The sequence below is a fragment of the Marinomonas ushuaiensis DSM 15871 genome, from assembly GCF_000521805.1.
In the GTDB taxonomy this organism is placed as follows: domain Bacteria; phylum Pseudomonadota; class Gammaproteobacteria; order Pseudomonadales; family Marinomonadaceae; genus Marinomonas; species Marinomonas ushuaiensis.
In genome coordinates this window covers 115,343-230,182 of the sequence record NZ_JAMB01000004.1, presented here as the reverse complement: position 1 = coordinate 230,182, position 114,840 = coordinate 115,343, and the positions used below count along the sequence as shown (strand labels likewise).

The 114,840-nt window shown below is 40.4% G+C and carries 107 protein-coding genes and 2 pseudogenes (1 of these 109 running past the window's edge); 56 read left to right on the top strand and 53 right to left on the bottom strand.

Going from position 1 to position 114,840, the window contains the following annotated elements; translation table 11 throughout:
* The 5 genes and pseudogenes from MUS1_RS15890 to xdhA form a co-directional block, all read right to left on the bottom strand.
* Positions 1-145: pseudogene (locus MUS1_RS15890) on the bottom strand (XdhC family protein); the annotation flags it as partial.
* A 593-nt stretch (positions 146-738) separates the two neighbouring features.
* Positions 739-1,236, bottom strand: coding sequence for a hypothetical protein (locus MUS1_RS06905; protein WP_036160483.1), 498 nt, complete (start codon positions 1,234-1,236; stop codon positions 739-741).
* Between the two features lie 619 nt (positions 1,237-1,855).
* Positions 1,856-2,743 carry a xanthine dehydrogenase accessory protein XdhC gene (xdhC, locus tag MUS1_RS06895; RefSeq protein ID WP_036160478.1) on the bottom strand — a complete coding sequence of 296 codons (888 nt, stop codon included), beginning with the start codon at positions 2,741-2,743 and terminating at the stop codon, positions 1,856-1,858.
* Positions 2,744-2,748: 5 nt separating this feature from the next.
* Entirely contained in the window at positions 2,749-5,133 is a 2,385-nt protein-coding gene (gene xdhB / locus MUS1_RS06890; protein ID WP_036160475.1) for a xanthine dehydrogenase molybdopterin binding subunit, read from the bottom strand.
* Positions 5,126-6,673, bottom strand: a complete 1,548-nt coding sequence (gene xdhA, locus MUS1_RS06885; RefSeq protein WP_036160472.1) for a xanthine dehydrogenase small subunit — start codon at positions 6,671-6,673, stop codon at positions 5,126-5,128. The genes xdhB and xdhA overlap by 8 nt, the downstream gene beginning before the upstream one ends.
* A gap of 60 nt (positions 6,674-6,733) precedes the next feature.
* Here xdhA and MUS1_RS06880 point away from each other — a divergent pair, with 60 nt between their 5' ends.
* The gene (locus MUS1_RS06880) at positions 6,734-6,946 is read left to right on the top strand and encodes a type II toxin-antitoxin system RelE family toxin (protein WP_245595768.1); all 213 of its coding nucleotides are present in this window, start codon (positions 6,734-6,736) and stop codon (positions 6,944-6,946) included.
* Here the strand turns inward: MUS1_RS06880 and MUS1_RS06875 are convergent.
* Entirely contained in the window at positions 6,943-8,187 is a 1,245-nt protein-coding gene (locus tag MUS1_RS06875; RefSeq protein WP_051436152.1) for an MFS transporter, read from the bottom strand. The genes MUS1_RS06880 and MUS1_RS06875 overlap by 4 nt on opposite strands.
* 368 nt (positions 8,188-8,555) lie before the next feature.
* On the opposite strand from MUS1_RS06875, the gene MUS1_RS06870 reads away from it, so the two are divergent.
* The 5 genes from MUS1_RS06870 (at position 8,556) to MUS1_RS06850 (ending at position 12,724) form a co-directional block, all read left to right on the top strand.
* Positions 8,556-9,551, top strand: coding sequence for an ABC transporter substrate-binding protein (locus MUS1_RS06870; protein WP_036160470.1), 996 nt, complete (start codon positions 8,556-8,558; stop codon positions 9,549-9,551).
* Between the two features lie 7 nt (positions 9,552-9,558).
* Entirely contained in the window at positions 9,559-10,371 is an 813-nt protein-coding gene (locus MUS1_RS06865; protein WP_051436151.1) for an ABC transporter ATP-binding protein, read from the top strand.
* Positions 10,349-11,140: an ABC transporter permease gene (locus tag MUS1_RS06860; RefSeq protein ID WP_036160469.1), complete on the top strand. Its 792-nt coding sequence runs from the start codon at positions 10,349-10,351 to the stop codon at positions 11,138-11,140. Before MUS1_RS06865 ends, MUS1_RS06860 begins: the two co-directional genes overlap by 23 nt.
* Positions 11,141-11,155: 15 nt before the next feature.
* The gene (locus tag MUS1_RS06855) at positions 11,156-11,632 is read left to right on the top strand and encodes a nucleoside deaminase (protein ID WP_036160468.1); all 477 of its coding nucleotides are present in this window, start codon (positions 11,156-11,158) and stop codon (positions 11,630-11,632) included.
* An 87-nt stretch (positions 11,633-11,719) separates the two neighbouring features.
* On the top strand, positions 11,720-12,724 hold the full coding sequence (locus MUS1_RS06850) for an isopenicillin N synthase family dioxygenase (protein WP_084035575.1): 1,005 nt from the start codon (positions 11,720-11,722) through the stop codon (positions 12,722-12,724).
* 55 nt (positions 12,725-12,779) lie between these two features.
* Here the strand turns inward: MUS1_RS06850 and MUS1_RS06845 are convergent, their stop codons facing one another.
* A complete protein-coding gene (locus MUS1_RS06845; protein WP_036160465.1) occupies positions 12,780-12,989 on the bottom strand; it encodes a hypothetical protein in 210 nt (69 codons plus the stop codon).
* Positions 12,990-13,056: 67 nt separating this feature from the next.
* Entirely contained in the window at positions 13,057-14,490 is a 1,434-nt protein-coding gene (locus tag MUS1_RS06840) for an aminotransferase-like domain-containing protein (RefSeq protein WP_245595767.1), read from the bottom strand.
* Positions 14,491-14,605: 115 nt separating this feature from the next.
* Here MUS1_RS06840 and MUS1_RS06835 point away from each other — a divergent pair, with 115 nt between their 5' ends.
* Positions 14,606-15,208: a LysE family translocator gene (locus MUS1_RS06835; RefSeq protein ID WP_036160463.1), complete on the top strand. Its 603-nt coding sequence runs from the start codon at positions 14,606-14,608 to the stop codon at positions 15,206-15,208.
* A 64-nt stretch (positions 15,209-15,272) separates the two neighbouring features.
* On the opposite strand, the gene uraD is transcribed toward MUS1_RS06835, so the two are convergent.
* Entirely contained in the window at positions 15,273-15,794 is a 522-nt protein-coding gene (gene uraD / locus MUS1_RS06830; protein ID WP_036160462.1) for a 2-oxo-4-hydroxy-4-carboxy-5-ureidoimidazoline decarboxylase, read from the bottom strand.
* A gap of 167 nt (positions 15,795-15,961) precedes the next feature.
* Between uraD and uraH the strand changes: the two genes are divergently transcribed.
* The 4 genes from uraH (at position 15,962) to MUS1_RS06810 (ending at position 20,184) form a co-directional block, all read left to right on the top strand.
* Positions 15,962-16,318 (top strand): hydroxyisourate hydrolase, encoded by a 357-nt coding sequence (gene uraH, locus MUS1_RS06825; RefSeq protein WP_036160460.1) that lies wholly within the window; start codon positions 15,962-15,964, stop codon positions 16,316-16,318.
* A 281-nt stretch (positions 16,319-16,599) separates the two neighbouring features.
* Complete coding sequence (hpxO, locus tag MUS1_RS06820; RefSeq protein ID WP_036160458.1) at positions 16,600-17,754, top strand: FAD-dependent urate hydroxylase HpxO; 1,155 nt, start codon at positions 16,600-16,602, stop codon at positions 17,752-17,754.
* 259 nt (positions 17,755-18,013) lie between these two features.
* Positions 18,014-18,802 carry a hypothetical protein gene (locus MUS1_RS06815; protein WP_036160455.1) on the top strand — a complete coding sequence of 263 codons (789 nt, stop codon included), beginning with the start codon at positions 18,014-18,016 and terminating at the stop codon, positions 18,800-18,802.
* A gap of 221 nt (positions 18,803-19,023) precedes the next feature.
* Entirely contained in the window at positions 19,024-20,184 is a 1,161-nt protein-coding gene (locus MUS1_RS06810) for an MFS transporter (RefSeq protein ID WP_036160454.1), read from the top strand.
* A gap of 29 nt (positions 20,185-20,213) precedes the next feature.
* Here MUS1_RS06810 and msrB read toward each other — a convergent pair whose 3' ends face one another.
* Complete coding sequence (gene msrB / locus MUS1_RS06805) at positions 20,214-20,702, bottom strand: peptide-methionine (R)-S-oxide reductase MsrB (protein ID WP_036160452.1); 489 nt, start codon at positions 20,700-20,702, stop codon at positions 20,214-20,216.
* 240 nt (positions 20,703-20,942) lie between these two features.
* On the bottom strand, positions 20,943-21,152 hold the full coding sequence (locus tag MUS1_RS06800; protein ID WP_036160450.1) for a cold-shock protein: 210 nt from the start codon (positions 21,150-21,152) through the stop codon (positions 20,943-20,945).
* Positions 21,153-21,493: 341 nt separating this feature from the next.
* Between MUS1_RS06800 and MUS1_RS06795 the strand changes: the two genes are divergently transcribed.
* Positions 21,494-22,036 carry a hypothetical protein gene (locus tag MUS1_RS06795; RefSeq protein WP_156924868.1) on the top strand — a complete coding sequence of 181 codons (543 nt, stop codon included), beginning with the start codon at positions 21,494-21,496 and terminating at the stop codon, positions 22,034-22,036.
* Positions 22,037-22,043: 7 nt separating this feature from the next.
* On the opposite strand, the gene MUS1_RS06790 is transcribed toward MUS1_RS06795, so the two are convergent.
* Positions 22,044-22,568, bottom strand: a complete 525-nt coding sequence (locus tag MUS1_RS06790; RefSeq protein WP_036160446.1) for a lipocalin family protein — start codon at positions 22,566-22,568, stop codon at positions 22,044-22,046.
* A 201-nt stretch (positions 22,569-22,769) separates the two neighbouring features.
* On the opposite strand from MUS1_RS06790, the gene MUS1_RS16305 reads away from it, so the two are divergent.
* A complete protein-coding gene (locus MUS1_RS16305) occupies positions 22,770-22,898 on the top strand; it encodes a hypothetical protein (protein WP_281171183.1) in 129 nt (42 codons plus the stop codon).
* Positions 22,899-23,145: 247 nt separating this feature from the next.
* On the opposite strand, the gene MUS1_RS06785 is transcribed toward MUS1_RS16305, so the two are convergent.
* A complete protein-coding gene (locus MUS1_RS06785) occupies positions 23,146-24,390 on the bottom strand; it encodes an MFS transporter (protein WP_084035574.1) in 1,245 nt (414 codons plus the stop codon).
* 141 nt (positions 24,391-24,531) lie between these two features.
* Here MUS1_RS06785 and MUS1_RS06780 point away from each other — a divergent pair, with 141 nt between their 5' ends.
* A complete protein-coding gene (locus tag MUS1_RS06780) occupies positions 24,532-25,323 on the top strand; it encodes an AraC family transcriptional regulator (RefSeq protein ID WP_051436149.1) in 792 nt (263 codons plus the stop codon).
* Between the two features lie 74 nt (positions 25,324-25,397).
* On the opposite strand, the gene MUS1_RS06775 is transcribed toward MUS1_RS06780, so the two are convergent.
* From MUS1_RS06775 to MUS1_RS06765, 3 genes are all read right to left on the bottom strand, one after another.
* Entirely contained in the window at positions 25,398-25,682 is a 285-nt protein-coding gene (locus MUS1_RS06775) for a hypothetical protein (protein ID WP_036160444.1), read from the bottom strand.
* Positions 25,683-25,776: 94 nt separating this feature from the next.
* Positions 25,777-26,316, bottom strand: a complete 540-nt coding sequence (locus MUS1_RS06770) for a hydrolase (RefSeq protein WP_036160443.1) — start codon at positions 26,314-26,316, stop codon at positions 25,777-25,779.
* Positions 26,317-26,355: 39 nt separating this feature from the next.
* Positions 26,356-26,946: a pentapeptide repeat-containing protein gene (locus MUS1_RS06765; RefSeq protein WP_036160440.1), complete on the bottom strand. Its 591-nt coding sequence runs from the start codon at positions 26,944-26,946 to the stop codon at positions 26,356-26,358.
* 200 nt (positions 26,947-27,146) lie between these two features.
* Between MUS1_RS06765 and MUS1_RS06760 the strand changes: the two genes are divergently transcribed.
* On the top strand, positions 27,147-27,560 hold the full coding sequence (locus tag MUS1_RS06760; RefSeq protein WP_036160439.1) for an acyl-CoA thioesterase: 414 nt from the start codon (positions 27,147-27,149) through the stop codon (positions 27,558-27,560).
* A 30-nt stretch (positions 27,561-27,590) separates the two neighbouring features.
* Here the strand turns inward: MUS1_RS06760 and MUS1_RS06755 are convergent, their stop codons facing one another.
* A complete protein-coding gene (locus MUS1_RS06755; RefSeq protein ID WP_051436148.1) occupies positions 27,591-28,040 on the bottom strand; it encodes a GNAT family acetyltransferase in 450 nt (149 codons plus the stop codon).
* Between the two features lie 93 nt (positions 28,041-28,133).
* A complete protein-coding gene (locus MUS1_RS06750; RefSeq protein ID WP_036160437.1) occupies positions 28,134-28,637 on the bottom strand; it encodes a hypothetical protein in 504 nt (167 codons plus the stop codon).
* 245 nt (positions 28,638-28,882) lie between these two features.
* Here MUS1_RS06750 and MUS1_RS06745 point away from each other — a divergent pair, with 245 nt between their 5' ends.
* The 3 genes from MUS1_RS06745 to MUS1_RS06735 all read left to right on the top strand — a co-directional run bounded on the left by MUS1_RS06745 (position 28,883) and on the right by MUS1_RS06735 (position 32,255).
* Complete coding sequence (locus tag MUS1_RS06745) at positions 28,883-30,094, top strand: multidrug effflux MFS transporter (RefSeq protein ID WP_036160435.1); 1,212 nt, start codon at positions 28,883-28,885, stop codon at positions 30,092-30,094.
* A 93-nt stretch (positions 30,095-30,187) separates the two neighbouring features.
* Entirely contained in the window at positions 30,188-30,556 is a 369-nt protein-coding gene (locus tag MUS1_RS06740; protein WP_036160433.1) for a PEGA domain-containing protein, read from the top strand.
* Between the two features lie 13 nt (positions 30,557-30,569).
* Entirely contained in the window at positions 30,570-32,255 is a 1,686-nt protein-coding gene (locus tag MUS1_RS06735; protein ID WP_036160426.1) for a lipoprotein N-acyltransferase Lnb domain-containing protein, read from the top strand.
* Here the strand turns inward: MUS1_RS06735 and MUS1_RS15660 are convergent.
* Positions 32,233-32,817, bottom strand: coding sequence for a TetR/AcrR family transcriptional regulator (locus tag MUS1_RS15660; RefSeq protein WP_051436147.1), 585 nt, complete (start codon positions 32,815-32,817; stop codon positions 32,233-32,235). The two genes, MUS1_RS06735 and MUS1_RS15660, sit on opposite strands and share 23 nt — an antisense overlap.
* A 205-nt stretch (positions 32,818-33,022) precedes the next feature.
* On the opposite strand from MUS1_RS15660, the gene MUS1_RS06725 reads away from it, so the two are divergent.
* The 5 genes and pseudogenes from MUS1_RS06725 to MUS1_RS06710 all read left to right on the top strand — a co-directional run bounded on the left by MUS1_RS06725 (position 33,023) and on the right by MUS1_RS06710 (position 37,264).
* On the top strand, positions 33,023-33,850 hold the full coding sequence (locus MUS1_RS06725) for a 5'-nucleotidase, lipoprotein e(P4) family (RefSeq protein WP_036160420.1): 828 nt from the start codon (positions 33,023-33,025) through the stop codon (positions 33,848-33,850).
* 300 nt (positions 33,851-34,150) lie between these two features.
* Complete coding sequence (gene trpB / locus MUS1_RS06720) at positions 34,151-35,413, top strand: tryptophan synthase subunit beta (protein ID WP_036160418.1); 1,263 nt, start codon at positions 34,151-34,153, stop codon at positions 35,411-35,413.
* Positions 35,410-36,210 carry a tryptophan synthase subunit alpha gene (gene trpA, locus MUS1_RS06715; protein WP_036160416.1) on the top strand — a complete coding sequence of 267 codons (801 nt, stop codon included), beginning with the start codon at positions 35,410-35,412 and terminating at the stop codon, positions 36,208-36,210. The genes trpB and trpA overlap by 4 nt, the downstream gene beginning before the upstream one ends.
* Positions 36,211-36,227: 17 nt before the next feature.
* Positions 36,228-36,368: pseudogene (locus tag MUS1_RS16235) on the top strand (type I methionyl aminopeptidase); the annotation flags it as partial.
* 131 nt (positions 36,369-36,499) lie between these two features.
* Complete coding sequence (locus MUS1_RS06710; RefSeq protein WP_036160414.1) at positions 36,500-37,264, top strand: SDR family NAD(P)-dependent oxidoreductase; 765 nt, start codon at positions 36,500-36,502, stop codon at positions 37,262-37,264.
* A 120-nt stretch (positions 37,265-37,384) separates the two neighbouring features.
* Here MUS1_RS06710 and MUS1_RS06705 read toward each other — a convergent pair whose 3' ends face one another.
* Positions 37,385-38,080 carry a VC0807 family protein gene (locus MUS1_RS06705; protein WP_036160411.1) on the bottom strand — a complete coding sequence of 232 codons (696 nt, stop codon included), beginning with the start codon at positions 38,078-38,080 and terminating at the stop codon, positions 37,385-37,387.
* Between the two features lie 175 nt (positions 38,081-38,255).
* Here MUS1_RS06705 and MUS1_RS06700 point away from each other — a divergent pair, with 175 nt between their 5' ends.
* The gene (locus tag MUS1_RS06700; protein WP_036160408.1) at positions 38,256-38,963 is read left to right on the top strand and encodes a lipoate--protein ligase family protein; all 708 of its coding nucleotides are present in this window, start codon (positions 38,256-38,258) and stop codon (positions 38,961-38,963) included.
* A 137-nt stretch (positions 38,964-39,100) separates the two neighbouring features.
* Here the strand turns inward: MUS1_RS06700 and MUS1_RS06695 are convergent, their stop codons facing one another.
* Positions 39,101-39,640: an NADPH-dependent FMN reductase gene (locus tag MUS1_RS06695; RefSeq protein ID WP_036160406.1), complete on the bottom strand. Its 540-nt coding sequence runs from the start codon at positions 39,638-39,640 to the stop codon at positions 39,101-39,103.
* A 75-nt stretch (positions 39,641-39,715) separates the two neighbouring features.
* Positions 39,716-40,393 carry a pirin family protein gene (locus MUS1_RS06690; protein ID WP_036160405.1) on the bottom strand — a complete coding sequence of 226 codons (678 nt, stop codon included), beginning with the start codon at positions 40,391-40,393 and terminating at the stop codon, positions 39,716-39,718.
* Positions 40,394-40,626: 233 nt separating this feature from the next.
* Here MUS1_RS06690 and MUS1_RS06685 point away from each other — a divergent pair, with 233 nt between their 5' ends.
* The gene (locus tag MUS1_RS06685) at positions 40,627-41,511 is read left to right on the top strand and encodes a LysR substrate-binding domain-containing protein (RefSeq protein ID WP_211236435.1); all 885 of its coding nucleotides are present in this window, start codon (positions 40,627-40,629) and stop codon (positions 41,509-41,511) included.
* 159 nt (positions 41,512-41,670) lie between these two features.
* Positions 41,671-42,543: an MYG1 family protein gene (locus MUS1_RS06680; protein ID WP_036160401.1), complete on the top strand. Its 873-nt coding sequence runs from the start codon at positions 41,671-41,673 to the stop codon at positions 42,541-42,543.
* Positions 42,544-42,664: 121 nt separating this feature from the next.
* Here the strand turns inward: MUS1_RS06680 and MUS1_RS06675 are convergent, their stop codons facing one another.
* The 4 genes from MUS1_RS06675 to MUS1_RS06660 all read right to left on the bottom strand — a co-directional run bounded on the left by MUS1_RS06675 (position 42,665) and on the right by MUS1_RS06660 (position 45,649).
* The gene (locus tag MUS1_RS06675; RefSeq protein WP_051436146.1) at positions 42,665-43,531 is read right to left on the bottom strand and encodes an SDR family oxidoreductase; all 867 of its coding nucleotides are present in this window, start codon (positions 43,529-43,531) and stop codon (positions 42,665-42,667) included.
* 374 nt (positions 43,532-43,905) lie between these two features.
* On the bottom strand, positions 43,906-44,811 hold the full coding sequence (locus MUS1_RS06670; RefSeq protein WP_036160400.1) for a DMT family transporter: 906 nt from the start codon (positions 44,809-44,811) through the stop codon (positions 43,906-43,908).
* Between the two features lie 300 nt (positions 44,812-45,111).
* On the bottom strand, positions 45,112-45,420 hold the full coding sequence (locus MUS1_RS06665) for a type II toxin-antitoxin system RelE/ParE family toxin (RefSeq protein ID WP_036160399.1): 309 nt from the start codon (positions 45,418-45,420) through the stop codon (positions 45,112-45,114).
* Complete coding sequence (locus tag MUS1_RS06660; RefSeq protein ID WP_036160397.1) at positions 45,401-45,649, bottom strand: CopG family ribbon-helix-helix protein; 249 nt, start codon at positions 45,647-45,649, stop codon at positions 45,401-45,403. The genes MUS1_RS06665 and MUS1_RS06660 overlap by 20 nt, the downstream gene beginning before the upstream one ends.
* 723 nt (positions 45,650-46,372) lie before the next feature.
* On the opposite strand from MUS1_RS06660, the gene MUS1_RS06655 reads away from it, so the two are divergent.
* Complete coding sequence (locus tag MUS1_RS06655) at positions 46,373-48,265, top strand: NACHT domain-containing protein (RefSeq protein WP_036160395.1); 1,893 nt, start codon at positions 46,373-46,375, stop codon at positions 48,263-48,265.
* 238 nt (positions 48,266-48,503) lie between these two features.
* On the opposite strand, the gene MUS1_RS06650 is transcribed toward MUS1_RS06655, so the two are convergent.
* The 3 genes from MUS1_RS06650 to MUS1_RS06640 all read right to left on the bottom strand — a co-directional run bounded on the left by MUS1_RS06650 (position 48,504) and on the right by MUS1_RS06640 (position 51,910).
* Positions 48,504-49,985, bottom strand: a complete 1,482-nt coding sequence (locus tag MUS1_RS06650; protein WP_036160393.1) for a carboxypeptidase M32 — start codon at positions 49,983-49,985, stop codon at positions 48,504-48,506.
* 310 nt (positions 49,986-50,295) lie between these two features.
* A complete protein-coding gene (locus tag MUS1_RS06645) occupies positions 50,296-50,823 on the bottom strand; it encodes an NUDIX hydrolase (protein ID WP_036160391.1) in 528 nt (175 codons plus the stop codon).
* Between the two features lie 181 nt (positions 50,824-51,004).
* Positions 51,005-51,910: a LysR family transcriptional regulator gene (locus tag MUS1_RS06640; protein WP_036160388.1), complete on the bottom strand. Its 906-nt coding sequence runs from the start codon at positions 51,908-51,910 to the stop codon at positions 51,005-51,007.
* 123 nt (positions 51,911-52,033) lie between these two features.
* Here MUS1_RS06640 and dld point away from each other — a divergent pair, with 123 nt between their 5' ends.
* Positions 52,034-53,764, top strand: coding sequence for a D-lactate dehydrogenase (gene dld / locus MUS1_RS06635; RefSeq protein WP_036160385.1), 1,731 nt, complete (start codon positions 52,034-52,036; stop codon positions 53,762-53,764).
* A 340-nt stretch (positions 53,765-54,104) separates the two neighbouring features.
* Here the strand turns inward: dld and MUS1_RS06630 are convergent, their stop codons facing one another.
* On the bottom strand, positions 54,105-54,569 hold the full coding sequence (locus MUS1_RS06630) for a hypothetical protein (RefSeq protein WP_036160382.1): 465 nt from the start codon (positions 54,567-54,569) through the stop codon (positions 54,105-54,107).
* 440 nt (positions 54,570-55,009) lie between these two features.
* On the opposite strand from MUS1_RS06630, the gene MUS1_RS06625 reads away from it, so the two are divergent.
* From MUS1_RS06625 to MUS1_RS16175, 4 genes are all read left to right on the top strand, one after another.
* Complete coding sequence (locus MUS1_RS06625; protein WP_036160380.1) at positions 55,010-55,450, top strand: helix-turn-helix domain-containing protein; 441 nt, start codon at positions 55,010-55,012, stop codon at positions 55,448-55,450.
* Positions 55,451-55,921: 471 nt separating this feature from the next.
* Positions 55,922-58,084 carry an ATP-dependent nuclease gene (locus MUS1_RS06620; protein WP_036160377.1) on the top strand — a complete coding sequence of 721 codons (2,163 nt, stop codon included), beginning with the start codon at positions 55,922-55,924 and terminating at the stop codon, positions 58,082-58,084.
* 9 nt (positions 58,085-58,093) lie between these two features.
* On the top strand, positions 58,094-59,047 hold the full coding sequence (locus tag MUS1_RS16180) for a UvrD-helicase domain-containing protein (RefSeq protein WP_211236434.1): 954 nt from the start codon (positions 58,094-58,096) through the stop codon (positions 59,045-59,047).
* Between the two features lie 31 nt (positions 59,048-59,078).
* Positions 59,079-60,041, top strand: coding sequence for a hypothetical protein (locus tag MUS1_RS16175; protein ID WP_211236433.1), 963 nt, complete (start codon positions 59,079-59,081; stop codon positions 60,039-60,041).
* Positions 60,042-60,202: 161 nt separating this feature from the next.
* On the opposite strand, the gene dcd is transcribed toward MUS1_RS16175, so the two are convergent.
* Together dcd and apbC are read right to left on the bottom strand one after the other, a co-directional pair.
* Positions 60,203-60,790, bottom strand: a complete 588-nt coding sequence (gene dcd, locus MUS1_RS06610) for a dCTP deaminase (protein WP_036160374.1) — start codon at positions 60,788-60,790, stop codon at positions 60,203-60,205.
* A 9-nt stretch (positions 60,791-60,799) separates the two neighbouring features.
* Positions 60,800-61,891 carry an iron-sulfur cluster carrier protein ApbC gene (apbC, locus tag MUS1_RS06605; protein WP_051436144.1) on the bottom strand — a complete coding sequence of 364 codons (1,092 nt, stop codon included), beginning with the start codon at positions 61,889-61,891 and terminating at the stop codon, positions 60,800-60,802.
* 312 nt (positions 61,892-62,203) lie between these two features.
* Here apbC and metG point away from each other — a divergent pair, with 312 nt between their 5' ends.
* The 9 genes from metG to MUS1_RS06560 all read left to right on the top strand — a co-directional run bounded on the left by metG (position 62,204) and on the right by MUS1_RS06560 (position 72,214).
* Positions 62,204-64,255: a methionine--tRNA ligase gene (metG, locus tag MUS1_RS06600; RefSeq protein WP_036160372.1), complete on the top strand. Its 2,052-nt coding sequence runs from the start codon at positions 62,204-62,206 to the stop codon at positions 64,253-64,255.
* A 274-nt stretch (positions 64,256-64,529) separates the two neighbouring features.
* On the top strand, positions 64,530-65,111 hold the full coding sequence (gene rsxA / locus MUS1_RS06595; RefSeq protein WP_036160371.1) for an electron transport complex subunit RsxA: 582 nt from the start codon (positions 64,530-64,532) through the stop codon (positions 65,109-65,111).
* An 8-nt stretch (positions 65,112-65,119) separates the two neighbouring features.
* Entirely contained in the window at positions 65,120-65,716 is a 597-nt protein-coding gene (rsxB, locus tag MUS1_RS06590) for an electron transport complex subunit RsxB (protein ID WP_036160370.1), read from the top strand.
* Positions 65,716-68,586, top strand: coding sequence for an electron transport complex subunit RsxC (rsxC, locus tag MUS1_RS06585; protein WP_036160368.1), 2,871 nt, complete (start codon positions 65,716-65,718; stop codon positions 68,584-68,586). Before rsxB ends, rsxC begins: the two co-directional genes overlap by 1 nt.
* Positions 68,587-69,645 (top strand): electron transport complex subunit RsxD, encoded by a 1,059-nt coding sequence (gene rsxD, locus MUS1_RS06580; protein ID WP_036160367.1) that lies wholly within the window; start codon positions 68,587-68,589, stop codon positions 69,643-69,645.
* Positions 69,645-70,262 carry an electron transport complex subunit RsxG gene (rsxG, locus tag MUS1_RS06575; RefSeq protein ID WP_036160365.1) on the top strand — a complete coding sequence of 206 codons (618 nt, stop codon included), beginning with the start codon at positions 69,645-69,647 and terminating at the stop codon, positions 70,260-70,262. Before rsxD ends, rsxG begins: the two co-directional genes overlap by 1 nt.
* A gap of 11 nt (positions 70,263-70,273) precedes the next feature.
* Positions 70,274-71,032, top strand: a complete 759-nt coding sequence (locus MUS1_RS06570; RefSeq protein ID WP_036160364.1) for an electron transport complex subunit E — start codon at positions 70,274-70,276, stop codon at positions 71,030-71,032.
* Between the two features lie 29 nt (positions 71,033-71,061).
* Positions 71,062-71,697 carry an endonuclease III gene (nth, locus tag MUS1_RS06565; RefSeq protein WP_036160362.1) on the top strand — a complete coding sequence of 212 codons (636 nt, stop codon included), beginning with the start codon at positions 71,062-71,064 and terminating at the stop codon, positions 71,695-71,697.
* Between the two features lie 190 nt (positions 71,698-71,887).
* Complete coding sequence (locus MUS1_RS06560; protein WP_036160361.1) at positions 71,888-72,214, top strand: hypothetical protein; 327 nt, start codon at positions 71,888-71,890, stop codon at positions 72,212-72,214.
* Between the two features lie 120 nt (positions 72,215-72,334).
* On the opposite strand, the gene MUS1_RS06555 is transcribed toward MUS1_RS06560, so the two are convergent.
* The 5 genes from MUS1_RS06555 to MUS1_RS06535 form a co-directional block, all read right to left on the bottom strand.
* A complete protein-coding gene (locus MUS1_RS06555; protein ID WP_036160359.1) occupies positions 72,335-72,607 on the bottom strand; it encodes an RNA recognition motif domain-containing protein in 273 nt (90 codons plus the stop codon).
* Positions 72,608-72,746: 139 nt separating this feature from the next.
* On the bottom strand, positions 72,747-73,688 hold the full coding sequence (locus MUS1_RS06550) for a nucleoside hydrolase (RefSeq protein ID WP_036160357.1): 942 nt from the start codon (positions 73,686-73,688) through the stop codon (positions 72,747-72,749).
* A gap of 58 nt (positions 73,689-73,746) precedes the next feature.
* Complete coding sequence (locus MUS1_RS06545) at positions 73,747-74,670, bottom strand: ribokinase (protein ID WP_036160355.1); 924 nt, start codon at positions 74,668-74,670, stop codon at positions 73,747-73,749.
* Positions 74,671-74,834: 164 nt separating this feature from the next.
* Entirely contained in the window at positions 74,835-76,067 is a 1,233-nt protein-coding gene (locus MUS1_RS06540; RefSeq protein WP_036160353.1) for an argininosuccinate synthase, read from the bottom strand.
* A gap of 193 nt (positions 76,068-76,260) precedes the next feature.
* The gene (locus MUS1_RS06535) at positions 76,261-77,151 is read right to left on the bottom strand and encodes a flagellar protein MotY (protein WP_036160351.1); all 891 of its coding nucleotides are present in this window, start codon (positions 77,149-77,151) and stop codon (positions 76,261-76,263) included.
* Between the two features lie 95 nt (positions 77,152-77,246).
* Between MUS1_RS06535 and rnt the strand changes: the two genes are divergently transcribed.
* The 4 genes from rnt (at position 77,247) to MUS1_RS06515 (ending at position 81,842) form a co-directional block, all read left to right on the top strand.
* Positions 77,247-77,915, top strand: a complete 669-nt coding sequence (gene rnt, locus MUS1_RS06530; protein ID WP_036160350.1) for a ribonuclease T — start codon at positions 77,247-77,249, stop codon at positions 77,913-77,915.
* Between the two features lie 64 nt (positions 77,916-77,979).
* Complete coding sequence (locus MUS1_RS06525; RefSeq protein WP_051436143.1) at positions 77,980-78,399, top strand: YbaN family protein; 420 nt, start codon at positions 77,980-77,982, stop codon at positions 78,397-78,399.
* Positions 78,400-78,446: 47 nt separating this feature from the next.
* Positions 78,447-81,254: a DUF748 domain-containing protein gene (locus MUS1_RS06520; protein ID WP_036160349.1), complete on the top strand. Its 2,808-nt coding sequence runs from the start codon at positions 78,447-78,449 to the stop codon at positions 81,252-81,254.
* Positions 81,255-81,584: 330 nt separating this feature from the next.
* Positions 81,585-81,842 (top strand): HP1242/YdcH family protein, encoded by a 258-nt coding sequence (locus MUS1_RS06515; protein WP_036160347.1) that lies wholly within the window; start codon positions 81,585-81,587, stop codon positions 81,840-81,842.
* Positions 81,843-82,010: 168 nt separating this feature from the next.
* Here the strand turns inward: MUS1_RS06515 and trxC are convergent, their stop codons facing one another.
* The 9 genes from trxC to arfB form a co-directional block, all read right to left on the bottom strand.
* Entirely contained in the window at positions 82,011-82,457 is a 447-nt protein-coding gene (gene trxC, locus MUS1_RS06510) for a thioredoxin TrxC (RefSeq protein ID WP_036160346.1), read from the bottom strand.
* 179 nt (positions 82,458-82,636) lie between these two features.
* Positions 82,637-82,987, bottom strand: a complete 351-nt coding sequence (locus MUS1_RS06505; protein WP_036160344.1) for a DUF7079 family protein — start codon at positions 82,985-82,987, stop codon at positions 82,637-82,639.
* A gap of 371 nt (positions 82,988-83,358) precedes the next feature.
* Entirely contained in the window at positions 83,359-84,279 is a 921-nt protein-coding gene (locus MUS1_RS06500; RefSeq protein ID WP_036160343.1) for a hypothetical protein, read from the bottom strand.
* Between the two features lie 685 nt (positions 84,280-84,964).
* The gene (locus MUS1_RS06495; protein ID WP_084035572.1) at positions 84,965-86,671 is read right to left on the bottom strand and encodes an amino acid ABC transporter ATP-binding/permease protein; all 1,707 of its coding nucleotides are present in this window, start codon (positions 86,669-86,671) and stop codon (positions 84,965-84,967) included.
* Entirely contained in the window at positions 86,668-88,404 is a 1,737-nt protein-coding gene (cydD, locus tag MUS1_RS06490) for a thiol reductant ABC exporter subunit CydD (RefSeq protein ID WP_036160342.1), read from the bottom strand. The genes MUS1_RS06495 and cydD overlap by 4 nt, the downstream gene beginning before the upstream one ends.
* A 5-nt stretch (positions 88,405-88,409) precedes the next feature.
* Positions 88,410-88,520, bottom strand: coding sequence for a cytochrome bd-I oxidase subunit CydX (cydX, locus tag MUS1_RS06485; protein ID WP_036160341.1), 111 nt, complete (start codon positions 88,518-88,520; stop codon positions 88,410-88,412).
* A 52-nt stretch (positions 88,521-88,572) separates the two neighbouring features.
* Positions 88,573-89,709, bottom strand: a complete 1,137-nt coding sequence (gene cydB, locus MUS1_RS06480; protein ID WP_036160340.1) for a cytochrome d ubiquinol oxidase subunit II — start codon at positions 89,707-89,709, stop codon at positions 88,573-88,575.
* A gap of 1 nt (position 89,710) precedes the next feature.
* Positions 89,711-91,285, bottom strand: a complete 1,575-nt coding sequence (locus MUS1_RS06475) for a cytochrome ubiquinol oxidase subunit I (RefSeq protein WP_036160339.1) — start codon at positions 91,283-91,285, stop codon at positions 89,711-89,713.
* A 255-nt stretch (positions 91,286-91,540) separates the two neighbouring features.
* Positions 91,541-91,954 carry an alternative ribosome rescue aminoacyl-tRNA hydrolase ArfB gene (gene arfB / locus MUS1_RS06470; protein ID WP_036160338.1) on the bottom strand — a complete coding sequence of 138 codons (414 nt, stop codon included), beginning with the start codon at positions 91,952-91,954 and terminating at the stop codon, positions 91,541-91,543.
* 200 nt (positions 91,955-92,154) lie between these two features.
* Between arfB and hisA the strand changes: the two genes are divergently transcribed.
* Positions 92,155-92,916: a phosphoribosylformimino-5-aminoimidazole carboxamide ribotide isomerase gene (gene hisA, locus MUS1_RS06465; RefSeq protein ID WP_036160337.1), complete on the top strand. Its 762-nt coding sequence runs from the start codon at positions 92,155-92,157 to the stop codon at positions 92,914-92,916.
* Between the two features lie 247 nt (positions 92,917-93,163).
* The gene (locus tag MUS1_RS06460; protein ID WP_036160335.1) at positions 93,164-93,919 is read left to right on the top strand and encodes a hypothetical protein; all 756 of its coding nucleotides are present in this window, start codon (positions 93,164-93,166) and stop codon (positions 93,917-93,919) included.
* Between the two features lie 94 nt (positions 93,920-94,013).
* Here MUS1_RS06460 and MUS1_RS06455 read toward each other — a convergent pair whose 3' ends face one another.
* Positions 94,014-94,532 carry a hypothetical protein gene (locus MUS1_RS06455; RefSeq protein WP_036160334.1) on the bottom strand — a complete coding sequence of 173 codons (519 nt, stop codon included), beginning with the start codon at positions 94,530-94,532 and terminating at the stop codon, positions 94,014-94,016.
* A gap of 169 nt (positions 94,533-94,701) precedes the next feature.
* Between MUS1_RS06455 and MUS1_RS06450 the strand changes: the two genes are divergently transcribed.
* Entirely contained in the window at positions 94,702-96,051 is a 1,350-nt protein-coding gene (locus tag MUS1_RS06450; protein WP_036160333.1) for a sigma-54 interaction domain-containing protein, read from the top strand.
* A gap of 76 nt (positions 96,052-96,127) precedes the next feature.
* On the opposite strand, the gene MUS1_RS06445 is transcribed toward MUS1_RS06450, so the two are convergent.
* Positions 96,128-96,412: a hypothetical protein gene (locus MUS1_RS06445; protein WP_036160332.1), complete on the bottom strand. Its 285-nt coding sequence runs from the start codon at positions 96,410-96,412 to the stop codon at positions 96,128-96,130.
* A 573-nt stretch (positions 96,413-96,985) separates the two neighbouring features.
* Here MUS1_RS06445 and MUS1_RS06440 point away from each other — a divergent pair.
* The 3 genes from MUS1_RS06440 to MUS1_RS06430 all read left to right on the top strand — a co-directional run bounded on the left by MUS1_RS06440 (position 96,986) and on the right by MUS1_RS06430 (position 100,797).
* Positions 96,986-98,863: a cation:proton antiporter domain-containing protein gene (locus tag MUS1_RS06440; protein WP_036160331.1), complete on the top strand. Its 1,878-nt coding sequence runs from the start codon at positions 96,986-96,988 to the stop codon at positions 98,861-98,863.
* Between the two features lie 180 nt (positions 98,864-99,043).
* The gene (gene hemG / locus MUS1_RS06435; protein WP_036160330.1) at positions 99,044-99,574 is read left to right on the top strand and encodes a menaquinone-dependent protoporphyrinogen IX dehydrogenase; all 531 of its coding nucleotides are present in this window, start codon (positions 99,044-99,046) and stop codon (positions 99,572-99,574) included.
* A gap of 182 nt (positions 99,575-99,756) precedes the next feature.
* Entirely contained in the window at positions 99,757-100,797 is a 1,041-nt protein-coding gene (locus tag MUS1_RS06430) for a hypothetical protein (RefSeq protein ID WP_156924867.1), read from the top strand.
* Here the strand turns inward: MUS1_RS06430 and MUS1_RS06425 are convergent.
* Positions 100,794-101,150, bottom strand: coding sequence for a hypothetical protein (locus MUS1_RS06425; protein WP_036160326.1), 357 nt, complete (start codon positions 101,148-101,150; stop codon positions 100,794-100,796). The genes MUS1_RS06430 and MUS1_RS06425 overlap by 4 nt on opposite strands.
* 128 nt (positions 101,151-101,278) lie before the next feature.
* Here MUS1_RS06425 and MUS1_RS06420 point away from each other — a divergent pair, with 128 nt between their 5' ends.
* Positions 101,279-102,727: an SLC13 family permease gene (locus MUS1_RS06420; RefSeq protein ID WP_036160324.1), complete on the top strand. Its 1,449-nt coding sequence runs from the start codon at positions 101,279-101,281 to the stop codon at positions 102,725-102,727.
* A gap of 95 nt (positions 102,728-102,822) precedes the next feature.
* Here MUS1_RS06420 and MUS1_RS06415 read toward each other — a convergent pair whose 3' ends face one another.
* Complete coding sequence (locus MUS1_RS06415; protein ID WP_156924866.1) at positions 102,823-104,940, bottom strand: hypothetical protein; 2,118 nt, start codon at positions 104,938-104,940, stop codon at positions 102,823-102,825.
* Between the two features lie 219 nt (positions 104,941-105,159).
* Between MUS1_RS06415 and MUS1_RS06410 the strand changes: the two genes are divergently transcribed.
* Both MUS1_RS06410 and MUS1_RS06405 read left to right on the top strand, forming a co-directional pair.
* On the top strand, positions 105,160-106,785 hold the full coding sequence (locus MUS1_RS06410) for an NAD(P)/FAD-dependent oxidoreductase (protein WP_036160320.1): 1,626 nt from the start codon (positions 105,160-105,162) through the stop codon (positions 106,783-106,785).
* A 319-nt stretch (positions 106,786-107,104) separates the two neighbouring features.
* Positions 107,105-108,457: a YdgA family protein gene (locus MUS1_RS06405; protein WP_036160318.1), complete on the top strand. Its 1,353-nt coding sequence runs from the start codon at positions 107,105-107,107 to the stop codon at positions 108,455-108,457.
* 123 nt (positions 108,458-108,580) lie between these two features.
* Here the strand turns inward: MUS1_RS06405 and MUS1_RS06400 are convergent, their stop codons facing one another.
* Entirely contained in the window at positions 108,581-109,312 is a 732-nt protein-coding gene (locus MUS1_RS06400; RefSeq protein WP_245595766.1) for an SPOR domain-containing protein, read from the bottom strand.
* A gap of 37 nt (positions 109,313-109,349) precedes the next feature.
* The gene (locus MUS1_RS06395; RefSeq protein ID WP_036160314.1) at positions 109,350-109,781 is read right to left on the bottom strand and encodes a YqaA family protein; all 432 of its coding nucleotides are present in this window, start codon (positions 109,779-109,781) and stop codon (positions 109,350-109,352) included.
* Positions 109,782-109,991: 210 nt separating this feature from the next.
* Here MUS1_RS06395 and MUS1_RS06390 point away from each other — a divergent pair, with 210 nt between their 5' ends.
* Positions 109,992-111,611 carry a methyl-accepting chemotaxis protein gene (locus MUS1_RS06390; RefSeq protein ID WP_036160312.1) on the top strand — a complete coding sequence of 540 codons (1,620 nt, stop codon included), beginning with the start codon at positions 109,992-109,994 and terminating at the stop codon, positions 111,609-111,611.
* Between the two features lie 194 nt (positions 111,612-111,805).
* On the opposite strand, the gene MUS1_RS06385 is transcribed toward MUS1_RS06390, so the two are convergent.
* Positions 111,806-113,368 (bottom strand): methyl-accepting chemotaxis protein, encoded by a 1,563-nt coding sequence (locus MUS1_RS06385; RefSeq protein ID WP_051436142.1) that lies wholly within the window; start codon positions 113,366-113,368, stop codon positions 111,806-111,808.
* Positions 113,369-113,702: 334 nt separating this feature from the next.
* Here MUS1_RS06385 and MUS1_RS06380 point away from each other — a divergent pair, with 334 nt between their 5' ends.
* On the top strand, positions 113,703-114,840 hold the 5' portion of the coding sequence (locus MUS1_RS06380) for a response regulator (protein ID WP_036160310.1). It continues 128 nt past the right edge of the window; the window shows 1,138 of its 1,266 coding nt (coding positions 1-1,138); the start codon lies at positions 113,703-113,705; its stop codon lies beyond the right edge, outside the window.

The window sequence follows — 114,840 nt, the reverse complement described above, 5'->3', positions numbered from 1 at the left end:
ATTGATGAGAAGAACCCGAATTTCCCGCATTCAACCTGTCTCGGGCTTTTTGGCAGACAGCAAATTCTAACTGTCCGCCGCCGATGGTATCGAAGGTGTGAGATTCGGTGATGACCATCTTACTTGCCGATTCACGCGGCGCAGAGCCTTGTGTACCAAAATAATTGGGGTCAGAGTTAAATTAAAAAATAAGCGTGCGCGTCATAATTTAATGAACGAAATATCAGTAAGAAAAAAGGAGGGATTTATAAAGAAAAAGAACCATCCATTAGTTTCTTGATTGTTTCATTGTCATTTTAATTTAACGCGTGTTGGTGAAAATTGCCAATAGTGTTTTCAATAGAGAATAAGACGGCAGATCACGCTTCGCTCATCGTGCCCAACAAGAGCCAAGACACAACCCCATCTAAAACTGGGGAAGGAACAAAGCGGCAGATCACGCTTCGCTCATCGTGCCCTACAGACCATCACGCTTCACTTAAGACTTGGTTCATTTCTTTCCATGTGAGTCCACTGCCCTTTTTCTTCTCTGCTTTCGTCTCGTTACTTGGCACATTTTGTGTTAGTTGGATGATTTGTGCGGAGATGTAATAATTTGGGCCAGAGTAAAATTAACGCTAAAAATATAGATTTAATTTTACTCTGACCCAATTGTTTTATTTTTAACTTCACCCTTATCCTAATTATTATTTAATAATTTAAATATGCTTCGATTTTAAAGATGGTTGAAAATTAATTTTATTTCTCTATAAAATCAGCCCAACAAACTGTTTTCATAAATTTAGGCATAAAACCATTGAGCTCTATACTTACATTTTGATTGATATTTTTATCGTCAGTTAACCTCACAATAATTACTTCCCCATTAATAATCTCAAGAAGAATATCAAATATACCTTCTTGGTTTATCGAAATAGACCCACCTAAAAACTCATTACCAGACATTACATGAGGACTATTTTCATCAACTTTTAAAGCTAGCCTATTATCGATTTTATTCTTCGTAACTTCAAAATAATAACCTTTAAATCCAATAATCAAACCAGATTCACCCGATTTTTTACTTATACACATCACATACATTATTCCAACATCATTAGTGCCTAGAATATTTTCTCTAATTTCACCTGTTACAGCATCCTTAGTCTTTTCATAGCTCCAAGAGGTTAGTGAATCAGCATTGGCAAATACTGGATATGTAATCACTATAAAAAGAATCGATATAAGTTTTTTCAAAATTTAATCCTATTAAAATTAGGTCTTGATTTTACTAAAAATTTAAAAATAGTGTTCAATAAAAAGTAAAAAATATTTTGTTAAATGATTAATCCTCAAAAAAATCTGGCTAAACGAGGGTGCGCGCTATGCATTTATTAATGAAATATCACTAAGAAAAAAGGAGGGATTTTTACAGAAAAAGAACCATCCATTAGTTTCTTGATTATTTCATTCCATTGTCATTTTAATTTAGCGTGTGTTGATGAAAATTACCAGCGGTGTTTTCTATGGAGAATAAGTCCTTTTTGGCCTAAAGGCGTAAGCTACACCTGATATTGCGTCGCAATGGGTCAAAGCCCTTTTTAATGAGGCTGTTGTGTCAATTAGGTATGTAGGTCAAAAAGGGGTTTGACCCTTGGTTGCTCCAAACCAATCAAATGAGGCAAGGTAAAGCCGATGAACGAGGTCAAACGGCAGTGTCGAGCGAATGGCTTTGCCTTGGCGATGTTGAATGGATAACTTGTCGGAATAAATTCCGACCTACAAGAACCAGACATAACCCCATCTTCCGTCTTCCCCTTGAAAGAAAAAAGGGGAAGAAACTTAACCCCAATTTTTCCCGTAATTACAGACTTAATTAAGCTTCATTTAAGACGTTGTTGATTTCTTTCCACGTAAGTCCACTGCCCTTTTTCTTCTCTGCTTGTACTTCTTTATTTGATTCGTTACTCGGCATGGTTTGTGTGATTTGGATGATTTGTGCAGAGATGGAGATGGCGATTTCGAAGGGTTGTTTGCCTGTGACTTCGGCGATGCCGACTGGGCTGTGTACTGAGTCAATTTCGGCTTGGCTGAATGAGGCGCTGGCGAGGCGTTTTCTGAATCGTAGCGCTTTGGTTTTTGAGCCGATTAAACCGATGAATCGACAGTCTTTTCGATCTAATAAAGCTTCTGTCAGTTGGTAATCTAAAGCGTGATCGTGGGTCATGATGATGGCGATTTCATTTGGTGTCATTTGGTCGATGTGTTCCAACATGGATTCGTACAAATACGGTGTGACGTTGGTTGGTAACACATCTGTGCTGCGTTGATCCGCCAAGTTGGTTCGGCTATCCACCCAAGACACTTTGGCTTTCATGTTGCCTAATACATTCACCAAGGTTGAGGCGACGTGCCCCATGCCAAAGATGGTGATTTTAGCGGCGGGTTCTGGAAAGTATTCCAACAACACTGTCACCGCACCGCCACAACATTGGTTTGTTTTGGCGGCCAGTGGAAAGTTTTCCAATTGATGAGAAGAACCCGAATTTCCAGCATTCAACATACCTCGGGCTTTTTGACAGACAGCAAATTCTAACTGTCCGCCGCCGATTGTGTCGAAGGTGTGTGATTCGGTGATGATCATTTTACTAGCCGATTCCCGTGGCGCCGAGCCTTGTGTACCGATAACCGTGGCGATCACCCATGCTTGGCCTGTCTTTTCGACTTCGGCCAAGGCTTGTATCCAACTCATCGAAGACATCATAGAGGTTACGCCTTTTGTTCTGACACAGATTGTTTTGATATAGATTGTTGTTTGAACATCTCTGCGGCTTGTAAGCTATAATACACGGCTTCTGGCGTGGCTGGTACGGCCAAAGGTGGTGAGAAAGTATGATCACACACCGCAGCACACGCGTCTTTCAATGCACACCAAACCGAGATGCCTAACATCAAAGGCGGTTCGCCGACGGCTTTAGAGCGGTAAACCGACTCTTCACTGTTGGGTCTTTCAAACAACTTCACGGTGAATTTTTCGGGTACATCCGCCGAGGTTGGGATTTTGTAATTGGCTGGGCTGTTCGTGGTGATGCGCCCTTTTTCGTCCCAGCTTAATTCTTCTGAGGTTAACCAACCCATGCCTTGTACAAATGCGCCTTCGATTTGACCGATGTCGATGTCCGAGTTTATGGAGTCGCCAACGTCATGAAGAATATCAACTTGAGTGACTTTATATTCGCCAGTGAAGGTATCAACGATCACTTCAGACACGGCTGCGCCATTGGAGTAATAAAGGAAAGGACGGCCTTTCGCGGCTTTTCGGTCGTAACCAATTTTCGGGGTTTTATAAAAGCCCGTTGACGATAAAGACACGCGATTCATGTACGCCAGTTTCACGAATTCTGGGAAGCTCATCTCTTCTGCGTTACCTCCTGAACCAAGCTTAACCACGTCGTCTTCAATGGCAAAATCGTCTGCGGCAATACCGAAATGTTCCATGGCGAATTCTTGCAAACGACCTTTGATTGTCATCACAGCATCGAGCGCCGCCATACCATTTAAATCGGTTCCTGCGGAGGCTGCGGTTGGTGAGGCGTTTGGCACTTTATCGGTACGAGTGGAACCAACGTTGACCCGTGTAAAATCAATGCCAAAGGTTTTCGCAACGATCTGCCCAACCTTGGTATAAAGCCCTTGTCCCATTTCTGTTCCGCCGTGGCTCACGTGTACGCTGCCATCGGTGTAAACATGCACCAAAGCGCCGCCTTGGTTTAGGTGTTTTGAGGTAAAGGAAATACCGAATTTCACGGGCGTCAGCGCCAAACCTTTTTTAAGGAATGGGCTTTGTTTATTGAAGGCGTTTATGGCTTCTCGGCGAGCACGGTAATTTGAGCTGGCTTCCAATTCTTCGATCAAAGGCAATAAGACATTTTCGTCCACTTCTTGGCCGTAAGGCGTGGTGCTTTTGCCGTCTTGGTAACAGTTGATTTTGCGAACGTCTAATGGGTCTTTACCAACGGTAGCAGCGATTTCTTCAATCACAGCTTCAGCCAGTAAGACACCTTTTGGGCCACCAAAACCACGGAATGCGGTGCTGGAAACCGTGTGAGTTTTACCGCGATAACCACTGATTCGTGCGTTCGGAAGATGATACGCATTGTCTGCGTGAAACATAGCGCGATCGACTACGCCATCGGATAAATCGGCGGTACAACCACATTTACCGACCATGTCGTATTCTGCGCTGATGATCTCGCCTTCTTTTGAAAAGCCCACTTCGTAGCTGTTCCAAAAATCGTGACGCTTGCCTGTTTGCACCATATCGTCTTGACGTGGCACACGGTATTTCACCGGACGACGATTACGAATCGCGAACACGGCGGCCATACAACTGAACACGGCCGCTTGAGATTCCTTACCGCCAAAGCCGCCGCCCATGCGTCGTACTTCGACTAATATTTGAGCAACGGGTAAATCCAATACTTTCGCCACCAGCTTCTGCACTTCGGCAGGATGTTGAGACGAGGCATAGACCAAAACGCCGCCGTCTTCATTTGGTATCGCGACACTGATTTGGCCTTCTAAATAAAAGTGCTCTTGGCCTTTGATATAGATATCAGATTTGATTGTGTGAGGCGCGGTTTTCATCGCTTCTTTTGGGTCACCGTTTTGAATCGTATGCGTTGGTAATACGAATTCTTGGCGATCCAAAGATTGTTTAGGATGCAAAGTCGCTTCACGCGGTTTGTAGACGATTTCTGCCAGTTCTACTGCTTGTTTCGCCGCACGTAAACTCGTTGCAGCAACTGCAAAAATGGACTGTCCAATAAAGTGAACAAAGTCGCCAGCCAACAACAAATCGCCACTTAATACGGGCGACACATCGACTTCGCCTGGAATATCCGCTTGAACGATCACATCGATCACGCCCGGATGCGCTCGGACTTTATCAAGATTAATACTGACAATGTCTGCGTGGGCTTCGGTCGATTGCCCCGTGGCGATGTGCAGTTCATTTGGCCATTCTGGCATGTCGTCGATGTATTCGGCTTTGCCTGTTACGTGTTTAATGGCAGATTCGTGAATCGGTAACTTGCTCGGTTTAAAAACGCCAGACGTAGATTCAATGGTTAAGTTATTCGGTAACTTACGCATGGGCGCTCTCCCCTTTCGATTTTATCTCATACCCTAATGTCATTAATTCATCAGAAACGGGATGACCCGAGAAGCTAGGAACATTGGTTCCGTTTAATTCTAACCAGGCTTTTTTCACCAAGTTACAGGCCATGTCTAAGCGATATTTTGAGCTAGCACGCATGTCGCTCATTGGTGAAAGTTCATTGCGTAGGCATTCAATGGCTTTGGTTAAGGCTTGTTCGTCTGCGATGGCAACATTGGTTAATGCGGCTTCGGCTTTTAACGCGCGAATCGGTGTTGCGGCCATGCCACCAAAGGCAAAGCGAACATCGGAAATGTTGTCGCCTTGTGTTTCAAAACGAACAGCTAACATGACGCTGGAAATATCGTCTTCCATGCGTTTGGAGACTTTATAAAAACGATGGAAGTTTGCCAATGTCGTTAAATCAATCGCGAAGGATGCGATCCATTCTCTCTCGGCTAAAACGGTAGTTTTATAACCTTGGTAAAAATCATTGATGTTGACGACGCGCGTTGTGCCATCAACACTTGCCAACGTCATGTCAGAGTTTAACGCCAAAAGTAAAGGCGGTAAATCAGCAATCGGAGACGCGTTCGCCACGTTGCCGCCAATGGTGCCACGGTTACGAATCTGACGAGACGCAATGCGACTCAATAATGTATAAATGTGCGGATAACGAGATTTTGAGAAATCTTCTAATTCGCTGTAAGTCGTCGATGCGCCAATCGTTAATGCGACGCCATCGTCTTGGATGCCTTGCATTTCAGTTACTTGAGACAAATCGATTAAGGTGCCGAAGTCGTGAAAGCGTTGTGTGTTTTCCAGCATCAAATCTGTGCCACCAGCAATTAATGTAGCGTCTGGATATTGTGACTTGGCTTGTGCTAATTCCGCTAAATTTTGTGGTTGAAGGTAATTAGTTGCTGGTTGAACTTCAGTTCGTAAGCTTTCTAGCTTGGCTTTTACGTCACTGTTTTTGCTCATCAATTCGACATAAGGTTCATCGGCTATTGCTGCACCTTGCATGTCTTTCTTTTGCATTGCTGTTTTTTGCATAGAGAGGCCAGCATCGATAATCGGGCGATAACCAGTGCAACGACATAAATTACCAGAGATAGCATCGCAGACAGCCTCGCGATCAATCTCGGTTTCTGCTGTTTGGCTGTATTCGTACAAACTCGCCAATGACAACACGATGCCTGGTGTACAAAAGCCACATTGAGAACCATGGCAATCGACCATGGTTTGTTGCGCAGGATGTAAGGCGCCTTTCTTGGCATCAGATAAATATTCAACCGACACAACATGCTTGCCTGACAAAGATTGAATCGGTGTAATGCAGGAATTTAAGGTGGTGTATTTAAGCTCGCCACCTTCTAATGCACCAACAAGAAGCGTACACGCACCACAATCACCAGATGCACAACCTTCTTTTGTACCTGTTAAACCAAGCTTTTCACGTAGATAACGCAAGGCTGTAAAGTCACTAGGCAGCGTATTATCTTCTATCAGCTTATCATTCAATACAAACTTCAAAGCATTCTCCTCAAAACAATTTGACTTGATTATGCAAAAGTCTGACCAATCGTACAAACTTTGTTTTTTATTTCTACACCCATAGAAAAAACACATATTCCAGCGTCTAAACTTCGTGGCTATGATGCTTTCTATAAAACAAAACTCCGAACGTCAGGCTATCATCTGGCGTACGAAGTGATAGATAATGAAATGGTGATTCATGTACTCGTCATTGGTAAACGAGACAAAGATGCGGTTTATAAGAAGCTTGTGTCACGGTCAGGTGATTAAATAACTCTCTCTTCTAACAATACTGTTTTCCGTTTATATCCCAACCAAAAAGCACCAAAGCAAGCCAAACTAAACATCAGTAGTAACATCAGATTAAAACTAATAAATTCGGCAATGGCTCCCATAAAGAAAGCACCAATCGCGGGCCCACCAAGGGCGATCATGATCCAGATACTCATCACTCGACCACGAATTTCATCATGAGTGGAGAGTTGAATAAGTATTTGTGAGCCAGCACCAATCATCGTCATCAATAAGCTAATCACACAAATTAAACCACCTAATACAAACACTGGCGGCACTATTATGATGGGTAAAATAGTCAACGCTGTTCCCAACATGGCAAACATAATTAGCCGCATTAGATGCTGTTTGTCTCCTTTTTGACGAGCAATAATCAAGGCTCCCAGAATGGAGCCTGTCCCTGAACACGCCGTTAAAATGGCAAGATCACGTGCATTTCCTTCTGTAAACGTACCTGACAAGGCTGGTAATAATTCCAGTAAGGCGCGACCAACTTGGCTATTTATCAAGGTCATTAGTAGTATCAAAAGAATAAAATCAGATTGATAAGCAAAGCGAAAACCTTTGATTAAATCTTCGAATTTGCTTTGCTTTTTTTCGCGTTGAGCTGGCGGCAAAGCACTCAGACGCGTATTAAAAAGAACCGCCATGGAAAACAACATAGCAGCAATAAGGAAAATATATTCTGGTGCAATAACAGTTAGTAACGCCGCGGCAAGAGCAGGCGAAATAACTCGAGACGAATTGAAAATAATCGCTCCCAAACCAACGGCATTAGGCAAAACTTCTTTACTCACCAATCGAGGAATCAAAGACATACGTAAAGGCGAGCCTGCTGATGCAACACAACCAAAAATAAAGCCCAGCGACAACAAACTCCATAAAGAAGGCGAGAAAAAAACAAACAAGACAAACGCAACGAAAGACACCAACGACTGACTAGAAAGCCAAACCAGCATACCTTTACGTAACTCAATACGATCTGACACTACGCCAAAGAAAGGCGTGATAATCAACGTTGGCAACAGTAACGCTGAACTGATAATACCCACCCAAAAGAATGACTCGGTTTTTTCCCAAATCAGCCAACCAAACATAAAGCGCCCCATCCAGACGGCAAGTGTGGAAAACCAAGAAGCAAAAAAATAGTGCCGGAACTCCGTAGATTTTAATGCCGTAAAATCGAACAAAAATAACAGTTTTTTAAGGTAAAACATGGACAGAATGCCTTGAAAAGAAAAATTATATTAGAGCTAGCTATAATAACACTATTTATCGACCACCATGCTTGACGAATTAACACAACTAAAAGCCTAACTGATGAAATTAATAGAAAGTTATTTACTCTCCTCTCCTATGAAACATTTGCATCATCACACTATGTATTTCACTTAAATAGCTCTATTTAATTGCACCATTTTAGGTCAAAAAGTCGCACCACTTCACTAAAAACACGCACCATTCTATCAATATAAAATATAACTTATTGTTTTAATTATATTTTTAAAAACATGGAACACTTGTTGCTATATATATCCAATATGAAACAAAAGATTCTAACCCCTTATCTCTGTTGGAGAATTTTATGAAAACAGCAATGAAAACCACTCTTCGTCTTTCTTTATTAGCAAGCCTTATCGCCAGCACTTCTGCAATGGCAGCGGACAAGGTCACTTTTCAATTAGATTGGTTACCAGGTGGCGACAAGGCTCCTGTTTATGTGGGTATTCAACAAGGTTTTTTTGCTGATGAAGATTTGGAAGTCAAAATCGCCAGCGGTCGTGGCTCTACCGACGCGTTAACGAAAATGGCCACTGGTCAATCTGACATTGGCAGTTCAGATATTGGCGCTTTAATGGCAGCAAGAGCACAAGACGACGTGCCTGTGGTTGCGGTATTACCATACTTCACTCAAGCACCTCACGCATTCTTCGTATTAAAAAACAGCGGTATTAAATCCATCACGGATTTGAAAGGTAAAAAAATAGCAACGTCACCGTTCACCTCTTCTAATGCTTTTTTACCTTTGGTCTTGAAACAAAACGGCTTAACTGAAGACGATATTCAATTAGTAAAATCTGATCCAGGCGCGCTTTCTCCGATGATGATAACAGGCAACACAGATGCCATCATCGCATGGGTAACAAATACAGCATTATTTAAAGCTCAAGCTGAAGGCGCTGGCAAAGAAATCATCGAGATGCCTTGGTCTAATTCAGGCTTATCACTTTATAGCTCTTCTCTTTTAGCGTCAGAACGCTTCCTAGAAGAACGCCCTGATGTTGCAAAACGTTTCATCAAAGCTTTTGCTAAATCCATTGAGTTCTCTTATCAATACCCAGATAAAGCCGGTGAAAACCTTCATAAAATGGTACCAGAAGTGGATGCGGAGATTGTTTCTGCTCAGCTAAAAAGCATCACAAACCTAGTCTATAACGATGTCACGAAAAAAGATGGTTTTGGTAACTTTACACCAGCTCGTATTCAAAAAACGTGGGAATACGTGGCCGAAGCAAATGGTTTAACACTTGATGCTCTTGATCCATCAACTGTTGTAAATAGCAAATTTGTACCGGAGTAATAGCTGAATGGATAAAGTTTCAGAAAACGCTTCCGGCGAGAATAAAAAAGCCGCTTATGTGAGTATGAAAGGCGTGGGTCATAAATATGACCCTAGCCCTGATACGCCAATGGTTGTACAAGATATTGATCTTGATATTCACCGCCACGAATTCGTGGCGGTAGTTGGTCCTTCTGGTTGCGGTAAATCCACATTATTACGCATGGTGGCGGGTCTTTTGATTCCGTCCCATGGTGATGTCTCTGTCTTCAACCTTCCAGTAACAGAACCTCGTGATGATGTTGGTATTGTTTTCCAAAAAGCGAATTTATTACCTTGGTTAACAGTCCGTAAAAATGTTTTGTTTCCACTGAAACACAAATACGGAAGCTATTCTGCGAGCGATGAAAAACGCGCAAACGAGCTGCTCGAAATGGCGGGGTTAACGCAGTTTGCAGATAAAATGCCAGATGAGTTATCCGGTGGTATGCAACAACGTGTCGGTATTATTCGCGCTTTATTGTTGAATCCAGATATCTTGTTAATGGATGAACCTTTCTCTGCATTAGACGCTTTGACCCGTGAACAAATTGGCTTTGATTTGTTGGATATTTGGAAAGAGCACCCTAAAACTGTGTTATTTATCACTCACTCCATCACAGAAGCTGTGTTGTTGTCGGATCGTATTTTAGTTATGAGTAAGCGCCCAGGCACGGTATTGGATTTGATCGATGTTGACCTACCTCGTCCTCGCTCACAGAAAACCATTAACTCAACACGTTTTGCTGAATTAACTGACTTAATCCGAGGATATATTTATGAACCAAACACTCCCGCTTAAGTCTTGGATTCAACATCAAGCAAACCGTTTTGCGCCTGCTTTGTTTTTTATTGGCTTAGTAGTCTTGTGGGAACTTATTTGTCAGCTTGGTAATGTGCCGAATTACATATTGCCGTCACCGTCTGCGATTATTACCGCTTTTTTTGATGTAGAATTTTCACGTTGGATGACGCATCTTTGGGCAACATTACGCGTCGCATTAATGGGCTTTGTTCTGTCGATTTGTATCGCTTTGCCTTTGTCCATTGGCATGATGCGTTCGGAATTAATGAACCGAATCCTCTACCCTGCTTTGATTGTAATTCAATCAACACCAGTGGTTGCCGTTGCGCCTTTGATCATTGTATTGCTTGGTACAGACGATCCTTCTCGCGTTTTGATCACCTGCTTAATTACCTTCTTTCCTTTGGTGGTTTCAACCACAACAGGCATGTTGGAAACCCCACCAGAAATGATCGAACTAAGCCAATCTTTACGCGCACCTCGTTACCGTGAAACATGGCAAATTCGTATTCCATATGCGATTCCACATATTTTCAGTGGCTTACGTGTATCGATCACCTTGGCGATTATTGGCGCTGTAGTGGCCGAATTTGTGGCAGCAGAAGAAGGTTTGGGTTATTTCATCCAATTCTCCACGTCTTTCTTTAAGATCCCACAGGCGTTTGCTGGTTTGATCTTCCTATCTATTATCAGCCTACTCTTATTTAAGTCTGTTCAATGGATACAAGTTTGGCTGTTTCCGTGGAGCCTTCCTAAGAAGAAGTAACATAAAGAGAAAAACATGCAACTTAACACTAGAGACACTGATTTTTTACGCCAAAGCTTCGCTCTCGCAGACGAAGCAAAAAAACAAGGTATTCATCCTTTCGCAGCGATCTTGGTCAATGACCAAGACACTGTAATCATGTCGCAAGTGAACGGTTACTTGCCAGACTTCGATATGACAGGCCACGCTGAGCGCAAGTTAATGACTCGCGCCAGCAAAGCCTATCGCCCAGACTTTCTTGCCAAATGTACTATGTATGTTTCTGCTGAACCTTGCGCCATGTGCGCAGGATCTGCTTATTGGGCGGGATTAGGTCGGTTGGTCTATGGCTTAAGCGAAGCAAGACTTAAAGAAATTACAGGGAATCACCCTGAAAACCCAACGCTAGATTTACCTTGTCGCGCCGTGTTTGATTCAGGCCAACGCAAAGTCGAAGTCATCGGCCCTTGTCTTGAAGACGAAGCGGCAAAAATTCAGGAAGGTTTTTGGTAATTAATACAAACGGTTAAAAAAACGGAGTAGAAGCAGTCAGGCTTTGCCAGGTCATTGCTCCACCTAACTTCATAAATGGAGAGAGCAATGACAACCTATCAACTCAAAGAACTACAAAGAGAAACCTCGTTCGGTGGCGCAGGTGAAGACACTGACGATCGTGAAATCCGTATCATAGATTTAAGTGACTTTGATCATCGTCGTGAGGAAATAACAGAGCAACTCTGGTTAGCGGCTACAGAAACAGGTTTTTTCCAACTCACCAATCACGGTATTCCATCGGAAGAAATAGAAGCAGCTTTTGCTGAATCAGATCGTTTCTTTGATTTACCTGAGAGCACCAAAGGCCAATACCCAAGGCCAAAAGGCGTCAATGCGGGTTGGGAAAGCCGTAGTCAAATTCGCCCGTCTACTGGCACAAAAGATCAAAAAGAATCCTACCAAATCACTCAATACCATATGGATAATTTGTGGCCGCGCGAAGACGAATTGCCCAATTTCCAAGCCAATACTTTGCGCTTTGAAAGGTTGTGCTGGGAAGTTGGTATGAAGGTACTTTCTTGTTTCGCGGATAAACTAGGTTTTGATCGAGATTTCTTCACTAAGGCTCACGATCCACTGCAAGAGGATTACCAAAGTACTCTACGTCTATTACATTACTTCCCAACAGAAGGCGTGACGGAACAAGGCAATATTTGGCGAGCTGGCGCTCATACAGACTTTGATTGCTTAACCCTACTCTTTCAGCACGAAGGTCACGGTGGTTTACAGGTTTGTCCTGGGGCCGAAGCTGACACTAAACGTTGGACGAATATTCCACCGCTACCAAATGTCATCACCTGCAACATTGGTGACATGCTCATGCGCTGGAGTGACGATAAACTGATATCAAACCTACATCGCGTACGCCAACCAAAAATCGATGAATATTGCGGTAGCCGACACTCTGTTGCTTTTTTCTGTCAAGCCAATAAAAAGCAGATAATCCAAGGCCCAGAAAAATACTATGAACCGATCAGTGCCGCCAACTTTTTGAGCCAACGCATCCAAGCCAACTTTGTTGACAAAGAAACAGGCACACCTTCGGCTTAATGAAACACAAAAAAAGGACTCTGTTTTTAGAGTCCTTTTTGTCTTTTGAGGATAATCAAAGGTTGATCTGATTCAGCTTTAATGACGACTTATCAATATTAACCATCTTAGCCAATGTTTCTTGCAACTCATCCATATTGTTATATTGAGTTGTTGGATCATACTTATCTTTAAAGTAGTTACCTTCTTTATTAAACACTTGGCCCAGCTGAAATTTATCGCCTTTTTCGCCACGCCCACAAATTAAATAGACATCAAGTTCCATAAATGCTCCAACCATCACCATAAATAAGAACGCAATTATACACGGTATAGCGGTGATAAAAACAATTCTAAATCACGATATCTTGCTGGTTATTAAACTGTTCTAAAGCATTTTCAAATTCCGTTACACCCTCTTCAAATTCATTTCTCGTATTGAACCCACCAAGAGAAATTCGTAAAGCGTTTAAGTTAGTAAAAATAGCGGACGAGCTTGGATGGCGGAATAAATCTGCGGTTCTGGCTTTCACGTTTTTGGACAATAAAAAAGCGTTAAACTGGTTTACATTTATGTTATGCGGCAAGCTGAGCCATACATTTAAACCACCACAGCGAGCAGTTAAACCTTGTTTTTTAGCCATCATTTTAAAGGCGTTTTGGCGATAGCGCATTTCGCCTTCCAACAAAGATTGGTTATGAATAAAACCTTCGCTTGTTAGAAATCGCGTTGCAAGTTCGAAGTTTAACGTTGACACCATCCAACATTGGCTGTGAATGCTTCCATTAAAGGCTTGTTGCCATAATGTAGGAACGATGGTGTATGCCACTCTTAATCCGCCCGCGACGTATTTAGATAAGCTTGATATATAAAACACACGATCTGGTGCTTTTTGTTGCAAAGGCAAACGCCAGCTTTCTGACAAGCAATAGTTCACATCATCTTCAACAATATAAAAATCGTATTTACGGCTAAGCGTCACAATGCTTTCTAACTGAGCGGATGAATATTGTATGTTGGTTGGGTTTTGCATGTTGGGCGTGATGTAAAGTAGCTTAGGCTTATATTGTTGGCAATATTCCTCTAAAACGTTTAAATCCAAACCTTGCGGTGTAATTGGCACACCTAATGGCTTTACCCGACTTGCATCCACTGCACGAAAAAAGCCGGGGTACGCTAACTCTTCATGCAATATATAATCGTTTTCTTTGGTGAGTATTTGCAGGCAAGTATAAATACCCTGTTGCGCACCTTGAGTGAAGACGATGGCATTGGTTTCTATTTTGATTTTCTTGCTAGCCAACCAATCTGTAAACACTTGCTTATGTTTGACAACGCCTTGAGGTGAATACGTCATTACTTGCGTAACCGCATCGATATCTTGGGCCAGTTCACTTAATGCCTTTTTCAATAACATCTGCTGACCCAGCATTGGTTGCATGCTCGATGCGAAATCATATTCTTTGATTACATTACTATTTTGATTTGTTTCATGAGATTGCTCGCTTATGTGATGCGTCGAGCTAGGCAAGTTTATATAGGTGCCAGCACCAAGCTTTGCACTGACAAGCCCTTTCTTTTCCAACAAGTCATACGCTCTGGTGACGGTGCCATGGGTGATATTTAGCTGATCTGCAAGTAACCGTTGCGCAGGTAGCTTTTGCCGATCTGGCAGAGCTCCAGATAAGATAGCTTGCTCAATTAACAACACCAACGCTTTGTACTTTGGCTGAGACAAACAAGCATCATCAAACTCTATTTTACTAATCTCAAAAATTGTATTCATAACAATAAATAAATTGCCCATAATTATATTGTGTGAGAATCTTTATAAACACAATACAACAACAATTGTATTGATACAATATTCGATTATATATTTATTTTTTGGAATAAAAACGATGAATACTGCTTTGTTAGAATTGATTCCTGCGCTTGTGATTTTTTGTTTGATTGCTACGATAACACCCGGACCAAACAATATTTTATTAGCCCACTCTGGTGCCAACTTCGGCATGAAAAAAACCATACCTCATGTGATAGGCATTCGTTTAGGCATGACCTTACTGCACATTGCCATCTTGTTAGGGCTAGGTCAGATTTTCAAACATTGGCCAATCTTGCATGATGTATTCACCTTTTTCGCAGCAGGTTATATTGTCTATATGTCTGCCAAAATTGCTCTGGCAAAACCTCATGACTCGAAAAACAGTTTACAGCCTATGAGCATTAAAGAAGCCGCTCTTTTTCAGGCTATCAATCCAAAGTCTTGGTCGATGTTAATCACCGCAAGTTCTGTTTTCACCCTAACAGGAGATCTTTTCTGGTCGTCCGCTTTGATGTGCCTTATTGCTTTTAACACCGCTACTTTGCCTGGAACTTTTATGTGGATCACCATAGGCAAAATGGTTTCAGGCAAGCTACAAAATCCGACCTTTCATCGCAACTTCAATCGGCTTATGGGATTATTACTGCTAACAACGCTTCCGATGCTTTTTCTCTGAAATGAAAAAAGGCGACACAAGGTCGCCTTAGATTAAATCCGAACACTATATATTGTGCTTACTCTTAAAGATCCGCTAATCTAAAACCGGCAATTTTATGGACTTCGTTGATAGCACGAGCAAATTCGGTCTCTAAATCGTTTGGCGTTCTTTCTTCAAAACCTGCGAGTATCTGTTCTTTGGTTGCGCCTTTTACCGCCATAATAAAAGGAAAACCAAACTTTTGACGGTATTGATCGTTAATCTGTAAGAAGTGAGCGAGTTCGATATCGGTACATTGATCAAGCCCAGCACCCGCCTGTTCTGATTTTGAGGCATCGGTTAGTTCACCCACAGCAGCGGCTTTGCCAGCTAAATCTGGGTGAGCACGTAAAAGCATCAGTTTTTGTTCGTCACTACTTTGGTCGACAATGTCTCGCATCGCTTGTTGGATTTTTGCAATGTCGTCAAAGTAACCAATAGGATGTTCTGATTTTTGACGCCATAGCTGTTCTGCAACCCAAGGTGAATGTTCATAGATTCCACTTAACAATGAAACAAAATCGACCTCATCTCGTAAATGGAATACGGCTTGTTGATCCGGCATGACAAGTCTCCAAAATAGTCGTGTTATGAATTAGGAAAACATTAAAACATATGGCACAGTTATTGATCTATATGAAACAATAGTTTCAACTTTAGACTTACAGTTCAAGATTTATCGCCTGCAAAAAACAGGCAAAACACACATTAAAAAACAGTTAGGGGAAAATAATGGGCTACTTAACCACGCATATTCTTGATACTACCAAAGGCGTTGCCGCAGCCGATGTAAAAATACAGCTATTTAAACACAGTAAAGATGGTCAGCGTCAGCTACTCCACACAACAATAACCAATGATGATGGTCGCTGCGATCAACCATTATTAGAAGCCGAAAGCTTCACGGCTGGCGTTTATGAGCTTGAGTTTGCCATTGATGAATACTTCGCTAAACAAGGCATTGAAATAACAGAGCCTAGCTTTCTAAATACAGTGGTTATTCGCTTTGGTATCAGCGATGAAGAAGCACACTACCACATCCCTCTTTTAGTATCGCCATACTCTTACAATACTTATCGCGGCAGCTAGAAGCAATTAGGCAAAAGTAAAAAAGAGCTTACTCGTTAGGCTCTTTTTTAAATCAACAATCACTCTATAAATCCTCCTAAAAACGCACCAGAAAAATTTAAGGCGCACCATAATGGAGCGATAATGATTCATTATCCAAAGAAACTTAAATATTACCTCCATGATTTTTCTGACTCTGAATGTCGCTAAAACAAAGGTTTCATTTAAAAAAATATAGGTACATTTGTTTCATGGTACATTTTTTGCGTTTCAATCAGCAATTAGACATTTAAGGAACTGACATGAAAGCATTAATCATTGGCGCAGGCATCGGTGGCATGTCTGCTGCAGCGGCATTAAAACAACAAGGCATTGAGTGCGAAATTTTTGAAGCAGTAAAAGAAATGAAGCCTGTTGGCGCTGCTTTGTCTATTTGGCAAAACGGTGTGAAATGCATGAGACACCTTGGTATGGGTCACATCATGGACGAACTGGGTGGCCCAATGCACAATCTCGCTTATCAAGACGGTTTCACCGGCGACATAATGACACAGTTCAGCCTTAAGCCTTTATTAGAAGCCGTTTCTGAACGCCCTTGCCCGGTTTCCAGAGCAGACCTACAAAGCCAAATGATTGATTTTTGGGGACGAGATAAAGTCCAATTTGGTAAACGTATTGAAAAAGTCGAACAAACCGACACCAGTGTAACCGCTTACTTTACTGATGGAACAAGTGCTACTGGCGATATGATGATCGCAGCTGATGGCACGCGATCTATTGTTAGAGCTCATGTATTGGGTAAAGAACTAGACCGTCGTTACGCAGGTTATGTCAATTGGAATGGCTTGGTCAATATCGACACGGACATCGCACCAGCGGATCAATGGACGACATTCGTTGGCGAAGGAAAACGTGTTTCCATCATGCCAATTGCAGGTGGACGCTTTTATTTCTTTTTTGACGTACCACTACCATCGGGCCTTAAAGAAGACAGAACAACAGTGGTATCAGATCTAAAAGGTTACTTCAAAGGTTGGGCAAAACCAGTGCAAACCCTTATTGACGCTATTGACCCAGAAACCACAAATCGCATCGAAATACATGACATCACACCATTCGATACTTTAGTAAAAGGCAACATCGCCTTACTTGGTGATTCTGCTCACAGCACCACACCAGACATAGGCCAAGGCGGTTGCTCAGCAATGGAAGACGCCGTCGTATTAGGACAGTGTTTTGCTGAAATCAAAGACATTCACACCGCCATTAAAAGCTATGAAGAAAAACGTCGTTTCCGAGTTCAGGACCTTGTCTTAAAAGCCCGTAAACGCTGTGATGTGACCCATGGTAAAAATATGCAAGAAACTCAAGCTTGGTATGATGAACTAAAAATAGAAGAAGGCGATAATATTATTATAGGATTAAAAAACACCATCCAGGGTGGGCCTTTAGGTTAGAAAAAATAAAATTAATTTCAAAGGAAGGCCTTATTTCCTACCCATAAAAAGATCACTATGACGTGATCTTTTTTTATTTAAAAAAATTACCATTCCGTAAGTTACAAAAGAAAAATAGAAAACATCATTATTCCATCCCATTCCTTATATACCTCTTAAAACCTTATAAAGCACCAATTCATCAATGACATACATCCTTTTCATACAAGGCTATCAGTGATATAAAGCGCCTACCAAAATTCAAATCAAAGGACTAAACATGAAAGGCATCTTACTCATCATTGGTATTTTTTTATCTCATACTGTTGCAGCATTAGACTTAGTAAAATACCCAATCGAACTCAGTTCTTACGAAGGCATCACGGTTGTGATCGTACCGACATTAGATAAAAAACAAGCTTTGCTCAAAATTACAGGCATAAATCATAGTATTGATGATGTGGTTTTTTTGACTACTTACAAACAACATGGCAACAAAAAAGCCTACAAATACACATTCGACGGCAGCGAACGCGCACTGGTTAGCGTTGATGATAACTATGGTTGCTGCTCATATGAATTATATATACCTGATAGCCGAAAAAGCATTTACCTAGAAAAAACGGAAAATACAGACCCTATCATTACTAAAAATCTATTAGCTCAGTATGAACAGCAACTAAATAAAGGTTTGCAGGCAAAACTTGCGGCTTTTAACCGTGAGAAGCATGTTACGAGCCAACAGCAAAGTATTCTTGATGTAGATAAAGAGGTTTTAGTAAAATGTGAACTTCCTATTCAATCAAGTATCGATTGGAAAAAGGTCTCTGATGCAGATCTGAAAAAATATTCAGTTGGTTCATTTTGTGCTCAAGTAGGCCACGAAATAGCAAAAATGTGCGAACAAAACAACCAATTCAAAACTCAAGTATCTCAATTCAATGCAGTTCATTGCGATTTTACAGATACGTTAAAATTACGCAAAAAGGATAAAGTACTTAATTTTAAAATAGCGCCAACGGAGCCTAATCAACCGCAGTTTATCAACTCATACTTACGTAACTTATAATCTTTTCTGTGCCAATAAAACGATACCGCAACCAATACCTCCTCACTTATTTGAAGAATAAGTGAGGAGGTATTTTTATCCCTATCTACTTCTTAATTAAACTCATTCATCATCACAGGAATTAAAGTCATCGAAGCTATTTAACTTAGCTGTGTTAGCATGAGATTATTAATTCTAAACATACGTTTTAAGCGCAAAATTAATTCACCAAAGGATAGTAAATGTTAGGTTTAACGGTTTGGGGATTATCTCTTGGGCAAGCGCTATTAATTACAGGAAATATTCTACTCGTTTCTGTCACCGCATTAATTGGTCACAAAATCAGCCCATCGACAGACTTAGCAACGGTTCCTGTCGCACTGCAATTTGTAGGTTTAATGAGTGCAACCTTGCCTGCCGCTTTATTAGTTCGTTTACTGGGCAGAAAAATCGTTTTTTTGATAGGGAACACTATTGGACTGTTTGGTGCAGCGTTAGCTTATTACGCCTTATTACACAGTGACTTTTGGCTGTTCTGCGCTTCAACTTTTTTATTGGGTGTTGCTATTGGTATTGGTCAACAATATCGTTTTGCGGCAGTCGAGAACTGTCCGGAGGGTAAAGGCCCACAAGCCATTAGTTTGATTATGGGAGGCGGTATTTTAGCGGCTGTACTTGGTCCTAATCTAGCAGTTTGGTCCGAGTACATTATTCCAGACACACAATACATTGGCGCCTTTGCCGCTCTCTTCATCCTATATGCTATAACCACAGTTCTGGTTGCTGTGTTACCGCTTAAAAAAGCCAGCATCGAAGAACAAACAGGAACACCGCGCTCTTACGCTGAATTACTTCGTCAGCCCGTTCTAATCGCCTCGATCACATCAGGCGCAATTGGCTATGCAGTAATGGTATTAATCATGACGGCCACACCGCTCGCTATGCATGGTCATGGGTTTCATTTTGGGCATACAGCCAGTGTTATTCAATGGCACGTATTAGGTATGTTTGCACCGTCTTTTTTTACCGGCCATTTAATTAAAAAGTTCGGTACGAGTCGTATTGTCCAAGCTGGTTGTATATTGCTTATCGCCTGTATTTTGTTAAACCAATTTGGCACTTCTTATTGGTATTTTTGGACAGCATTAGTCTTCTTGGGCATAGGTTGGAACTTCACTTTTATTGGTGCAACCAACCTACTCACACAAACTTACCAACCTGCTGATAAAGCAAAAACACAAGGTTTAAATGACTTTCTGGTTTTTGGCTCTTCCGCCGTGGCAAGTATTCTGGCAGGTTATTGGCAGAGTTTATTTGGATGGGAGATATTAAATATGCTGATGCTGCCCGCCATCTTTATCGCCATGGTCACTGTGTATCTTAGTATGAAACGATCAAAATAAATAAAGCTTCACTCGCTGGGCGAAGCTTATTACGCTTCGCGGAACACCAAAGAAACTCCATTCAAACAATGACGCTTACCTGTTGGCTGTGGACCATCATCAAAAATATGACCTAAATGACTTCCACAACGGCGGCAATGCACTTCAGTACGGCTCATAAAGAAACTGTTATCGGCTTTTGTCTCAACTGCATTTGGTAAACTTTGATAAAAGCTTGGCCACCCTGTTCTGCTGTCGTATTTTGTACTTGCGTCATAAAGAGGTAGCTCACATCCTTTGCAGTCATAAACTCCTGCTCGTTTTTCATGAAGCAATGGGCTACTACCAGCACGCTCTGTGCCTTCTTCTCTCATAACTTGGTATTCAAAGTCGTTTAATTTTTCTTGCCATTGCTCTTTGGTATAAACCACTTCAAACGTTGAACCTGAAGTCAGTTCTTTTGCAATTAGCGAGGTAGAAAAGTACTTTGCTCCAGCTATCACACAAGCTGTTGTGACGAAAAAATGTCGACGATTCATAATGCTACTCCTTATTAAGGTTATAGATATAAGACGTAATGAAACGACATTTATTACACACTACAGCCTCATGTCTCAATAAGTGCTTATTTCTAATCAATAGGGATAAAGTAGGTAAACCCATTAACGAATCAGAAAAGTCGTAGTGCCATCCCTCTTTTGAGAGGTACAAATTTTAGACAAAAAAAAGGTAAGCTCCGAAGAACTTACCTTTTTTTAAATATTCTATTAGCTAAAAAATTAGATAACTGTAATATTTTCTGCTTGAGGACCTTTTTGGCCAGCAGTAACAACGAACTCAACTTGTTGGCCTTCAGCCAAAGTTTTGAATCCATCACTAACGATCGCGCTGAAATGTGCGAAAACATCTGGACCAGATTCTTGCTCGATGAAACCAAAACCTTTAGTTTCGTTGAACCACTTAACGGTTCCTTTTACTGTATTAGACATAATTATTACCTGAGTATTAAAATATTAGCCGCCTCAAAATAAGGCGAAGATTGCAAAAAAATCAGACTTTTACTTAGAAACTTCAGGACGAGGAATTATGAATAAAACAACGTATAGCAGAGTTTTTAATTAGAGACTTCTTTCTAGCTTGAGCGTGAATTATATAGGGATGGCCATCAGATAGATAGCTTTATTTACATTGAAACCAAAACAATCTGACTTATGATGAATAATTGTGTTTCGAATCGTCTTCCAAAAACGACAAGACATGCCGTATTATCATACCTTGCTCTTCACTACACTCTCATTAAAAAAGTTCAATTAAACAGGCGATATACTTTATGAGCAATTCAATCATAACATCGAGCATTTTTATTTTAGGGTGCAGTGTTATCAATCTAGCCCATAGTAATGATCTAATCTCTTTCGGCCAACATTGCCTTGTAATGGAAGAGCGCCTAGATAACGCTAAAACTAAACTCAACAAATTATCGAGACAAGCAGATCGTACCAACGCTCAAACCAATAAAGCCCAAAATAATTTGAGACGTTACGAAGCGGCCAGAGCAGAACTTGGTACTAGCATGACGGAATGCTCTGAAACCAAACCAAACAGCCACTATTGCCACCAAATGCGCCATAAATTCAATGAACTGACGTATCAAATTCAATATTTAAAGAAAGATGCCCTCGAAGAACAATTCAGAGATGAAAACTCAATACTCCAAGCTGAGATCACCAAAGGCAATTTTGACAAAAGATATGCAGCCTTTATTGCTTCATGCCGAGATTCAGACGCTCATTATGCTTTAATTCAAGATCCAGAAGCCTATGCATCAGTTTGTAGTAATGCTAAAAATTCTGTCACTTGCACGCTATTCTAAACCGCCTTTATTTATACTGGCCTGTGTGTTTCACATATACCAATTTATCCATTTGGAATCCTAACGCTTCCGCTTTTGCTAATAAGCGTTTCTGTATGTCTACTGGCATGGTCGGCGTTCTAGACATTAACCAGAAAAACTCTCTACTAGGGCCAGATATCATGGCGTACTGGTAATCTTTTTTATCCAGCTCAAAAATCACATAAGCGCCATAAAAAGGACCAAAGAAAGATACCTTTAAATGACCGACATCGGAAGAATCAACGAAATACGCTCGCCCTTTTGCTTCTCGCCAATCTTTTTCTTCAACAGAGTAGCCTCGATTTAATACACCAACACCACCATCTTCTCGTTGAGTATAAGTGGCTGTTACTTCCGACAAACCTTCTTCAAAAGCATGGTCTTGTCGAACTATTTCATACCAGGTGCCAAGATAGCGTTCTAATTGAAACTGTGTCACTGGGTCTATATTTTTAGGCGCACTCGTACAACCAGCTAATAAAAAAGCCAGCATCCAAACAATATATTTCATATTGATACCCTTATGAATCACTTCAAAAACTCAATATTACGAATAAACAAAACTATAAAACTGTCACACTCTTATTGCTGTCTATTACAAACCTTTATCTTAGGAATACGTACCTTACTTAATAATAGACTAGTCCGTTCATGGAATTACGGTAGAAATATCAAAAAACAACATAAAACCGTTTCTCTCAGTCTTAATAGTATGACGCCAATCGCTAAGGTTGACCCAAGATATTTGTCTTTCTCAATTGATATTTCAGTATTAGCAGGCGGATCTTGGTGGGAAGGCAGCACAGCAACACAAGGCGGTCTCGGCACTTATACGCGTTGACCCATTAGACTTAACACAGTCAAAACTAGATAAATTAGTGTCAGAATTTTGGATTAAAGAAAAAACGTTTCGAGATCACCGCGGATTATTTAACCGCCAAAAAAATTCGTATCAATGGCGAACATCCAAAATTTAAACAAGGAGATGTTTCATTGAAAACTTCCCTAAACTATCGAAGCTTAATATCGTCAGCCCTTACAGCATTAATTTTTGGTGCTTTACTGTGTAAGGTTCCTTTCATACTCTTTTAAGACCAACGGAAACGACGCACTTCATTGCCCTCTTCAGGTTTATTCGGAATATTAAACGCCAATATCAAAGACACGACAGCCATTAATGCGCCAGCTAAGAAGACACTCGCTGGCGACACCAACCAAATAAGTCCAAAGGTCACAGGAATAACAACCGCAGCAATGTGACTGATAGTAAAAGATACACCTGCAGTAGATGCCATATCCGCTGGGTCTGCAATTTTCTGTAGATAGGTTTTAATTGCCAATGCGAGTGCGAAGAACAAATGATCAATGACATATAAACTACCTGCCAACATAGCGGAATCAACAAACGCATAACCAACAAATACAAAAACCAAACCTATATATTCCAAAACCAGTGCTTTTTGCTCACCAAAACGACCAATCAAACGCCCAATTCGTTTAGCAAAAATCCAATTAAACAAATAATTTATCAAGAACAACAAGGTAATGTCTGATGCTGAATAACCAAATTTTTCTACCATTAAAAAGCCAGCAAAAACGACGAATATTTGACGCCTTGCCCCACTCATAAAGGTCAATGCGTAATAGAGCCAATAACGTTTGCGTAATAGCAGTTTTTTGTTCTGTGGTATTTTTGCTTCAAAACGTGGGAAAGCCACACAAATAAACAAAACAAGAGCCAAAGCCGCGCCGCCAGCGATTAAATATACCCACTTATAATCAAGCTGAACCACTTCAAGCAATAACCATAAGGCAGAATAGGTTATCAAAGACGCTAGCGCGCCAATCGAAATGAACTTGCCCAGCGCTTCTGGTGCCTCTTCTCTGGTTAACCATTGCAAAGACAATGACTGCTTGAGTGTTTCAAAATAATGAAAGCCAACAGACATTAATAATGTCGTGCATAACAGTCCCGCCACCGAAGGATAAAATCCTGTAATCGCCACACCAACAGCCAACATGATGAGAGACAAAAGCATGAAGCTTTGCTCTCGAATAAACAGCAAAATAAAAATAGCAGTAAACGCTAAGAAGCCAGGTATTTCACGCACACTTTGCAATAAGCCGATTTCAGCACCTGTAAAACTGGCCTTCTCAATAACAAAATTATTAAGCAAAGCTTGCCAGCTGGCGAACGCGATTGGCACTACAATCGATACCAACATAAGTAAATGCTTAGGTGTTTGCCATGATTTGAGAGGTTTATCTGATTGCAGTCCCGCTGCCGAATTCCGTGACGACTGTGATAAATCAAGGTGTTGATTATCCGACATAGCAATATCTCTTGTTTAAAGCGCTTATATTGAAAGAATGATTACATTTGATATTGCACAGTTTATCAGTTAGTTTTTCGTCTTACTTTCTATAATATGACTACAATCATCGATAAAACGACAAATACGTAATAATAAAATATGCAAATATATACAAATGCCCTTTCTGCCAATGAACAAATCAACAATTCAGGTGATAAATTTATTATCACCCGAAAAATCGACATGCCAGCCGGCTACCAAGGCCCACTTCATCACCATAGCTGGTACCAGCTTATGTATGCTTCAAAAGGAATTTTGCATGTGGAATATCAAAACCAAATCATGTTGGTGCCACCACAAAAAGCTGTCTGGTTAGCACCCACTTGTGATCATCGTATAACAGCGCCCATCGGGGCAAAATTTCATAGCTTGTACTTTAGACCAGACGTTGTCGCTAAGATGAGTGATAAAAATAAGGTATTAGACATTACGCCATTAGCTCGAGAGTTGATTCTCTCCATTGGTAATATTAGCCACAAACAAGTCTTAGACAAAACCGAACAGCGACTTATACAAGTACTGATTGACCAGTTAGCTTTGCAATCAAACAATGCCTTATCGTTGTTAATTCCTTCCGATAAAAGACTGAACCAATTGATTACTCAATTAATCAAAGAACCAAGTAATTCACTAAGCATTGAAGAATGGTCAACAACATTGGCGATTTCAAGTAGAACCATTACTCGCATATTTAACAAAGAAGTGGGTGTAGGGTTTAAAGAATGGCGTCAAAAAGTACGTTTATTAGAAGCTGTCAATTTGTTAGAGCAAGGAGAAATGTCGGTAACAGAAATAGCCTTGGAAATTGGTTACAACTCACCTTCCGCCTTTACTTATGCCTTCAAACAAGTATTTGAAAACAGTCCTGTCGCTTATCTCAAGAAACACTAAATATTAGATTAAAAGCATTTGCCAAGCCTTGCTATCTTGTTAAATGCCTTCTAAAGAATAGTAGATAACATAGCTTAACTAAGTAATGCTGTACCTTCGACTTCCAATACGGTTTTCGCGTCAGTACGTTCCATGATTTTCACCAGAGCAGATTGAATCACTTCATCTTCACGTACATCTTCTTTACCTGCAAAACGCTGCTCTTGTGGTTCTGCGCCTTCTTCTAACGTAAAAGTAACAATGACTTCCGTCGCTTTCTCTGCAGTTTCACCAAAGTAGGCAAAAGAAACTTGCGGATAACCTTTAAAACCCATTTTTACTTTCTTTGCGATACGTTTTTTAGATTTATCTAAATTCATGCTGCCTGCCTAAAAGAAATGATGTCACTGTAAAAAGATATCTGAATTAAAACACAAAGCGTCTTGATCCGGATAATCTATCTGTTTTTTTTTACTACTTAATTAAACTTAAAGCAGCTCTAAATTCGGCAGTACGACAATCACCAACTAATTCAAACAAACTCATTTCTAGACTCGTTATCTCAGCACCTTTTCTTGTTAATTTCGCCAGAGCCAGCTCTTTATTTTCTAATGAGCGCGATGATATACAGTCGCTCACTAATTCAACCATGTAGCCCGAATTCATCAAATCAAGCGCTGTCTGGTAAACACAAATATGCGCTTCAATTCCAGCAACAAGCCATGTATTTACTTTCGTTTCTTTCACGGCAGCATCAAATTCAGGTTCACCACAAGCACTAAACGTAAACTTTGAAATAGGTTGGACTGAGTCTAAGACGGCTTTCAACGCAGGAACCGTTTCGCCCAATTTATTTGGGTTTTGTTCCAACCACAGAATAGGCAAACCTAACAGTTTTGCAGATTGAATAAGCTTCGTGATATTAGCAATAACGCGTTCGCTGTCATGAACGATTTCCGCCAATTTACCTTGAATATCTACGATAACTAAACCTGTTTTCTCTTTTCTTAACATAGTCGACTCCTTCTTTTAGCACTGCCTTTTGTAGGCGTATTAGATTAGTTTAATTCCCAATGATGCCAATAAACTAACCGCTTCATAACGATCAAAAGTAGCACCTTTCAGCGTATTTTTAGTGATGTCTATATCGAAATTAGTAGCACCATTAAAATCGGCATTTGATAGATCAGAATTCATAAACAAACTGTTGGTTAAATCTGTTGCAGAAAAGCGTCCACGGGAAAGGGTCGCTTCTCTAAAATCCACATCATGAGCACGACATTCATCAAACACAATACCAGATTGTTTTAGCCCATAGAAAGATGAGGCGTTAACCAAACAACGTTCAAAATACAATGCAGCCCCTAAGTCCAAACCACGCCAGTAAGCTTTCGTCCAATCCACACCCAACACTTTAGAATCATAAAACTTCACGTCAGAAAACTTAGTATTTTTTACTCGAACGGCAGTCAGCTTACATTTAAGAAACTGACAGTCTTTAAAGGTACAACCATCAAATACCGATTCAGAAAAGTCACAAGATTCAAAGGTACAGTTTTCAAAAACAGCTCTCATCAACGTATCCTGTACCATCACAACGTCTTTGAATATCTGATTATAGTACTCACTTTTACTTTCTAACATTTTTCCTTCCAATTTTTATTTTGAATCCATGTTGGATTACCATAGTGACCCGCTCAAAATAAACCGCCCGTTTATAAACGCCCAATAATGCTACTGGCGTTTTATGACATGTTATGAAATCTGAACGTTTTTGCCATATGCTTTTTTTATAAAGAAAAGTAACCTTTTACATATTATAAAAAGAAGGAAGAAGTAGAAAGATGATAAACATAATCCAAATTAAAGTCCGAGGGTATCATTTGGATATCTTCCAACATGTTAACAATGCACGCTATTTGGAATTCTTAGAAGAAGGTCGTTGGGCATTTTTTGATGAATTTGGTGCTGGCACTGAACTCATGGAGCAAGGTTTAGCTTGGGCTGTGGTAAACATCAACATCGATTTCAGAGCAGAAGGTAATTTTGCTGACGTGCTCGAAGTACATACTCAATTTTCAAAGTTAGGAAACCGCAGCGTAACTATGAAGCAGCGCATAATGAATGCCAAAACAGATACGCTTGTTGCTGAAGCCGATGTTACTTATGTTTGTTTTTCAAAAGAGAAAAAAGCCGCCGTTCCCTTACCTGATGATTATAAAATGAAGATTCAAAAAGCCCTCGAAGAATCAGACTAGATATTTACGAAGCAAATATCATGGGAAACGTTAGTCGTCATTTTCAAGACGTTTCCCTAGTCCTACAACATTATCATCGCCATAACCTAACGCTGCATAAAATGCGATCACAGCTTGGTTAGTATGACGCACTTGCAGATTGATTTTAGGACAGCCTTTCGCCTGAATACGAGATTCAACCGCCTTCATAATCGCTTGTCCATAACCTTTTCTTTGATGATTTGGGCTAACCGCTAAATAATTAATCCAACCTCGATGACCTTCATATCCCCCCATCACAGAAGCGACAATAATCTCATTTCCCTTCTCAACGGCTCCATCATCAATATTTTTCACGCCCACGAGGAATAAATCAGCATCAACGTTCAATTTACGCTCGATGTCTTTGTCAGGGTTATTCTGAGGCGTAACCAAGCCACATTCACGCCACAAGACAATCACAGACGCTTTATCTTTTTCTTCGTATGCACGGATCTTCATGTAACGCCCACCAATAATAGTTGTAAGGATTTCTTTATGTCTGCGTTTGCTATTAACCTCTTCACGATTATTCTAAAAAGAAGAGACCAAATTTCAAGGATAAAGTCTGACTATGCCGCTTTTGCCTTCCATGTCGCCTAATATCCAAACCTTCTCAAAAGAATGAGGCTCGGGCATAGTAATAAGGTGCTCCTGTGCTTTGATGTCTGCTTGCACCCAAGCTGGATGGGTATTGCGAATTACCAGCCAAACCCGTTTGCTTTTGTAATGTTTGCCCGATTTGTTTTCTAGAATTCGATTTAAGGCTTTTAACAATCTTTCGCTCGCAGGTTCGTCTTTTAAACTGCGTAAAACGTTGCGTATATTATTAGTCAGGTTACGTCCTAGAATCTCCATGGCCTCTTCTTCCGATCCATAAAGATGGGCAATTTCTAAGTCTAAAGGCTCACCTTCTAACATACAGGAAACATCTGGACGAGTAGGATTATTATGCCAAATATGACGAATCTGTTTACCAGTATTATGCTCGTAACAGCGCATAAAGAGCTTGGCGGCTTGATGCTCTAATTCAATTTTTTCTTGTTCGCTCTTATGCATGACGACTCCTTATCCCTTGATTGAATTAAATAGAATTCAATTGAATGTAGATTCTCGAATCATGTTACGGATTCCATTCTATAAAGTTACTGCAAAAACAGTAAGACTTTATATACTTTCACTTCCTTATTTCATGCACATAGAAACAAACGCATACAAAGAAAGCCTAAGTATAATGCCCAGCATAATCTGGATTCAATTTTGCTCGCCCTCCTTCACAATGCTCGTTTTAGTTTGGATATCATATGGAAAATGCTCACAACAACACATCAGCTTCAGGTGTTTCACCAAAGGAATTTACTGTTCTAGTCGCTATGTTGATGTCGATTGTTGCCATCTCAATCGATGCGTTATTGCCTGCGTTAGGCATTATTGGTAAAGAGTTAGGCGCTACAACCGCAAACCAGCCTCAATTACTGATTAGCATGTTATTTCTTGGTTTGGCTTTTGGACAACTTATTTGTGGCCCACTGTCCGATGCGTTAGGACGTCGTCCGATTTTGTTTGGTGGTTTTGCCTTGTACGTTGTCGGCACAGTCGTTTGTTACCAAGCCGATAGTTTAGAAGTACTGATGTTCGGCCGTTTTATTCAAGGACTGGGGGTTGCTGGGCCTTATATTTCAGCGATTTCATTGGTTCGTGATTTATTTCATGGCGCTCAAATGGCGCGCATCATGTCATTAGTGATGATGATTTTCGTCTTGGTTCCAGCCATCGCACCGACTCTTGGCGAAGCTATTATGTTTATTGATGACTGGCGTGGCATTTTTGAGATGTATCTTGTCTATGCGGCTATATTGGTTTTGTGGGTTGTGTTCCGACTCAAAGAAACCTTGCCAAAATCAAACCGTATCGCGTTTTCAAAAAAAGGCTTTTACGACGGCTTTAAAGAAGTACTGACCAACCGAATAACTGCCAGTTATACCGTATGTATGGGGTTATTTTTCGGTAGCTTTATTGGTTATTTAAACTCATCACAACAAATATTTCAGGTTCAATTTGAAACAGGCCGCATGTTCTCTTTGTACTTCGGTTTACTGGCTTTGGTGTTAGGTTTTTCGTCTTTAACAAACTCACGTATTGTCGAAAAATACGGTGCTAAAATCATCGCCTTCAGAGCCATTTGTGTCGTGGTAATCGTCTCAACTGTATTCTTATGTTTGCATGCTTTCGTCAACATTCAATTATGGATGTTTCTTGTTTATGCCGCGGCTATATTCTTCTGCTTCGGTTTGCTGTTTGGTAATTTCAACGCCTTAGCAATGGAGCCAATGGGACACGTTGCGGGTATCGCTTCGGCTGTTATCGGTTCGGTATCGTCTATTATGTCATTGAGCATCGGCACCATAATTGGTCAGATGTACAACAACACCCTAGTGCCAGTTTCGAGCGGTTTTATGGTGATGGGAACCTTGGCGCTATGCCTTATGTACTGGGCAGAAAAAAAATCAAATTAAGTATTAATGTACATAATATATACACAAAACTGACATGATATGTATAATTGACGCGCGAAAAAACTAACCTAAATAAATTTTAATGGAACTAAAATGAAAAAAATTATTATTGCTACCTTCGTTTTCACAACACTAATTTTAACTGGTTGTGCAACAGTTATTTCTGGAACTAGTCAGACATTAACATTCAATTCTGATGTAGAAGATGTTGATGTTTATGTTGATGGAGCTTTAATTGGTAGAACACCAGTAAGCGCTTCATTCAAGAAAAATAAAGCTCAAACTGTTATGTTTCGGAAAGAAGGGTATAAAGCAGTTACTCGTGAAATCACTAAATCTTTCGATAAAGTTGCTCTTCTTAGCATTTTTTGGGATTACTCAACAACAGATTTAATTACGGGCGCTGTATACGAATACGCACCAAATGCCATCTATGTAGAGATGCCAAAGAAAGAAGAATAAGTTACAGCCACTAATGCGCCAAACATATCAATACAGAGAATTACTCACTTTTTTCCTGAGTTTGATATGTTTGGTTTTTCCGCTTCACATCTCTGCAAAAAATGTTATTTTTGACCCTAGTTTCACTGAATTTTTTTTAAAAAATGCCTCTCCTCTCATTTCCCAAATTGAAAAGAAAAAAGGGCTTGGATATAAGAGTCTAAAAAATCAGTTCGATTTAACAGGTTGTCATTCAGATCAACTGCATTCGCCAGAATTGCTTGAAATAACAGAAGCTTACGAGCTTAATTCCAAATTAAAAGATCTATTATCAAAATGTAATACCAATCTGTCAGCTCAAGAATATGATCTTCAACAGCTATTAAAAAACAAAGACCCTTACTTAATCATCGCAGGGGAAAGTCTTAATTCGCCAATGTCTTATTTTGGGCATTCGTTACTTTTGTTTTTGGATAAAAAAGACTTCTATTTCTCGCCTGTTATTTCAGTACTCGCTCCAACCGAAGGCCTTAGTACTTTTGAGCAAATTGGCAAAGGTGGATTTTCATTTATTCATGCAGAGTTAAACGTCATTCCTTTGCATCAAGTAATAGATTTCTATAATGATCAGGAATCGAGAAACTTACGGTTTATCAAGCTTCCAAAATCAACATTCAATACAGAAAAGCTCGTGAATTACTTTGATAGTCAATTATCAGATCAATTAACTTATAACTTCTTTACCAGAAATTGTTCTACGTATTTATATGATGCTTTGAATTACGCCTGTGACTGCTTTGAAAATAGCCCTTCAATAATTACACCTGTTTTTATAGAGAAAAAAGTACAACAACACCTAACGAGCTCTTCTAGATTTGAAATACATTCTTTATTCAACACCTTCAATAAGGGTTATCAAGCTCTACATTACAGACAGAGAAACTTAGTGAAAGATATGTTCTTTGATAATGATAGAACGTATTTAAGTCACAATAAAAAAGTGGGCGATGTTGCCGTACTCGCCTCTAGGTTAAGCTTTGAAAGCTATCACAACCCAAATCAAGCTTATACCCAGCTTCTTACAGCATATGGAAAAGATAACTCTCTATTATCTGAACTCCCTATATCAGAGACCACATCAGATGAAAGCCTTGATACGGTATCGATTTCTTCAGCAAAAATATCGATACAAGAAAAATCTATCAATATAAAACTATCTGCAATTGATTTTGATCACTTTGAACAAAGACCACATCACTTCATATCTTCAAAGTTATCAGCAGGAACTATTGAACTTACGCAAACAAAAGAATCAACAAGCCTGAACGCCTTAGAGCTTTTGAATATTCAAGCAATCACACCATTAAATTTCGTAACAAAAAAACCTTCTTGGAGACTTAAGCTTGGTATTGAAAGGAATGATGCCAATAAGTTAGAAGGAGTGATAAGTACAGGAGTTGGTGTAGCGTCAAATGCATTTGAACTAAAAATGTATGTTTTACCTAGCATAGAACTGCGATCGACTCTAAAGTTTCCAGTATATTCAGGCGTACAATTGAATACTAAGCAGCTGTCTATAAAGTATGAAATAAAAAATTTAGATGAACACTCTTTAACCTTTTATAGAAGAGAAAACAGCGCTTTTGGATATGAATATAATGTATTTAAACAAGAAAGCAATGACCCTCAACACCAATTTACTTTATCTTATTATTTCTAGTTAATAGTTCGAGCTGTTTCATCAATTCTATCGAATCCATTGGTTTTTGATGAAGTAATGCTGGCATTAATAAAGCTTCTTTGGTCACCGCTTTTAAAGTAAATAAAGACGATTCGATCACATCAAACCCTGATAGCCAAGCTTGCAACGCAGACTCTAAAACCGTTTCAAACTGATCAAATAATGCTACGGTCGATGTTGCCATTTTATGCTGCTCGCCTAACAAAACTCGATACACTGCAAGGCGTTCTTGTTTCTTAACCCAAGTTTGCCAAAGCGTTATCCAACCAGAGATCAGTGTTGTGTTATCCGGTGTTTTTAGCGCAGACTGTAAACTTGATAATGTCGTTTCCATGTCGTCTTTCGCACGTTCAATTAAAGACTCTATAACATTTTCCCACAGCACCAGTTTGGTCGGAAAGTTACTGTAAACCGTAGGTTTTGAAACCGCTGCCGTTACTACAACTTGGTCAATACTGGTACTTTGATAACCTTGCTTAGTAAACAAACCACAGGCTGCATCGATAATATGCGCCTTTTTACTCGGTCTTCCTCTCGCCATGCTTGCCTCTATAAACCTAAATATTCGTTATGTTTTTCATTCTAACCTATCGATATAAAAATGGTTCCGTTTTTATGGTATAACCACAAAAGACAAACACCTTCCTTCAGTTTTCAACGCCACATTATTTGTAATCCCTCGTTTATTAAAGCATTAGATACTGGTATGTTTTCTTACTGTTTGTAACCCAATAGGAATTTAAATAATGCTTTCTTCCTCTCTTCGTACAGTAACATTAGTCACCGCTTTTTTGGTCGGAAGTATATCTTCACCTGCTTTCGCTGAAGATACGACCTTTACTGCCAAAAACTTAAACGAACAATCTGTTCTTGCGGCAACATGGATGCAGGCATCAGGTGAATTCAAAGCCTTGTCATACCAAGCCTTCAACCTAGCCAAAATGCAATTTGATGCTTTTTCAGATTCTCACACAGGCAATAAAAAAATTGCCATCGTCGTTGATGCTGATGAAGCTGTCATAGACAACGGTGCGTATCAAGCGTGGTTAATCGATAAAGACTTTGGCTACTCAAGCTCTACATGGGCAAAATGGATGGACGCAGGCGAAGCAACCGCCATGCCTGGCGCAACAGAGTTTTTAAACTACGTTGCCAAAAGCGGTGGCGAAGTGTTCTATGTGACCAACCGCAAAGTCGTTGGCTTAGAAGGCACTCGTAAAAACCTAATAGAACTTGGGTTTCCAAATGTTGACGACGACCACCTAATGCTAAGAACGTCCACCAGCGACAAAGAACCTCGTCGTCAAGCGGTTCAAGCAAACTATGACATTGCACTTTTCATAGGCGACAACCTAAACGACTTCTCTTCTGACTTTCACACCAAATCATTAGAAGACACCCTCGCCGCTGTTGAGAAAAACAAAGCCCTATTCGGTACACAATTCATCATGCTACCAAACCCGGCTTATGGCGATTGGGAAGGCAAAGTCTATGACAACAACTGGGGCGCCTCTCCCGCTGAGAAATCTCAAATGCGCAAAGATCGCCTTCGCATCTGGGAACCCGCTGAGTAAAAACTTCACTTAATGTAAACATATATCTCACAAAAAACCGCTTTGCGTTTAGACACAAAGCGGTTTTTATTTAGCAATGCAATTCAACAAAATTCACCTAGAGTGACTTCGACAGAAGCAGCGTTCATTAACAACACCTAAGCGACTTCTCGCGCTTGCGCGTGGAGCGAGGTGTTGTAATGGACTCTGCCATCTACAATTTTTTCTCTAAAAAAACCACTTGACGATTTCTCTAAACACGATTAAATTAACCAAACCGTTTAGTTAATAAATTAAACATTTATCAAAGAGGTAAACACCATGAAAAGCGAGAACGGTTTCTACGGGCAATTCGGCGGTAGTTACATTCCAGAAATTCTTTACTCAAGCCAACAACAAATCTTAACGGCGTTTGAAGAGGCCAAAAACGATCCAACGTTCCTCGCAGAGCTGCACAAACAATGGCAGCAATTTTCTGGCCGTCCTACGCCACTTACCTATTGTGAAAACCTCACCAACCACTTCGGCGGCGCACAGATTTACCTAAAAAGAGAAGATTTAAACCACAGTGGCGCGCACAAAATGAACAACGTGATTGGCCAAGGTTTACTCGTCAAACGTATGGGCAAAACACGCGTCATTGCTGAAACGGGCGCAGGACAACACGGTATTGCAACTGCATTAGTCGCCGCTCGTTTAGGGCTAGAATGCACCATTTACATGGGTGCGAAAGACATAGAACGCCAATACCCAAATGTGTTTTGGATGAAACAACTTGGCGCTACCGTTGTGCCTGTGACGACGGGCGCGCAAACCTTACGCGATGCGTTAGATGAAGCCTTACGTGATTGGTCTTCCAGCCACGAAGACAGCCATTACTTAATCGGTACCTCTTGTGGTTGTGCACCGTTTCCTGAAATGGTCGCCTTCTTTCAATCGGTCATTGGTGATGAAGTTCGCGAACAAAGCATGGCACAATTCGGACAATTTCCTGATCGTCTTTATGCCTGTGTCGGCGGTGGTTCAAATGCGTGTGGTTTGTTCTTACCTTTCCTTGATGATAAAGACGTGGAAATGGTCGGTGTAGAAGCGGGTGGTAAAGGGTTAGAACTTGGTGAGCACTCTATTCGCTTGTCTCATAACCTCGGACAACCGGGTATTGCTCAAGGTTTTGCGACTATGTTCTTGCAAGACCAAGCGGGACAATTACAAGAAACGCATTCCATTGCAGCAGGTTTAGATTACGTTGGCGTCTCGCCTATCATCGCGCATTTAGCAGAAACGGGGCGTATTAAAATGACCTACGCCATGGACGATGAAGTGATTGCGGCTTGTACATTATTACTCAAAAAAGAAGGCATTATTCCTGCGTTGGAATCGTCTCATGCTTTGGCTGGTGCGTTTAAAGATGCGCCTAATTTACCAAAAGACTCGAAGATTGTGATCAACCTTTCTGGTCGCGGTGATAAAGACATTTTCAATGTCGCGAAAGCCGTACAAGACGAAACCTTCCCACAATTCTTAACCGACTACCTTGCATCGTACCCAACCAATCACGTGGACAATAAGGAGCAAAACGCATGAGCCAGTTAGCCGCTTTTATTGATAAAAAACGCCAAACAAAACCCATCTTATCCATGACGCATGTGGTTTATGGCTACCCAACGGTTCAAGAAAGTTTGGATTGGATGGCGCGCCTAATGAAAGAAGGCGTGGATTTTATCGAAGTACAATTCCCATTTTCGGATCCAGTCGCCGATGGCCCAAGTATTGTGGCTGCCTGCCACAAAGCATTGGAACAAACGCTAGACGTGGAAACTTGTTTGGCACAATTAGGCAAACTGGCGAAAGACTTTCCAGAAAGTCGCATTGTCTTGATGAGTTACCTTAATCCTATGTATCGATTTGGTTTAGAAAAATTTGCCAAACGTGCTTCAGAAGAAAATATTCTAGGGTTAATTTTACCTGATTTACCCATAGAACAAGCGGTAGATTATCGTGCAGCCTGTGAAAAATACCAAATTGATCCTGTTTGGTTGGTTACGCCTGTAACACCAAAAGATCGCCTTGCCATGTTAGCCAGCCAAGCCAATGGTTTCTTGTATTGTGTGGCGCGTTCTGGCGTAACAGGGCATTCTGTTCATGAAGACAAAGCCCATGAAAACAACCATCATACAACGTCATTAGATAACTATTTGGCGGAAATCAAACAACACGCCAATGCGCCGATAGGTGTGGGTTTTGGGTTACGAGAAAGAGCTCAGATCGAACAGCTTATTGGCAAAGCAGATATTGCTATTTTGGGTTCCGCTTTATTAGATGCTTACAACAGAGGCGGACAAGAGGAAGGTATTAAATTAATTAACGCCTTATTTCATTAAAAGCACTTGAATTTAAAAAAACCAAAACCAAAACGAAGAAAGACGGCTGGACTGTGGTTACCGCCGACAAAAAACTTTCAGCGCAATGGGAACATACTATCTTGGTAACAAAAACAGGCTATGAAGTACTCACCCTGAGAAGTGAAGAAAGTATCTGACTTGCACTTGGGCGACTAAGCTTGTAAGCGGGTGTCGTCATGATGCAAGATGACAATGAACTGTTTATTTAAAACCGTTTCAGTATTACCTTGTCATACTAGCGTTCTCAATTATATTGGTTTGGAAGTATATGAATAATAAATTAACTGGAAAAAACGTTCTCATTACCGCGGGTGCTCAAGGCATTGGCGAAGCGATCACAAAAAGTTTTATTGATAGTGGTGCAAACGTTGCGATTCACTATTTTTCCAGTGCGGATACAGCCAACCGATTAATCAAATACGCTTCAAATAAAGGGCAGAAAGCCGTTGCGATAAGTGGTGATTTAACAAATGAAGCAGAAGCCAATGCATTGGTTGAGCAAACCGTTAAAGCACTAGGTAGTTTGGACATACTGATTAACAATGCAGGTTCTTTGGTTGCGAGAAGATTACTTAACGAAATGGATGCGGAATTTTGGCATAAAGTAATGGACATCAATTTAACGTCTATGATGTTTGTCACCCGTGCCGCATCGCCCTATCTTGCGAAACAAGAAAACAGCAGCATTGTTAACTTAGCATCCCTTGCGGGTCGCAAAGGTGGCCACCCAGGGTCACTTGCTTACTCAACAAGCAAAGGCGCGATTCTGACCTTAACACGAGCACTCTCGGCTGAATTAGGGCCACAAGGCACTCGAGTAAACGCCGTTGCTCCGGGGCTAATCCTTGGCACTTCTTTCCATAATACACATACGACGAAAGAATCTGCTGACGAAACCATCACAGGCATTCCAATACAACGTGCAGGCAACACAGATGATGTGGCACGAGCAGTGGCGTATTTAGCATCTGAATACGACGGTTTCATCACCGGCGCGACACTTGATATTAATGGTGGCGTTTACAATATGTAATGCGCTCATCTATAAACAATATTGAACAAACACAAAAAAACCAAATCCAATTTACCTTTTGAAGGGTAACTAGGGTTTGGTTTTTTATGTTTAATAGCTAATAACTAGGCTTTAGCAGGCTTACTTCTTAAGCATTAAGTCTTCTAATTTTAAACCTGTCGCTTTACTAATACTGCGCCACAGGTAATAAAAAATCGCCATCATCATGATCATAGAAGGAATAGCAATCATTGGATAACTGTATAACGTCATTTGACCTAACTCTTCATTAAAGGCTTCGGTTCCAGAAGGACTGGTTACAATCCATTTCGCCAACACGTAATTCATCGTTGCTGAAAAAGCAAAAGAGCCCGCGATAAAATAAGTCGCATTCATCAACTTTTTCTCAAACATTTCTGTACTGTTGTTCTCTTCCAATTTCTGTTTGATGATTTCTGTATCCATCACAGAGGAATTGAAAAGCAATGCACGAATCAAAGGATAAGGCGTAAAGGTAGACACCAAAACCGCGATACCAATGATTGCTGGAACGGCCGCTTCCTTGATTGCCAACCATTGATTATCAAGTTCAAACAGGCCAATACTGCCTGTCATCAAAACACTCACTAAACCCAACAAAGCGATAAAGTTAAACTTCCTATACTTCACTAACTCAAAAAGCCCCCAACCAAGAGGAAATGCCAACGCAGCAACCAAACCACCACTAACACCTAATGCGTCTTCACCGCTTAACTTCATCAAAATAAGAGACGGTAAAATAACACTGACGAGCAAATCAACCATCGGGCGTGGCTTGTGTGTAGGAGTTCTATTCATAATTTAAAAGTTCCAATTTAAGTTCAAATACTAATGCCGACTATCATAAAGGAAAAACACACAGGGAAGTACATAGAGATTTTAAAAGTAAGGGATTTTATCGATCCTATCCAAACGCCCTAATATCTCTTACGATATAGATTCTTACTAATTTTTCTTGGTGAAAGGTCTTTTGATGAAAAAAAATAAATACAAAGTCGTACGGCTTACCGAGACAACGGTAAGTGGAGCCTTTGAAAAAGAAGCGGAGCTGTTGAGCCAAGTTAAATCCGATGATTTGCAGCAGGCGTTGTTGCTTTGGCAGCCCAGAGACAACACCGTGGTACTGCCTGCTAGTCAGAAGTGGCAAGCCAATCCTGATCTAACCACTCAATTACAAGATAATGGTTGGCTGATTTTACCAAGGCGAACCGGTGGTGCACCAGTTCCACAAACTTCTGGCGTGATTAACTTGTCACACATTTATCGGGCCGATTCATCGTCATCGGACTTAATAAAACAAGGCTATATTAATCTGTGCAATGTGCTGACACGCTTTTTTAAAGGCTTTGGTTTAACAGCAGAAGTACACGCCACGCCCCATTCTTATTGCGATGGAGATTACAACGTCAATCTCGGTGGCAAAAAAATCATTGGTACGGCACAACGCATCCTGACAACAAAGACCCAAGAAAAAATCATACTGGTTCAAGCCTGTATATTGATCGACGTGATTATTGATGAGTTAATTTACCCGATCAATTTATGCTACGAATTGAATAATAATGACGAAAGAATAAAACCAGAAGTGCACACCTGCCTAGCGCAGCATATTGAGCCACTTCCACCGACAGAAAAGCTCTATGAACACTTGGTTCAAGCCTTTATTGATGATCAGTCCTAAGATAAAAACAGGCTCTAGAGTTTTCATCTTTAAGCCTGTTTCTTGCCAATGTTACTGATATTTTAAATAAGATGAAACGCCTGCTGTTAGTCACCGAAAAGTGGCTAACAACCATTAAAGATATAACATTTGAGTTATTAAAGTCCGTTGATAAAGCTTGTTACCGAATGAGTAAGCTCTTGCTCTTTTTCCGCATTTAATTTCCCATTGATAAAATAATCATAAAAGCTACCTAAGCTATATGACCCCCTCACATCCGCACCCCAAAACGGCATTAGTTGCGTTAATGCTTGAAGATTAGTTGTGCCACCTCTTGGGCCTGGTGAAGTACTAAGGAGAAACACCGGCTTATTGGTAGCAAACATTGGATTTTGTAAATCGCCTAAACGAGAAACCCAATCTATTAAATTTTTAAACTCAGCAGGCATTGATCCATTATGCTCTGGAGAAGAAATGATAAACGCATCATATTCCGCAAATAACGCACGAACTTGTTTAGCGGTTTCTGGATGCCCTTCGTTTTCTTCTCTGTCTAGACTAAAAAAAGGCATTGGGTAGTCTCGGATATCCAGCATAGTAACGCCATACCCTTCTACTTTGCTGGATGCCAACTCTAATAGCGTTCGATTGATAGAGTTTTTGCTGTTGCTTGCTGACACGGCTAATATTTTTTTCATGATTGAGTTTCCTATGAATTATCTGGTTAATGCTTTCATTGATTAACGGTTTCACTTTCTATACAAAAAAGCGCTTTAATGAGCCTTATTTACATAAATAAGCGTTAAATGAACGTCTTCACTGATCACGGTAAAATCTAGTTTTTCATCACGAACCAAGTCACCGTCTTTTACTTCAATACCATTTAAAATGCCTTCACCACCTGTGATGTAAGCAATAAACTCGCCCTCATGAATGACATTCTTATTTTTAGTGAGTAAACCAACTTCAATAATCGTATGGCTATCAAGTGTGATATTTTGTGATGTATTACCACCATAAACCGCGACCATTCTGTCTTTCTTAAGCTCGTGAAATTTATAGCTTGCAGGCTCACCTGACGTTTCAGGTAACACCCACAATTGCAGCATTCTGTTTTCTGTGTTGTCTGGATTCATTTCATTGTGAACAAAACCTTCACCACCAGCACGTTGTGCTTGCACTTGATTGGCGTGCATAGACTTGCCGTTCTCCAGTGAGCCTTGATGCTCAATACTGCCTTCGAGCATAATAGAAATAACGTCTAGCTCTTTATGTGGATGCATGCCCGTTTGTCCTTTAGGCATAAAACGCGCATCCGCTAAATAGATAAAGTTACCAATTCCATTCCATGTATCGTTTTGTCCACCAACTTTGTAATCAACAACAAGACGAGTTTCTCTTAATCCTGCAAAACCACCTCTGTGCAATGAATCTCTATTTAATCTCTGCATTTTAATGTCCTATTCCATTAATAATGGCCTGACTACAAAATCAACTTACTGTTTTATTTTTTCGAACTGTAAAGCTATTATAGGTTTTAACTGTTCGATTAAAACAAAGTAATACTGACAAATATGTTCGATATAACTGAACATTTTTATATAAAGATATTTGAAGTTTTTAAAGAGAGTTAAAAATACCCATATAGATGTCTGAATCAATTTTTGTATAAATAGGTGAGCTGGTGAAATTATCTTTAGATGCTTGTGAAGTGTTAGATGCAATAGATAGAAAAGGCAGCTTTGCCGCAGCAGCCTCTGCTTTATATCGCGTACCATCTACAATCACCTATACAGTACAAAAATTAGAAGAAGATCTAGGGATTGTCATCTACCGCCGAGAGGGCCGCAGATCCATCTTAACGCCAGCTGGTAAAGTACTATTAGAGCAAGGCCGAGAATTACTTAAAGCCGCTGAAACCATTATAGAAACGGCAAAACAAGTGGACAGCGGTTGGGAGTCTCACATCAATATAGCGATCGATACCATTTATGATATTGATAAGTTATACAAAGTCGTTGAAGCGTTTTACCAACTTAACACAGGTGTAGAAGTTAACATCACAGAAGAAGTACTTGCTGGAAGCTGGGAAGCTATTGTTGAGCACAGAGCCGACCTAGTTATTGGCGCGCCCTCTCCACAAACTAATCTACAAGGCATTAAATTTGAAGAAATTGCAGTAATAGATTGGCAATTTGCTGTAGGAAAAAATCACCCATTGCTTGAATACCAACTCCCTCTATCAGAAGAAGATACAAAACCCTTTCATTCAATCATCATTAAAGACTCTTCTAAAAAATCCCCAGCGATGACCCATAGGTTATTTGAAAAACAAACCGTTTTACGAGTCGCCTCTTTAGAACAAAAGATAGCAGCGCAAATTAGAGGGTTAGGCATAGGCTTTTTACCTGCCCATCGCATTAGAAATCAACTTAAAACAGGAGAATTAATCGCTCTCCCAATCAATAAAGACGCACCAGTAACACCAATTTTTATTGGCTGGAGAATGAGTAATAAAGGCAGAGCAATAAGATGGTTCGTTGATAAATTTCGTGAGAGTAATAAATGATCGTTAACCGAAAATAGCCAACTTAACTATGCTCGTCTTGGGTGTTCTTTAAAAAACCTAAAATGAACGGTGTCGCCCATCATTAAAACCCCGTAAAATTCTTATTTTTAGTACGTGTGTGCTGTTAAGTGAAATGATATCAACAAAAGAGACTATAGAATGACTGAACAAGTTAAAGTAATCGCAACGCACAATGGCAACTTTCACGCAGACGATGTTTTTGCGGTAGCAGCACTTAAACACATTTTCCCATCGGTAGAATTAATACGCACACGTGACTTAGATGTCATCGCCAAAGCGGACATAGTGTTAGACGTAGGCGGAATATACGACGCAGAAACAGACCGTTTCGATCATCACCAAAAAGGTGGCGCAGGCGCACGAGAAAACGGCATTCCATTTTCATCCTTTGGATTGATCTGGCAAAAGTACGGTGTAGAAATCTGCTCAGGCAATCAAGAAGTCGCTAATTCATTAGACAAGAATTTAGTATCCACTATCGACGCAATAGATTGTGGACACGTAGAAGGCGTACAAACTGGCATCAGCCTGAGCCAAACCATCTCAATGTTTAACCCAACATGGCAGGAAGAGAGCGATTTTGATGCCTGTTTTGATGAAGCCGTTTCTTATGCATCACGCCTATTAACTCGATTCATTGCTGCGGCAAGTGGTGGTGTAAACGCAAAAACCATCGTCGCCAACGCCATAGAAAACGCCGCTGATCCAAGAGTGATCGTATTGGAACAATACACACCTTGGAAAACCACTGTGCTTAGATTATCGCAAGACGCCTTGTTCATGATTTACCCGTCGCAAGGAAAGTGGCGCATCCAAACCGTGCCGGTTGAGCTAGGTTCATTTGAAGACCGCAAAAAACTCCCCGCGCCGTGGGCTGGATTGTCTGATAAAGAACTACAAGACGTAACAGGATTAGACGATGCCACCTTCTGCCACAACGGCTTGTTTATCGCAGGCTGCGCGTCGTTTGAAAACACAATGAAAATGGCACAAATGGCGTTGGATTATTAAAGATTTGAAATGAAAAAGACCGATTTGATTACCCAACTATTGGGGATAACGTCATTATGTCGGTCTTTTTTATTTGGCAGATTTAGAAGTATGCTTGTTCAACATAGAGACAAACAAGTATTCATTCTAGACCAGTACAGGCTGCAGATACTTGCCAAAACTTCTTTTTTATATCGATTTTTTCCGCTCGTTTATGTGGATTAATCTGTTTTTTCTTATAAAAATATTTTCCTGACACACCCTCTACTTCAGGCGATGAGCAAAGATAAATAGACGTACTCGCACCCTGCTCTGGTTTTTTCAGATTTTTAATTATCCGCCGCCTAATCATCCCAACAATCCCTTTCGAATCAGGCCATATATTGCTTGCCACTCCCCCTGGGTGTAACGCATTAACAGTTACTTTATGATCACTTAAACGCTCAGCTAACTCTTGAGTGAAATAGATGTTCGCTAACTTTGAATCAGCGTAAGTGATAAGCCCACGATAAGGTCGTCGCTCTTTAATCGTATTCCCGGAAAATTTAATATTACCTTTCGCATGAGCTTTAGAAGAAACATTAACAACACGTGCGCCAGGGGTACTTATAAGCGTATCTAACAAAAGGTTCGTTAATAGAAAAGGCCCCAAATGATTAACACCCATTGTCAATTCGAAACCATCAACTGTTTTTTGCTTATCAAGACAAACAACCCCTGCATTATTGAGCAAAACATCTAGGCGTCTGTGTTTTTGATTAAACTGATTAACAAAGTTTCGAATAGATTCAAAGCACGCTAAATCTAAGGGTATGAAGGACAGTTGAGCATTTGGATTCAACGCCTTTATTTCTTTCATGACATCGAATACCGACTTTTCATTACCGTAGGCGGTCTCCCTGCACGCCATGACAACATGAGCCCCCATTTTACACAGTTCAATTGCTGAATGTTTTCCAATCCCAGAATTTGAACCGGTAACAATGACAGTTTTATTCAACATCAGCATATTAAACTTTTTCCTCAAGAATACGCGTTACTTCATACATCCACAGTTCATTAACGCTTATAAAAGAGTGCACTGTAAATTATTACTAATTGATATTAAAAGACTTTATTCCACACTACTAGCAAAACCATACATTCCTTAGAAAACCATCGCACTTAGGTTATCGCAAGACACCTTGTTGATGGTTTACCTGCCCCAAACAAAACAGTTGCGCATACATCATTTGAATATCACCAAAAATTATTCAATACATTGGGTAAACTAGGCATGGAAACCGCCGCAGAGATGCGCAAACGTGTTGCAGAAGAAATCACAACGACCTTTGTAAGCAACTACACACGTAGGTTTTAAGGGGTCAGATCCCTTTAAGGTATCTATCTTGGTTGCTGTATTGAATCAGTAACCCGCTTGCGCGTTAGCGCTATCCCTAAAATTATTAATAGCATTGCTGCTAGGCTGCGCCATTCCATGGCTTCGCCCAAAAGAAGCACGCCAGTAAAATACGCCACGATAGGAATCAGGTAATTAATGTACGAAAGAAACGTCGGGCCTGCCGTGGCGATAACAGCAAACAAGAGAATGGTGCCAAACGCAGTTGGGCCGATACCTAGCCACAACAAGGATAACGTGGCTTTTAAAGAATAACTTTGTTGCCAGGGTAAATCTTGCCACAGCCACAACGGCACAATAACGATACTAGAAATAATCATCATACCAGCCGCTTTGACAACGGGGTTATAGGACGGCAATCGCCTCACCAAAATAGCATTAATTGCATAACTAAACGTAGCAAGTAAGATCAATAGACCACTCAGCAAGTTACTGTGAGCACTGACCAAGGATGGCCAAAGCACAATTACCACGCCAGTAATACCCAATACAAAACCGAAGATCTTAAAGCGATTAAGACTTTCCCCTACCACAAAATAATGTGCCAAAATCATGGTCGCCAGCGGCATAAATGCCATCAACAATCCTGTAATGCCCGAGCTAATATCCTTCTGACCTGTGGAGATCAGAAAAAATGGCAACAAGTTACCCATAATACCCAGCAGCAAAAATACCGCCCAAGCCAACGGCTCCACAGGTAAACGCCAACCCTTGGCATACATAAAGAGCGTTAGAATAATCGCTGCAATCAAGACCCTAAGAGAGACTATCGCTACAGGGCTAAAACTTTCCAGTGAGACAGCGGTAAACATAAATGACGTTCCCCACAGCAGAATGAGTAGCAGCAGAGAAAGCCAGTTTTTAAAAGTAGGTGTGTAGTTTTGTGTCATGTGTTTGACCCAGTTAGCAATATTACCGCATATATAAAGAAAGAGAGTTTAACTGACAAGCTCTCACTATTTTGATTTATTTTGAGTACTGAAAATGAACCGTGAACGAAGACAGATAAAAGTAAGCTCAAACCGATCTATTCCAGCCACTTTAGATAATGCCCTATTCTGTCATAACAGCTTGCTTATCGCAGGCAGTGCCTGTTTGAAAATACCGTAAAAATGACATTGGAGTGTTAGAAACTTAAAGTGAAAGGCTTGGTATGAATGGGTTTTAAAGGTGGGTGGTACTATAAAACATCAGTCCAATGGCCATAATTGAGCATCGTGCATCACTCTTAATATCTGTAATTCGTGTTTCAACGCATCCGTATTTGACTGAGCGATCCGATAAATGACAATGAAAGGAACATTACTAACAACCAATTCTCTTGTACCTTCTAATCGTCCCAAACGCCCTGCTTTCGGATGAATCGGCAACATTAACTCAACAGAATCTAAAATAGTCAGCACCGTCGCCAATGCAATAGAGGCATGCTCTGTTCTACTAATATAATCTTCCACACGATCTAAATCGTCTTGCGCTAAATCAGTCCATTTGATTTGCACGCCTTGCCTCCCATTTAGCTTTTACATCTTCGTGGTTTCTCAAACGTCCAGCATCCGCTGCTTCAATTCCTTTTTGAACATCTTGAATAAAACCGTCTTCTCGCTCTACATACTGCTTTATCGCCTGCGCCATTAACCAAGCTCTAGGTCTATCAATAGCATCCGCCATTTCACCTATTCTGGATAAAGTCTCTTCATCCAATCTCACTGAAGTCGCTTTCAACGCCATACCAACCCTCCGAGGTTCTCTTGAGTTCTATGAGAAGTCATTGTAATCCTGATAAGTCGCACTGTCACTTTTCTAAAATAAGCAATCGAAGGAAAAGTGAAAAAACAAATCCTCAAGTAGAGAATTTAAAAGCTTGGTATGACTGGGTTTTAAGGGTGGGTGGCACCAAATAAAATAGAGAAAGCCAGTTTTTAAAAGTAGATATGTAGTTGTGAGGCATGTGTTTGATCCAATTAGCATTATTACTGGAGAGTTTAACCGACAAGCTCTTACTATTTTGATTTATTTTGATTTATTTTGATTTATTTTGATTTATTTTGATTTATTTTGATTTATTTTGATTTATTTTGATTTATTTTGATTTATTTTGATTACTGAAAATAAACCGTGAAAGGCTTAATATGAATGGATTTTAAGGATCTGAAAGAAATTAACGATGGCATATTAGGTGATTTAGCACCAACGACATTAATTGAAATGAAGGTAATTTATTTTGGTAGGAAGATTAGACAATCGTGGAAAGTAAATTAGTAGAGAAGAAGCTAGTATAATTCTAGTCATTAAATCATGGAGCTAGAGTAAGCTTTAAATTTACTGCCCTGTTATTGTGATGTTTTCTATCACGTTTCTTCTTGTTTAAATAAGTCGTTATATTCTAACCAATTGTTTTCCGCTATAATGTTTAATTTGATATTTAGAATGCATATTAAAAGGATTGAATTGATGGAAGCCGTAACTACAACACTTACAATGGTAGCTCTAAAGCAAACTGTAACGTACCTAACAAAGAAACTCCTTGATACCGTTTGGGATCATGATACAGAAGCAGGAAAAGAACTCTTAAAGCAGTTATCAGAAGATTATACAACACATACTTATGTAGATAAATATGTAAGTCGACAGATGAAAATGCGTACATTGCATAGTGCTGAATCAGATGTTTACCTTGATGAGATATACACTCCGCTAAAACTCAAAATGCAATCTAATGGCGATGAGATCATTGTAACCGATCACACTACATTAACATTCAGTAATATTATTAATATTGTTGGCCTTGCAGGACAAGGAAAAAGTACTATTTTAAGGAAGTTATTTCTTGAAGAAATGAAAAATGGTAAACGGTTTCCTTTTATTATTGAGTTAAGGCGTGTTGAAAACGGTTCTATACTAGACTATTTTAAAGAACAATTAATAGACATTGGGTTATCATTTTCCGATGGAGATGTTGAGTTACTTCTGCAATCTAAAAAAATAGTATTTATGTTAGATGGTTTCGATGAAATTGCATCTATCAATAGACTAAGATTACTCAACGAAATTATTCAATTAAAAACTAGGTTTAATTGTAACGTTATCGTAACAACTAGGCCAGACACTGAAATTTGTAATGAACCTAATATTACAAATTTAAGGGTAATGAACCTAAAAAAAAATGACATCATTGCTATTTTATCTAAATTAGACAAAAAAAACAATTTATCTGAATTACCAGAATTAATAACAAACAACATTCCTTTACAAGAAACTTTGATTACTCCAATTTTAGTTAATTTACTTTACGTGTGTTACCCATATCTAGATATAGTACCAGAAAATATAATTGATTTTTATGACAAATTATTTATAACCCTTTACAGTCGTCATGACAAAATTAAAAACTTTAATCGTGAAAGAAATTCAAAAACATCTTCAATAGACGCAAACAATATATTCAATGCTTTTTCCTTTGATAGCATAAATAAAGGAGCTTTAGATTTCACTGAAGAAAGTTTATACAACCATTTAAAATCAGCCATTAAACTTAACCAGATTTCACTAGAAGATATTGAAAAAATACAAAAAGATTTTATAAATATTACATGTTTAATTCAAAAAGATGGATTTGATAAATATGTATACTTACATAAATCAGTGCAAGAGTTCCATGCTGCTAAATTTATTGCATCTTTACCACATAAGCATAAAGGTAAATTCTATAAAAAATTGGCTGAAGTTGTGGATATAGAAGATAAGTTTGATAATGTTCTTCAATTTTTAAAGAAAATTGACACAGACGATTATAACTCTCTATTGGTAATCGAGTATTTTAATTTAAATAAATTAACTCAATTAGAATATGATAAAAAAAACAAAATAATTGATGATATAATAAGAAAAATTTTAATTTCTAAGAAAATTAATTTTAATATATTTGATGGGGTTTATGATTGTGACACTATGGAAGTTATAGCAAATAAAAACCTACTTTCGACTCTCTCGCTTTTCAAAGAAGGAAGAAGAATGTTTAAATATGAAGCTGAGGAAATTTTTTTTGATCATCTATTTGAAAATGTTAGCATTAATTTGAAACAACAAAAATTTTCCATGAAAAAATTAGAAATTCCAGAATTGATGGCTATTGAGAAGAAAAGTAAAATAAATACAAGAGAGGGCGATTTAGATAATACAATATCTGTTTCTGCATTCGACTATTTACAAGCCTCTGGTGGATATGAAGAATTTTCAAATATAATCAAAACTGAAATAATCCAATTTTATTCTGATATTTATGATCCTATTCACTCAAAATCACAAGAAGTATCAATAATCCTCGATATGGATTTCGATATTTGAATAATTAGAGTCTGAGGGGGGCTCCACGAATTTCACGTTAAAAAACTCGACGCTTCACGTAGTGTACGACCCTTGTAGTAATAATCTCCAGCCTGCTCTCCAAGACGATGATGCTTAAAAGCAGAATGCTATTCATTACCACGCAGGAGCGTGAGAACGAGAACAAAACCAAGAACCCCATCCTGACCTTCCCCTTGCTCTCTATTTTAAAAGGAAAAAGGGGAAGGAACCGTTCGTTTTACAAGTACCGTCCTTCTAAATGCTTTTTAAAGTGCGCGGCATTTAGCGTTTCACCTGTGGCGCGTTTTATCAGTTCATCTGTGGTGTGAAGCGAGGCTTGTGACCAGATGTTGTCGCTGAGCCATTGGAAGATTGGGGTTAGGTCGCCGCTTTTAATGGCGGCATCTATGTCGACAGTTTGTGTCATGGTCGCTTTGTATTGCGCGGCGTACATGGCACCGAGTGTGTAGCTTGGGAAGTAGCCAAAGGCGCCGTCTGTCCAGTGTATATCTTGCATGCAGCCATTTTTAAAGTTGCCTTTGGTTGATATACCAAGGGTGGCTTTCATTTTCTCATCCCAAACTTCTGGTACGTCTGTGTGTTCTATTAAGCCGTTAATTAGGTCACGTTCGATTTCATAACGCAGAATGACGTGCGCTGGGTAAGTCAGTTCGTCGGCGTCGACTCGAATAAAGCCTTTATCTACGCGTGTGTAGAGTTTGTAGAGGTTGTCTTCGGTAAATACAGGGTCTTTGTGTGCGTTAAAGGCGTCTTTTGAAAGACGTAACAAGTGTGTGATGAAGTCTTTGCTACGGCCAATTTGCATCTCAAAGAATAAGGATTGGGATTCATGGATTCCCATAGAGCGCGCTTCACCTACTGGCAAACCAGCAAAGGCTTTCGGTAAACCTTGTTCGTAACGAGCATGACCTGTTTCATGAACGATGCCCATTAGCGCTTGTACAAAGTCGCTTTCATCGTAGCGTGTGGTGATGCGCACATCGGATGGTACGCCACCACAAAATGGATGAACACTTTGGTCTAATCGGCCATGGTCGAAATCGAATTTCAATAACTTCATGATGTCTAACCCAAGCGACTTTTGAGCGGCGGTTGGGTAAATGCCAGATGGCATGATGATGGATTCAGTTTGTTGTTTTGCGAGCGCTTTCTCAATCAGCTCTGGTAGCCATGTTTTTACGTCTGAAAAAAGCACATCAAGCGACACAGTCGTGGTGTCCGGTTCGAATTTGTCGAGCATGGCGTCGTAAGGTGTGAGGCCTAATATGTCACTTCTGATTTGAGCCTCTTCGCGAGATAGGGTTACCACTTCTTTCCAATTTTTCTCGAATCCTGTCCAGTCGTTTTCTTGGCGTTGTGTTCGCCATGCGTGCTCGCATTTAGAACCCGCTTTAGATTGTGCTTGCACTAATTCTTCTGGCAAAAGCGTGGCTTGCAGCCATTGGCGTTTCATTTCTCGTAAGCTGGCTGTTTGCTCTGTGGTTAGGGTTTCGTTTTCGGCATTATTGAACCACTCGCTAAGTTGTGGCTGAGTCGATAAGCGATGTACATGAACCGACAATTCCGCCATGGCGTTTGAGCGAGCTTCGTTACCACCAGCAGGCATATTCGCAGCGGCGTCCCAACCGAGCATAGCCTGGGCATGATTAAAGTGATTGATAGTTTGGTAATGGGAAATAAGTTGATCGTAATTTGACATAATCTAATGCTCTTCTTGTTCGAGACGGCTTCTTTTAAAGCGTAATTACTGTCATCTTATTACATCGGTCTGCATTGGAACAGACCAGCAGAGTTGCTCTGAGGAACCTAGGAATACACAAGCCGACGACTCGTATATCGTATGCCTATTGTTAAACAAGTTCATACGCCTTGCTTAGTGATTGTTGATTGGATTAATACTTACCGAATTAAAGTGGATCAGAACCCTTAAATATCCTATGACAATATACGTCACAATATAAATTGTTTTTAAGGATTCTGATTCTTAAAAAGCAGCCAAAACTCTTGAGTCATTTCAAAGCCACTAACAACTCATCCCTAATCAGAAACAACAAAAAGGTTTCTCGTTCAATCGACATGCCTTTTTTATCACTATTTTTAATCGTATCTAGATTGTGCTTAATCGCATCATGGACATTTATCCAAACAGCTTTCATGCCATTTTTGACTTCGTAATCTTCTAGGCTCGTCTCACCTAATTCTTCATCAATATCGCAGGTATAGCAGTAAGACTTCATTTGGACAATATCGAAATCTTCCTTGTGCCAAGGGCGAAATTCTTCATACATACCGAAGGCTTCAACATTACGAATATTCTGCGCACCCGTCTCCTCTGTTAACTCACGGATTAAACCCTCAACCTGATTCTCACCTTCATCAACTCCACCACCCGGTAAGGTGTAATCATCGTAACGCTGTGTATACAACATCAAGACTTTCTCACCACGCAGAATAATCCCACGTGCCGCAAGGCGCAGAAAACTAGATTGATCGAGAGACGACAGACTTGGGTGAACAGAGGATTTTAAAAGGCGCATAGGTAAGGAGCTTTGGTTGGGTGGCGTGAATGATAGTGGTTAGGGAGAAGGAGAGCAAACTAGGATGGTTCTATCATCAGAGCATAGGGCCAGAATAAGCTCTAATTTTAACTTAACTCTAATTCCCACTATTAGACGCTTCCTTAATAAATTAATTTGTTCAATTTTGGCAACAATCAACCTAACTAAAATAACTTTTATTTTGCTGTAACGCGTTACGGAAGTGTTCAATCAGCAAGGTTAATTTTTTATCGACTAAACGCGTATTGGGGTAAACAGCATATATGCCCAATTTTTTATTGGCGAATTCATCAAGAGAAGTAACCAATTCACCGGATTTTAATTCATTAAAAATAAGGGCTCTAGGCAGATAAGCAACACCAAAATCGCTCATTGCCGCTTGCTTAATACTGTCTAAATTATCCGCTTGAAAACGTCCTGTAACATGACAATTTAAATCCGTATTTTCAACCTGAAAACTCCAAGGATCTGGCTTTTTACCTGAGTATTTATAAAGTAAACAGTGGTGTTTCATCAGATCGTCTGGGTGTTGCGGGGCTCCATGAATATGAAGATATTCGGGCGTTGCGCAGACACACCATTGTGAATCGACTAAGCGCCTTGCGACTAAAGAAGAATCACCTAAATCCGCCGTACGAATGGCTAGGTCAAAGCCTTCATCTAAAATATTAGACAGTCTATTAGTGACATTTAGTTCTAATTCAATACCAGGGTATTGCTCACAAAACTCTACCGCAGCACGATTAAGTACAAGGTTTGCCGTTACCACAGGCATAGTAATCCGTATCTTACCTCGCACATCACTACTAAAACCTGCTACCACATCCTTGGCATCTTGTACTGCTAACTGTGCAATTTTGGCTTTTTTATAAAGTGCTTGCCCAGCTTCTGTTAAACTGAGCTTTCGCGTTGTTCGATAGAGTAATTGTACATTGAGGTCCTTTTCTAATCGTGTAATTCGCTTACTGACAACCGACATAGTTATGCGTAATTTTTCAGACACACGAGAGAAAGAAGCCTCTTCTACCACATGAACAAACAGCAAGATGTCATCTGCCTTTACCATGAGTTTATCAGCCTTATTATGTCAAAAAAGGAAAGAATGAAATTGTTTTTGACTATATATTAACCTTCGTTGAAGTTATAGAGTTCAGTGTAAAAATAATGACTTAGCTTTCGGAGAGAGAAAATGTCCCAGCACCCCGCAGTCGCAGAATTCCAAAAAATACTATCAAACGAATATGTTGAAACCAATGAAAGTCGTACCGAACATTATCGTTCCGGGTGGCGTTCTGGCAAAGGCTCTGCACTGACTGTCCTTTTCCCTCAAAACTTAGTGGACTATTGGCGCGTATTAGAAGTCTGCATTGCGCATGACTGCATAGTGATAATGCAAGCCGCTAAAACAGGGTTAACGGAAGGGTCTACTCCGAGTGGTGACAATTATGATCGTGACGTTGTTGTTATCAATACACTTGCAATGAATCAACTCGTTATGTTGGGTAAAGGTGAGCAGGTACTGGGCTTTCCTGGTACGACCTTACACACGCTTGAGAAAACTCTAAAACCTTTATCACGCTCGCCACATTCGGTCATTGGCTCTTCTAACCTTGGTGCGACTATTGTTGGTGGTGTTGCGAACAATTCTGGAGGTGCCTTAATAAAACGAGGACCTGCCTATACTGAATTAGCACTCTTTGCTCAGGTTAATGAGAAGGGAGAACTTAATCTCGTTAATCATCTAGGCATTGATTTAGGCGAATCCCCAGAAGAAATTTTACAAAATTTGGAACATGGTAATTTCGACCATTCCTATGTTGACACCTATTCCGATGAAAGTGGCAAAGCCGGCTCTGGTAAACAGGCCAGCGCAAGAAATTATCAAGATCTATTGCGTGATGTTGATGCGGATACTCCAAGTCGTTTTAATGCCGATCCATCGCGCTTATATGAAGCCAGTGGTTGCGCCGGTAAACTCGCTGTTTTCGCGGTTAGACTCGATAGTTTTCCAGTGGCCAAAAAGGAAAAAACGTTTTATATAGGAACAAATAACGCATCTGCTTTGACACAATTAAGACGCAGAATTTTGTCAGAATGCACTAACTTGCCTGAAGTCGGTGAATACATTCATCGCGATATTTTTGATGTCGCACAAAAATACGGCAAAGATACATTCTTAAGCGTGAAGTATTTAGGCACAGACCGAATGCCTAAGCTGTTTGCAGTGAAGGGTAAGATTGATGCGATATTAAAGAAAATTTCGTTCCTACCCGATTCTCCTACCGATCGAATTATGCAATTTGTAGCTAAATTGTTCCCAGAACACTTACCTAAGCGTTTGTTGCAGTATAGAAAAGACTACGAACATTACCTTATTTTAAAAGTGAGTGATGACGGAATAGCAGAAGCAGAGCAAATCATTCCTGAATTTTTTGCGGATAAAGACAATGGTGCATACTTCGAATGTACAGGTGAAGAAGCGAGTGGCGCTTTTTTACTTCGTTTTGCTGCTGCAGGCGCCGCAATGCGTTATGAATTGATCCATCAAAAAGAGGTTGGAGAGTTGATCGCATTGGACATTGCGCTACGTCGAAACGAGTTTGATTGGGTTGAGCAACTTCCAGCTTCATTACAAGATAAAATCGATAAACCTTTGTACTACGGTCACTTCTTCTGTCATGTATTCCATCAAGACTACGTTCTAAAGAAAGGTGTTAACGCAAAAGAAGTAAAAGCAGAAATGCTAAAAATTCTAGATGATCGTGGCGCTAAATACCCAGCGGAACACAACGTGGGACATTTGTATAAAGCAGAAGATGCCTTAGTACAATTTTATAAAAAGCTCGATCCTACCAACACCTTTAACCCAGGCATTGGTAAAATGGAAAAAACCAAACGCAATTGCTCTTGCTGCTTATAAAGCGGTATAGGATATGTACCTTTAAAGCCTAGATCGAGCGCTATTCTTAGTAAGAAGAATAGCGCTTTTTAGGAGTGCTTTAATTTTCCATGTTTTTTTTCTGCTAATGTGCGCATAGAATGCCAAGAAAAAAAGCATGTCAGCAATATAATAAAAGCAGTTAAAAGCAAAAAAACGGGACTTAATTAAAATACAAAAACAATTCCATAATATAGCGAATAACACATACTATTTTTCAAAGAAAAATAATATTAATACGGTAATAAAAACAAATAAAAACACAATCGAATATAAATGATAATGATTAAATAAATGAAATTTAAAAAAAGTCTATTCGGAGTTAATACTGACCTTTTCCAATGGCTGGTGATCCGGATACAGCCTCGTATAACTCAAGGTCTTTATCGCCAGCTTTAATGACCTTTTGCTGAACATATTTAGCAACACCTGGCGGCAACCCTTCTGCATACTTCACAATACAAAGCTTCTTCACCATATCGTCTTTTGATGTTTGCCCGTTTTGCAACAATCCACGAACCATAATCAACTCATTTGCAGTGGTATTAAACGTCAGCGAAAACTCACCATAAGGCGACTTAAAGTAGTATGTCCCCTTCTCGACGTCAGGTGTATTCGTATAGACAGAGGAAGGTTGGAATTGACTTAAGTCATTCAAATCGTCGCCACAAAGCATGCCATGAATAATGATGTCTTTGTCTTTATCGATATAAATATCTTTATAACCATCAACCGCTATTACTGAAAAACTAGTTGCCAGAAGCAATATCCCTATAATTTTTTTCATTACATTCTCTATTTAATGTTTAAAAAATTTAATGGAATCACCTCCATCTAACTTTCATTACGTATTCACCTTTACTAAGGTGAAAGGCAACAATGTTAAAGCAAGCAACCCAGCCAATCTTATAATATATAGTTTGTTTTTAACCTAAGACACACTATTTCACATTAACTTAAAATTCAACAATAGATTTGTTACAAAGAAATTTACACTCGTATTTTCAGAATAACTCCTCCTAAAATAAAGATGAAAAAAATGCAGATTGGATTTTAGCTCAACAATTACTCTGGCATGGAAATAATCAGCTCATCACAAATCAAACCCTCAAGCAGATTAAGGCATGGCCGCAGGATCAATCATTGAGCTTACTCTCGCAATTAAAAATCATTGTAATAATCTAAGCACAATACTGATAACAGTTTGGGTTCATTAGGAGCAAAATCATGTACCACTACATTGAGTGTGGATTACAAAATGTTTATCTAAAAAATGGCTTCACCGTTGAGCGAATAGATAACGAGGAATACACCAGCATTGATGATATGAACAACCTTCATTCGGCCATTGCACAAGTAATAGCGGACAGCCGCACGGCATTACGCCCTGCTGAGTTTAAGTTTTTACGAGTAGAGTTAAATCTATCTCAAAAAATGCTGTCGCATCGTTTTGGCGTGTCAGAGCAAACCATCGCTCGATATGAAAAAGGTAAATCAGAAATCCCACGCACAACCGACGCAGCACTGCGCTCTTTGTACATGGAGAAACTAGAAAAAAATAGCTCAGTAGGATTCTTTCTCGACCTACTTTCTGACACAGAAGCAAAACAAGCAGCAAGGGAAATACTACTAGAAGAAACAGGAAACCATTGGGCTGTGACGGTTTAGATTTTAAATCGTATGAATTAAAAAGCTATTTCGAGACGAGAGATAATCATCCAGCAAATCATCAACTTCTGTAGTCTAAATACTGTCCATGTTTTTATCAGAATGACCCAAACTAGCAAGCAGCCCCTCAATGACTTACACTCTTTCATCTAAGCTGAGTTTTAAGGCTTGCTTAAAAAACGTATTTGATTGATCAGCCATATCCGTTCTCCAGAAAATCTATATCTCATTCTCACACAGGAACGTGGAAATGAGAAACTCTGAAATCAACGACACTGACCCCTTGAATATACTCTGCCTCCGATTATTCATAATTGACCAATAAACACACATAGAAACATGGTGTCTAAAGTGCTTTCAGAGTAATGTGGAATGATTGTCAGGGATTGATGTAAGGGAAGATGGAGTTTTTATTACATTGCCTTTCTTATAATCCTTGTTGATGAACTCCATCTATTAAGGGTTTCTTATATGAAAATCACCTCTTTTATTCTTAAAAATTATCGACGATTAGTCGATGTAACTTTAGTACTTGATGACAAAAAAACAGTTCTTGTAGGTGCTAATAATAGCGGAAAAACTTCCTGTATTAGCGCTCTACATACATTTCTTAAAAGCCCAGATAACCTTAAAATTCGAGATATATCTAAACAAAATTGGAAAGAAATCCAAAATCTAGGTAAAAAAACTGAATCAGAATTTCCGACTAGCGAAGAAATGCATGAGCGGGCTGATGATCTAGCTAAATTATTACCAAGCTTAGATATTGATATCACTGCAGATGTAAGTGATGCGTATAAAGTTCGTGATATTTTACCTGATTTAGAATGGAGAGGCGGTACTCTATCTGTTCGTATAGCCTATGAAGCTGTAGATATATCCAAACTCTTTCGCGATTTCATCGATGCAAAAAATGTAGTGTCAGGACATAACGCTAAGGTCAATTTATGGCCAAAAGATTTATGTGATTACTTAGAGAAAGGCCAGAATTTAAGTAAATATATTAGACAAAAGCACTATATTTTAAGTAGAAAACAGGCGCCTAATGCAAGTGACATTTTACAACCTTTAAAATCTGATGCGTTAAAAAAGTTAATTCGAGTAGACGTTATATCCGAACAAAGAGGATTAGGAGCTGAAGATAATACAGAGCAAAAAGGACCGTATTCAGAAAAACAGCGACTCAACAAATTACTTCGAGAATATTACGATCGTATTTTGAATCCTGAAGATTTCCCTGAGGAGAAAGATCTTAAGGTACTAGGGCAACAACAAGAGCTGGAGGAGGGATTCACTAATAGATTGAATGAGCAATTCAAAGATCCTTTCGAGGAGCTGAAAAATATGGGGTATCCGGGTATTGGCGGTAACCCAACGGTTGAAATTGCTGCAAAGATTAGTGGAACAGATGCTTTGCAAAAATCGTCCTCTGTTAGATATAGGTTTGATAAAGATGAAGAAGAGTTTCTTCCAGAGAGTTATTTAGGATTAGGTTATCAGAACCTTATATACCTGACATTCAGACTTCTTGAATTTCGCGATAAATGGATGCGCGTTGGAAAATCAGCCTTAATAGAAGGAAAGCTTGAAGAGATGATAGAACCTATTCATTTAGTTTTACTTGAAGAGCCAGAAGTAAATCTACATGCTCAAGTGCAGCAGGTATTTGTATCTAAAGCTTATAGTACACTACGAAACCATCCCAACTTGTGTGATAAGAGTACAAAAATAGATAAACCTGATTATCAGACTCAGCTTCTGATTAGCACTCACTCTAGTCATATTATAAACAATATCGATTTCAAAGATTTACGTTACTTTAAACGTAATAATGCTAATGAAAGCATATTGATGGATCATACATTCATTGCCAATATGTCAGAGCTTTTTTCTAAGCCGAAAGAGGCACTTCTGTTTGTTAGAAAGCATTTAAAATTGACTCATTGTGATATTTTCTTTGCTGATGGCATTATTTTTGTCGAAGGGCAAGCGGAGCGTCTTCTTGTCCCTGAGTTTATTACTCAAAACTTCTCTGGATTGACTAATAAATATATATCTATGTTGGAGGTAAGTGGAGCCCATACTCATAAGTATAAAGAATTGGTAGAAAAACTTGGTATTGTCACTTTAGTTATGACAGATATTGACTCTGTTAATAGTGATAAGAAGTCTTGTGCACCTGAGAGAGGAGTTGAGCAGAAAAGTAATAATGATACCTTGAAGAAATGGCATCCAAAGAAAGAGTTATTAGAAGATTTAGTCGATTTGGCAGAAAGTGGACATGCAACAATAAGCGAAGGTGCTCTACTTTACATTGCTTATCAAAAACCAATGGAAGTTTTAGGTAAAGAGGTTTTATCTCGAACATTTGAAGACGCTTTAATTTTAGCAAATTTTGAAAATGAATATTTCCAAAGGAAGGCAAAGATTAAAGAAGCCAAAGCTGATTTTGAAAAGAATGGTGAACCATTATCAAAGTCGCTCTATCAATATGTACAAGGCTTAAAGAAAGGTGACTTTGCTTTTGATTGTCTTTTTTACCTAGCGGACAATACAAATAATAAACTTACACCTCCTGAGTATATGAGAGATGGTCTTAAGTGGTTAGAAACTCAATTATCACCAAAAGTTTAGGGGGAACTTATGTCGGAATATCTTTTCTTAGCGGAAACTAAACATATTGAGCAGGACGATGATATTGATGTAGTTATCAAAGAATGCCTTCAAATTGGGTCGGGAAAAAACTTCATTACCTTTGCAGGTGCTGGTTCTGGTAAAACCTATTCTTTAAAGAAGGCTCTCGAATTCTTAAAATCTCAACATTCAGATAACTTCTCTCGTCAAGGAAAACGAATTGCAGTTGTAACCTTTACAAATAATGCCGCAAACGAAATCGTTGATAGGATCGAACAAAATCCTATCTTTTCAGTATCAACTATCCATAGCTTTTGTTGGTCTGCTATCACTGGATTTAATGAAGATATTCGTAAATGGTACTTGGAAAAAATTCCTTTCGATTTAGGCGAACTTGAAAAAAAAGAGGAGAAAGGTCGTGCAGGTAAAGCATCAGATGCGCGAAAGAGAACAATCACTCGATTAAAAGAAAAGATAGATTGGTTAGCTGAATCACGCTCATTTACTTATGATCCAAGTGGTGTCAGTTCCTCTAAAAACGCATTGTCACATACAGATGTTTTGAAGATTTTTGCTCATTTTTTGATAACTAAACCAATGATGGCTGAAGTTATAGTAAATAAATTTCCTTTTATATTTATTGATGAAAGTCAGGACACCGATAAAAATGTTATCAATTCATTTTTTGAATTGGCTTCTATGAAAGTAAATGAAGTGGTTATAGGGTTATTTGGAGATACTATGCAACGTATCTTTGGCGGTGGAGAAGCTGAGTTAGGTAAGACTAAACCAAGTGGTTGGGTCTCTTTTGATAAGAAAATGAATCATAGGTCTGCCAAACGCATTGTTGGGTTAGGTAATCAAATTCGTGATGAAAGTGATAAAAGAAAGCAATATGCGCGAAACGGAGCAAAAGATGGTCATATTCGATACTTTTTACTTCCTCATAATGTAAAAAAATAAAAAAGTAATTGAAGAGAAAATTCGGATATCCATGTCAGAAATAACGACAGATGCTGATTGGGTAAATGCAGAATCCAAAGAAACCGCTATTTTGTTATTGGAACATAAAATGGCAGGACATCGTCTTGGTTTCGATGAACTTTGGAACAAGCTTTCAAAGGCAGAAAAAGTAAAAAATACAATATCTGAAGGTAGTAATACAGAGTTGAACTTTTTCTCAAATGTAGTTTTTCCTTTAGCTGAAGCTAGTAAAAACGCGGAGAGAGCAACATTGATGTCTATTTTAAGAGAGAATAAATCTCCCTTGTTGGAAGCAAATGCACTCGATTCCAACAAGACAGATCCACTAGAGCTTGCTCGAAATGCAGAGCTCGCGTTTAAAGCGAGCCTTTTAAAGGATAAGGTCAGCTTTCACTCGGTATTAGAAGTATTAGTGAAGTATAACTTACTTAATATCCCAGAAAAGCTGAGATCATTTGTTGCTATTTCTGATGAAAAAAGTATTAGATCAGAGGTCGAAAAAACTGCAGGTGCTCAGAATGTCGAGGAAGAAAAAGAAGATCTGGATAATAGTGAAATAAATGCTTGGGCAGAAGCTTTAGAAACTAATTTTTTTCAAATCGAGAGCTATAAAGAATACATAGAAGACAAATCAATATTTAGAACCCATCAAGGAGTGAAAGGCAACGAATTTGAACGTGTTATGGTTATTATGGATGACGATGAGGCAGGTGGATTCATGTTTTCTTATGAACAATATTTTGGAGTGATGGCGCTGTCTAAAAGTAGTCAAGATAAACGTGATTCGGGAGAGGAAACTGGTTTAGATCGCACCAGACGATTGTTTTATGTTACATCTACGCGAGCAAAAAGTAGTCTCGCTCATGTCATCTATACATCAGATGTGAACAAGCTAAAAGCAAACCTAATTGAAAGACATTTTGCACAAGAAAGTGAGATTGAGATTGTTGAACTCGAAGGAAATAAAATGTAATTTATTTTCGTGCTCGCTATTCAAGATTAGGTTGAAATGAATTTTCGGCCCAATGACAAAGGGTAAACCCCATCTTCCGTCTTCCCCTTCAAAGACAAAGGGGAAGAGACTAGGCACAAAAAAAGAGGCCGAAGCCTCTTTCTTATTCCAACAGAAGATTTCTACGATTTATCGCTGGAAATTCTACTGCCGATGGCGGAAGTCTGTTCTTTGTATTTCGCGTCTTCGCGCTTGTTATAAGGGCGATCCGCCGATCCCGACATGGTTTCGAAGTTGATGGCGCCGATGGTCATGCCTGGGCTGAGGGCGATTGGGAGTTTGCCGCCGTTGAGGAATTCCAATACGATGCCGCCGCTCCAACCAGGGTCGATTCGGTGTGCGGTGAAGTGAACCATTAAACCAAGGCGAGCCAAAGAGGAACGACCGTCTAACCAGCCAACAAGGTTGTCGGGAATAGTGACAGATTCTTTGGTGACGCCCAGCACGAGTTCACCCGGATGGATAAAGAAAGGTTTGCCGTCGTCGACTAAAATCTCGTCGCTCATGACGGATTCGATAACTTTGTTTAGGTCTTCTTTTGAGCTGCTTAAATCTAAATATGGCGCTGGGTGACCTTGAAACACTCGGAACGAATTTCCCAATCGTAAATCCACTGACACGCCGCTGATGACACTATTGTCTGGGCGAGGATCGATGGCGATAGAGCCTTCGTCTAGGGCTTTGATGATATCTCGGTCACACAAACGCATTGTTTTTCCTTAGTCGTCGCTCATGCCAATAGTCGGCATGACGAATTGTTTGTTATCAGATGAATCTTGATTTCCCGCTAGGGTAGCACCAAGCTTACGAGCAATCGACTGATAAATGCCAGTCGCGTCACTTTCAGGTGCATCTATTACAATCGGTTTACCTGCGTCACTTTGTTCACGAATCGCCAAACTCAGTGGCAGTTTACCCAATACGTTGACGCTGTATTCTTTGGCAAGGCTCGCGCCACCTTCATCACCAAAGATGGCTTCATGATGACCGCAGTTAGAACAGATGTGTGTCGACATATTTTCGACCACACCAAGCACTGGGATTTTTACTTTGTTGAACATTTCAATTCCACGACGGGCATCAAGCAAGGCGATGTCTTGTGGCGTGGTGACAATAACAGAACCTGCTACCGGTACTTTTTGCGCCAAGGTCAGTTGAATGTCGCCTGTGCCCGGTGGCATATCGATGAACAAGTAATCAAGGTCGTTCCAATCGGTTTGCGTCAAGATCTGCATTAACGCGCCAGTCACCATAGGTCCGCGCCATGCAACGGGCGTGTCTTTGGTTGTCAAGAACGCCATCGACATCACTTGTACGCCATAGGCAGTTGGTGGAATGAAGAACTTATCTTCACGCACTTCTGGTCGAGTACCATCGGCAAAACCCATCATCATGCCTTGGCTTGGGCCGTAAATATCCGCATCTAAAATACCAACGCGAGCACCCTCTTTCGCCATCGCCAATGCAAGGTTGACTGTGGTTGTTGATTTACCGACGCCACCTTTACCAGACGCGACAGCGATGATGTTCTTCACACCTTTTAAGCCCGTAATGTTACCTTGAGTCGGTTGGCTTTTTACTTCGTGAGCGATGTCTAACGTAATTTCACGGCTATCGTCCAATGCAGTTTTAATGCGAGCTTCTAATGAAGCTTGTTCCATCTCTGCGGGATAACCCAAATTTAGTGATATATGCAGGCGACTTTCATCGCCTGTCATTTGCCAAACAGAACCATAAGGCTGACCGCTGTTTTCATCGATCAGGCTTTCTAGTATCGCGAGCAATTCTGTTTGTTGCGTATTGGTTGTCATGAAACGCTCCTAGTGAGGAAGAAAGTCAGTCGGTGTGGCGAAAATAAGAAATGAAATCTCGTTATCGCACAATTCTCTGTACTGTTCTCAACACTCTTTGCAAAAATAAATTAAAATGATGTGGCAAATATGGAGGCAAATTGCGGAAAAGCAAGTCTAGCTCTTGCACACGAGTGGCTGAGACTTATAATTACGCCTTCTAAATACTATCCATAAGTACTATCTAAATTTTGTTCTGTTTACTCATTCATTATTCTAGCTTAGTTACCGATAGTGCATTCGACCTTTTTTAATCCAGCAGGCTTATCAGAAATGGCACAAACGCAACGTAAAATATTAGTCACCAGCGCTCTTCCTTATGCAAACGGCTCTATTCATTTAGGCCACATGCTAGAGCACATCCAAACGGATATCTGGGTACGTTTTCAAAAAATGCGTGGCCATCTTTGTACGGCAGTTTGTGCGGACGATGCGCACGGCACCGCCATTATGATTAAAGCGGCGCAAAACGGTATTACATCAGAAGAGCTTATCGATGGCGTTCGCCAAGAACACATGGCCGATTTTAACGATTTCTTGATTGGGTATGACAACTACCACTCTACTCATTCAGATGAAAATCGCGAGATTTCTTCAAGTATCTACAAGGCATTACGCGACAACGGTAAAATCTCTGTTCGCTCTATTAAGCAAGCCTTTGACCCAGAGAAAGAAATGTTCCTTGCGGATCGCTTCATCAAAGGCACCTGCCCTAAATGTAAAGCGGAAGATCAATACGGCGACAACTGTGAAGCCTGCGGTGCGACTTATTCCCCAATGGAAATGATCAACCCGCGTTCTGTTTACTCTGACGCGACACCGGTTGAGAAAGAATCTGAGCATTACTTTTTCAAACTTCCAGACTTCCAAGACTTCTTGGCGAAATGGACTCGCAGCGGCACTTTGCAAGACCAAGTGGCGAATAAGTTAGCAGAATGGTTAGATTCTGGTTTGCAAGAATGGGATATCAGCCGCGACGCGCCTTACTTCGGTTTTGAAATCCCTGACGCGCCGGGCAAATATTTCTACGTTTGGCTAGACGCGCCGATTGGCTACATGGCGAGTTTCCAAAACCTATGTGATCGTACTGACGGTTTGAACTTCGACGATTATTGGGCGAAAGATTCTGACGCAGAGCTTTACCACTTCATCGGTAAAGACATCATCAACTTCCACGCCTTGTTCTGGCCTGCGATGTTGGATTGCGCTGGCTACCGCACGCCAACCAAAGTAAACGCACATGGTTATGTCACGGTTGATGGCAAGAAGATGTCGAAATCTCGCGGTACCTTTATTAAAGCGCGTACTTACTTGAATCATTTAGACCCGCAATACTTGCGTTACTACTTCGCAGCGAAATTGAATTCGAGCGTTGATGATATCGACTTGAACCTACAAGACTTCCAGCAACGTGTGAACTCAGACGTAGTTGGTAAAGTGGTGAACATCGCCAGCCGTACAGCGAGCTTTATTGGTAAGAAATTCGACGGACAATTAGCCACCGACGTAAGCGAAGGCGAGATGATTCAATCTTTCATCGACGCGGGCGACATGATTGCAGAGTATTTTGAAGGCCGTGAATACGGTAAAGCGATTCGTGAAATCATGCGCCTTGCCGATGTCGCAAACACCTACATCGCTGACCAAGCACCTTGGGTACTGGCGAAAGACGAAGCGACTCTGCCTAAGGTTCAAGAAGTCTGCACCGTTGCCTTGAACTTGTTCAGTATTTTGGCGACTTACTTGAAACCTGTTATGCCGCATTTGGTTGCTGACGCAGAAAGCTTCCTTGGTAAAGAATTAACATGGGATAACCGCAGCGAATTGTTGTTCGGTAAATCTGTAAATGCATTCAAACCGCTTATGGGTCGTATTGATCAGAAACAAATCGACGCGATTATTGCCGAAGGCAAAGAAGAAGCAGAGGCTGAATTGAAGGCACAAGAAGCAGCCCAGCCAAAGAAGGAAGAGACTGAGTTAACGAAAGAACCAATCGAAGCAGAAATTAATTTCGATGACTTTGCCAAAGTCGATCTTCGTATTGCCTTGATCACTAAAGCAGAGCACGTTGAGAAAGCCAATAAGCTGTTGAAGCTGACGTTAGACATTGGTGGCGAAACACGCACTGTCTTCTCTGGTATCAAGTCAGCTTATAAGCCAGAAGACTTAGAAGGCAAATACACAGTGATGGTTGCCAACCTTGCGCCACGTAAAATGAAATTCGGCATGTCTGAAGGCATGGTATTAGCAGCAGGCCCTGGCGGCGAAGAAATTTACCTGCTTGAGCCACACAGCGGTGCCAAGCCCGGCCAGCGTGTTATGTAAGATTAACGACGACCAGCTCTCTATTGCTTGGCTTATTGAATATTAACGCTCTAAATAAGAAGAGTTCTTAATAAGCTAAGCAATAGAATTTTCAATTCAATATAAACTCGATCTATATAAGTCTAGCTTATTATCTATATACTTAATCAGACTAAAAACACAGCACTTTTAGCTTTGTTAGTTATAAGCTGATTGGTATAGTTACGCCATTAAAGATACACCTATAAACTCGTATCTATACTATTCAATTCACCATATTTTTTTTGGACGTGAGATGACTGAATATCTCTTGATACTAGTCAGTACCATACTGGTTAACAATTTTGTCTTAGTACAGTTCTTGGGACTTTGCCCATTTATGGGTGTGTCTGGGAAGCTGGAAACGTCTATTGGCATGGCGATGGCCACAACCTTTGTATTGACCCTGTCGAGCCTATGTAGCTACCTTACTTTCACCTATATACTTCAACCTTTTGGGCTTGAGTACTTGCAAACTATCTCGTTTATTTTGGTGATTGCCGTTGTGGTGCAGTTCACTGAAATGGTTGTGCGCAAAACCAGTCCATTACTTTACCGTGTTTTAGGTATTTTCTTACCGCTTATTACCACTAACTGCGCGGTATTGGGCGTGGCATTACAAAACATCAGCAAACAAAACGGTTTCGTCGAATCTATCCTTTATGGTTTTGGTGCTGCAGTCGGGTTCTCATTCGTGTTAATTCTATTCTCCGCCATGCGCGAACGTATCAACGTGGCTGACGTACCGGTTGTTTTCAAAGGCTCTGCGATTGGCATGATCACAGCAGGACTTATGGCTCTGGCTTTCATGGGCTTCACCGCCCTTGTACAGATTTAGGAGCCTGCATGTTAACTGTTTTACTTGCTATTGGGGTTCTGGTTCTTTTATCGCTTATTTTCGGCGCAATTCTTGGTTACGCCAATGTGCGTTTCCATGTGGAAGGCGACCCTATTGTTGAGCAAATTGATGCGCTTTTACCGCAGACTCAATGTGGTCAATGTGGTCACCCAGGTTGTCGTCCATATGCAGAAGCCATTGCCAATGGTGAAGCCATTAACCATTGCCCTCCTGGTGGACAAGCGACGATTCAAGCCTTAGCAGATTTATTGGATGTAGAAGCGATTCCATTGGATGGCGATCATGGAACAGAAGCCGCCACCAAAGTCGCAGTGATTCGTGAAGACGAGTGCATTGGCTGTACAAAATGCATTCAGGCTTGTCCGGTAGACGCCATTTTAGGCGCAGCAAAACAAATGCACACAGTCATTGCTGATGAATGCACAGGTTGTGACCTTTGCGTTGAACCTTGTCCAGTAGATTGTATTGATATGGTAGAAATTGGCGTGACAGCAAAAACATGGTCTTGGGATAAACCTCAAGGTATCGCTGCGAACTCTCTTAATATTATTGCCACTGACCGCCAAACTGAGGTGACTCACTAATGCAAACACCTCAAATTTTTTCGTTTCACGGCGGCATTCACCCAGAAGAAAACAAAGCGCAATCTTTGCAACTTCCTTTGGGTCGTCCACGCTTGCCAAGTGAGCTTATCCTGCCACTTGGGCAACATATCGGACAAAGCTCTCGCCCTTTGGTCAAAGTCGGTGATCACGTATTAAAAGGCGAAACCATTGCGATTAATAACGGTTTTTTAAGCAGCTGTTTGCACGCTCCAACATCCGGCACCATTACTGCGATTGAAGAACGCGCTATCGCTCATCCATCTGGCTTGAATGATCTTTGTCTAATTCTAGAACCAGACGGTAAAGAAGAATGGACAACATTAAATCCATTAACCGAATGGCAAAGCAATGACAAAACCGACGTTTTAGCGTATCTCGCAAAAATGGGCATTGTAGGAATGGGCGGCGCTGGTTTCCCTACGCAAGTAAAACTGCAAGGCGCGCACAAAAACGCGCTTAAATATTTTATTGTTAATGCGGCGGAATGCGAACCTTACATCACAGCGGATGACATGCTGATCCGAGAGAAAACCCAAGAGCTTATTTCAGGCATTGAAATTCTCCAGCATCTTGTGAATGCAGACCAAGTGGTTATTGGCATCGAAGATAACAAACCAACCGCCATTGCTTCGCTGAACGCTTTATTGAGCGAACAAAACAGCCCCATTCAAGTCGCTGTTGTACCGACTAAATACCCTTCTGGCGGTGAAAAACAACTGATCCAATTGCTAACAGGCGAAGAAGTTCCAAGTGGACAATACCCTGCTGACATCGGTGTCTTATGTCAAAACGTCGGAACCTGTGTTGCGGTTCATGACGCTATCCATTATGGCAAACCATTAATTTCCCGTTTCACCACATTAACGGGTGATGCGTTAAAAGCACCGCAAAACGTTGACGTTTTATTGGGAACGCCTGTTGCTCATTTATTAGAGTATGCAGAATCTCAACATAACAACCTTCACAGGCTTGTTATGGGTGGTCCAATGATGGGCTACACTCTCGATTCTGCCGCCGTGCCTATCGTCAAAACCAGCAACTGTATTTTGGCAGCAACGAAAAAAGAGCTTCCGCCACCAGCACCGGAACAAGCTTGTATTCGTTGCGGAATGTGTGAGCAAGCCTGCCCCGCTAACTTATTACCTCAACAATTACTTTGGTTTAGCAAAAGCCAAGAGCACGAAAAAGCCGAGCACTATAATCTTTTCGACTGCATCGAGTGTGGCGCTTGCTCTTATGTTTGCCCAAGCAGCATTCCTTTGGTGCAATACTATCGCCACACCAAGAGCGCCATTCGCGAAGCACGTGAGGCCAACATTAAAGCTGATTTAGCGAAACAACGCTTTGAGGCACGTAAAGCTCGTCAAGACGCAGAAGCCGCTGAGCGAGAAGCAAAACGCCTTGCTCGTCAAAAAGCGACACCAGCCAAATCAACAACATCGAAAGCCGCACCATCACCATCTAAAGCAGCGCCAACACCAGCTGCGCCTATTAGTGATGAAGCTAAAAAATTAAAAGTCGATGTGGTAATTGGCAAAACCAAATTGAAGAAAGCGCAAAAACTTCTGCTTGAAGCTCAAGAAAATGAGCATCTTGAAGACATCAAAACATTGCAGTTACAAGTAACAGAGCAAGAAACACAACTTGCTTTGTTAGAAGAACAACTTAGCAAACTGACACCGGTTGCTGCTCCAGTGCAAACCACACCAAGCGCGCAAAGCAAACCAGCGGTCAATGATGAATTGAAAAAAGCTAAGATTGATGTCGCTCTGATTGGTGTAAAACTGAAAAAGCTTAACAAGCAGCTAGAAGAAACACCGGATGACCAAGAACTAAAAGGCAAAATCACTAATTTCGAAATTGATTTGAAAGCAGCACAAGCCACTGTCGACAAATTAGGCTCCGCAAGTACCGCTTCAACTGCACCTAAAGCTGCAATCAGTGATGACTTGAAAAAGCTTAAAATCGACACAGCGATTGCCAAAGCCGCCGTTAAAAAAGTCGAAAAAGCGTTGCAGAAAGCGGAAGAGATTCAAGCACCTGAAGTGGATGCGATTCGCCAACAATTAAAAGAAGCCCAACAACGTGCTGACGAATTAGAGAAAGCCTTAGCGAACCCCCAGTCAACTGACGCAAAGACCGTTTCTACTCCAGCGCAAAACAGCCCTGATGCCGACGCAGAAAAGAAACGCAAAATTGATTTAGCCATCGCCAAAGCAGGCATCAAGAAAGCGGAAAAGAACATTACTCTATTGAAAGAACAAGGCAAAAACGATGCTGAGATTACAGCATCAGAATGGCCTAAGAAGTTAACAGAGGCACAAGAAAAACTTGCCGCTCTCGAAAAGGAGTCGACGCCAGCGATAACACCTAAAGTAGAAGCGGCTGTACCTGCTAACGCTGACGCGGATAAGAAACGTAAAATCGATTTAGCCATTGCGAAAGCTGGTATCAAGAAAGCAGAAAAAAATATTGCTCTATTGAAAGAGCAAGGTAAAAACGAGGCTGAAATCACTGAATCTGAGTGGCCTAAAAAACTAGCGGAAGCACAAGAAAAACTTTCAGCTCTTGAAGCGACTGATGGAAATACCACTCAGAAAGCCACTCAAGAATTACCAGAATCAAAAACTGACTCAGCTACGAATGATTTGGCGAACAAGATTAAGAAACAAAAAATTGCCGCTGCAAAAGCACAAATAAACAAGTTAACTAAACGTCTAGATAATGAGCCAGAGGTAGCAGACAGTATTCAGCAAGAAATCGCTGCTACACGTCAAAAACAAGAAGACGCGGAAGCATTGTTAGCACAACTTACTCATTCGAAAGAAACAACGCAAGAGAATCACTAAATGGCATTATTGAGGATTTCATCACCCCACACCCAACGTGCAGGACATCGCACATCTTGGGTGATGCAGATGGTTATCTTGGCGACCCTTCCAGGTATCGCTGTACAAACTTGGCTATTTGGCTGGGGAACATTAATCAACGTAATGATTGCCAGTATCGCGGCTTTGTTATGTGAAGCGGCTATTTTGTCGATTCGTCGTCGTTCCGTCGCCTTCTTCTTAAAAGATTACAGCGCATTACTTACTGCGGTTTTGCTTGGCGTAGCATTGCCGCCAACCGTACCTTGGTGGGTAACCGTAACAGCCGTGAGCTTTGCAATTATTTTTGCGAAACAACTTTATGGCGGTTTGGGCAATAACCCTTTTAACCCAGCCATGGTTGGTTATGCCATTGTTCTTGTATCATTCCCTGTGCCAATGAGCCAATGGCTTGGCGTTCAATCCATTGTTGCATCAGGTGAAAGTTTATCTTTCTTACAAAGCTTACAAGCTATCTTCCATCACTTACCGAACATTGATGGCTATACAATGGCAACACCATTAGATGGCTTCAAGAACAAAGATTTAGTCGACAGCGCAACAGCTTTCCAGACCATTGAGGCACTGCAAAGCGCCAGCATTAACAGCTGGTTATGGGTCAATATGGCCTATCTTGTAGGTGGAGTTGGCTTACTTTGGCTGCGTATTATTACTTGGCATACTCCGGTTGCTGTTTTAGGCGCACTGCTGATCATGGCAGGCGTTTTCCATCTGTTTGATATGAGCAACACAGCAACACCCCTGTTCCATCTAACAACTGGTGCCGCTATGTTCGGTGCCTTTTTCATCGCTACCGACCCTGTTTCTTCTTGCACCAGTAATCGCGGCAAATTGATTTATGGTGCTGGCATTGGCATTTTGATTTACATTATCCGCACTTGGGGCGGCTACCCAGATGGCGTTGCCTTTGCGGTATTGTTAATGAACTTCTCTGCACCACTCATTGACTATTACACTCAGCCACGCACTTATGGTCACAAGAAAGCCAAAAAAGGCTTGAAGATAGGAGAAGATAACTAATGGAATTATTAGCCTCTATCCGTCGTAATAGTTTCGGTTTGGGTATCTTTGCAGTGTTAACAGCAGGACTTATTGCTCTAACTCATCAGTTCACTAGCAGCACGATTAAAGACAACATTCTGAATGCGCAAATTTCAGCTTTTAACGAAATTTTGCCTGCTGACCTATACGATAATGACTTAACGACAGATGTTGCCGTTTTACCTGCCGACCCATTACTAGGCAGCCCAGAAGGCATTAAAATCCACATCGCTCGAAAAGATGGCGACGTCACAGGTATCATTTTTGAAACCATCGCACCACGAGGTTACAACGGTAATTTGGATTTATTGGTTGCCATAAATAAAGACGGTGTTGTCACAGGCAGTCGCGTTATTAGTCACAAAGAAACACCCGGCTTAGGCGACAAAGTTGATTTGAAAAAATCCAATTGGATTCTAAGTTTTGAAAATACTTCGCTATCCAGTCCGACACTTAAAGGCTGGGCGGTGAAAAAAGACGGTGGTAACTTCGACCAATTTACTGGCGCGACGATCACACCTCGCGCTGTCGTTCGTGCCGTAAAAAACACACTCGTATATTTTGAACAACACAAAGATGCGCTGTTAGCGCGTTAGGATAGATTAAAATGAGCGCTGAAACAGACACAAGTGACGCGATTACTGAAAACAAGCCGAGTGCAAACTACGCTGAAATCATTTACAACGGCATCTGGAAAAACAACCCAGCTCTAGTACAGTTATTGGGCTTGTGCCCTATGCTTGCGGTAACCAGTACCGTCGTTAACGCATTAGGATTGGGCTTAGCTACTTTAGTTGTATTGGTTGGTTCCAACATTGCTGTGTCATTGATTCGAAACTACGTTGCTGATGCGGTTCGCTTACCTGCTTTTGTGATGATTATTGCCTCGTTCACAACCTGTATTGAATTGATCATGCAGGCTTATACTTACGAGTTGTATCAGATTCTGGGGATTTTCATTCCCTTGATTGTGACCAACTGTGCGATTCTTGGTCGCGCCGACGCCTTCGCCAGCCGTAATCCTGTTTTGCCTTCTGCATTAGATGGTTTAATGATGGGGTTAGGCTTTGGTGTGATTCTGGTTGCTCTTGGCGCGATGCGTGAACTGATCGGACAAGGTACTTTATTCGCTGACATGCAGTTGTTATTTGGTGATATCGCCATCAATTGGAAATGGGTGGTTTTTGACGACTACCCTAATGTGTTGTTTGTAGTTTTACCACCGGGTGCGTTTATTGGCTTGGGTTTACTGATTGCCTTTAAAAACTACCTTGATGAGCGTGAGAAAAAACGCCTTGCGATACAAAAAGCCAAAGACGGCCCAAGTGAATCAAAACGCGTTCGAGTAACCGGACAAGTTAGTTAAAATCTGAACAAGAATAAAGGCAAGATAAAGTGAACAAAGAGATACGTTATGAGATTTTTTCTCGCTTAAGAGCAGAGAACCCGAATCCCGTCACTGAGCTTGAATACAACTCGCCTTTTGAGCTTTTAATTGCCGTTTTATTTTCTGCACAAGCCACAGACGTTAGCGTTAATAAGGCGACTAGAAAGCTTTTTCCCGTCGCCAATACCCCAGAAACAATGCTCGCGTTGGGTGTAGATGGCTTAAAAACCTACATCAAAACCATTGGGCTGTTTAATGCCAAAGCAGAAAACGCTATCAAAACCTGCAAAATTCTCGTTGAACAACACAACAGTGTTGTTCCTGAAACTCGTGAAGAACTGGAAGCTTTACCCGGCGTTGGTCGTAAAACGGCTAATGTCGTTTTAAATACCGCTTTTAGACAAGTCGCTATGGCGGTTGATACTCACATCTTTCGCTTTGGTAATCGCACTAAAGTAGCGCCAGGAAAAAACGTCCTAGAAGTAGAAATGAAACTGCTAAAATTTGTCCCTAAAGAGTTTCTTCTAGATGCACACCATTGGATGATTTTGCACGGACGTTATATTTGCGTAGCTCGCAAACCAAAATGCGACGCCTGCATTATTGAAGACCTTTGTGAATACAAAGAAAAAACGTCTACTTAGCTTCTAACTCATAAGTCCTAATTATGAGTTAAGCAATTTCAAGCATTATTGCCATCAAAATCCACTAGAATAGACTGTTAAAGGCATTCAAAATACCTTCTAAATTACACCTACCTGATTTTTACTTTATAATGTCTTTTCGAAAAAAAATTATGATCTTGAATCGTCATCTAAGAAAGGATAAAAGTCAGTGTCTATAACACATGCTCCCTATGTTCGTTGCTTTTGGACAGGCTCTCTTTATTTAACCAATGGCGTTGTTATGCCGATTCATTGCACTCATATTTCTACAAAAAAAATAGAAATAGAGGCACCTGAAGGTCTTCAAGGGTCTAAAATGGTGAAACTAGAGTTAAAAGCTATCCATGAAGGGAATATCGCGACGATCAAAATTTTATGCGACCCACAAGTCGACATTTTTAATGAGAACAACAAACACTATATTAAGCTTAGTTTTCATACCATTGCAGACAAGGACGTGGACTTTATTAAAGCCTTTGCTGACGCTCATTCCTAAAATAAACAAACCGCTTTGTGGAAATAAAAAAGAAAAAGGGCTAAGTTAATAGCCCTATTTATTACCGCTTCTGTCGGAATCTATTTTTATTAAAAAATAATATTCAGATAAAATGCGTTTTTACTTTTCTTCAGCGTCATCTTTAGCTGCTGCTGTGTCTTCTGCTTTTTTCACACGAATTTTAGAACCTTCAACATCGGTACCATTTAACGCTTTAATCGCAATTTTTGCTTCGCCGACTTTAGGCATTTCAACAAAGGCAAAACCTTTTGATTCGCCCGTTTCTTTGTCCATAACAAGAGTACAAGACTGCAGTGTTCCATGTGTGGAAAATAACGCTCGCAATTCTTCTTCCGTTGTTTCGCGGGCAAGGTTTCTAACTAATAATTTCATTAATATCACTCTTCTTTTGAAAAACTGCTAAGCAGTCTTTTTTATTCATAATTACAAAACACAATGGTCGTGCAAAGGTTTCAATAAAAAAGGCATGAAACAACCGCTCCATGCCTTTTGATACTTCAATTCTAGTCGTTTAAGACAAGGTTGTCTCGAACAGTTTAAGTAATCGCTCGCTGTCTACTTCCATACACACCTGTGTCATAGGAACATCGTTCCAATGGGGAGTTGGAAATTCCATGCCTTGAGGGGCAAAAATAGTTTGACCAATACCAATACCTTCACAAGCAACACGCACCGCACCCAACTCAACACCAAAGATGCTTGGATCCATAACGTACGCAATCGTAGAAGCGTCATGGAAGTAACAGCCATCCATATCAAAACGACTGCTGTAGAAATTAATGTAATGCTGTGCACAGTCGTATAAGAAGCCACCTTCAATTGGATTTGCTTCTCGAATACGCTCCAAAATTGGATTATCAAGCAATACCTGATGGGTGACATCTAGGCCGATCATGGTAACTTGCCAAGCCGCCGTGAACACCTCATCAGCAGCGTGTGGATCATTCATAATGTTGGCTTCTGCTACTGGCGATACATTACCGTATTCAATCGCTGCGCCGCCCATCAATACCACTTCATCTACTAGATTCGCTACTTCAGGATCAAGCTTTAAAGCTTCTGCCAAGTTACCCAGCGGCCCCAGTGCAATGATCGTAACTTCGCCTGGATATTGACGAACAGTATCAACAATGAATTGCGCTGCACTTTTATCGATGGCTTTACCTTTCGGTGCTGGCCAGTTGATGTTACCAAAGCCATCTTTACCATGAACAAAATCAGGGTGCGGACGAGGTGCGATCACACTAGGAACAGCAACGCCTTTGGCAACAGGCACATCGACTTTTGCAATTTCTGCCAAAGTAATGGCGTTTTGTGTCGCCAAGTCCACTGACACATTACCGAACGTCGTTGTTAGACCCAACACATCTAATTGTGGGGCTTGGAAGGCAAAAAAGATTGCCATAGCATCATCGATGCCCGGGTCTGTATCAATAATAATTTTACGAGCCATTTTAAATTCCTCTTTCTACTATTCGCTTTTGGCTAACTTTTAGACCAAGCACGTTTGGCTAATTCTTGTTTGGCAAACTGTTTTTCGCAAGAAATTCGTCTACTTCTTGTTCTGTTGGGATAGATGATGCAGCACCTAATCGTGTTACGCATATCGCGGATGCAGCGCAGGCACGAATAATCGACTTAGTAATATCTTCACCTTTCATGATGGAAGATAAACAAAATCCGATAAAAGTATCTCCAGCCGCTGTTGTGTCAACAGCATCAACAGAGAAAGCGTTCACTGAAATTTTATTGTCAGCATTGCTCTTACTGCCATCGAAGTAACATACACCCGCTTTACCCAATGTCATTAAGACAGCAAGATCAGGATAGGCTTTTGGAAAATCCTCAATGGCACTATCGATATCAGCAGCGCCAATCAAATCCATTGCCTCTACTTCGTTGACGATTAATAAATCAACCAAGCTCAGTACTTGTTTTGTTAAATCCACGTCCATTGGTGCAGGGTTAAAAGCGACTTTAACATTGTGCTCTTGCGCCTTACGCATAGTGTATTCAATCAAATTCGTTTCGTTTTGCAATAAGACCCAATCACCCGCCACAGCCTGAGATAAAACGTCATCAACTTGCGCTTCTGTCAAAGCATGATTCGCGCCTTGATATAAGATAATCGAGTTTTCAGCTTCTTTCGTTAGCTGAATAATCGCATGACCAGTCGGAACATCGAGCTGTTTAATCAACCCAGTATCAACACCTAAAGATTCAAGCTGCTTAATGATGGCTTGGTCATTATGGTGAATAGCGCCAACATGTTTTACTTGTGCGCCGGCTTTCGCTAACGCAACAGATTGGTTTGCACCTTTGCCACCCAATAGACATTGGTAGCTATCAGAGGCCATGGTTTCACCAGGACGTACAAAGTGATCCAATTGATAAAGATGATCGAGGTTAATCGAACCGACGTTATAGATCGTCATACTGTTTCCTTCAAAATAAATACGGTCGCTCTAATTCGATTGGCAGTATTTTTATAAAAACCACCAAATAAATGTAACACTATATAAAATCCTGACCAATCGTACAAAAATAAAAAAACGCCCCAATTCTTAAAGAATGGAGCGTTTTAGAGATATCTTATTACTTATTTATCACTGTCTAAAAAGCCACGGCCTTTCTGAGCAGCGATACGCATACGTAAAGCATTCAACTTAATGAAGCCTGCTGCGTCTTTTTGATCGTATGCACCGGCATCATCTTCGAATGTTGCGATAGAGCTATCGAACAAGCTGTTTGGTGATTGACGACCAACAACCGTCACGTTGCCTTTATACAATTTAAGGCGAACCGTACCGCTTACGTATTTCTGAGAAGTATCGATCATCGCTTGCATCATACGACGTTCTTCAGACCACCAGAAACCGTTGTAAATAATTTTTGCGTAACGCGGCATCATTTCATCTTTCAAATGCATCGCTTCACGATCCAAAGTGATAGATTCAATCGCACGATGGGCACGCATCATGATTGTGCCGCCCGGTGTTTCGTAACAACCACGTGCTTTCATACCAACAAAACGGTTTTCTACGATGTCAACACGGCCAATACCGTTCGCGCCACCAATCTTGTTCAATGTTTCCAAGATAGTTGCAGGAGACATGGCTTCACCATTGATAGAAATTGGGTCGCCTTTTTCGTAACCGATTTCGATGTAAGTCGCTTCATTTGGTGCATCTTCAGGAGAAACAGACCAACGCCACATATCGTCTTCAGGCTCTGTCCAAGGATCTTCTAGCTGGTCGCCCTCGAAAGAGATATGCAACAAGTTAGCATCCATAGAGTAAGGCGATTTTTTCTTCTTAGTCGAGAAATCAACTGGAATATTATGCTCTTCACAGTAAGCCATTAACGTTTCACGGGAAGTCAGATCCCATTCACGCCAAGGAGCGATTACTTTAACGCCCGGTTTCAAAGCATACGCGCCAAGCTCAAAACGCACTTGGTCGTTGCCTTTACCTGTTGCGCCATGAGAAATAGCATCTGCGCCAGTTTCGTTAGCGATTTCAATTAAACGTTTCGCAATCAAAGGTCGCGCGATAGAAGTACCTAATAAGTACTCGCCTTCGTAAATTGTGTTTGCACGAAACATAGGAAATACGAAATCGCGGACAAATTCTTCACGCAAATCTTCGATGTAGATTTCCTTAATACCCAACGCTTGAGCTTTAGCGCGAGCTGGTTCAACTTCTTCACCCTGACCCAAATCAGCGGTAAAGGTAACCACTTCACAGTTATACTCTTCTTGAAGCCACTTCACGATTACTGAAGTATCCAGGCCGCCAGAATAGGCAAGCACTACCTTCTTCACGTCAGACATTATTTCTATTCTCCTCAACGAGCTAGCGCTCCCACACCAATGCTTTAAAAGCCAGTACATGGCGGCGCAAATGATTTATAAAATGGACGGTAAGTGTAAGATTTCGGTTCTTGCTTAGCAAGCAAAAAGCCCTATTTCACTAAGATAATTCAGTAAAGATAGGGCTTTTCATCGATCAAAAAAGAGAGGGAATTTAACTGTCGCCGTCCGTTCTTTCCAAACGAATCGTAACACGTCGGTTACGTTCTCGACCTTGTGACGTCTGGTTTGACGTAGAAGGATAGCGCTCACCATGGTAACGAGAAATAATTTTACCTACCGGCACACCCTGCTCAAGCAAATACGCGGTTACTTTTTCAGCACGAATTTTCGACAATTCACGGTTATCACGACGCGAACCAATAGGATCCGTATGTCCATCAATATAGATGTATTCAACACTAGGATCAGAAGACACATACAAAGCAACCAGATCCAAACGAGATCGCATCCGATCGGTAAGCTCGACACCATTAACAGGGAACAAAGCAGCCGTTCTTGCAATTTGATCGTAGTTGACGGGTAACAAACTAGATAAACAGCGCCTGAATTCATTATAAGCTGGGGCAAAATTAATGTTCGACAAACCGACTTCAACCGTTTCACGATTATTTTCCCATGCCGTTCCAGCCACTACAGGATGATGCCCACGATCTAAACTTGTCAGCATTCTTTCCGCGACTTTGCCACCGACTTCAACCGTTAAGCCATAACCGGGATAAGGCAAAATTTCCAACGTCTCAGGTCGAAGGCCCGGCGACCAACTAGGCGCTTGAGAAATAATATAAACCTGACCAGGACCTAGCTTTTCATTTTGTGGCTGTAAAATGAATTTCATTGGCTCGCCCGCTTCTTTTATGAAGTGACCTTCGCCATAATGCGGCACGGGGTGCGTTAAATTGCACGAAAAAATATCACCAGAAAGTAGCCATTTAGAATCCGAAATACCGGATTGGTAATGTGTCAGTGCATTTGCGTAGCCAAATGGCACGCAAGCAGTGAATAAAAAGGCAGTGCGAATTAGAAGTTGTTGGGTAATTCCCATTTAGACATCTCGTTCAAGCATTATCAATTGTGTTATGATCCAATCCTATTGTACACCGCCATTGTTGATCAAGTGGCAGAATTAAGGACCTTCTTTTGTCAAACCATGAAATCAAAGATAGATTCCGCGGCTTCTTACCGATTGTTATCGACGTAGAAACCGCTGGCTTTAATCAAAAAACAGATGCTTTGTTAGAAATGGCCGCCAGTATCCTAAGAATGGATGAAAACGGCGATCTATATATCCATGAAACCTTAGAGTTTTTGATCAAACCATTTGAAGGCGCGAACCTTGAAAAAGCCGCTCTAGACTTTACTGGTATCGATCCATTCGCTCCTGATAGACAAGATATGCCAGAAGAAGAAGCGCTAAATCAAATGTTCGCTAAAGTACGTAAAGAACTGAAATCAGTTAATTGTAAGCGTGCAATTTTAGTGGGCCACAATGCGGCTTTCGACCATGGTTTCTTAAATGCGGCCATTGAACGAGTCGACATTAAACGCAACCCTTTCCATCCGTTTTCCAGTTTTGATACTGCAAGCCTTGCAGGTTTGGTGTATGGCCAAACGGTATTAGCAAAAGCATGTGAAGCCGCCGCTATTTCATTTAGCAACGCTGAAGCACATTCTGCAAAATACGACACTGAAAAAACCGCCGAACTTTTTTGCGAAATGGTAAATCGATTAAAACGCTTAGGTGGCTGGCCACTCATTGAAAATGAAGCAGAAGATGATATGGCGTCTATTTTTCACTCAGGAAAGTAGCGATTAAACCAAAACGCGACTTAATAGAATGTAAGTCTCGTTTTTATCGTAAGGCGATGTCGATATGAAAGGAAAGCGAATTTTACTTTTGATTTTAGGATGGCTTTCCTTAATTACCGGCGTGATTGGTATTTTTTTACCTCTACTACCAACCACACCACTTGTCTTGCTTGCGGCTTGGTGCTTTTCAAAATCGTCTGCGCGATTCCATGCTTGGCTACTTAATCATAAATTCTTTGGCCCTATCGTAAAAGACTGGCAATCTTCTGATGGTATTCCTCGCCGTTCAAGAAATCGTGCCATTCTTTTTATGTGGGCCGGCATGGCCATTTCTACGTTTCTAGTATGGCGATTTTGGGCAACAATCGGTTTGGTTTTCATTGGTGTATGCGTCAGCATTTATTTATTACGCATGCCTCTACGCTCTGAACCTACAAAACCTTTACAACCTAAACCTATAGAAGAGAAAGACAAAGCCAGTTAGTCTACTTACCAACCCTAGATACTACTCACCTCAAAAGGGACCTTATAATGACACGCCGACATTTTCGTAATTTTGTCTTTTTTCCATTATCTGCTCTGACATTAATCATCGTTATGATTTGGGCTGCAACGCCTTTTGTTGCAAAACACTACATCAGTCAATATTTCGAAGAACAAGGACAAGACATCTCTATCGGAAGTTTATCCATTGATTTTTTTCCACCAAAAATCGATTTAAAAAATGTCACTATCAAAAACGCTACACAAGACACCCTGACGCTAAAACGCGCTACTTTCGGAATTGAAGCTTTACCCCTTATCGCTCGCACTGTCCGCTTATCACACGCCAACATTGATGGTTTTTCAGTCTGGGTTGCACAACAGGAAAACGATTGGATTGTCGCCGGAATAAATACGGCTCAATACCTCCAAAACGACGAATCAGAAGAAGCGCTTCAAACAAACACAGAGCAAGAAACAGAAATAGAGCCTACCAGCGAGCCATGGAAAATATCCCTGCCTAAGTTTACCTTCACTGACAGCCAGCTCCACTTGTCTCGCCAACCAGAAGCATCAATACCAGCACAAACAGACCGCTTCACCATCAGCAATCTGACGGTGAAAGACTTATCAGGAAAAGCACTAGAATGGACTGGCTCAGTCGCCCTATCAGCACTAATCAACCAATCAACTTTATCAATAGCGACTCAATTTGATTATTCCCCAGAACGTAGCAGCGCAAACATAAGCATTGAGAAAACCAAGATATCAATAGACGACCTACGCCACTTCCTACCTTCTCCTTTTCATACGGGAGAAGGTCAACTGGCAATAAACGGCGAACTTAATGTCTTACAAACACAAGTCGAAGGTGCACCTGTTTTCAAAGTTAACGATTTAAATATGAAGACAGAAATCACAGCTCTTGATCTAGCAATAAATGAACAAGACAAAATAACAACGACCTCGACAATATTGGATTTAACCGAAGCCAATCTAGAGTTTGTTTCTGCAGATCAATTAACTTTCACGGGTAAAACAGCACTCACATCCAATCAATTCGCCTTTACTCAAGCCAATTTAATTGCTCAATACGATAATTTAGCGCTAACGCTTCCTATCGATATAAAACGCGATGAACTTGGCCTAGCGGCTCAAATTACTAATACACAACTGGATATTGCCGACTTATCTGTTGTGCTTGATCGCCAAAATAACAACACGAATAAAGAAGCCAAGGAAGCCGGACAAAAAGACGCTTTTCAAGCAGAGGAAAAACGCTTATCCCTTGGTGCCTTTAAATTCACTACCGACCAACTTAATGTTGAAATAAAAGACGGACAAGACCCTGCTGTAAGAGGCGAAAACCTCAACATTGCCACTCAATCACTGGACAGCATGTTGGGTGATAAAAAACGCATTGCTGCATGGAAAAATGCCGATATCAACGCATTGTCTTTTTCACAACAGGGTGAACAATTTGATGTGGCATTTGAGCAAATCAACATTGCCAATATAACTTTGTCTGAAATACTGCCAGAAACAGACAGTAAGTTAACTCTACCCATTTTGGGTCAAATCAATAACATAAAAATAGACACATTATCTGCAAATCAAGATGGCTCTAGAATCAGCGCTATCACAACAGATTCAGTAAAAATAAACTTAATATTAAACGCACAAAAACGTCTTGAAAACCTAGTATCAATACAAGAAAACCCACAAGCGGCATTACAACCATCGTTACAAGATTCAAATGCGCCGAAAGCACAAGACGCTGAGAATGCGATTAACAACGCCCCTAATACAGAAGAAAAACCCGCTTTCAAAGCCCCTTATTACGTTATTCTTGATGCGTATGACATGACTGGCGAATCACAAATCCACGTACAAGATAGAAGTATAACCCCAGCTTTACAGCGCTCATTGGACATAGATTCTTTGTCCTTACGTAACCTAAATACGCAGGATAAAGAACAAGCCACCGAATTCACTCTAAAAGCTCGCAACGGCAAATACGCCACTCTTTCCAGTGACATAACCATTTGGCCTCTTGCAGACAAGTTAACTATGAAAAGCGACCTTGTTATCCGAGAAGCAGAACTACCACCTTATTCGTCTTACATCGCCAATGCATTAGGTTATCAGATCGACTCAGGACAACTGGATTTAGATCTAACCCTAAACGCAGACAATGGTGAATTAGATGGTAACTCCCATATATTATTACGAGAGTTTGATCTTGGCGGTAAGAAAGAAAGCAGCTCTGTTATTAAAGCTGGCGCTGTCCCGCTTAACATTGCCGTCGGCATTTTAAAAGACAGCGACAATAATATCGACTTAGATATCCCACTCTCTGGCGACATAGAAAATCCAGAGTTTGGCTGGCAAAGCTTCATGATCTTGCCAGTACGAAAAGCCCTGTTTAAAGCATCGAGTAGTTATCTCATGCAAACCTTTGTGCCATACGCCAGCGTAATAAGCATTGCACAATTAGCTGGAGACCAGTTGCTCAAAATTCGAGTTGAACCATTATTGTTTGAAGCAGAAGAAAGCCGCTTAAATGACGCTCAAGACGTCTTCCTGAAACAGCTAACCGCTTTAATGAAAGACAAAGAAGACAGTAAATTAAAAGCCTGCGGTGTTGCCAGCTATCTTGATTTAGGACTTGAAGAACCACCAGCATCTATTGACAGTGCAACCAGAGGCGAAGCACAAAAGCTCGCTCAAGAACGCTCTAATATCCTAAAAGATTACCTAGTAAAAGAAGGCATTAGTTCTTCACGTATTTTCCTTTGTTCGCCAGAGGTTGATTTATCAAAATCTAGCCAGCCAAGGATCGAACTGAATTTCTAAGCTATCTTCAAGTTATGGCATAAACACCTAATGCCTCAAAATCAAAAAGCCGCGATAAAAGTTATCGCGGCTTTTTTGTCAATACTCCGGCAACAAACGCCCTCTATCACCCATAAAAATTCAAAAAACATGGAACATCTCACAAACTTAAAATCTATCATTGAAACCCCTCTATATCGAACCATTGATAGTAGTATGGGGATATAGATCATCTACTTAAAAAGAAGGGTTAAAACCGCCGGTAGACAAAGAAAACCTGACTAGCATCAAGAAAAGATAAGCCGAATTAGGCTAATCTAATATGAAAGCAAACAAAGACAGGAGGCTATCATGCCAATCGAAGACCATAGTTTGATTAACGAATTTCCAGAGTTTAAAGAAGAGATCCATCATTTAAAAATGGAAGACGCCCACTTCAAAAAACTCTATGACGAATACAACCACTTAACAAAAGAAGTAGAGAAAATGGAGCAAGAAATCACTCCATCTACGACAGCAGAAGAAGAACTGTTAAAGAAACAACGCCTACAACTGAAAGACACGATTCAAGATTATATCAAGGCGTCTACGGCTGCAGTAAAAGCCTAAATGGCTCAATAAATACCTAAATTCAGATAATAAGTGCGACGACATACAGCCGATCAGTTAGGATCGAAGCAAAAAAGACCAGCGTAAAATTAAATTTTACGCTGGTTTTTTTTATGACATGCTATTCGCCCAAAGCTCAGAACTCAGAACTCAGAACTCAGAAAGGCTTTATACAGTGGGTAAATTCTGAGCCAACCATTGTTTAAATTGTGCCTTAGGTAAAGCACCGGACAGACGAGCCACCTCTTTACCATGATGAAATATCATCAGAGTCGGAATGGAACGAATATTATAGCCACCTGCCGTATTTTGATTCTGCTCAGTATCTAACTTCACAAAACACGCTTGAGTGGACATCTCCCCTGCGACTTGCTCGAAAATAGGCGCAAATTGCTGACACGGCCCACACCATGACGCCCAAAAGTCGACAACCACAGGCAAAGCATTGTCGTTAATATAACGTTTGAAATTTGCATCACTTCCCACAATAGGACGTGTTGAAAGCACAGGCTTCCCACATTTCCCACAAAGAGGCTTATCACTCAACTTGGCTTTAGGCAGGCGATTCTTTGTTCCACAACTTTGGCAAACGATTTGTATCGGTGAATTAGTCATCTTAAACCTCAGAGATAAAGCACTTCATTCATTAAAAAGTGCTTAGATAAAACGCATTATTGAAAAAGGACCTTGTTAAAAGCGCAATCAGTTGAATAATAAGATGGCGCTCTATAAGCGGTAAATCAAGTTATCTGATCGGATTAGTATGCTTTTCAGCAATAGTATGGCGTGTTTCTTTATTCTTCCTTAGATAGAACGTCAAGGACTCGCAACCAAGACGCCTTAATCTCTTTTTTAGTGGAAGACCGACCACGCACATCACCAGCAAAGCTACGTCTTGATAAATGCTCTAATAACCAAGCATCAGACCAGCCATCCCAAACACCCGTTATACTTCTCAGGTTCTTTTCCAATACAGGATACACTTCGTACCAAAGAATATTCTCCGCTTCCACTAAAGAAAGACCACTTTCATCAATAGTACGAGCAATATACTCATAAGTCGTATCGGTTATTTCTGTATCAAGAAAGAGATCTGACAGGGCCCGCCATATCTCAAGACGGTCTTCATTACCTGTAGAAACCATTTATTTTCCTTTAATCAAAAACTCACTGGACAAGAAACAAAAACCACACAAGGCCTAGAAACGAGGCGTAATCAGGCATTACGTGAGATTAATTGGTAAATCGAGGTTCAGTGAGACTGAGGTTAGATTGTTTAAGACTGAATAAATTTTTTCTTAGTTTTAAATTACAAAAAACCTTCATTATCAGAAAGAATGAAGGCTTTTTTTAGTTTATAAATTTCTTACTGGCGTAGAAAACACTTAATTTTACTCTGACCCTAATTATTTCATGGATTGGAATAATATGTAATCTGACACTAAACCAAGAAAGGAAAGAATTAGGGGGGAAATCCAGTTTTAACTTTACTCTAACGCTAATTATTATTTTTGGCTTAATCAGTTGCATAGAGCTTATAATATTCTGAAGTTATCTTTTCATTTCTAAAATCAGTCAAACTGAGATTAATATCTAGAGGCCTCTTAGTCTTTACAAGCTCTCGAACTTCTTGTACTAACTTATCATTATAGTTTTCATCTGAAATAGAAAAAATCAATTCAACCATCGATCGTTTACTAATAGATGTCGATTTTGATTTCGAAGAAAAGTTATCCAAACCACCAAAATAACCAAAAAATTCAGGTTTTATTTGATCTCTTTTAATTTCAACTGGTATTTGATCACCATAATTCTTTATAGAAATTAAACCTTTATATTTCACTAAACCATCTGTATCACCGGAATTTAATAGCGTCGCTACAATATTAAACGCTCCTGTTCTAACCTCATTAAATTCTGATATTTTCCTCATCAACACTACAATATCATTAAGATGAGATTCTATAGCTGATATTTTATTTCTCAATGAGTTCATCACGTCTAATTTAGATACTTCTTTTGGTTCAACATATATAGAAGGCGTTATTATACTTGAATCAATAGAAGAAAATATTTCCTGTCCTTTGGATCCTTCTGGCATTGAATTAACAACATTCAAAGAGAATCTAATATCTTTCAAATAAATTTCCGCATCAATTTTATTATCCATTAAGTTTCTTTCAAGCCAAGATACCTGATAACTATTTAACTCATCTGGAAGGTTCTGAAATCTAAAATTATTTGTATAGTTATCAGAATATCTAAAGTTTTTAATTTTAGATAATTCGCCTTTATTAATAATAAATTTGCTGCTAACAGGAATAATTTCTAAATTCTCTATTGTTACCTTATCTCTAGATAAGTAACTATTTGTAATATAGCCAAATGGAGCACTAATTATAAAAACCAATACACCTACAACTATTTCATTACGCATTTACTTAACCTCCATTTTAACTAAACAAGCATTCCAATCTATCACTTATGAAATTTTTTTCCATATCCTTACAATAAAATTCAATGAAATAATTGGGGTCAGAGTTAAATTAAAAAATAAGCGTGCTCACCATAACTTTATGAACGAAATCTCACGAAGAAAAAAGGAGGATTTATAAAGAAAAAGAACCATCCATGAGTTTCTTGCTTGTTTCATTCCGTTAGCATTTTAATTTAACGTGTGTTGATGAAAATTGCCAATAGTGTTTTCAATAGAGAATAAGGCTACAGATCACGCTTCGCTCATCGTACCCTACAAGAACCAGACACAACCCCATCTTCCGTCTTCCCCTTCAAAAGCAAGGGGAAGAGACTTAACTCACCAGTAATCTGATAGCTCTATAGTCAAAGTTCGATTCGCTCTTTTCAAGGAACGTGATTGAACGACACTAAGGTGTTGGCATTTCTGTGTTTCTCAATATATCGCCAGACAGAAAATCGTCTAAATGCCTTACAACATAGATCGTATTGCTGGATTTATCGTATACAAAGGAAATAATGCGTTAAAGGCCTTAAAAGCGATTTTTTGCTTTTCCTAATAAAACCAGTTTTTGGACGCTAGCAAAAAGTTACCCGCCCAGCGGGGCGGAATAAAGTTAATTGATACAAAGTATTCGAACGGTAGCTTAAAAAAGTTCAATGATTCTAGAATCATCCCCAAGCCGACTTTCAATATGACTGACCAACACTAATATCTTTGGTTTGTAGTCGTTTTGAAGCGATTGGCAGATTACTTCGATAGTGGCTTTGTCTAGTCCGTCGAAGGGTTCGTCGAGTAGTAGAACGGGCGATTGTCTTAACAATAGACGCGCTAAGGCGAGACGTTTTCGTTGTCCGCCTGATAGGTTTCTTCCTTGTGAACTAAGCAATGTTGCCAATCCATTTGGTAGGTCGTTTATCCAACTGTCCAAAGCAACGGCTTTGAGGACGGCGAGCATTTGTTCATCTGTGGCGTTTGGGTTGCCAAGACGTAGGTTGGCGCCGACGCTTTGTTGGAAGATATAAGGTGATTGAGGCAAGTAACTTAACGCCGATTGGTAATCCGAGTTGTCGTAGATCGATTGCTCTTCACCGTTAATTACGGCTTCCCCTTCCGATAAACAATCCCCTGCGATGGCGGCAAGTAAGGTGGATTTTCCAGAGCCACTTTCGCCTCGGATCCAAATGGTGTCATTTGTTTTTATGGCTAAATCAATCGCTTGGTTGCCCATGTTGCTTGGGGAATGGAATCCACGAAATTGTTTGAACTCCATTGTATGGACAGTGGTTTGTGTTTGGTTTGCCTTTTGAGGCGTGATTACTTGGTCTACTGACTCTTGTGGCGTTACATTTTGAGATAACTGGTTCAATCGGCGTAAGCCCACTTGTGATTGACCTTGCGCCACAAAGGATTGTACTAAAGGTAAAACCAATTCGTTTACCGCCAATAAAGACAATATGAATCCGACGAACCAAGTGCCATGAACACCATCCGCCAGCGTCCAGCTTTGTGTTACGTCTGAATAATTACTGACCAAATAGAAGCAGCTGAAAAGTAATCCGATAGTCACGATATAACCCAATAAGCGCCCTGTACTGACGGCATTTTGAGTGATTATTTCCATTCTTCGTTGGCGATCGTCTAGTTGATTAAGACGCGCTGCGTAGTCTTTCCAGTGTCCACGAATGGTTAGTGTGATTAAAGCGGAGAAGACGCTGATAAAACGACTGCGTCGATGCACACCAAGCGTTTGAGCAACGTGAACAGAATGACTAGCGAAACGACCGCACACATAAGGAATCACAATAACGTGACACACAGCGGCTATCGCCAAAGGCCAGAGTAAGTTTGGCAAAATGATGTAGGCCAATATAGCAACGGCGGCATAACTTAATAAGGCGTATAACCAAGGCAAGAACACCACCAAAGGCCAACGAATGATTTGATCAAGGTCGCTGACGAGGCGTTGCAGTAAATCCCCTCGGCTTTGTTCATGAAGGTTGGCTGCATCTTTTGCAACGCGTTGATCCCATACCCAAAGGCGCAAAATTCGTAACAAGCCTAACAAATGATTATGGGCAGTTACTTGCTCGCCATAACGACCTGCAGTACGAAATATTGCCAAACCACGCACTATGGCACCGGGCGTTAAATAATTGAAGGTAAGCCCTGTTCCAATGGCCGTCGCTAAACCTGTTGCGGAGATAAACCAACCAGACAGACCTAATAGTCCAACGCCGGTTAAGCTTGCAATCACACCCAAAATAACAGGTATGACAAAACCCCAAGGGTTTGCCAGTAATAGTCCTTTCAGTGTGAGTTTTGCTTTCTTATTTATAGAAGAACGACTCATTGATGCAAGCCTCCTGTTGAAAGCGACCAATGCTTGTCGGCCCAAGCTATCGGATGGGTATCGTGGCTGACGATAAGTAAGGTTTTGCCTTCGGAAGCCTGATCCAATGTAGTCAACACTGCTTGTGCGGTTTCTTCATCTAAGCCAGAACAAGGTTCGTCGAGTAGCCACACATCCGCGTTAGACAATAAGGCCCGCGTAATGGAAAGTCGTTGCATTTGTCCGCCAGATAAACCAGCACCAAGCTCAGTAATTTTTGTGTCTAGTCCCGATGGCAAGCCTTGAATGAAGTCGTCACATTGGCTTTTGGCTAAGGCAGCTTGAATGACATCTTCACTGGGGGATTCAATACCAAGCAATAAATTGCGACGTATACTGCCGTTGACCCATTCAGGTGTTTGCGGCAACCAAGCAAGACTCTTGCGCCACTCATCTAATTTCATTGCGTTAAAAGGCGTGCCATTAACGAAAAATGCACCTTGATAGTTTTCTTCAAAGCCTAATAGCAGATGTAACAAGCTAGATTTACCCACGCCAGATTCACCGCTTAGCCAAACACGTTCACCTTGAGCGATCTCTGCCGTAATTGGAGACAGTCGATGGCGCCCTGCTTCGCTCCAACTGAGGTTTTGAAAACTAATAAAACGTGTTCGATTCGACGCGGTTGAGTCCGTATCGACTGAATCAGCCGCTTGATGTTGTGCAGACATTGAAACAGGCGTATTCACTATTTCAAGTAGATCCGTTGCAGCGGCTTCGGCTTTTTGTTTGGCGTGGTAATCGTTGCCAAGCTGTCGCAGTGGTAAATAAAATTCTGGGGCGAGTAAAAGTAAAAACATGGCCTGAGTCAAGGTGACAGGTGACGAGCCTACTTGCCAAGGTAGAATTTCCAACAAGCCTAAACCAAGATACAAGGCAATCATGGCAATGGATAAAGAAGCAAACAACTCTAAGGTCGCAGTGGAAAGAAACGCCAAATACAACACATTCATGGTGGTTTTTTGATAGGCACTCGCACTAGTAGACAAGCGTTCTCTTGCTTCGTCGGTGCGGTTTAAGCGTTTTAATTCTGCTAAACCTTGGCTCAAATCCATGAATTGATTCGATAACATGGCCAAGACACTAAACTGGCGTCGATTGGCTTGCGCGGCTTTGTGGCCGACAAATATCATAAAAACAATAACGAGCGGTGCGGTCATCATGAAGATAAAAAAGGCAATCCAAGAAACGGATATGACGGACATCAAGATGACACAAGGAATAAGGGTCACCATAAACACTTGTGGTTTATAGCGACTGAAGAAATCGTCTAACGCATCGACTTGTTCATAAACACGAGTAGAAAGTGCCGCATCTTCTTCTATTCTTAACCGAGCTGGACCCAGTTTTGTAAGATGCGACACCAGTTTACGTCGCAAACCGTAACGTATGTCACGGCTTGCGCTGGTGCAGACACGCTCTCTAGCAAAGTTTGCTAAAGCGCGTAATAACAGAGCAAATAAACCCATAACCAAAAGTGACAAGGAAAACGTTTGGTGCAGCGCCATGTCCGAAAACACATTGGCTAATGCCCACGCTTGGAGCACTAGCGACACTGCAAACAACACGCCAAAGCCTTGAGCAAGTCGATATTTTGAAGATTGCTGGTTGGCTAATTCACCTAAAAATAGTGCTTCGGGTGTTTTGACTCGGCCAGCTCGACCTGCCTTTTTTGCTTCCTTGTGTTTTGTCATTTAGTCTACTTTTGCTCCTCTTCGCCGTCATAACCACTAAACTCTAACCAAACGGCATTGATAATACCGAAAGAACAGGCTAAAAGAACACCTAAAATCCAAGCAAAATACCACATTTTCAACTCCTTTAAGGTAGAGCTTAATATGCTCTACCTTCCTAAATGATGACTAGTACATTGAATGATTATTTTCTTCAATGTGTTTCTTCGTTAAACGACCGTACATCACGAAGTAACTCCACAATGTGTAAGTCAGAACGATTGGTACGAAAATACAAGCCACCACAAACATAATCATCATGGTGTTTTCACTTGAAGTCGCATCCCACATAGTCAAACTCATGTTCGGGAAACTTGAAGAAGGCATCAAGAATGGGAACATTGAACCGCCTGCTGTAACGATAATGCCCGCAATACCCAATGATGAACTTAAAAAAGACAAGAAACCTTTTTTCATTACACTCATCAATGCTGCGCACAACATACCAAGGATACCAACAATAGGTGCCAGCATAAGCGCTGGTACTTTTTCATAGTTCGCTAACCATGCGCCAGCTTGAACTTCGGCTGTTTTCATTAAAGGTGTTATCACTGCATTGCCATCGATAACGCTGGTTAACACGTAACCATCGATTCCGAACGCCAACCAAACACCTGCAAGGATAAACAATACTGCAGCTAAAACACCTGTAATCGCTGTTATACGACCCGCCTTAGCAAGCAATACATCATCGGTTTTCATTTGCAACCAAGCGCCGCCTTGTGTCATTAACATGAGTAAGCTAACAAGACCACAAAGTATGCCAAACGGATTCAACAAGCCAAAGAACGAACCTGTGTACGTCGCGCGCATGTATTGATCAAATTCAAACGGCACGCCTTGTAACAAGTTACCAAACGCCACACCGAAAATGATCGGTGGAACAGCAGAACCAAACGTGATGCCCCAGTCCCAGCTTGTACGCCATTTCGAGTTTTCTAATTTAGAACGGTAATCGAAGCCTATTGGACGGAAGAATAACGCCGCCAATACCAACAACATCGCAAAGTAGAAACCAGAGAATGCCGTTGCATAAACAACAGGCCAAGCCGCAAACAATGCACCACCAGCGGTGATGAACCAAACTTGGTTGCCATCCCAGTGAGGCGCAATCGAATTGATCATGATTCGACGTTCAGAATCAGTACCGCCAATGACTTTTAATAAACTACCAACGCCCATATCAAAACCGTCGGTCACTGCAAAGCCGATCAGTAGAACACCGATCAATACCCACCAAATCACTTTTAATAATTCGTAATCCATCTTACACCTCCTGCTTCAGCTGAGCCGTTTCTTGTTCAAGTGCGTAACGTCCAGTATGCAAACTAGAAGGCCCTTGTTTCGCAAAGCGAATCATCAAGTACATTTCCGCTATTAAGAATGCAGTGTACAAAATAGTAAAGCCTGCGAGACTGATCCAAATTTCAGTTGCTGTTAAACTAGATACCGCAACATGGACAGGTAAAATTTCACCAATTGCCCACGGCTGACGGCCATATTCAGCAACAAACCAACCGGCTTCATTGGCAATCCAAGGAAGTGGCAGACAAATAACAATGAATTTAAGGAACAAAGGATTCTTACCAATGCGACGACGCGCGTTTTGGTAGAAAGCAGCTGCAAAGACGAACAACATTAAGAAGCCACAACCCACCATAATACGGAAGGCAAAGAACAATGGCGCAACGTGAGGAATCGAATATTCCACTGCCTGATCAATTTCTTCTGACGTTACTTTATTAATGTCTTCATTAAAGGCAGTAACAAGCAAGCCATAACCAAGATCGTCTTTTACTTTTTCGAAGTTAGATTTAACAAGAGGGTCTGTTGAACCACTACGAAGTTTTTCAAGAAGTTGGTTCGCATAAATACCGTTTATAATACGTTGGCGATTATGCTCTTTAAGCTCTTTAATACCTTCCACTTCACCATCAAGTGATCGAGTCGCAATCAAGCCCATTAAACCGGGTATCTTTATCGCATACTCTGTCTCTTCAAGCTCTTGATTCGGAAAACCAATCAAGGTGAAATCGGCAGGGGCTTCCTGAGTTTCCCATTCTGCTTCAATCGCAGCCAATTTTACTTTTTGTACTTCGCCAAGCTCATAGCCTGATTCATCACCCAACAGGATAACACTCAGGATAGACGCCAAACCAAATGCTGCAGCAATCGCAAAAGAACGACGCGCAAACGCAAGATCACGGCCTTTCAATAAGTAATAGCTTGAAATGACCAGAACGAACATCGCACCAGTGGTGTAACCTGCTGAAACAGTGTGAACAAATTTCACCTGTGCAACTGGATTAAGAATCAAAGCGCCAAAGTCGACCAATTCCATTCTCATGGTTTCGTAATTGAATTCAGAGCCAACCGGATTTTGCATCCAACCGTTAGCAATCAAAATCCACAATGCGGATAGGTTAGAACCTAACGCTACACCCCATGTCACCATTAAATGCTTTACTTTACTTAGGCGATCCCAACCAAAGAAGAACAAACCGACTAATGTCGATTCTAGGAAGAAAGCCATTAAGCCTTCAATGGCTAAAGGTGCACCAAAAATATCGCCAACATAATGCGAGTAATAAGACCAATTTGTTCCGAATTGGAACTCCATCGTCAAACCTGTTGTCACACCTAAGGCAAAGTTAATCCCAAACAACTTACCCCAGAATTTCACCATATCTTTGTAAACTTGCTTGCCGGTAATCACGTAGACCGATTCCATGATTGCAAGTAAGAAGGCCATCCCAAGTGTTAACGGGACAAACAAATAATGGTACAGAGCAGTGAAAGCAAACTGAAAGCGTGATAATTCCACTACAGTTTCGTTAATCATATGATTTCAACCTATTCATTTGACTGAAAAAAAGACGCTTGCTGACACTTCTCTTTCTTGAGTGTTCTTATTATCTGACGTCCACCGAAGCCCCAAAACGACTTGAGGCTACTATAAGGTCAGATTATGAGCTCAGTTCCATTTCAAAACATTGCGTTAGATCAAGATAAAGAGAGTGGAAAAAATAAGAATTCATAAAATCTAATATGCATTAGATCTTATATAAGAAAAATAAGTAGATGGTATCGTGCTAAATCAATCCCAATTACTGCGTCTTAGGCTTTTTTTCTGTCCTTGTTGTTTCTTTTGGTCGACACGTTTTTTCTGGGAAGAACGAGTGGGTTTGGTGGCACGACGGGCTTTTTGCATACGCGTCGCTTCTTGGATTAAGGCTTTTAGGCGCGCTAAAGCATCTTCTCTATTCAATTCTTGAGTTCTGTGCTGCTGAGCTTTAATGACAATATCGCCGTCTTTGGTTAAGCGAGAATCTTTCAACTCGAGCAGTCTTTCTTTATAAAAAGCAGGTAGAGAAGAGTTTGCTACGTTGAAACGCAGGTGAATTGCCGACGACACTTTATTCACATTCTGCCCACCTGCGCCTTGAGCACGAATGGCAGTCAATTCGATCTCGTGATCAGGAATGGAAACAGCGACGGTAATTTGCAACATAAGACAGACTTTCAGATTCGATTATGAGTTGAAAAACCGATTATAACAGGCTTGTGATGGGTTTGCTTTGAAGTGCTTTTCGTGAAGTTTGTTAGGCATATGACTTTTCATTTATTAGAAAGTTGATTTGTCAGAAACTTCTATTATCTGTATAACTTCATTTCCATATTTTTCAAACTCATTAGTTCTTAGGAGCACACGTGACTCAGTTTCGCCCTTGTATCGATTTACATCAAGGTAAGGTTAAACAAATTATAGGTGGTAGCCTGAACGATAAAGGCGCCAAGGAAAATTTTATTAGCGAATACGATGCTGAACATTATGCGACAATGTATCGCGAACATGGTTTAACCGGTGGTCATGTTATTGCTTTAGGCAAAGGCAATAAAGAAGAAGCATTGAGCGCCCTACGCGCCTATCCAAATGGATTACAATTCGGTGGTGGCGTCAAAGACAGTAATGCTGAAAGCTATTTAAAAGCAGGTGCTTCTCACGTTATTGTCACCTCTTATTTGTTTGAAAATGGTGAATTCTCTTGGGATCGCTTAGACAAAATCAAACGCGAAACAGGCACTGACCGTTTGGTGTTGGATCTAAGCTGTCGCCGCACAGAAGATGGCTGGTACATTGCAACAGATCGCTGGCAAACAGTGACGTCTACTCAGGTAAATCACGAAAATCTTGTTGAGCTAGCAGATCATTGTGATGAATTTCTGATTCATGCTGCTGATGTTGAAGGTTTACAAGCCGGTATAGATGAAGATTTGGTTCGTTTGTTAGGTCAAGGTTGCCCTGTTGCTGTGACTTATGCTGGTGGCGCGCGCTCTTTGGCCGACCTAAAACGTGTTCATGATTTGTCTGATGGCCAAGTCGATTTAACTATTGGCAGTGCGTTGGATATTTTTGGTGGCAAAGGTGTGACGCTCGATGAGTGCATTCTGTGGAATACTTCTCAGAGCTAATATCAAAATTTAAAGATACTAAAGAATAAGCGTTCGAGTACTCTCTCTCTTACGCTTTATTCATTCTATTTTTCACGATCATTCATTCCCAAACAAACCATAAGTCAAATGGATGTCAGTGATTGTCTTAACTCATTATTTCGTTATATCGTCGTACGAGTAAAAACCACTTCGGCTCGACATAATATCCACCATACCTCATACTTAGTTACTTATTTTATTTTTCCTTAATCCTAGGATTATTTACATGTTTATACTTCGTACTGGCCTTTTACTTGCAACGCTCTTGTTAAGTGCGTGCTCGATGCCAATTCTAGAAAGCTTCAACCTTGATAAAACCGAAGAACCAGCGATTAAAAATACTCAAACAGCAGAGATAACCGATGTTTCGGAACAAACCATTTCAGAAGAAGTGGTGGCAGAGAAAGCAATTTCAGAGAGTGATAAGCTTAACAAAGAAAGATTAGAGCAACTTGAAACACAAAAAAAATTGGCTGAAGCAAATTACGCTGAACTTAAAAAGCGCGTCGGTAAAACAGATGAATTACCGGCGACCAATATTGAATCAGCAAACATTGATTCACTGGTCCAACGGCTACGCAGTTATACAAGCAAAACCAATACGGATATTGCATTGCTAAATGCTCGCGTTAATGAGCGTCAAAAGCTGGCAACTAAGGGAAATTTAATACGTATTTTCTTGTCAGAAGCGACAATTACTCACCAAGATTCATTATTCAAGGCTCAGCCTTTGGTTGGACAATGGGTTCGAGGGGAAACAAGAGTAATACGTTTAAAAGAAAATATCTTATTTGAAAATCCAAAATCTGAAGATCTACAAGTAACCTTTGCAGAAAACTATCAGCTTATTGTGAATGACAAGGTGGTTGGCACAATCAATCCAAACAAAGAAAAGAACGACGCAAGCTTTACTGTCTCTACGCAAGACTCGCTAGGTTCGATTGTTGGGAAACTAGATTACCGTGTTGTAAACAGTGAATAATCCGCTCTAAAGTCTGTTAAACACATCCCTATTTTTCAAAGTAAATTCTCTAAGGCTGAAGGCACATTGTGTGTTTTTAGCCCTTATCAAGGTTTTATCCTTTCGTAAGTTTTGCCGATATTCTTTGGTGTTTTACATTATCTAATACCATTTGAATACAGGCCAAATAATCAACAATCATGTTGGCGAACAATCGATTCTTTAGCTTTTGAACCAGTCGACTGATTCGCTTTACAACTTGTCCATTCACGGACATTACCCGATTAGGTAAGTATTTATCTGCGGCATTCAATGCAGACAAATACGCAGTGGCAATATAACCCGGTTCTGGGTTCATGGTGCCCGTATCTTCTGGCAAACGACCTACACCATATAGCAAGCGCTCTGCTAATCGTCGGTATAAAGAAGACACCTTTTTAAATACATGGCGATCTAGTGTATTGCTGACGCGTCCACACAATGAGCTATTGGCAAAAAAACCGTCAAAGCACATCGAAAGCATGTCACACAGAATGGGTAAATCGCTATGAAAATAACGAGATATGGCTGTGCTCTTTTTATGCAAGCCATTTTGATTTGAGCCTTTCTTATTTGAGCCTTGGTCATCAACCATTGTCTGTCTCCATTCAAAGAAGAGTGAACTTTGTGCAAATAAGTATGATTAAAGCCGTGTTTAACGAAAAGTCGCCTATACAAGCCTATGACCAACTTCAACCCTATGATTTCATGACCCCATTCCATTCTTACAGAAATTTCTTACGATATATTCAGGGAAAATGATAATGTCTTCACCAAAGCTATTTATGCATATTAAAGAGCCATCATTAGCTTCAAATTTATTGTCTTTAAACAGTGTTAGTCAATACGAACTCAATATCAGCCATCAAGGCGAAAATTGGCTAGACCAACTCACTCTTGCAAAATGTGATGTGGCACTCATCGAAGTAAATTCACTGGATGACATCGCATTAAAAGAGCTAATCCACAGTCCTGTTTTTTACCAAACTGAATTTTTATTTTTCAGTCAAGGTGAACCTGATCCAATACTGGATCAGCTGATGAATAAAGGCGCTGGTTTTCATTACCGCGCGCCTTTTCACTTCAAACTGATTGAGTCGTCTTTAGACGATGTGTTTCGCGAATTAAGTGCCATCAAAGGCAACACTAATACACAGACCAGCTATTTAGATCAGTTTGGATTACTGGTTGGCTCCTCAACTGCTATGCATTCTTTGTACCAAACGATTCGTAAAGTCGCCGTTACTAAAGCAAACGCGTTTATTATTGGCGAAAGCGGTACAGGTAAAGAGCTAATAGCCAATACTTTGCACGTTTTTAGCCAACGAGCCGAAGCGCCATTTGTTGCTATCAACTGTGGCGCATTAAGCCCAGAATTGATCGACAGTGAATTGTTTGGTCACGTAAAAGGTGCATTTACTGGTGCACATAAAGATCATCAAGGTGTTTTTGAACAGGCAGAAGGCGGCACTCTTTTTCTAGATGAAGTCACTGAAATGCCTTATGAGCATCAAGTAAAACTTCTTAGAGTATTAGAAAGCGGTGAATACAAGCCGGTTGGTGCTCAGCAAGTAAAAATCGCTAACGTGCGTATTGTTGCGGCCACCAACCGCACACCACATGATGCAATACGTGATGAAGTCCTACGTGAAGACCTTTACTTTCGTTTAGCACAATTCCCTATCATGGTACCAAGATTAAGAGACAGAGAAGGCGACGCATGTGGTCTCGCACAACATTTTTTAGCCTATCGAAACGCTCAAGATGGCGAACATAAACAGTTCTCCGCAAAGAGCTTAGATAAAATCAATCACTATGTTTGGCCAGGCAATGTTCGTGAATTAAAACACGCTATCGAACGAGCTTACATTTTAGCGGATGACACCATTCACCCAGACCACCTCATTACCAATGATGTAAACCATCAAGTTGAGCAAGACAAAACCGCTGGTATACCATTTGGAATGCGCTTGGACGATATTGAAAAAATCGCCATTCTGAAGACCTTAAAACAAAATAATGGCAACAGAACCGATACGGCACATCAATTGGGCATCAGTGTTAAAACGCTTTATAACAAACTTGATAAATACGAAAGTATAAAGGCTATTTAATCTGCTTCACCTAAACTGCTGTTAATAGCGACATCAATAAAAGGGCTGATTTCAGCCCTTTTACTTTTACTGCTAATTAACAGTCCGTGTCAGTTGCGTCGACACCCTCTTTCACTTCTTCACAAGCATCTTCAACCGCGTTGCCAGCATCTGACATAGTGTCATCCATTGTGTCATGAGCTTCATTGCCGGCATTGTTTAGAGCCTCACCAGCATTGTCGATTGTTTGCTCTATTGTTTCACCAGCACTAGAGAGACTATCTTCTACGTTGTTTTCTTCAGAATCTTGTCCGCATGCCGCCAATGTACCTACAGTAACAAGAACCAAAGCTGTATTTAGAAGTGCGCGTTTAATACTCATAATGGTAAATCTCCTTTTCGTTTTAAAAATATGGGCACTGAAGTTAAACCGAACAGACTTCCCAAGTAATCAATACAACAATCAAGACGGATAATTAAAATAGACAGTCGAAATAGACAATCATCCGAACTTTTTGTTGATTTCAATTAACCTATTGCGAAGGGTGTGCCAATTTTTAAAAATTGGATTAAGTGGTTGAAAAATATAGTTTTTATTAAAAATCGGAATATTTTTATTCCATCAAAAAAACGCCCAACAAGTACTTTTTACAAATCACTCAAGTAAGTGTTTCCGTCGAGCAATTGTAAAGACGCAAACAATATGAAGCCCATCTCTAACTCATCCAAGAAAATAATCACCTATACGCTTTCATCCAGCACTAAATAACACTGAAGTAGCAACCGTTAATGCCTTGGACACTAACAACGGTGTACGAAAACACGCTATTTTTCGTTTTACTATCAACGCTATTCCTATCTAATTCGAAAGGAATTCACGCCTATCGAACCTTGAAACAGGTATAATCAACACCTGCTAAACTTTTCCAACCCTATTCCTCAAGGGAACAACCGAATGACAGACGCACTTCTATTGACCTTTATTTTCCTAATGGCTGGGATCATTTCTGTTCCTATTGCCTCACGATTGGGATTAGGCTCAGTATTAGGTTATCTACTCGCAGGCATTATCATTAGTCCATTACTGTCTCTACTAGACGTAGATATTGAATCAATACAACACTTCGCTGAACTCGGCGTTATTTTGATGTTGTTCCTTGTTGGCTTGGAATTAAACCCAAAAAAACTCTGGGCGCTGCGAACCAAACTAATCGGTTTAGGTGGTGGGCAAGTCACTTTAACGGCCCTTTTGGTAATGGGATTAGGTCTTTTATTAGGTCAAGATTGGCGAACCAGCCTTGCTATTGGTCTGGTGCTCGCGCTGTCTTCTACCGCCATTGTGATTCAAACCCTGAATGAAAAAGGTTTGATGAAATCGGATGGCGGACAATCTTCTTTTTCAGTGTTATTGGCGCAAGATATTATTGTTATTCCTGTTTTGGCCTTTATTCCGTTATTAGCATCCCCTGAATTAATCCAAGCAGTACAACACAGCGCTGTCGCACAAGTCGAAAGTCACTCAGACTCCTTGTCGATTTTGTCTAGCTTAAAGTCATGGCAAGTTACCTTGGTCACCATAGGTGCGATTGCTGCTGTTGTGCTTGGTGGCAGTTTCTTGGCGACGCCTGTTTTTCGTTATATCGCTGTCGCACAATTACGAGAGTTATTCACCGCGACGGCATTAATGCTTGTGATCGGTACTACTTTGTTGATGTCTTTAGTGGGATTATCGCCAGCATTAGGTAGTTTTCTGGCAGGCGTTGTATTAGCAAACTCTCCTTATCGACATGAATTAGAAAGCGATATATTACCTTTCAAAGGTTTATTGCTTGGCTTGTTCTTTATGACAGTGGGGGCTGGTATTAACTTTGCTCTATTGTTCGAGGACTTCCTGTTTATTCTTGGCTTAACTCTAGGTTTGATTCTGGTGAAAGCGACGGCACTTTTATTCTTAGGGCGAATTTTCAATATTCGTGGATCGGATCGATGGCTATTTGCCTTAGGTCTGGCCCAAGCGGGTGAATTTGGCTTTGTCTTGCTGTCTTTTACCGTCAGTAATGCCGTCATATCTCGGGAAATCGCAGACACTTTATTGCTAGTGGTTGCTCTTTCTATGTTGCTCACACCTATCTTATTCATTATTTATGATCGTGTTATTGCACCGCGTTTTGTGACCGACCAAACCCCATCAAATTATGATGACATGCCAGATGAAAACAAAATCATTATTGCGGGTTCTGGGCGAGTTGGCAGTACGATTGATAGTATTCTGCGATTGGCTAATCATCATTCGACCGTAATTGATTTCAATGTAAAGCGCCTCCAAGCGCTTGAGCAGTTTGACGTAAAAAACTATTTTGGTGACGCTACACGCCCAGATCTATTACATGCAGCAGGCATCGAAGAAGCGTCTTTATTGATTGTCGCCATCGATGACCCTGAACAAATAACGAAACTAGTAAAATACGCGACAGTACATTATCCGCACTTGCACATCATTGCCCGCGCATTTGATAACAACCATGTGTATGACTTATGGGCTCTCGGTTGTCGAGATATTATTAGAGAAAACTACGACAGTAGTTTACGAATGGGGCGTTCAGCCTTTCAGGCTTTGGGAATCTCACCAGAAAAATCAGAAAAGATGGTCGAAGTGTTTAACCAACACGATAAAAATTCGATGATAGATGTCGCTGATGCACACATCTCAGGTGTTCCTTTTCATGAAAATAAAGCCTTCATTAGAAGGCTCAAAAAATATCTTGAACAGAAAAACCCTGAACTAAAAGAAAAAATGAGACAAATTCAAGACGAGCCAAACAACGCAAAATAACGCCTTTGCAAAAAATAACTTAAAAGCGATTCACGAAAACGTTGAATCGCTTTTTTAATTTCCCAAGAAATAAGAATATCTACTCAAAATAACAAGCGAATTTTGACACTGCCCTTACGAGTGTTTATAACAATCATTCTGAATTTTTCTTTAATCTACTACCAAGGCCACTTTCATCCTATGTCTACTACATTACTTATCTACTCAACGACAGATGGACACACTAAAAAAATCAGCCAAAAAATTCAAGAAATCATCGAGGCAAAAGGCCAGAAAGTCACCCTATTACCGATTGAAGAAATAACAGCTGCCGCATTAGATTCCCACGATAAAATCGTCATTGGCGCCAGCATTCGTTATGGCAAACACCAAAAAGTGGTGGCTGATTTTATCGAGCAAAATAAAACCACGCTAGAAAGTAAACCTTCTGCTTTTTATACAGTGAACCTTGTTGCTCGCAAACCAGAAAAATGCCAACCAGATACCAATCCATACATTATCAAATTTTTGTCTCAATTAGATTGGCAACCAAGCTTACAAGGTGTTTTTGCGGGTAAATTGGATTATCAAAAATACGGCTTCATTGACCGCAATATGATTCGTTTCATCATGTGGATGACAAAAGGGCCAACCGACCCAAAAACTAACATCGAGTTTACCAATTGGGAAGCCGTCGATCAGTTTGCTAATGGTGTTGTCGAATTGTCATAAAAAAACAGTATTAATAACGTTTATACAAACACATTTTAAAAGGCTCTTCATAGCAGAAGGGTCTTTTTTATATTTTTGGTTTATTTATTGTAATCCGATAGCACGTTTGATTCGTAAGACAATGATGGCACTTTGGTTAGATGTTAATAAACATTATAAAAAAAATTGAAGCAGAGAATCGGATGAATACAAATAAGAGTCCACAAGATACAGGCAGCTATGTTGCTCTAGGTGAATACTGTTTAATCTCTGCGCCTACCGTGAACCTGCCAAGTGGACAAAGCTGTGTACCGCAACACTTTTATGGGTATAACCATTCATTAGAAAGTGTTGAATCGATTCTTCACCACATCAGCTTTTCAAATCATTACCCTATTTTTTGTGCCGAAGACGAGCAAGGTCTTTTTATCCAAGTGGGTATTATTGGTCGAGAAAACTACCAACGGAATAATCCTGCTCGTGCGCAGAAAATTGTCTATGGTCGAAAGTGGCGTGTCGAACCCAACCTTCCAACATCGGAAATCATTCAGACGGTTTTTCTGGCTTTAAAGAAAGCTCGTGAACATGAAATTCGTGAACTCGTTACGCTCGTATCTTTAGATGGTAATAAAGTCAGTACGCCATTTAACAGTCATCATGATTTACCCTTGATGGCGGAGTGCCGCAGTCTTTTTCAAAGACCACAAAAAGAACACACTCTAACGATCGAGTCAGTGCAAACTATCTTAGATTCATTACGCTTTGATCAAACCAAAATCCAATGCATGGACCTTGTACACCGTCGAAACGGCAATGTCCTTGTGGATGTGATGTTTAATATTGGTAACAAAGAACAAGACAGAAACATTGAGTTTTCTGAGCTGCATGGCATCGAATGTACCTTGGTTTTACAATCCTCTTCTGCCAACGAGTTACTTTATGCGCTAATGGATACTCTGATTCAACTTAGTGATCGCTACGTTGAAAAACACTTTACCTTCAATGGCTTTAATCGCTTCAGTCGAGAGCATGACTTACGCAACATTGGCGAGTTTTCGATTAATACTCGTTTCATCAATGCCAACACATTAAATGAAGAAGGCAAAAGACTCATCAGTGAACACAATTGTTCTGTAGATGAATCTCGTGCGCCGAATATAAAACTGGATCAACAGAAAATCAGACTGGCTGAATCTTTTAAGAACATAGAACTATTAGAAGGTTTTTTACCTAAAGGCTTTTAATGCAGCGTCAAACGCTTGAAGCGTTCATTCCATTTCCCATTATGTGAACGTTCACACGCTTCTTCCGTATCAAACTGGATAAGCTCACGAAGATTTTTTATTGAAACGCCCATCTCGCTTAATTCATCAGTAATCAAACGACATAAGTACTCATCTTGCCCACTTTCACGAGCGTTGGCTAAATCTGCGTCATTCTCAAATACACAAACAATCTTGAGGGAGCTGGGAAATGCATTGAAGTTAACCAGATGCGTTAACCACACAAAGCCAACCACAGAATCCAAGGCGGTTTCACAGACTTGGGTTAAGCCATCACGAAGCGCTTTCTCTAATTTCTTATCGGTCTTTTTCATAAAATTTCCACTTAACACCATTCAATGTTGAAGGGTATCTGATCTCTCTTCCAATAAACAAATAGATTTGTATTTATTAAACATGACAGAATAAGTCGATTCTCATACATCATAGGAAAACGCTTCTAATGAGTCAGAAAAGCCCTGAACCTAAAACGGCTATACATTTAACTAATACAACTAAAATAGTCAAAGCAACTAAAAAACTGAACTGGCCTTTATATCTTATCTTTGCTTTAAGTATTTCAATTGGTCTTGTAGCAAGCCAATTTCTAACTATGCAGCAGGCGTTAGTTTCAGGGGCATTGTTTTTCTGTATTTCTTCTTGGGCGACCTCAGTGTTACCTGCTTTTTGGCCTGCACTGGCTTTGTTTGCATTCGCCACCGTCACACAAATAGCACCGAGCCAGGTGATTTTTTCTGGTTTCCATTCCTCTACCTTTTGGCTGCTTTTTAGCGGAATGATATTTGGTGCCGCTATTGTCCATACAGGTTTAAATTCCAGAGTAACCTATTTACTCTCGAAAATTCTCGGTAACAGCTATCGCGGCACTGTTATTAAGCTGGCATTATGCTCGATGGTTTTGGCATTTTTTATTCCTTCCGCCATCGGTCGAATCGTCTTAATCATTCCTATTGTAGCCTCTTTGGCCGATCATTTTGGTTACTCTCAAGAATCAAACGGTCGCAAAGGTATGTTACTTTCTGCTGCGTTTGGCACCTTTCTACCAACCTTTTCTATCTTGCCTGCTAATGCGCCAAATATGTTGCTATCAGGGATGGCGGAGGCGCTTTATAACACACCACTCTCCTATTGGGAGTATCTGAGTCTACACTTTCCCGTTTTAGGATTAGGCAAGTTACTGGCTGTTATCCTAGCGGTGCTGTGGTTATTTCCAGATACTGACCCAGCACCATCAACTAAAATAGAAGCCAACACGGAAACACGAGGTTTAAGCAAAGCTGAAAAACACCTTTTGTGCATTCTCGGTATCTGTTTTGCATTCTGGTTTACGGACTCTATTCACCATATTTCTGCGGGTTGGGTAGGCTTAGCTGCGGCCACTATTTGTTTGTTACCAAGATTGGGGTTAACTGATAAAACCTGTATTGATAAAGGCATTCAATACAGTACGCTCATGTTTTCCGCAGGTATCATCGGGCTCAGTGCGATTATTGGTTATTCCGGTCTTGGTGAAATATTGGTGAACTACCTAACCACAGTGGTTCCTTTCTCACCAGACTCGTCTATATTGAACCTAGGTTTGCTGACATTCATTTCTACTTGTGTGGCTTTGGTAGTGAATCTTCCTGGCATTCCTGCACTCATGACGCCGATGACAGAACACTTAGTAGACATTACCGGATTATCATTTGACGCCGTTTTAATGTCTCAGGTAATGGCATTTTCAAACCCATTATTTCCCTATCAAACCGCGCCATTAATTACTGCTATCGCCATTGGAAACCTATCCATTAAAGCGGTTACAAAAGTCTGTATTGCGACCTTTATGTTTTCCAGTTTCATCCTGATTCCAATAAACTTTTTATGGTGGCATTTTATGGGGATGTTTTAATCACTCCATTTGTAAACAGGTTTACAACACAAAGCGCCTAGACATAAAAAGCCGTTTATCTAATCAGATAAACGGCTTTTTAAATTCACTAATCGTTAGTCTTTTGCGCGCGTGTATTTCTCTACAGAGAGGTAACCATCAAAAGAATAAACACATTGGAATTCTGCATCTTTTTCATCAACCAAGTAACAGGAATAGGTTTCTTGTTCTGTTTTAGACAGCTCGGTCTCACAAGAATCTCGATCCTGATCTTGGCTATTTATAACCAAAACATTGCCATTTTGCTTCCATGAATAATTGGAAACATAAAGATCACACATATCAGCATCACCTTTTACAACATACAGTCCAGTCCCGTCTTCGCGGATGTGGTCTTCAGTTGATTCTTCTTCACTCTTGCCCTGCCACTCACAATCATCATTCAAAAATGCTACGTTGTATTCACCAACAAGGTTGAGGTCTTTCGTTTTCGTTTTATCAAGATAGCTGCTGTGTATCGTGGTCAAACCTTCGGACCCCGCCCTCAAAAGAAGACCATTTTCCGTGTTTAGACTTTGAAACATGTGTGACAATTCATATTGCATAGAACACGCATCATCAAAAGGTAATGAACTTGCGAGCGTATTTAGGTTATCCGAGCTAAGTAGCTCTCCTAGCTTGTGAAAGTTAAACGCCATACCCACCAAGCTATTGTTTGTGATTGGCTCAGTTACCATATCGTTTGCCGATGCAGTCGATTTCTTACCAGAGAAAATCACCACATGCTGGCCTTTGATTGCAGCGTTTACCTCAACAGGAACATCAGGCGGTAAATCTAAAGTAACCAAAGAGCCGTCTTCAGGTAGTTTGGTCTGAGGAATAAACGGAAAGTTTTGTGCCATTTGAACAAACGTTTTTGGGTTTTCAGCGGTAATGCTAATTAGAAAATCAACCGACGCGGGAAGCCTACTGCCTTCTTCCATTTTTAAATCAAACAGCGAAATACCAACGCCTTTTACGCCTTGAGCAAAAGGCGTTGTGGTCGCTAACACATATGGATCCACATCCTGTATATCTGCTTGAAGATACTGCAATACATCACACTCATACTCTGCTGACACAAACTGATCGAGTAATGACATAACTTCAGAAGTAAGATTACTTGCATTAACACCCACACCGAACGCCGCTAATTTATCTGTTGCGATCGTGCTATGAAGAGGCAAATGACCTTGCGCATTTTGAAGTGACAAAGTCACGGCTTCGTTTTCTATTTCAAGAATAGAATGCACTCTGGTTCTGTATGACGTTAGATCTTTTCCTATTTCTAATACTTGGTAACCCGTAACAAAGCGGGGTAAGGTGGCAGAAATCTCACGATATTCAGAACGACATTGCTCTGACATCTTACTTTGGAAACGATTAAATTGTCTTTGAGGTAGATAGGTTAAAAGGTCATGGCCTAAATGACTTTCAGTTGGTGCAACAAACGCCTGAATAATACGATCAATTTGAATAAAACCAATCATGTCACCTGTGTAGCCGTATTGTTTTTTAAGATTTTCGACTTCTTCACTTGTTGCTAACGACGCCTCTGGTTTGATTAAACCTAGACGCTGCTGTTTGGCTTCCAAGGTATCTTTTTCTGTCACGATTGTAATCACTACACCATTTGCATTATTAAGAACCGCAAGAGAAACGCCTTCTTCCAATGACCATAAACGCACTTTTGTTTCGCCAAATTCTTCCCACGAGTAATGCCAATCGCTGTCTTTCACCGCGTTTTCAATCAAAACATTAAACGCGTCTTCATTCGCAATTTCGATACGCATAACAGGCATGATGCCATCACTAAACAGTGCATAAGAACCCGTTAACGAAATACCGACAGATTTCGCAACATCTGCCAAGCCGCTTTTATTCGAGCTTTCATATTGCGTCATTAAATAAGAGAAAAAGCGCGCTTCTGGTGAGTCACTATCATCAATCGAAGCCAGTGACCCTTTTAGCTGATCAGCCAATCGTGGAGAAACATTTATCAGTGAGCTGTCGTTCATCAATTGAGCAATATTATCTAGGGAATCACCACCCACATAATACGCAGTATCAGCAGGAATAAAGGTTAAAATATCTTCTTTTTCTGATGAAAAAATCGATGAAAACCAACCAGAACCCACCGCAAATAAACTGGTGGATATTAAAACACCACCCAGAACTGTTATTACTTTTCTCATGTACAAAGTCTCAATAATTAAATACATTTCCCTAAACTCTTAATATTTATAACCATTAGGAGAACAGGAGACGGCGAATTTTCTCATATCGCTTTCAGATTAAATATCTAAAACAGAATAAGTAACGACAAACGCCAAAATTGATAACAGCTTTTTTGATGAAAATATCGTATTATCCACACCATTAACCACTGACCAGATTTATAGATATTGACTCCTATGATACGACTTTCCAACATCCAACTTCCCCTTGATCACAACGATACTGCCATCGAAGAAAGTATTCTTTCTATGCTGAATATTTCGGCTGAGCAACTTGTGAGCGTCAATGTTTTTCGTCGTGGTTATGATGCGCGTAAAAAAACGAACATCATGCTGATTTACACCTTGGATGTGGAAACGACGAACAACGAATTTTTATTGGCTCAGTTCGCAGAGCATCAACAAATCAAAGAAACCCCAGACTTAAACTATCACCCTGTCGCTCAAGCGCCAGAAAATCTCACTGAACGCCCTATTGTTATTGGCTTTGGTCCTTGTGGTTTATTGGCCGGATTGGTACTTGCTCAAATGGGCTATAAGCCGATCATTTTAGAACGTGGTAAAGAAGTTCGTGAACGCACTAAAGATACCTTTGGTTTTTGGCGTAAGAAAATATTAAACACAGAATCCAATGTACAATTTGGTGAAGGCGGCGCTGGAACTTTTTCTGACGGCAAACTTTACAGTCAGGTCAAAGACCCTAAGCAATACAGCCGAAAAGTATTGAATGAATTTGTCTCTGCTGGCGCACCAGACGAAATCCTTTACGTTAGTAAACCTCATATAGGTACCTTTAAATTGGTTGCCATGGTGGAAAAAATGCGAGCTCAAATCATCGAGCTTGGCGGCGAAATTCGTTTCAGTGCCCGTGTTGACGACATGCACATTAAAGATGGCCAAATCACAGGCGTTACTCTTGCTGATGGTGAGCAATTACATTCCAAACACATCGCCATTGCCATCGGTCACAGTGCTCGTGACACGTTCGAAATGATTCACAAGAAAGGTATCTACATCGAAGCCAAGCCCTTTTCTGTTGGCTTTCGAATCGAACATGAGCAATCTGCTATCGATAAAGCACGCTTTGGCCCGAATGCGGGCAACGAGATTCTCGGTGCAGCGGATTACAAATTGGTTCACCATTGCAAAAATGGTCGTTCTGTTTATAGCTTCTGCATGTGTCCTGGTGGCACCGTTGTTGCGGCTACGTCAGAAGAAAACCGTGTCGTAACCAACGGCATGAGCCAATATTCACGTAATGAACGCAATGCCAACAGCGCAATTGTCGTTGGTATTGATCCTTCTGATTATCCAGGTGGTCCTTTGGCAGGAATCCAATTCCAACGGGAACTTGAAAGTCTGGCTTACGTGATGGGCGGCAGCAACTACGATGCCCCAGCACAAACCGTTGGCGCTTTTTTAAGAAATGAAACACCGAAAGACATTGGAACAGTTGTTCCCTCTTTCAAACCCGGTATCAAATTAACCAACCTCGCAGATGCCTTACCTGATTTCTGTATCGAAGCAATTCGTGAAGCCATTCCAGCGTTCAATAAAAAGGTTCGAGGCTTTGCCTTTGACGATGCATTGTTAACCGGTGTGGAAACTCGAACTTCAGCGCCGATTAGCATCAAGCGTGATCCTGAAAGCTTTGAAAGCATTAATACGAAAGGTTTATTTCCAGCAGGTGAAGGTGCAGGATACGCTGGTGGTATTATGTCTGCAGCCATAGATGGTATTAAAATCGCTGAAGCCATGGCGCTTAGTATTAATGCAGAGAACACTTTATCAAATAAGAACTGAACGCTAAAAATAAACTCTCTATAAAAATGCATTATCAATGACCATCCACCACTTAACCAAGTGACTGGATGGTCCTGTATCTAGTGTGAATTTCAAACTTAATCCCACCCATTGTGGTGTTCAAAAAAACAATACTATCCCTTCATATGCAATAAAATTTTAAAAGACCAACATTCAGGTAATACGTATTTATTCGTACCAAAATCCATTTGCACAAATAATATGAAATAGAATCAAAGTGATACATCTTCTTTGTATTTCAGCATTATTAACCTGTATTATTTGCCCACCAAATTCATCCTATGAAAAGGAACTTCCAGTGAAAAAAATCTTTGCTGTGATTGCTTTCGCGCTTGTCGCTGTTTGCCTTGTCACACCTAAATTCATCGCCCCTAAATTTCAAGAACAAGTCATTACGCTTGTTGATAAAATCAACAAAACATCTGGTTACACAGCGATTATAGAATCGACAGAATCTTCTTGGTTTGGCTCTACATACGTCATCTCATTTGGTTTGGATCTTGGTATGTATGAACCAGCATACGAAAATCAGAAGCTTGATTTACAGCTTGTACTGGACGCGAAATACGGCCCTCTTTTATTAGCAAATCAAGGTATCGTCGGTTTATACGAAGCAAAACTTAAAATCGCAGCAGATGAGCAACGTCAAATTCTTGCATGGGATGAAGCTGAGCCTTTGTATCAGTTATCTGCTGTTGGTGGATTTGGTGGTGATATTAAAATTGAAGACACTATCCCTGCTTTTTCAAAATTGGATAATGGCCTAACCTTTAGCGGTTACAACGGTGAAGGTAAAATATCCCGTGACGCAGTTGCTTATGAAGGTTTATTGGCGCTAGTCAACCTAGATGATCCTTACCAACCAGTAAAAGCAGAAAACATCACGCTATCGATGCAAATGGAAGCAGGTTTAGAATCCATTCTAAAAGGTGGGTTTTATAACAGCACCACAAGTTTCTCGATAGATTCGTTTACAGTCGGTACTGATATTAAGGCATCAAACTTGTCCATGTTAGTTAAAATGATACTGGATGAAGAAACACAACTCGGCTCTCTAGAAGTTGGCTACTTTGCGAAAGAGTTGGTTTATAACGAATATCAAGTAAGCGATTTTATTTTGAAATCTGAGCTGGCTAAGCTTAGTAATCAGTTCTTTATAGATTACACCAGATTCAATGATAGTTTGGTTGACCAAAACCTAGCGTCTGACGAGTTCTTGATTGAGCAATTATCCTTCCTTCAAGACAGTTTTGCAGAGTTACTGTCTCATCAGCCAGAATTTAACATTACTGATTTTAGTGCGACCTTCCCTGAAGGCCGTTTCAATGCCAGCTTAACAAGCAAGCTGGCTGACATCGAGACACCAACATTTGATGAAATGTTAATCCCTGAATTTTGGCTATTTAACACATTAGCCAGTATAAATATTGAAGCCGATGACGCTCTGATTAGTAATTTTGTAGAACGTTTTCTTGCCACAAAAATGCGTACAACGATTAATTCACCAGATGTTAAACAACAAGCTCGTATCATTATTAACAGCTTCGAACAGCAAGACTTTATCTTTCATGAAGACAGCCAGTATCGTAGTGAAATAACGCTTAAAGATGGACAAGCTAATATCAACGGACGACCTTTCCCACTGATGTAAGCCCTTCTATTTCAGGACGGGACACCTATTTCAGGACGGACAAGACAAACAAAAAAGGCACGCCCTCATGGACGTGCCTTTTTTATTGCCTTTAAAGTTCAAACATAAGAAATAGTAAGGAACCTAGTTTGCAGTAAACGCATCACCGTTATACTGACTTACATAACAATCAGTGCCTTTTTCTTTTAGCATTTTACAAAAATCACTGCTAAAAGATTTACTCAAAAATGGGCCTACTTTTAATTGATACATGGTACGGCCATTTATTTCTTTCGAGTTCATTAACGGCTCTAAGCCTTTGAAAGAGGTTGGATCTTTTTTGTTCAAAACAGCCCAACCACGAATTGCTTCATCTCGATTTGCATAAGAAGCAACCTGAACACCATACTCATATTTTGTATCTGCTAACGGAGCTTGAGTAATAGCGGCCGCATTAATCGGCTCTTCTGACATTTCACTGTCTACTAAGTCATTCTCAGACGCTGCATTCTCAGTTAAAAGTGGCGCTGCTGTAACCTTATTCTCAGAGGAAATAGCTTCTGAAGGAATCGATTCATCTACTGCCATAATAGTTTCATTGTCGCTCATAGGTGACGCTTGAACATCTGTGTCCATCGTCATATTGTCAGAACCCGAACCACCCATTTTGTCTTGCTTCAATGCTGCAACTTCAGCTTCTAACACATCAATCTTATCTAGTTTTGCTTGTACCGTTTCCCATTGTTCATCATGCGAAATGACCTTACTTTGTAAATCGTTATACGTCATGAAGGTATTTTTTTCATCGGTAGATGAACAAGCACCTAATGACAACCCAGCCACAACCAAGACCAGTTTTTGGGATGTTTTCATCATTCTATTCCTTATATACATCATTGAAGCTTTGCACCCACTACCCTGAAAATAGTAAATACTGTCCCCATAAAATTAAAGCATAACGCACGGATTTACCAACTAAAACCAAAGGTAAAAAATACCAAATCGATGTTCGTAACACCCCTGATACTAAAGCAATCCCATCACCAACAATAGGTAACCAAGTAAATAATAAACTGAAAACACCATAACGATTAAAGAGTCGCTCTGCTTTCTTACGAGTTTCAGCATTTACTGGAAACCACTTTTTGTCTTCATAGCGAAGCAAGTACAAACCCAATAACCAATTAGTCAGGCTACCTAACGTATTACCAACACTTGCCAAAAACCATAACCAAAACACAGATAACCCAGTATCACTTGCGTAATAAAGTAACGCGCCTTCTGAGCCTAACGGCAAGATAGTCGCTGATAAAAAAGAGATCAAAAAAATAAAACTATAAGACAAAACCGTCCTCTCGCCATTTTTTATAAAAACAAGTAACTAATTAACAAAACAATGATTTAGCTCATATGTTTTGGCTGGGCAGTATTTCAGAAAACATTTAATCTTCTTTAAATCAATATATTGGGTTCAGATTCAACTTACTAGCCCACACTGACTAGCCCAAACATACTAATCCACGCATATCAGTCTAAAAAAACTAACGGAGAATACATGCTGAACCGCATCAATGACATTAAGATTCGTTACAAGTTATGGGCAATAATAGGACTGATGTCGATGGGTACTGCCGCTCTTATTTTGGTATCGCTCGCGTCTCTATTTAACAGTCATGTGGAAGCTAGAAAAGACCGAACACAAGATATATTAGACATAGCCAACTCGTTATTTTCTCCTATCTATGGGCAACAACAATCAGGCATATTGACATCAGAACAGGCAAAACAACAGGCCATCACATTATTGTCTGAATTTCGTTATGGTGACCAACAAAGCCTTTGGGTTTTAGACACGAATAATAACACCTTGATCAATTCACCATCGACCTATAACACAACCACACCTCCAAACTCTCTTACTCAAGCACTAAAAAAAGCCAAACCAGCCTCCTCTGCGAAAGCTAAACGCACGACAATAGAATTCGAATACAAAGATAAAAACACAACCGATCATCATATGATTGCCAGCACAATGCGCTTTACACCATGGCAAATAACGATAATTGCCACCACACCAATGGATGCCGTGGTGAACTTCTTTCTAAACGCTTTAGTGGATTACGCAATTCTAGTTGGCGTATTAACGCTACTTGTTGGTGGAACGGCTCTTTATATTATTCACTTGGTAACGAGCCGTGTGACATCACTTTGTAAAACTATGACATCGGTACAGCACTCAGGTGACTTAACTCAGCGCGTTAAATTTACAGGGTTGGACGAAATGGGCGAAATGGCCCATGCGTTTAATAGCATGATGAATGACTTTCAATCTATTGTACGTAATGTTAGTCACTCCAGCGAAACCTTAGATAGCATTGTTAGCGAAACAAATAACGCAACCAATAAAACCGTTCAAGGCGTTGAGGACCAGTTATCTAATGTCAATCAAGCAACTTCTCTAATGCAAAGTGTCATGACATCCGTTGAAAGTACGTTAGCGATTGCCGGACAAGCGAATAATACGGCTCAGGAACTTGGGCAACATTCAAAACAAGGTCTTGGCGTGATGAACAAGGCCAATCAAGACATCCAACAACTCTCTCATGAAGTCGGCAATGCTGCGGTACAAATTCAAAAGCTGCGCCAAGACGTTTCTCATATAAATGAACGCTTAGGCATCATTGCAGAAGTAGCAGATCAAACGAATCTATTAGCATTAAATGCCGCGATTGAAGCGGCTCGCGCTGGCGAACAAGGTCGAGGCTTTGCGGTTGTCGCAGATGAAGTCCGTCATCTTGCACAACGCTCCCAATTAGCCGCTACCGAGATAGGTGGATTAATTGAGCAGTTAACACAACAAACGCTGAACACCGTAAACGTTATGGAGTTGGCTAAAAATACAGCGAACCAAGGTGCTGAACAAACCTCTCAAGCCGGTCAAGCATTCAAAGACATCGCCAATGGCGTGTTATCTATTTCTGAATTAAACCGCAATATTAGCCAAGCAGCAGACAGGCAACACGAGTCGTCTCAATCTGTACATCAAACACTTGAAAATATTGCGGGGATTTGCGAAGAGACCGATCATAATTCGAATCAAATACAAACATCGGTTAATAGCCTTCAAGAATGCGCCAGCCAACTGCGTCAACTGGTTCATCAATTCAGTACTTAAAAACTATTATTGACTCATAAATTCAAGTCGCACTTAGCAAACATAAAAAGCAGTACTCGGCATTTAACATAACAGCACTGCTTTTTATTACTTTCAACTAAATCCTCTGTCTCTTGTCTGGTTTCCCAGTCTTTACTTCAAAGAACTAATTCAAAAAAACAGCTCAAAAACCTATCTAAAAAAACCATAATACTTTAATACGTAGATTTAAACCCTATCCGAAAACCGCCCCAATGTTTGCCATTCACATAAATAGGCACTGACAAATCATGTAAAATTTCACCAGTGTCACGTTTATACGTTTGTAATAGGAAGGTATCGGTATGAGAACCACATCGCCCTCCCGTTGGATCATTAAAGATGCGTTTCGTCCGGTTATTAATTAAATCTTTTTCATAATCACCGCTTAAAGCCTGGCTGAATTTTTTATTATGAGTTGGAAAATAACCATTAATATCAACAGCACCCGCGAACATCACTTCATCGTGTTGCTCTAAAACGGCTTCTTGAATTATAGGAAAAGTACGATCACTAAAGTCATCATATGTGGTACTAAATTTTTGTGGATTAGTTTCGCTGATTGGACAATAGTCTGTTGAGAAAACCGCTTCTTGAGTTAATTCTCCTGTTTCAATCGCTTCTTCAAATAATCTTGCTATGTCATGTGCGCAAGATTTGGCTCGATTAACCAATTCAGAAAAAAACAGCGACTTATCTACTTTATCCAATTCTCTGAACACAATTTCAGCGCCATTACTTAAACGAGATGCTTCCGTGGTCAAAAGATCACTGCGCTGGGAAATATCTTGTAGTGATGAACTAATACGAGAAATCGAACCATTTATCTGAGTACTCGTTGCACCCAATGATTCCCCTGCACTTTCTACCTCAGCCAAAACAATAGACGCATTTTGTACTTCTTCAGTTAATGCAATGAAACGCTGAGTTTCACCTAAAAGAGTACTAGAGAGGGATTCTGTTAATTCTTTTAAAGAAAACATTTCATTATTGGTTAATTCGCTGTTAAGACGAACATCAGATAACAAACTGGATATTTGCTCTGAAGCATTTGCACTCTTGCCTGCCAATGAACGCACTTCATCGGCAACAACAGCAAAGCCTCGACCTTGCTCGCCAGCACGAGCGGCTTCTATAGCGGCATTTAACGCCAATAAATTGGTTTGTTCGGACACGGCTTTAATGACATCCGTAATACTGTCTATGTCATCCGCACTTTTTGTTAATAAAGCAAGCTGTTCGCTGGCCGTCTGGACCTTTTTAGTCAACTCATTTATCTGTTCTGTACTTTGGGTAAGGGCATCTTGCGCCATTCGGCTCGACTGAGCAGTATCATTCATCGTGTGGACTAATTGGCCTAAGTTATTTGATAAGGCTAAACCGGTATCAGAAAGCGTTTCTACGGCTTGGGTGATTTGCTCTGTGTCATCATGAGTTAAATGTATGTCTTTACTTAATGTATCAACAAAATAAGAAACTTCTGCCGCACCCATAGCCATTTTTGATGTTGCATCAGTAACGGTTTTACTCATATCAGAGTAAAGAGAATCTTGCTCTTGTTCAGCGGCTATATTTTCTTTTTGCGATTTCTGATTTATACGAAAAAAATTCGAAAACACCAAAAGTACGCTCAACAATGAGCCAATAATAATATAAGGCAGCGGCATAGCATCCGACAAATAGCCGTAAATAAAAAGTGTAAAGAACCCCAAAACACTGAAAGATTGGAAATATAACATCACATGTTCCTTCCATTTTAATTGTTGTTTTTTCTAGTGTTTAACGCAGGGTATAGAAGGTCAATATAAAAAAGAAATCTACGACTAAAGTAGTAGCTATTATTAATTCAAAAAATGTGCTTTTATTGATCAGGTTAAAAAAACATCAATGCAAACACCAAGAAAAAGCAAAGTCATTATTATCTGAAATGCTGAGAAAGAATTCATATCTCAAGTATTCAATATCAGACGAAAAATTTTAGCTTCTAACGTAAGTGACAAAATAGGTGTAGTGTTTTATTACGGTATAAAACAATGGATTTTATATTTAACATATTAATGATTAGGTAATGTTTTGACGGATACAGCCCTTACCAGCCTTAAAAATAACGATGTAATTCATCAAAAAAACGCCAATATATCAAACAAACATGTTTTGATTATTGACGATATCAGTGAAATGCGCATCATGCTCAAATCTTTCATGATGTCTTTGGGTTATTCTAATATTGATGTTGAATCATCGGGTCAATTTGCTATCAAGCAAATTTTAGAGAAACCTTACGATATTGTATTATCCGATTACAACCTCAATGGCAGCATTGATGGACAGCAGATTTTAGAGACTGTTAGAGAAAACAGTGCTCACGCTTATTCCACTATTTTCATCATGGTTACTGCAGATACCGCTTACGAAAGCGTTGTTAATGTATTGGAGTACCAACCAGACAGCTACATCGTTAAACCCTTTTCCCCTGCTGAGTTCTTTCGACGATTCGAGCAAGTACAAAAACAGAAAAAAACCTTTGAAAATATTAATGCAGCACGAAAAATAAAAGACTACGAGTTAATGGAAACTCTAGCAAAAGCTGTCCTAGCACAACACCCGCAGTTTACCAGTCAATGTTTAAAAATCATCGGTGAATCACTTTACGCTCGTAAGCGTTATAAAGATGCAAAAATCCATTACATGCTAATTATTCAGAAAAACAAAAACCTCGCATGGGCTCACTTTGGTGTTGCTTCGTGTGAACTAAAGCTCGGCACGATAGCGGCGGCTATCAAAAAATTAGAAGATACCATTCGCTCAAGTCGTCATTTTCTATCTGCTTATGATTTACTCGCTGATTCTCAAGAAAAGTTAGGTGATCTTAAAGCGGCTCAAACCGCTATGATTAAAGTCATTCAAGTATCCCCAAGAGCAATCGACCGATCTGTGCGTTTGGCGCAAATAAGTATGTCCATGAAAGATTGGGTCATGGCTGAATATACCTATTCTCGTATTATTCGTTTAACTCATGAAACGATTTTTGAAAAAATTGAGTATTACTATGATTGTTTAAAATGTATCACTCATTTAATGGAATCAGCGGAAGACAGCGTGAAATTGGCCGAAAAATTTAAGCGCATACTAATGCGATTACGCATCTTCGGAAAAGAAAACCCTTCAGCAATTTCTAACTCTTTTCGACTCGAGATCCAGCAGTATTTAA

Bases quoted from the DNA above. Each gene is read 5' to 3' on its own strand.
- MUS1_RS06535 (WP_036160351.1), bottom strand. From the start codon at position 77,151: ATGGGAATTACCCAACAACTTCTAATTCGCACTGCCTTTTTATTCACT.
- MUS1_RS06400 (WP_245595766.1), bottom strand. From the start codon at position 109,312: ATGATGAAAACATCCCAAAAACTGGTCTTGGTTGTGGCTGGGTTGTCA.
- MUS1_RS06795 (WP_156924868.1), top strand. From the start codon at position 21,494: ATGAGCAATTCAATCATAACATCGAGCATTTTTATTTTAGGGTGCAGT.
- MUS1_RS06475 (WP_036160339.1), bottom strand. From the start codon at position 91,285: ATGATTAACGAAACTGTAGTGGAATTATCACGCTTTCAGTTTGCTTTC.
- MUS1_RS06855 (WP_036160468.1), top strand. From the start codon at position 11,156: ATGCAACTTAACACTAGAGACACTGATTTTTTACGCCAAAGCTTCGCT.
- MUS1_RS06740 (WP_036160433.1), top strand. From the start codon at position 30,188: ATGAAAAAAATTATTATTGCTACCTTCGTTTTCACAACACTAATTTTA.
- MUS1_RS06525 (WP_051436143.1), top strand. From the start codon at position 77,980: ATGAAAGGAAAGCGAATTTTACTTTTGATTTTAGGATGGCTTTCCTTA.
- MUS1_RS06445 (WP_036160332.1), bottom strand. From the start codon at position 96,412: ATGAGTATTAAACGCGCACTTCTAAATACAGCTTTGGTTCTTGTTACT.
- MUS1_RS06420 (WP_036160324.1), top strand. From the start codon at position 101,279: ATGAGTCAGAAAAGCCCTGAACCTAAAACGGCTATACATTTAACTAAT.
- uraD (WP_036160462.1), bottom strand. From the start codon at position 15,794: ATGCCGGATCAACAAGCCGTATTCCATTTACGAGATGAGGTCGATTTT.
- dld (WP_036160385.1), top strand. From the start codon at position 52,034: ATGTCCCAGCACCCCGCAGTCGCAGAATTCCAAAAAATACTATCAAAC.
- MUS1_RS06545 (WP_036160355.1), bottom strand. From the start codon at position 74,670: ATGACGATCTATAACGTCGGTTCGATTAACCTCGATCATCTTTATCAA.
- MUS1_RS06410 (WP_036160320.1), top strand. From the start codon at position 105,160: ATGATACGACTTTCCAACATCCAACTTCCCCTTGATCACAACGATACT.
- MUS1_RS06640 (WP_036160388.1), bottom strand. From the start codon at position 51,910: ATGGTAAAGGCAGATGACATCTTGCTGTTTGTTCATGTGGTAGAAGAG.
- MUS1_RS06835 (WP_036160463.1), top strand. From the start codon at position 14,606: ATGAATACTGCTTTGTTAGAATTGATTCCTGCGCTTGTGATTTTTTGT.
- MUS1_RS06710 (WP_036160414.1), top strand. From the start codon at position 36,500: ATGAATAATAAATTAACTGGAAAAAACGTTCTCATTACCGCGGGTGCT.
- MUS1_RS06660 (WP_036160397.1), bottom strand. From the start codon at position 45,649: ATGGCGTTGAAAGCGACTTCAGTGAGATTGGATGAAGAGACTTTATCC.
- rsxA (WP_036160371.1), top strand. From the start codon at position 64,530: ATGACTGAATATCTCTTGATACTAGTCAGTACCATACTGGTTAACAAT.
- MUS1_RS06875 (WP_051436152.1), bottom strand. From the start codon at position 8,187: ATGTTTTACCTTAAAAAACTGTTATTTTTGTTCGATTTTACGGCATTA.
- MUS1_RS06520 (WP_036160349.1), top strand. From the start codon at position 78,447: ATGACACGCCGACATTTTCGTAATTTTGTCTTTTTTCCATTATCTGCT.
- arfB (WP_036160338.1), bottom strand. From the start codon at position 91,954: ATGTTGCAAATTACCGTCGCTGTTTCCATTCCTGATCACGAGATCGAA.
- MUS1_RS06550 (WP_036160357.1), bottom strand. From the start codon at position 73,688: ATGGCTCGTAAAATTATTATTGATACAGACCCGGGCATCGATGATGCT.
- MUS1_RS06800 (WP_036160450.1), bottom strand. From the start codon at position 21,152: ATGTCTAATACAGTAAAAGGAACCGTTAAGTGGTTCAACGAAACTAAA.
- trpA (WP_036160416.1), top strand. From the start codon at position 35,410: ATGAGCCAGTTAGCCGCTTTTATTGATAAAAAACGCCAAACAAAACCC.
- MUS1_RS06700 (WP_036160408.1), top strand. From the start codon at position 38,256: ATGAAAAAAAATAAATACAAAGTCGTACGGCTTACCGAGACAACGGTA.
- MUS1_RS06655 (WP_036160395.1), top strand. From the start codon at position 46,373: ATGGAAGCCGTAACTACAACACTTACAATGGTAGCTCTAAAGCAAACT.
- MUS1_RS06765 (WP_036160440.1), bottom strand. From the start codon at position 26,946: ATGTTAGAAAGTAAAAGTGAGTACTATAATCAGATATTCAAAGACGTT.
- MUS1_RS06670 (WP_036160400.1), bottom strand. From the start codon at position 44,811: ATGACACAAAACTACACACCTACTTTTAAAAACTGGCTTTCTCTGCTG.
- rsxB (WP_036160370.1), top strand. From the start codon at position 65,120: ATGTTAACTGTTTTACTTGCTATTGGGGTTCTGGTTCTTTTATCGCTT.
- MUS1_RS06460 (WP_036160335.1), top strand. From the start codon at position 93,164: ATGTTTATACTTCGTACTGGCCTTTTACTTGCAACGCTCTTGTTAAGT.
- MUS1_RS06775 (WP_036160444.1), bottom strand. From the start codon at position 25,682: ATGAATTTAGATAAATCTAAAAAACGTATCGCAAAGAAAGTAAAAATG.
- rsxG (WP_036160365.1), top strand. From the start codon at position 69,645: ATGGAATTATTAGCCTCTATCCGTCGTAATAGTTTCGGTTTGGGTATC.
- apbC (WP_051436144.1), bottom strand. From the start codon at position 61,891: ATGACAACCAATACGCAACAAACAGAATTGCTCGCGATACTAGAAAGC.
- MUS1_RS06680 (WP_036160401.1), top strand. From the start codon at position 41,671: ATGACTGAACAAGTTAAAGTAATCGCAACGCACAATGGCAACTTTCAC.
- uraH (WP_036160460.1), top strand. From the start codon at position 15,962: ATGGGCTACTTAACCACGCATATTCTTGATACTACCAAAGGCGTTGCC.
- MUS1_RS06390 (WP_036160312.1), top strand. From the start codon at position 109,992: ATGCTGAACCGCATCAATGACATTAAGATTCGTTACAAGTTATGGGCA.
- xdhC (WP_036160478.1), bottom strand. From the start codon at position 2,743: ATGATGTCTTCGATGAGTTGGATACAAGCCTTGGCCGAAGTCGAAAAG.
- MUS1_RS06385 (WP_051436142.1), bottom strand. From the start codon at position 113,368: ATGTTATATTTCCAATCTTTCAGTGTTTTGGGGTTCTTTACACTTTTT.
- MUS1_RS06425 (WP_036160326.1), bottom strand. From the start codon at position 101,150: ATGAAAAAGACCGATAAGAAATTAGAGAAAGCGCTTCGTGATGGCTTA.
- MUS1_RS06430 (WP_156924867.1), top strand. From the start codon at position 99,757: ATGAATACAAATAAGAGTCCACAAGATACAGGCAGCTATGTTGCTCTA.
- MUS1_RS06570 (WP_036160364.1), top strand. From the start codon at position 70,274: ATGAGCGCTGAAACAGACACAAGTGACGCGATTACTGAAAACAAGCCG.
- MUS1_RS06860 (WP_036160469.1), top strand. From the start codon at position 10,349: ATGAACCAAACACTCCCGCTTAAGTCTTGGATTCAACATCAAGCAAAC.
- MUS1_RS06845 (WP_036160465.1), bottom strand. From the start codon at position 12,989: ATGGAACTTGATGTCTATTTAATTTGTGGGCGTGGCGAAAAAGGCGAT.
- MUS1_RS06780 (WP_051436149.1), top strand. From the start codon at position 24,532: ATGCAAATATATACAAATGCCCTTTCTGCCAATGAACAAATCAACAAT.
- MUS1_RS06850 (WP_084035575.1), top strand. From the start codon at position 11,720: ATGACAACCTATCAACTCAAAGAACTACAAAGAGAAACCTCGTTCGGT.
- MUS1_RS06750 (WP_036160437.1), bottom strand. From the start codon at position 28,637: ATGCATAAGAGCGAACAAGAAAAAATTGAATTAGAGCATCAAGCCGCC.
- MUS1_RS16180 (WP_211236434.1), top strand. From the start codon at position 58,094: ATGTCGGAATATCTTTTCTTAGCGGAAACTAAACATATTGAGCAGGAC.
- MUS1_RS06690 (WP_036160405.1), bottom strand. From the start codon at position 40,393: ATGCAGAGATTAAATAGAGATTCATTGCACAGAGGTGGTTTTGCAGGA.
- MUS1_RS06650 (WP_036160393.1), bottom strand. From the start codon at position 49,985: ATGTCAAATTACGATCAACTTATTTCCCATTACCAAACTATCAATCAC.
- MUS1_RS06865 (WP_051436151.1), top strand. From the start codon at position 9,559: ATGGATAAAGTTTCAGAAAACGCTTCCGGCGAGAATAAAAAAGCCGCT.
- cydX (WP_036160341.1), bottom strand. From the start codon at position 88,520: ATGTGGTATTTTGCTTGGATTTTAGGTGTTCTTTTAGCCTGTTCTTTC.
- MUS1_RS06630 (WP_036160382.1), bottom strand. From the start codon at position 54,569: ATGAAAAAAATTATAGGGATATTGCTTCTGGCAACTAGTTTTTCAGTA.
- MUS1_RS15660 (WP_051436147.1), bottom strand. From the start codon at position 32,817: ATGGCGAGAGGAAGACCGAGTAAAAAGGCGCATATTATCGATGCAGCC.
- MUS1_RS06455 (WP_036160334.1), bottom strand. From the start codon at position 94,532: ATGGTTGATGACCAAGGCTCAAATAAGAAAGGCTCAAATCAAAATGGC.
- MUS1_RS06645 (WP_036160391.1), bottom strand. From the start codon at position 50,823: ATGCGCCTTTTAAAATCCTCTGTTCACCCAAGTCTGTCGTCTCTCGAT.
- MUS1_RS06415 (WP_156924866.1), bottom strand. From the start codon at position 104,940: ATGAGAAAAGTAATAACAGTTCTGGGTGGTGTTTTAATATCCACCAGT.
- MUS1_RS06440 (WP_036160331.1), top strand. From the start codon at position 96,986: ATGACAGACGCACTTCTATTGACCTTTATTTTCCTAATGGCTGGGATC.
- metG (WP_036160372.1), top strand. From the start codon at position 62,204: ATGGCACAAACGCAACGTAAAATATTAGTCACCAGCGCTCTTCCTTAT.
- dcd (WP_036160374.1), bottom strand. From the start codon at position 60,790: ATGCGTTTGTGTGACCGAGATATCATCAAAGCCCTAGACGAAGGCTCT.
- MUS1_RS06755 (WP_051436148.1), bottom strand. From the start codon at position 28,040: ATGAAGATCCGTGCATACGAAGAAAAAGATAAAGCGTCTGTGATTGTC.
- rsxD (WP_036160367.1), top strand. From the start codon at position 68,587: ATGGCATTATTGAGGATTTCATCACCCCACACCCAACGTGCAGGACAT.
- MUS1_RS16305 (WP_281171183.1), top strand. From the start codon at position 22,770: ATGACGCCAATCGCTAAGGTTGACCCAAGATATTTGTCTTTCTCAATT.
- MUS1_RS06785 (WP_084035574.1), bottom strand. From the start codon at position 24,390: ATGTCGGATAATCAACACCTTGATTTATCACAGTCGTCACGGAATTCG.
- msrB (WP_036160452.1), bottom strand. From the start codon at position 20,702: ATGAATCGTCGACATTTTTTCGTCACAACAGCTTGTGTGATAGCTGGA.
- MUS1_RS06675 (WP_051436146.1), bottom strand. From the start codon at position 43,531: ATGCTGATGTTGAATAAAACTGTCATTGTTACCGGTTCAAATTCTGGG.
- MUS1_RS06620 (WP_036160377.1), top strand. From the start codon at position 55,922: ATGAAAATCACCTCTTTTATTCTTAAAAATTATCGACGATTAGTCGAT.
- MUS1_RS06760 (WP_036160439.1), top strand. From the start codon at position 27,147: ATGATAAACATAATCCAAATTAAAGTCCGAGGGTATCATTTGGATATC.
- MUS1_RS06505 (WP_036160344.1), bottom strand. From the start codon at position 82,987: ATGGTTTCTACAGGTAATGAAGACCGTCTTGAGATATGGCGGGCCCTG.
- MUS1_RS06790 (WP_036160446.1), bottom strand. From the start codon at position 22,568: ATGAAATATATTGTTTGGATGCTGGCTTTTTTATTAGCTGGTTGTACG.
- MUS1_RS06815 (WP_036160455.1), top strand. From the start codon at position 18,014: ATGAAAGGCATCTTACTCATCATTGGTATTTTTTTATCTCATACTGTT.
- MUS1_RS06450 (WP_036160333.1), top strand. From the start codon at position 94,702: ATGTCTTCACCAAAGCTATTTATGCATATTAAAGAGCCATCATTAGCT.
- xdhB (WP_036160475.1), bottom strand. From the start codon at position 5,133: ATGCGTAAGTTACCGAATAACTTAACCATTGAATCTACGTCTGGCGTT.
- MUS1_RS06515 (WP_036160347.1), top strand. From the start codon at position 81,585: ATGCCAATCGAAGACCATAGTTTGATTAACGAATTTCCAGAGTTTAAA.
- MUS1_RS06810 (WP_036160454.1), top strand. From the start codon at position 19,024: ATGTTAGGTTTAACGGTTTGGGGATTATCTCTTGGGCAAGCGCTATTA.
- cydB (WP_036160340.1), bottom strand. From the start codon at position 89,709: ATGGATTACGAATTATTAAAAGTGATTTGGTGGGTATTGATCGGTGTT.
- MUS1_RS06555 (WP_036160359.1), bottom strand. From the start codon at position 72,607: ATGAAATTATTAGTTAGAAACCTTGCCCGCGAAACAACGGAAGAAGAA.
- trpB (WP_036160418.1), top strand. From the start codon at position 34,151: ATGAAAAGCGAGAACGGTTTCTACGGGCAATTCGGCGGTAGTTACATT.
- cydD (WP_036160342.1), bottom strand. From the start codon at position 88,404: ATGACAAAACACAAGGAAGCAAAAAAGGCAGGTCGAGCTGGCCGAGTC.
- trxC (WP_036160346.1), bottom strand. From the start codon at position 82,457: ATGACTAATTCACCGATACAAATCGTTTGCCAAAGTTGTGGAACAAAG.
- MUS1_RS06725 (WP_036160420.1), top strand. From the start codon at position 33,023: ATGCTTTCTTCCTCTCTTCGTACAGTAACATTAGTCACCGCTTTTTTG.
- MUS1_RS06735 (WP_036160426.1), top strand. From the start codon at position 30,570: ATGCGCCAAACATATCAATACAGAGAATTACTCACTTTTTTCCTGAGT.
- hpxO (WP_036160458.1), top strand. From the start codon at position 16,600: ATGAAAGCATTAATCATTGGCGCAGGCATCGGTGGCATGTCTGCTGCA.
- MUS1_RS06840 (WP_245595767.1), bottom strand. From the start codon at position 14,490: ATGAATACAATTTTTGAGATTAGTAAAATAGAGTTTGATGATGCTTGT.
- MUS1_RS06705 (WP_036160411.1), bottom strand. From the start codon at position 38,080: ATGAATAGAACTCCTACACACAAGCCACGCCCGATGGTTGATTTGCTC.
- MUS1_RS06500 (WP_036160343.1), bottom strand. From the start codon at position 84,279: ATGCGTAATGAAATAGTTGTAGGTGTATTGGTTTTTATAATTAGTGCT.
- MUS1_RS06870 (WP_036160470.1), top strand. From the start codon at position 8,556: ATGAAAACAGCAATGAAAACCACTCTTCGTCTTTCTTTATTAGCAAGC.
- MUS1_RS06770 (WP_036160443.1), bottom strand. From the start codon at position 26,316: ATGTTAAGAAAAGAGAAAACAGGTTTAGTTATCGTAGATATTCAAGGT.
- MUS1_RS06695 (WP_036160406.1), bottom strand. From the start codon at position 39,640: ATGAAAAAAATATTAGCCGTGTCAGCAAGCAACAGCAAAAACTCTATC.
- rsxC (WP_036160368.1), top strand. From the start codon at position 65,716: ATGCAAACACCTCAAATTTTTTCGTTTCACGGCGGCATTCACCCAGAA.
- MUS1_RS06540 (WP_036160353.1), bottom strand. From the start codon at position 76,067: ATGTCTGACGTGAAGAAGGTAGTGCTTGCCTATTCTGGCGGCCTGGAT.
- MUS1_RS06745 (WP_036160435.1), top strand. From the start codon at position 28,883: ATGGAAAATGCTCACAACAACACATCAGCTTCAGGTGTTTCACCAAAG.
- MUS1_RS16175 (WP_211236433.1), top strand. From the start codon at position 59,079: ATGTCAGAAATAACGACAGATGCTGATTGGGTAAATGCAGAATCCAAA.
- hemG (WP_036160330.1), top strand. From the start codon at position 99,044: ATGTCTACTACATTACTTATCTACTCAACGACAGATGGACACACTAAA.
- MUS1_RS06495 (WP_084035572.1), bottom strand. From the start codon at position 86,671: ATGAGTCGTTCTTCTATAAATAAGAAAGCAAAACTCACACTGAAAGGA.
- MUS1_RS06625 (WP_036160380.1), top strand. From the start codon at position 55,010: ATGTACCACTACATTGAGTGTGGATTACAAAATGTTTATCTAAAAAAT.